Raw genomic sequence first — 115,343 nt, 5'->3', positions numbered from 1 at the left:
GATGATTCTCACTGCTGCGTTAAACCGTCAGGAAAGCAGAGGCTCTCATTCTCGCGAAGATTACCCCGATCGCGATGATGCAAACTTCCTGAAGCACACGCTGACATATTACTCTCCGGCAGGCATTGATATCAGCTATAAACCTGTAGTTATTACGATGTTTCAACCGCAGGAGCGCAAGTATTAAGCTAAAACACCCAAATCTCTCTTAGGTCGAATGCCAAAGGTGATAAGCCGACTCTAGGGTAGAGGATGCATTCGTCTTACTCAAAGCTTTCTCTTTGCTTCTAGATCGATTTTCAATAGCGTTAATTTTACCTTTTGCAAGATGTATTGAAGCATTTTTTAAGGGGTAGCGCTGAAAGAAAATTGCCCTAAGTTAGCCAACAGTTAGTATGAGACATCATGCTGTAGGGTCACTTGTTGCTTAGAGATCTCATGGTTCGGTTATTGCGCTCTCAGTGGTTGAGATACGCCGTCAGTGTGTTAACTGTTTTCACAGCATGGCTATTGACACAACTCTTTAGCACTTGGGCGATCGTGGCTCCCATTTCGCTCTTAGCGTGTCTCATCGCCGTGCTTTTGAGCGCCTGGTATGGTGGCGTTGGGGCAGGGCTACTGGCTACCGGAACATCAGCTCTAGTCTACAGCTATTACTTTCTAAACCCAGTAGAGTCTTTAGCCAGTAGTGGTGACAATGCCGTTGCTTTGGGACTATTTGGTGTCAGTGGCACTTTAACGAGTCTACTGTGTGGCAAGCTTCAAGATACTAGCCAGAACCTTGAAGGACGTGAACGAAGCGCAAAGCAGCAGTCAGAACTTTATCAGCAAGCGCAGCAATTCAACACTAACTTAGAGCTAGAAGTGCAACGGCGCACGGCTCAATTACAGTTGGCATCAGATTTTGAAGCCGCACTCAAACGCATTACCGATAAAGTGCGCGACAGTCTGGATGAAGCCCAAATTCTGCAAGCAGCGGTGCAGGAGCTTGGTGTCGGTATGGGGGTCAATAGTTGTAATGCTGGACTCTACGATCTGGACGCAGGGACATCCACGATCGCTTACGAATACAACCCGTCAATCCTGTCCTTTAAAGGACACGTGACTGAGATGTCTGAGTATTCAGCGCTATACGCACAACTTTTGGCAGGGCAATATTGTCAGTTTTGTCCTTTGCATATCAGCCCGATGCGAGGACGGGTAGCTATTCTTGCGTGTCCTATCGAAGACCATCAAGAGGTGTTGGGCGATTTGTGGCTCATCTCCGATCGCGATTACGGCTTCAAAGATTTGGATTTGCGGCTAGCAAAACAGGTTGCGAATCAGTGTGCGATCGCCTTGCGACAAGCCAGACTTTATCATGCTGCCCAGAGACAAGTAGAAGAATTGGAGGCGCTTAACCAGCTCAAAGACGACTTTCTCAGTACCGTTTCGCACGAGCTACGAACCCCAGTGTCGAACATGAAGATGTCGATTCGTATGCTAGAGCTGGCGCTGTCGCGGCTGACCCCCAACGTACTCCTGGAACCGAAACCAGCTCAATATTTGCAGATCTTACGGGACGAGTGCGATCGCGAAATCATCCTTATCAATGATTTGCTTGATTTGCAGCGTCTAGAAGCAGGCACGTATGTCGCTGAACGTGAAGCACTTTGTTTGCAAAACTGGCTGCCGTCGCTTGTAGCAGGGTTCCAGGAACGTGCTCAAAGTCGTCAACAAACGCTGCACGTCATACTTAAGCCCGATTTGCCTACCTTATCGGTTGATGCAGTGAGTCTGGAGCGCATTCTCACCGAGCTGCTCAACAATGCTTGTAAGTACACGCCCCCCGGCGAGACAATCATGGTGATTGGAAGCATGGAATTTGGCAGCGTGCAGTTGCAAGTGAGGAACACGGGCATTGAAATTGAGCCTGGTGAACTGAACCAGATCTTTAAAAAGTTTTATCGGATTGTGGGCAGCGATCGTTGGAAGCAAGGTGGCACCGGGTTAGGGCTAACTCTTGTGCAAAAATTAGCGGCACAAATAGGCGCAGTGCTCCACGTTGAGAGTGCGTCTAACCAAACGACGTTTACGCTCGATCTGGTAGACTCAGCCATTGACCAGAAACGAGATTTGGTGGACAATTCTGCGCTATCAGCGACCTAATTCATGTGTGCTCAAAATCTCACTCGCTACCCCTACCCCTCTGGACGGCGTGTTGTGATGGGCAAACGGGGCGCGATCGCCACCAGTCAGCCGTTGGCAGCACTGGCAGGGATGGAAATGCTCTGGCAGGGTGGTAATGCGGTGGATGCAGCGCTGGCAACAGCGATCGCCCTTACTGTCGTGGAACCGACCTCTAACGGCATTGGCTCCGATGCATTCGCGCTAGTTTGGGATGGCAAGCTGCATGGTTTGAATGCCTCTGGTCGCAGTGCCCAGGCGCTAACGCTGGAGCACTTTGCAGGGATGGAGCACGTCCCGCAGCACGACTGGCTAAGTGTGACAGTGCCGGGGGCAGTTTCAGCCTGGCGATCGTTGTGGGAGCGGTGGGGAAGGCTACCGTTTGAGCAACTGTTTACACCCGCCATTCGCTACGCCGAGGAGGGCTACCCCGTTTCGCCAGAGACGGCGCTTGCGTGGAAGCAGGCAGAAAAAACCTACTTGCCGCTTCAGGGAGAAGCCTTTCAGGCGTTTAAAGAGGTCTTCTTTCTGGGTGATCGCGCACCCGCAGCAGGTGAAGTCTGGCACAGTCCCGCTCATGCAGAAACGCTACGGACGATCGCGCAGAGTGGGGGCGACAGTTTTTATACCGGAGCGCTGGCAGAAAAAATCGCTGCCTTTGCGGCTGCAACGGGAGGGCTATTAACTCAAGCAGATTTTGCCATACACCGAGCCGATTGGGTCGAGCCGATCGCCACTGACTATCGCGGCACAACCGTTTGGGAAATCCCTCCTAATGGTCAAGGCATTGCGGCACTGATGGCGCTGAATCTGCTGGAAGGCTTTGATCTCAGCCGTTATCCGCGTGAATCAACCGAGGTCTATCACTGGCAAATTGAAGCCATGAAGCTGGCGTTTGCGGATGCCCATCGCTATGTTGCCGATGCTGGCACGATGACGCTCCCTCCCACGGCTTTGTTGAGTAGAGACTATGCACGCGAGCGTCGTTCGCTCATTCGCCATACTGCTCTGCCCCTTGCGGAACCTGGTTTGCCAAAAGGCGGTACGGTCTACCTGGCAGCATCTGATGGCGAGCTGATGGTGTCATTCATCCAGTCGAACTATATGGGCTTTGGCAGCGGCATCCTTGTCCCAGGAACGGGAATCGCGTTGCACAATCGCGCTACAGGCTTCACGTTAGAAGCGGGACACCCAAATCAAATTGCGCCTAACAAGCGTCCCTTTCACACCATTATTCCTGGGTTTCTCACCCGTGATGGGCAACCGCTAGGACCGTTTGGCGTGATGGGTGCGGCAATGCAACCTCAGGGACACCTTCAGGTGGTGGTTAATCTGGTGGACTACGGCATGAATCCTCAGGCAGCGCTGGATGCACCCCGCTGGCAGTTTATTCGCGACAATCTGGTGCTGCTAGAGCCAACCGTTTCTCCAGCGATCGCCACAGCACTCGTCGATCGCGGACACACCATTCGACAGGGAAGCTTTTTCGGCAGAGGACAAATGATTTTGAGCACTAACGGCGTTCTCGTTGCCGCCTCCGAGCCAAGAGCTGATGGACTGGCACTCGCATGGTAAGTCCTCCCAGTGGGTGAGCCATAGAGAGGAAGTGCGATCTCTTACTGTTGACTAAACTACAGCTAACGTACAGTCGATCGCCGTCACTGCTAGAGGTGTAAAATGCTCAACAAATTACTCCGAGCCGTTGCCATCACTGTCGTCTTGAGCATTCTTATCTACAACGGGTTCATTGAAGCCAAACCTGCTCAAATAACGGTACAACCAGCATTGCCACCAGTTGATCTCAAATTGACACTCCCTTAACCGCTGCCGCTTAACTGATGACCTTGATTTTACACATCACAACCCGATCGCACTGGCAAACAGCACAGCAGGAAGGTGCTTATCGTGCTGATTCTCTAGAAACAGAAGGCTTTATCCACTGTTCTACCCCAGCGCAGGTAGTGGGTACTGCTAATGCCTATTATCACGGTCAGTCAGGATTGGTATTGCTCTGCATCGAGACTGATCGCGTCGAGCCAGAGATCCGCTACGAAGCAGCCCACGGTGAATCTTTTCCTCATCTCTACGGTGCGCTCAATTTAGATGCGGTGACGCAGGCGATCGACTTTGAGCCTGATGCCGATGGCAACTTCACCTTACCGACCGTATTAAATTAACCCCAGAAAAGCTCATTAGCGAGTATGTAGCAAAAGGATGAGGGATGAGGGATGAATCGAAGCCCTTGCTCTAAAGACGTTTCAAGGTTTGTGTCTGTCCCAACGTTCTCTTCGACTGCCATAGTTTAGTGATGGATGGGGATGTGTGGTTACCGTAGCAAGGCAGCGAGGCAGCGATCAAAGCGGGAATTTTCGGCTATGCTGCGATGTAATGCCTGGCGATAGAATGAGTGCCCTTTCGGTAGCGTGGGTTTGATGATGAAGGTTTGGCTAGCTATCTTTGTTTTGCTGTTTGGCGCGACGGAACTGCTGCAATGGGTCAAGCAGTTTTCGCTGCCACTGCCAATGCTTCTTTTGGGCGGTGCATTGTTGGCGGTGGCATCAAACTACGACAAGCTGACTGATATGCCGTTTCACCTCGACTACGAGAAGCCAGAAGCGCTGCAAGAGGATAGCCCCGTTGCTCAGCTTGACGCATCTCAAGCTCCAGTACAGAAGCCCGTGCGCGATGCAGTGAGCGGTACTGGTCGGCAACCAATCTCCTTCACTATCCGCAAGCCCCATCCGCCAGAAACTTAATCGACGCGATCGAACTGGGTAAACTTTCAGAAGTTTCTGCATTTCTGGAGTCAGCCGATGCTCACCCTAGTGCTGTTTATCATTGCCCTAGTGCTGCTCTTTAACCGCACAGGCAGCGCGCGGTTACGTGCGTTAGGGCTTGTTCCACTGATACTGGGGCTATGGGTATGGGTAGGAGTATGGAACTGTTCTAATATAAGGGAAATCTTCGCTCTTCGCGAGACGAAGACGAATGTTGGCTCAATGAATCGAGCGCAAGAAGCGCACTATCTAGAGAAAGGCAAATTTAGTGACTCTCTGGGTCCGCTAGGGCTGGGTTTGCAACCCATAAGTAAATATGCTGTCTATTCAGTTCGGTCGACAACCGATGCTGCTTTTCAGTACGGCACCACTCGTCCAGACTGCCGCCTTTGTAAGGTTTCTCTATATGACTGGCTCCCCTCCTTCTTGCAAACGAGGTGTCACAGTGGTCCCTGTTTAAGCTCTATTCCTTGCACATCTCGAAGCTATGCCTATGCCGGGGTCGCTCATACCCAGCGGGTTGCAGATAAAGTAACGTTCCAATCAGTGCTCTGCGAGGCTAAGGAGCGTGGAACTGTCCAACTCAACCCGACCTACCGTAATGGCATCGTTGATTGCGGTTCTAATGCAAAGCCGATTTCTGTCAGGCGAACGATAGTTGGTGAAGGGTGGTCAGAAACAGTGGACTGCAAAGAGAACACACCCGGAACCGTTCAACGCGACCTTATCGATCGTCGCAATGGCGTTGTTAATTGCGGTTCTGATGCAAAGAAGGTGAAGTGACGCGATCGAACTGGGTAAACTTTCAGAAGTTTCTGCATTTCTGGAGTCAGCCGATGCTCACCCTAGTGCTGTTTATCATTGCCCTAGTGCTGCTCTTTAACCGCACAGGCAGCGCGCAGTTACGTGCGTTAGGGCTTGTTCCACTGATACTGGGGCTATGGGTATGGGTAGGAGTATGGAACTGTTCTAATATGAAGGATGCCATGGCGCTGAAACAGACGAAGCAGAACGTTAGCTCAATGAATCGAGCGCAAGAAGCGTACTATCTAGAGAAAGGCAAATTTAGTGACTCTCTGGGTCCGTTAGGGCTGCTGGGTTTGCAACCCATCAGTAAACAGGTTGACTATTCAATTCGGGTGACAACCGATGCTGCTTTTCAGTACGGCACCACTCGTCCAGACTGCCGCACTTGTAAGGTTTCTCTATATGACTGGCTCCCCTCCTTCTTGCAAACGAGGTGTCATAGTGGTCCCTGTTTAAGCTCTACTCCTTGCACATCTCGAAGCTATGCCGGGGTCGCTTATACCCAGCGGGTTGCAGATGAAGTAACGACCCAATCAGTGCTCTGCGAGGCTAAGGAGCGTGGAACTGTCCAACTCAACCCGACCTACCGTAATGGCGTTGTTAATTGCGGTTCTGATGCAAAGAAGTTGAAGTGAGGCGCTTACCGTCCCATTTGGCGTTTGAGTTCCTGTAGCTCTTCTTCGGCTTCCCAACGGCGAAACTGATGTTCCAAATCGCCCACGCTGCTAGCTGAAGTGGGGATCTGGTTCCAGCCAGCGCTGTTCCATTTCTGTTCAGTGGTAGAGGCAGCAGCACGAGTTGTCTGCGCCTGAGCCACTTTTACCTGTACTTCTTTGCGGCGCTGTTGGATTTGTTGCTGCAACTGCTGCGTTTGCTTGAGGCGTTCCTTCAAGACTTCCATCTGTCCCCAGCGCTGGTTGCCCTTTCGCAAAAGGCTTGCCTCATGTTCCTGAGCCGGTTCTGCCAGGTCAAGCCGTCCTGATGCTTTGGCTTTTTCGATGCGACCGTGCCAAAGCTGAATTTCGCGGGCGATTGCCAAAATCTCATCCTGAAGCCCTTTCTCCTCTCGCTTCAGGTTCGTCATCAGCTTCAACGTTTCTTCTTCCTGGTCGCGCAGTTTCTCTTCGAGCACCAGTAACTCTAATTGCGGATTATCGCGCAAAAATTCCTCAAGTCGTGTTTCGAGAAACTTGCTGAAATCATCAAATAAACCCATGTGTGTACTCCGCAGGCAGTTTTTAGTGGTTAGTTTTCGATTGTTAGAGCGACGTAAGAAACCAGAAGGCTAAGGGATGAAAGCTAAAAGATAAAAAGAGGCTTTGGTTTTTGCATTCACTCCTGACCTCTGACTTCTGACTCCTGATTTCTAACAACCAACCACTAAAAACTAACAACTTCTGAGATCAGCTAACATCTTCTAAAAGTTCTGACCCATAAAGACCGATCGCACTTCACCGTTGCGGCGGAGTACTGCCTGATCTTTGGAAACTTCTACCAGGCTCCAACCGCTGGTGCCAATGCTTTCGCCGATACGATAGCGCTGGGTAACACCATTGATTTCAATCAGGGCAGCCGAGCGATCGCCCAACTCCAGCACCCCAACGAGCTTCTTAGGAATACCAGGCATCGAAAGCGGAATTGGCGGACGCACCGCTACAGGTGCACTAGCAGGTGCATTAGCAGGCGGTAAAGGCGCAACCGATGGACTGTTGGGCTGTGCTTGCGGCGCTTGATAAGTTGGTCCATAAAGACGCGACAGACCAGTAGCAGGGCGGAGGGTAGGGCGGGGAGTCGCCACACTTGTTGTAGGTGGCTGAAGGGTAGGGCTACCAGGCTGCACAAGAGGGATATTAGGTAGTGCGCCACTGCTGGCAACCTGGGATGAGCCAGCCTGCTTTTGCTCGATTGCCTTGAGCGCTTGCTGCAAATAATTGACAAACTGATCGTTTGCCGTTGGATTCTGTGGAGCGGCATTGCCTGCCGGGACTTGAGGCGCAACGGCAACAGGCGCTGGCGGGCGGGCGGCTTGTTGGTTAAGGAACCAAACGGCAAGCGTAACTAGGATCGAAAGGCAGCCGACTCCCAACAAAAGGCGATCGTACGAGCGTGTAGGCTGACCAATGCTTGTAGTCAAGGGCTGCTGCGTGAGCGATCGTTCCGTCATATCCCGGTTGGCTAGCAAGGCATCCGCATCTTGCTCATCTAACGTTAAAGCCCCATCAACGTCTGCACGACGCATCAAAGGCGACACCAAACCAACCAGGTTGTCGAGGGGTGTTCCTTTAGCCAATGGTGCAGACGGCTCCACACGCTCAGGCTCAACGGCTAACGTCGCACTGCTATCTAACAAGCGTTCCACATCACCAAACAAATCGTCCATCAAGCGATCGGCGTAGGATTCGACCGGAAAGCTACCGGATTCCGTAACATCACCTAATCGTTCTGACGAAAAAGGTAATGTTTCAGACGGCTTGAGAAGTTTGGTACGGGTGCTGGCATCCTGAGACATAGTTTGCTCGTTAAGGAATTTAAGACACGAAAGCAGTATAGAAGATGCCAACCGTTTAGGCACATCTATTTTGAAGTGATTCTATGTAGATGCAGCGATTGCCTGAGGTTTTGCAGGCTGATTCACTGTAGCAGCAGGTTGAGGAAACGTTACGCTCTCTCTGTCAACTATTCAAAAAACTATAGAAATAGCTCCGTTGCTACCGCTTTAAAAGGAGCGTTCAGGTTCGTAAACGCTTGAAGTTGAGTTGAGACGGTGTGAGGCATCCCCGCCGCTAGTAGAACCCTACGTTCCCTCTAAAGACGGTGGCGAATCAGCGTTAAAGTGGTTGAAGCCCTTGCTCTAGCATTGATTCATGACGGATGCTGCTTCTACCTCTGAGTTTACAAATGGGTTGCCGGAACGGTTGGTGAAACACGCAGTACGCTATGCCGACCATCGATCGGTCGATCGCGCTTCCCTCACGCCCATGATTCGTCATTACGTGGAACTAAAAGATCAATATCCCCATGCGCTGCTGCTGTATCGGGTAGGGGATTTTTTTGAGACGTTTTTCCAGGATGCGATCGCCATTGCCCGTGAGCTAGAGCTAATTCTAACGGCGAAGGATGCGGGTAAGGACGTGGGCAAAGTGCCTCTGGCAGGCATTCCCCATCACGCCCTCGATCGCTACTGTGCCGTGCTGGTTGAGAAAGGGTTTGCGATCGCCGTCTGCGACCAGATGGAAGACGCGGCTGGCGCGCAGGGGCAACTGGTGCGGCGCGAAATCACTCGCGTCATTACGCCTGGCACCATTCTTGAAGAAGGGATGCTCAATGCACGCCGCAACAACTTTTTAGCAGCGGTGGTGATTGCAGGAAATCATTGGGGTCTGGCGTATGCCGATGTATCTACCGGCGAATTCCTCACCACGCAGGCGCAATCGCTAGAGCAGTTGACCCAGGAACTCTTGCGCTTACAGCCGTCAGAAGTGCTGTTTCCCACCAACGCGCCCGATCTCGTGAGTCTGCTACGACCCGGCGAAAAATCAGACCATTTACCAGAGTGCCTGCCACCTCAGTTTTGCTACACGCTGCGATCGCAGGCTCCCTTTGTGCTATCAGAAGCACGGTATCGCTTGCTGCAACGTTTTCGCGTGCGATCGCTGGAAGGCATGGGCTGCGAGCATCTGCCGCTGGCTGTCCGGGCAGCAGGTGGGCTGTTGGAATATGTCGAAACCAGCACAGAGAAAGGGGCAGGAAAGGATGAAGGCAAAAGGCAAAAGGCAAAAGGTGAGAGTAACGCCTCATCCCTCATCCTTCATCCTTCATCCCTCAAAACCTTTCCCTTGCAGCCGTTGTGTACCTACACGCTGACTGAATACTTGGTGATTGACCACCAGACCCGGCGCAATCTCGAAATTACACAAACGGCGCGGGATGGCACCTATCACGGGTCGCTGCTGTGGGCACTCGACAAAACCGTAACGGCAATGGGCAGTCGAGCGCTACGACGCTGGCTCCTACAACCGTTGCTCCAGTTGAAACAGATTCACGATCGCCAAGAGACGATCGCCGAACTCGTTGAAAACGGCTCTTTGCGCCAAACGCTGCAACGCTTGCTGAAGCAAATCTATGACATGGAACGGCTGGCTGGTCGCGCTGGCTCAGGCACGGCAAATGCCCGCGATCTCGTGGCTCTGGCAGATTCGCTCGACAAACTGCCCGACCTGGGACGACTGGTAGAAGGCACGCGATCGCGCTACCTGCAAGACCTCCAGACCGTCCCCCCCGTTCTAGAACATCTGGGTCAGCATCTCCACGCTCATCTAGTGGAGACACCACCGCTCTACCTCACCGATGGCAACTTAATTCGACCGGGGGTCAACGCTCAGTTAGATTCCCTCCGCCAGCAGGTGGATGCCGATCAGGAGTGGATCAGAAATCTGGAAGTAGTCGAGCGCGATCGCACAGGCATTCCAACCCTCAAAGTGGGCTACAACAAAACTTTTGGCTACTACATCAGCATTTCTCGCGCCAAAGCCGGTCAGCAGATACCCGACGGCTACACCCGCAAACAGACCCTCACCAACGAAGAGCGCTACATCACCCAAGATCTGAAAGAGCGAGAAAATCGCATTCAACTGGCGCAAGAAAGCCTGAACCATCTGGAGTACGAAATTTTTGCCGAATTACGATCGCAAGTCGGCGAACAGGCAGAACTCATCCGCACCGTAGCACGGTCAGTGGCAGCGATCGATGTCCTCTGTGGGTTAGCTGAAGTGGCAGTATATCAGGGTTACTGTCGTCCAGAGATGCTTGCGAACCGCGAAATCCATATCCTTGAAGGTCGACATCCCGTGGTGGAGCAATCCCTTCCTGCTGGCTTTTTTGTGCCTAATTCGACGGCGATGGGGAGTCGGGAGTCGGGAGTCGGGAGTCGGGAGGCAGAGGAAGTAGGGGAAGCAGAAGTCAAAGGAAAACTCAAAACTCAAAACTCTCTAGTAACGCGGCGCGTACACGAAGTGGCTCCTTCGGAGCTAGCGCTACTCAAAACTCAAAACTCTTCCCCTCAGCCCTCCCCTGATCTCATTGTCCTTACGGGACCCAATGCCAGCGGCAAAAGCTGTTACCTCCGTCAGGTGGGGCTGATTCAACTGATGGCACAGGTGGGGAGTTTCGTTCCGGCACAGTCAACGACACTAGGCGTTTGCGATCGCATTTTCACCCGTGTCGGGGCAGTGGATGACCTGGCAACGGGACAATCCACGTTCATGGTGGAAATGAATGAAACGGCAAATATCTTGAATCATGCTACGCCGCGATCGCTCGTTTTGCTGGATGAGATTGGACGCGGTACGGCAACCTTTGATGGTCTGTCGATCGCTTGGGCAGTGGCAGAACATCTGGCAACTGAAATCCGCGCTCGTACAATTTTTGCGACCCACTACCATGAACTCAACGAGCTAGCGTCGATTTTGCCAAACGTTGCTAACTATCAAGTTGTCGTGAAAGAATTGCCCGATCAAATTATCTTTTTGCATAAAGTGCAGCCCGGTGGTGCCGATCGCTCTTACGGCATTGAAGCAGGACGGTTAGCTGGTTTGCCTGCATCGGTTATTCAACGGGCACGACAGGTAATGGGGCAAATTGAGAAACACAGCAAAATCGCGATCGACTTACGCAAAGGCAATCAAACCAATCACTCCACCCGCGAAAAGAATGGTGAAGTTTATCCAGTAGAGCAACCGATCGAGCAGCTAGACATTTTTAGTGAAGAATGAGCACAAGGCGAGTGGAGCGGCATTACTTCTTCTCACGTTGGATCATGCCGAATGATTACAACTTAGAAGCAAGCAGAGCGCTAATTTTGTCTGCTTCCAGCGGCTTGCAAAAGAAAAAGCCTTGCCCAAAGTCGCAGTTTAAAGCCTTGAGATGATCAAGCTGTGTCTGAGTTTCAATGCCTTCAGCTACAACTGTCATCCCCATTTTTTGGGCAATGTTAATGATTAAAGGAACTAGCCCTAAGCTATCTGCATTCTCACCCATTTGTTGCACAAACGATTGATCAATCTTGAGCGTATCTACTGGAAACGAATGTAAATAGCTGAGCGAAGAATAGCCTGTGCCAAAGTCATCAATACTGAGCTGAATATGCCGTTTTCTTAACTCTTGGAGGACGCTCGTGGTTGCCTCGGCATTTCGCATAATAGCGCTTTCGGTAATTTCTAATTTAAGGTAGCGAGGGTTTAGCTGGGTTTCAGCCAGAATCTGGTCAATTTGCTCCACTAAATCCGGTTGCGTGAATTGACGTGCCGATAGGTTGACACTCATAGTAAGGGGAGCGCTAAAGCGCTTTTCGGCTTGCCACTGCTGCAACTGCTGGCAGGAACGTTTGAGCACCCAATGACCAATCTGTGTAATTAAACCAGTTTCTTCGGCAATGGGGATAAAAACGGCGGGTGATACTAACCCTTTTTGGGGGTGATGCCAGCGCACAAGTGCCTCAAACCCAACCAACTTGCTGGTCGTGAGCGCCAAGATTGGCTGATAGTGAACCACTAATTCTTGCTGATAGAGCGCTTTACGGAGATCGATTTCAAGCTGTAAGCGCTGAATGGCAGTCTGGTGCAATGTGGGGTCAAAGACCTGGAAGGGTGCGCTGCCGGATGCTTTCGCACGGTACATTGCCATATCGGCATCACGCAAAAGATGCTCTGGTAGGCTGTACTCGGCGGTGCCGATCGCAATCCCAATGCTGGCAGTGATGAAAACCTCGTGTTGATCGAGCTGAAAGGGTTGGGCGAAGGCATTGAGAATTTGCTTCACTATCTGGATAACGCTGGCTTGATCGGTGAAGCGTGGCAGCAGCATGGTAAATTCATCACCACCCAGCCGCGCTAACGTTATGGTCGTTGGTAGCAACGTTCTGAGGCGGCGGGCAATCGCTAGTAAAAGCTGGTCGCCCATAAAGTGACCCAGTGAATCATTAACGACTTTGAAGCGATCGCAATCGAGAAACAGCACGGCAAATTGCGACGTTTGATCTGCCTTTACAGCATCTAGAGCTTGCTTTGTGCGATCGAGAAAGAACGCACGATTGGGTAAACCTGTGAGCGCATCGTGGTGTGCCATTTCTAGGAGTTGCGCCTGAAGTACCTTGCGTTCAAGCACTTCGCGGTAGAGTTCTCGGTTGGCGATCTCAAGTTGGTGGGTACGCTCTTTCACACGCGCTTCAAGTTGGGCGTTAAGCTGTTGATTGTCGTATTGAGCCGCCTTGAGCGCCAGTTGATTTTGCACCCGCGCTAACACTTCTTCGAGATGAAAGGGTTTGGTAATGTAGTCTGCGCCACCGACCGCAAACGCCTTGGCTTTATCCAAACCATCACTCAGCGCACTCAAGAAAACGACTGGGATGCTTGCAGTAGCTGAGTTTTCCTTTAAGGTTTGACAAAGCGTATAACCATCCATCGATGGCATCATGATATCGAGCAGAAGTAGGTCAGGTGGCAACGCTTGAACCGCTCGTAGTGCCATTTCGCCACTTAGCGCCTGACGAACCTGATACCCTGCTTTGGTCAAAATGTTGGAAAGAAGACGCAAGTTTAAGGGCGTGTCATCAACGATAAGAATGTCTGCTCTCATGCCGTCAAGGTCTGTGCTGTTCATGGGCGCGGGCGATGCTTGGCTCATATCTGGTGCGGTAGCGATATGGCGCAATCACTCTCTCGGTGTAAAACCCCTCGTGGTGCGGAGCTAAATGTGGAGCCAAGTGCAAACCATACTGGTGCTTCAATTGTCGTGCCTGCAAGGGGTTGCTGGCTATCACTGAAACTGGGTAAAGGTAAAGCTATGATGATGCGATCGCTCCTGATAATGCCTCTGGTTTACTTGTGCAGTCAAGGCAGTAATCTGGTCAATGCGTCTAACCGCGTCATAGCTGCTTAAGTGACTAAACGTGAAAATTCACCTTGTGCAACCCCAGTGATAGTGTCGCCCTTAATAAGGAGTTCTCAATAAGAGAGTAGGGGTGTTTTACTTATGTACAGATACCGAGAACAAGCAGTTACAACCACTGCAAGACAGCACCCATCCATTGCTGTCCTGCTTCAGTATGCCCAAAAGGATTCTAGACGTAGCAGTGTCAGAGTTGGGAAGAACGTTGGCGTGATCTAGAGCAACAGCTTTCCACTCAGAGCAGCCTATGTAGAAACGCTAGTGGCACAATATGAGCGAACGAAGAAGCGATCGCGGGACTACACGTTAAAGCGGAAGAGCAGCACATCACCTTCTTGCACCGTGTATTCCTTGCCTTCGCTGCGAACCAACCCTTTTTCTTTGGCAGCACCCATAGAACCAGTGGCTGTGAGGTCTTTATAAGCCACGGTTTCAGCACGAATGAAGCCACGCTCAAAATCGGTGTGGATGACACCTGCCGCTTGAGGAGCCAGCATTCCGGCGTGGATTGTCCAGGCGCGGGTTTCTTTCGGTCCAGTGGTGAAGTAGGTACGAAGCCCCAACAGTTCGTAGGTGGCGCGAATCAGAGACTTGAGTCCACCTTCCGTTACGCCTAGCGACTCAAGAAAGTCAGCGCGATCAGCTTCCGGGATGTCAACCAATTCAGATTCTACCTGCGCTGAAATGACTACGACCTGAGCATTTTCGGTTGCCGCGATCGCTCGTACTTCCTCTACCCAGGCATTACCTGTTGCCAGATCATCTTCAGCCACGTTCGTGGCATAGATAATTGGCTTACGAGTAAGCAAACCGAGCGCCTTGACAGCGGCTTCTTCGTCTTCAGTAAGGTCAACTTGACGAGCGGGTTTGCCTTCATTCAGCACAGCCGTCAGCTTTTCTAGCGCATCTACTTCAACCTGTAGCTCTTTGTTGCCACGGGCTTGCTTACGAGCGCGATCGATACGCTTTTCAATCTGCCCCAAATCTGCCAGCGCTAGCTCCAGGTTAATCACTTCAATATCGCGGGCGGGGTCTACAGAACCCGAAACATGGATGATATCGTCGTCATCGAAGCATCGCACCACATGAACGATCGCATCGACCTCGCGGATGTTTGCCAGAAACTGGTTGCCTAAGCCTTCTCCCTGACTGGCTCCCTTTACAAGTCCAGCAATGTCTACAAATTCGACCCGTGTAGGCACAATTTCCGCCGAACTCGAAATCTTTGCCAGCACTTGCAGCCGTTCATCTGGCACCGCGACTACACCGACATTGGGTTCGATCGTGCAAAACGGAAAGTTGGCAGCTTGCGCCTTAGCATTTGCTACCAGGGCATTGAACAAAGTAGATTTTCCGACGTTGGGTAGTCCAACAATCCCGGCTCTCAGCATCGATTTTAGCGGTTAGATGGGTGATTTTAGATTGAGTCGTCTGCTGAACAGAGCCAGCACTCATAATCATTGTAGGTTTTGGCTCGATTTTTCCACTCGATCGTTTCAATCTAAATCATTGATTGCCCGTTAAGGACGATTGCCAAGTCATCGAAAACGTAGCTACAAGCGCTAACCCGTTTCAACTAAACAGGTTCTGGAATTGTCTGTGGAATTGTTCCTGGTACAGTTTGCGGAATCGTTCCTGGTACAGGTTCCGGCACAGGACCTGGAATTGGTTCTGGTGCAGGACCTGGAATTGGTTCTGGTGCAGGGCCCGGAATAGACTCTGGCACCGTATCTGGCCCTGGGATCGATGGGATCGACGGCTCAGGTAACGAGGGGTCGGGTGTATAAATCATGTGAGTCTGCCCAAAACAGGTAACCCTATCAACTTAGAAAGTCAGAGGAAGAATTACATCTCCCTAATTAAATATGCTCGTTGTAGCGTACGCACTGCTCTCCCATAGCAGTCGAAGAGAACGTTAGGACAGACATAAGCTTGAAACTTCCTTTGAGCAAAGGCTTCTATTCATCCCTCATCCTTTTGCTATACATAACTGCAATGGCTCCAGCGATCACCATCTAGCACACGATCGGCATGAGATATTGGAGTAAAGCTCGTGCAAGGGCGCTCTACTCTATGTCACTTGTCTATGTCACTCGGCTCAAACGACGCTTTTAACCCGCAAACTGAAACACCGTTGCTGGCTGCGCTCCAGTCTTGCGTGCACAAACCACATGCACCGTTTTATGCACCGGGGCACAAGCATGGGCGAGGCAGTGCAAAGCGACTGGTTGAGCTGCTAGGGGCACAAGTCTTTCAGGCTGATTTACCAGAACTGCCAGAGCTAGATAATTTGTTTGCACCACAAGGGGTCATTCAGCAGGCGCAGGCATTGGCAGCAGAGGCATTCGGAGCCGATCGCACCTGGTTTCTTGCCAACGGCTCCACATCTGGAGTAATTGCGGCGATCCTGGCAACCTGCAACCCTGGCGACAAGCTGATTCTGCCTCGCAATATTCACCAGTCCGCACTTTCAGGGCTGATCCTCTCTGGTGCTGTGCCGATTTTTGTGCAGCCAGAGTACGATCCACATCTGGATCTAGCTCACAGCCTTACGCCGACAGCCGTTGCCACAGCGCTAGCACAACACCCTGATGCAAAAGCAGTGCTGATGGTCTATCCCACTTACTACGGGGTATGTGGGGATGTTGCGGCGATCGCCCACCTTGCCCATCAGCACAACATTCCCCTGCTGGTAGATGAAGCGCATGGCGCTCATTTTGCCTTTCATCCATCGCTACCGATCGCCGCACTTGCAGCCGGAGCCGATTTAGCGGTGCAGTCTACTCATAAGGTGCTGTCTGCCATGACCCAGGCGGCAATGCTGCATACAAGGGGCGATCGAGTCGATGGTGATCGTATCAGTAAAGCACTCCAGCTTGTGCAGTCCACTAGCCCTAGCTATCTGTTACTAGCTTCCTTGGATGCAGCACGTTATCAAATGGCAACGCAAGGAAAACTTCTACTAGAACAGACGCTGCAACTGGCAGACGAGGCACGATCGCACCTCAACCAGATCCCTGGACTTTCCACGCTGCAACCGGAGCAGGCAGGCAGCGCTGGTTTTATGGCGCTCGATCGCACTCGCCTGACTGTCACTGTTTCAGATCTGGGCATCGACGGCTTCACGGCAGACGCAATTCTCAACGAGCAACTGGGGGTCACTGCTGAATTACCATCGCTTCAGCATTTGACCTTTATGATCAGTTTGGGCAATACCAAACAGGACATTGAGCAGTTGGTACAGTCTTTTGAGGCTTTAGCAACGATGATGTATAGGGATAGGGAAGTAGGGGAGGCAGGGGAAGTCCTTCAATCAACTCTTTTTTCTCCCTCTTATCTCCCTTGCCTCCCCCCCTCTCCTCTCTCCCCTCGCGCCGCTTTTTTTGCTGCCAATGAAACCCTGCCGATCGCTCAGACGGTTAACCGTATCAGTGCCGAACTGGTTTGCCCCTATCCGCCAGGGATTCCAGTTTTGATGCCAGGGGAGGTGGTTACAGCAACGGCGATCGCCCATTTGCAAGCCATCCTCGCACTGGGCGGTACAATGAGCGGCTGTGCTGACTTGACCCTAAAAACGTTAAAGGTCGTGAAGTAGGGTTTCAAGTGAGCCACATGGCGATCGTCCTTGACTGGCAATCAGGCGAGACTGATGTGACATTGAGAACACCAGGATTTAGGGCGATCCGATAGGCTTGGGAAAGATTGAACCTGATTGCTATCGTGATTGAACAGACAGCCTCCCTCAGCACTCTCCCCTGCCCTTCTGCTCCCTCCTTCCCCATGCCTTCCCCTCTCTGGCCTTACGCTACTCCTGGCATCCCCGACGACCTGTTCGAGCGGTTGCCTGGTATTCCCATGAGTCCGCGTGAAGTGCGGCTGCTCATACTTTCCTCCTTGCGCCTTAAGGTAGACTCAGTTCTGTGGGATATTGGCGCAGGCACAGGCACCATCTCAGTTGAGGCGGGCTTGCTGTGTCCGAAAGGGCAGATTATCGCAATCGAGCGGGATGAAGAAGTCGCAAATCTCATTCGGCGGAACTGCGATCGCTTTAGCGTTGACAATGTAGAGGTGATAGAGGGCAGCGCACCTGACTGTTTAAGCACGCTCAAGCAAGCTCCTGATCGGGTTTGTATTGAAGGTGGGCGCTCGATTAAAGCCATTTTGAACGCTACCTGGCAACAGTTGGAACCGCAGGGACGCATTGTAGCAACCGCAGCCACGTTAGAAGGTCTCTACCAGGTTTCAGAGAGTTTTGCGGAGCTTCAAGTGCGGCAGATTGAAGTGGTGCAATCAGCCGTGAACCGTCTGGAGAAACGGGGGCTTAACCAGACGTTTGCCTCGATCGACCCCATTTTTGTCCTGAGTGGGGAAAAGTTAGACTAGATGCGTGGGTGAGTGGTTGGACAGTCGCGCTTAAGGGTAGCTGACTAGCAATGAAACGTTAAGCGCTCGCGATCGCAACGTTAAGGCACTGTAACCGCTGGCATTGACCAATATTCTGTAGTAAGCAGCTAAAAGCGTTAAAGATATAGTCTGAGAGAGCGCTAGACTCAGCTAGAGTGTTCCAAAGGCGTCTTAACCTTCTTAATCTTGCACTAACCTGGGCTTCTGGTTATGCGGTGGCGCTACGGTGACAGGTAACACTACCTCTTGATGTTTGCAGCAATGCTTTGAGCAGTATCCAGCCTGGTTAGTAGAGATAGTTTCGTGAGCAGGGAAACGTTAGTCTCAGCCGCTAAGTCCTGGCAGCATTCCGTTTTGTCACGCTAAAGTTTTGTCGCTCTCAAGTGGGGTTTCGTTAATGACGTTGGATCGTTCAGCCCAATCGCCGTCCAAAGAAAGCCAGCCGCAAGCGACTAGTGCGATACCGTTGCCCCGCATTTTGAGCGGCATTGTCGCGATCGTTCTAGCACTCAGCATGATTGTGCTGGGTGGTTGGTATTTTACGATCGGGTTTGGCATCATCATTTATCTAGGGCAGTTGGAATACTTTCAGCTCGTGCATGCAAAAGGCATTGCACCTGCTGCCAAAACAACGCTCGTTGTCAGTCAAGCGCTACTCGTAATCTCAACCGTCTCCCCAACCCTTGCCGATGCGGTCTTTCCGGTGGCTGGTACGTTTATCTGCTTCTACCTATTGTTTCAACCCAAACTCGCGACGATCGCTGATATTTCAACGTCCATCCTGGGCTTGTTCTATGGTGGCTATTTGCCAAGTTACTGGGTGCGGCTGCGATCGCTGGGGCAGGGAGCTGTCAGCAATCTACCGCTAGATGGCTACCTACCACACTCCTGGTTTGACCTGCACGCCATGCCCCAGGGCTTGACGAACACACTGCTAGCCTTTAGCTGTATTTGGGCAGCCGATATTGGCGCTTATATGTTTGGCAAGTTTTTTGGGCGTACGCGCCTCTCCAACATCAGCCCCAAAAAGACCGTTGAAGGTGCCGTGTTTGGGGTCTTAGGCAGTATTGCAGTGGCGATCGTCGGTTCCTGGTATCTGCGCTGGTCAGGCTGGCCCCTTACTGGCGCGGCACTCGGTTTACTCATCGGCATTGCTAGCTTGCTTGGCGATCTGACCCAATCAATGATGAAGCGCGACGCAGGCGTAAAAGACTCTGGGCAGCTCATTCCTGGACACGGTGGCATCCTCGATCGTGCGGACAGCTACGTGTTTACGGCTCCCCTGGTGTACTACTTTGTGATTTTGGTGTTGCCGTTGCTAGCGCAGTAAAGTTAGAGATAAGCGGAGCCAGAAGCCATAAACGCTAACTTCCAACTCTTATCCTTTATCCTTTGGCCCTTCTTCCTTCACCCCTTCTTTGAAGTTTTCTCCCGCGCCTTCCTCCGGTGTCACCATAATTTGCCCTTGACAACTAATCTGCCCTGCTTGCAGGCTGAGTGTTTGCAGCGCCACCTCAGAGCCGAGATCAAAGGCGAATCCATCGAGATCGCGGAGGGGAAAACCTTGACGCGCGTTTGCGTGAGGAAGCAAATGAGGACGATCGAGATGAAGTTGGTTGCCATTGCTTAACCGTAGCCCGGTGCGAATGACCACACTGGTTGGTTGACCGCTGACGGTAGCTAACGTAGCTGAGAGCGTCACCAGACCATCGCCCAGTATGACTTTCGGGTCCTGCAACCGAATTTCTTGCGGCGTGCGTTGCGCTAACTCGTCGTTTTCTCCATCCGACTGATCGCCATCCGCTCGTAGCAAGGTCAGCAAAAATTCAATTACACCCTGCGCTAATAGCGGAGCCTGTAGCGACCTGTTTAAATCCGCTTCATACAGCAGCACATTCCCCGCGATCGGAAACGCTTTGAGTAGCCGCAACGGCTTACCACGCACTACCTGAGCCAAATTTGTACGGATCTGCTCTCCTACTAGGCTCACCTGACTCAGATGCAAACCTCGGTAGACAGCATTGCGAGCCGAAACCACTACCCGACTGATGCAGCCAGACAAAAGCTGTCGATCGCCCGCCTCAATGGTCAGTTGCAGGTCTTCTACGTGTTCAAGCTGCGATCGTAGCCAAAGCCCCACTGCTGGAGACAGCACCATACTAATGAGGCGACTTTGGTTAGACATAGAGGTTGAGCTTAAACAGATAGCAGGATTCAATGGTCACTAGTAAATCGTCAGGAGCGAAAGAGAGTACAACGCGATCGCAACCCGCAAACTGAAAATTGCTTTACAGAGCGAACTGGGCAGTGATCGAAGCGGCGGCTGAACGAGCACTTAGGGGCGATCGCACATCCGCCACACCGAGTATACCGACATCCCACACCACACACCGACTCTGCTCTCTTCTCTCCCCTTGCTCCCCCTGCCCCTCTTCTTACCTCTCCCCTCACTCCTCGATCCCAAAAACCGCCCAGTACATACGGCTTTCCCTACTGCTGTCAGCCAAGCGCTAGCGATAGAGTAGCAATACATCGGTTCACGAAACTACATACGGTCTCAAGGGGAGCCGAACCCCAGATTCAATTCACTGCAACTGAAGAAGCTAGATGACAGCGATGGACTTCTAACCACTGCCTCTGAATCTGTCAGTTGTTTCTATCGTTACAAACGGCGTGGTAGGAGAACCAATCATGTTTGAACTGTTTACAGAAAAAGCCATTCGAGCGGTCATGCTGTCCCAGGAAGAAGCGCGTCGGCAGGGGCACAACCTAGTCGGGACAGAGCAAGTACTGTTAGGCATTGTGCGCGAGGGCACGAGCCTTGCCGCTCAACTATTGACGAAATTAGGCGTAACGCTAGCGGCTGCCCGCCTTGAGTGCGAAAAAATTACGGGTCGCGGGACGGGTGCCATTCCGGCAGAACTACCGTTTACACCACGAGTAAAGCGGATCTTTACCGAAGCGACGCGGTTAGGGCAAGAGTTTGGGCAAAACCACGTAAGTCCTGAACATTTGCTCCTGGCGCTGACGCAAGGCAATGAAACGGTTGCCATTAAAGTGCTGCAACGCCTTAATGTTGAACCGATCGCCATTCAAGAGAACCTGCTGCAAGCGATCGGGTCACAAACCACAGGAGAAGCTGTAGCCGCCGCCGTTGGAGGCAGACGCGAGACAGTTGGCACCCACAGCGACGCGAAAACCCCAACTCTGGAAGAATTTAGTACAAACCTGACCAAGCTCGCTGCTGAAGGTAAGCTCGATCCGGTTGTTGGTCGCCAAACTGAAATTGAGCGCGTAGTGCAAATTCTGGGTCGCCGCACCAAGAACAATCCACTATTGATTGGGGAACCCGGCGTAGGCAAGACTGCGATCGCCGAAGGACTGGCTCAGCGCATTGTTAACCGCGACGTGCCTGAAAACCTCGAAGGCAAGCAGGTGGTCAGCCTGGATATGGGTGCCCTGATCTCTGGTACGCGTTTCCGGGGCGACTTTGAAGAGCGCTTGAAGAAAGTCATCAGCGAAGTGCAAACCAGTGGCAACGTGATTCTGGTGATTGATGAAGTGCATACCCTGGTTGGCGCAGGTGGCAATGAGGGCGGTATGGATGCTGCCAATATGCTGAAACCAGCACTAGCCCGTGGTGAACTGCAATGCCTGGGTGCCACAACCTTGGATGAATATCGCCAATATATTGAGCGCGATGCTGCCCTAGAACGTCGCTTTCAGCCTGTGACTGTTGGCGCACCCAGCGTCACTGAAACCATCGAAATCCTGTTTGGCTTGCGCGATCGCTACGAGCAGTTCCACAAGGTCAAAATCGACGATACGGCTCTGGTGGCGGCTGCGACTTTGTCCGATCGCTATATCACCGATCGCTACCTTCCCGATAAGGCAATTGACCTGATCGACGAAGCAGGCTCTCGCGTTCGTCTGGCGCATACCCAGCACTCGCCTAGCAAAGCGTTCCGCAAAGAACTGCGGGAGGTTACAAAAGCGAAAGAAGCGGCTGTTGGCGCTCAGGATTTTGATGCTGCTGGAAAGCTGCGCGATCGTGAGTTAGAGCTAGAAGCACAAATCAAAGGGGAGCAGGCAGACGGCAGAGGGCAGACGGCAGAGGTGGCAGGCGCGGCAGAGGGAGCAGTGCAAAATCCAGCCCCCCTCACTCCTCACGTTACTCAAGATGACATTGCCCACATTGTCGCCTCTTGGACTGGCGTGCCAGTGCGTAAGCTCACCGAGTCAGAATCGGAGCAACTGCTGTATCTAGAAGATGCCTTGCATGAGCGAGTTGTCGGTCAAGATGAAGCGGTCAAAGCTGCCTCGCGCGCACTGCGGCGGGCACGAGTAGGGTTGAAGAGTCCTAATCGCCCGATTGCTAGCTTCTTCTTCTCTGGTCCTACAGGCGTTGGTAAAACGGAATTGGCAAAAGCACTGGCAGCAAATGTCTTTGGTGCTGAAGATGCCATCATCCGGCTTGATATGTCTGAGTTTATGGAAGCGCACACGGTTTCTAAGCTCATCGGTTCGCCTCCTGGCTATGTGGGCTACGGCGAAGGCGGGCAGTTGACGGAAGCAGTACGGCGCAAGCCCTATGCAGTCGTCCTCTTTGACGAAATTGAGAAAGCACATCCTGATGTCTTCAACCTGCTGCTGCAATTGCTGGATGATGGTCGCTTGACCGATGCTCAAGGTCGGACGGTCAACTTTAACAACACGCTGGTAATCATGACTTCTAACGTTGGTTCCAGAGTGATTGAAAAAGGCGGCAATGGACTTGGCTTTGAGTTTGCGACCCAAGCAGACGCACAGTACAACCGCATTCAGACATCGGTGCATGAGGAACTCAAGCAGTTCTTCCGTCCCGAATTTCTGAACCGTTTGGATGAGATTATTGTCTTCCGGCAACTCACTCGTGATGAAGTCAGGCAGATTGCTGACCTGCTCATCCAAGAAGTAGGGGCAAATCTCACCGATCGCGGCATTGCTCTAGAAGTCACTGATCGCGTGAAAGACCGCCTGGTGGTTGAAGGCTATAGTCCTGCCTACGGTGCTCGATCGCTCCGTCGCGCCATTACTCGCTTGCTCGAAGATGCCCTGGCAGAAGCCTTTTTATCGGGAACCATCCAAGACGGTGATACCGCGATCGTGGATCTGGATGACGACAACAATATCGCCATTCACACAACTATAAAACCAGAACGTCTGTTAGAGGCGATCGTCTCTTAAAGGTTGCGTGGATTCTACTCTTATGCCCTGCACTTTAACGGTGTAGGGCTTTTTCATAGCAATAGTTGAGTGAACCTACACAGATTCTCGAGCACGTCCTACACCAGAGCAATCGTGCGAAAAAGTATTGATAATGTTTGCTTTTGGGTAAAGCTCCCAAAAAACTCTCGATAACAGCCCGATCGCACCATTATCCCGAAAAATATTCATGTAATAAGTTGTTGGGCAGACTGAAAACTGTAATTAGGATCAATAGCACTGCGAATAAGGCAATAAGTAATGCTGTAGACCATAGAGCTAGTAACGATTTGCTTAGTGATATTTGAATCCACAGTTTGTGAGAAGATAAGCCAGGAAAAGTTAAACATCTACCTATGAAGCTCTTGAAACCTAGCATTTCAGCATTCTTTACTACGGTTACAGTTATCTCTGGTGCTCTACTCGCTGTCCAGCCAGCCATCGCAGACTCCAATGGCTCAATGGCAACTCCTTCAGGTCTGAAGACATCAGTCGTCAGCAGAGCAATCACCGAGAGCGAGGTCTTGGCTGCTCAAAAGGCTTGGGGAGAAGCATTGGTGGCTATTTCTACAACACATGAAACGAAGGGCATACAAGCTGCCAAAGCATTGGCTAAAAAAGTAATTGACGAAGCCTACGGCTACCAATTTGGCGCTGTTCTTTTCAAGCCAACCCTTACTGTGGCTCCACAGACATTCCGAACCACTCATGCGGGAGCTTTGGCTTATTTTGTAGGAGGTGACCCAGCCTTTCCAACGGACAAGGGGTTTGCATTGAACAGCTGGCGAAAAGTAGAAATCAAGAATGCAGGGATCTTCATTTCTGGCAATACAGCGACTACGATGGGCAACGTGATGATCACCGATAAAAACGGCAAGATCACTACAGTGGATAAGACTTGGCAGTTCTTTAAGGATGATAGCGGTAAGTTACGCATCATTCTGCACCACTCCTCACTTCCTTATACCCAAAAATAAGGTGAATGATGTCGCTTTAAGGGTTGAGCAATAAGTTGGTCAGCTTGTCACGCGGTGCGTACCGCCTCCACAAAAGATTGTGAATTAATTGACATATATGGCGATCCTATCTGGATTGTGAGAAAGGATTTCAGTGGAATCCCTTCTTACAAAGCCTCTCAAGCTCACAACTGATTTAGGACTGCTATATAAGCCTGACCAACTTATTCCTGTTGGGATGTTTAGAAAGCCTCCCAACAAGTGCTTGCATCAGAACGGAGCTATACGCTATCGCCTCTAATTCAGATATTAAAACCGTCCAGTGAAACGAACCGTTAGATAGCCACTCATGTGCTTAAGATCATTTAGGCATTGACATATCTCTACTGATCGAACTAAAAAAATGTCTAAAAATGTAGGACCACGTAAAGTAATTCCTATAGCAAAAGAGTTCTTCTGCGATGGTCACTACTACGTTCTTACATCTGCAAGTTTAGGGGGTAGTGGTCTCACACCAGAAGCGGTTTCTCATATGTTAGGTCATGCAAATGACCAAGAAATAGAAGGACTCCTTAGACAGGGAATTTGTATTCCTTTATTTTTTGATGGTGATTGCGCTCTTGATGGTGAAACGGTCTTCGTCTTGGGTGAATTAACTGACCAAGAAGAACACGATTGGATTGGGCGGCTTTCCTGGAAATTAAACATTCCTTGCGGCAAGTTCATCATTCTTTGTGGCGGCGGTGATGCAGACGAGTTAACGGATGCCATTTCAGGAAAACTGCCTGAGCCGAATTATCAAATCTTTCAGGTTATCGACATTGCACCCGCAGAGTATTTGGTAGAAGTTTATGCTTATCTATCTAGCATGACTGTACAGCTATCGCTTGAAGAATACGATGACAAGGGTCATTTGCAAGAGAACAAGGCGTTAGGACAGTGGTATCAAGCTAATCGTCCTGGTATCGATGGCATTAGCTACATTATTAGGCTAGCCCCTCTTGAAACGGAGCCTCCGTTACCTAAGCTTGTGCCTGAGATTAGTTGGTGTGGAGAGTTTGAGTTTCGTCAACCTGAACTTTAGTTCTGTAGTGTTCTAAATGCGTCACTACTTGTTGTTTAAATAGCCCATAGCATATCGTCGTATTGAGCCTCTTCGTTAAGTGCTAGAGGTGATTTGCCATTGCTAACTGCGATTGTCAAATTCTAAATTGGTATGACCAATGTTCACCAACGGTATTCATCACGTCGCGATTATTTGCTCTGACTACGATCGCTCGAAGCATTTCTACGTCAATCTTTTGGGCTTGCCGATAATTGAGGAAACGTTTAGAGCCGATCGCGACTCCTACAAGCTGGATTTAGACATTGGTAATGGAGGGGCGATCGAGCTGTTTTCCTTTCCTAATCCGCCCGATCGTCCCAACCAACCAGAAGCCTGCGGGCTGCGACACCTCGCCTTCAAAGTTGATGATTTGGAGGCTGCCGTCACCCACCTTACTGCCAACAATATCCCAGTCGAAGCCATCCGTACCGACGCACTGACCAGCAAACGCTTTACCTTCTTCAAAGACCCCGATGGATTGCCTTTGGAACTATACGAAATATAAGGAGCCGGAGGTAGAAGCAAGCTCAACACTCAAAACTCCTCGCCCCTCTCTCTAGGTATGTCCTGCAACACTTTCTTTTCAAAGCCATTTCTGCCACGATCGCAGTAGAAAGCATATAGAAAGCCATGACGCGAACCAGTGAAACGACGCCAGAAATCAACCTGAGCGATCCACAGTATTACTTCAACCGCGAGTTGAGCTGGCTTGAGTTTAATAATCGCGTACTGCATGAAGCGCTTGATCCACGTACACCATTGCTGGAGCGCTTGAAGTTTTTGGCGATTTTTAGCACCAATTTAGATGAGTTTTTTATGGTGCGGGTGGCGATTCTGATGCAGCGAGTGGAGGCACAGGTTGATAAAGTATCCCCCGATGGCAAAACGCCGCAGCAGCAGCTTGATGCACTTAGTCAGCAGTTACGCCCATTGGTGACTGAACAGCATCGCTTTTTCGATCGCACACTTCGTCCCCTGCTGGCAGAGAAAGGGGTTCACATCCTCAACTACATGGATTTGAATCAGGAGCAGCGACGCTATTTGCAGCACTATTTTGAGCAGCGCGTTTTTCCCATCCTGACACCGTTAGCAGTTGATCCAGCCCATCCGTTTCCCTACATTTCCAGCCTTAGCCTCAATCTGGCAGTGCTCGTCAAAGACCCTGTAACCCAGAAAGAGCTGTTCGCCAGAGTGAAAGTGCCGAATAGCCTGCCTCGCTTTATCACCTTTCCCGCAGACATTGAGCCAGTCGATCGCAACAGCGTTTGGGTCGGTGTGCCGCTGGAGCAGATCATTGCTCACAATCTGGAGCTACTGTTTCCGGGCATGAACATTCAGGAATACTCGCTCTTTCGCATCACCCGTGATGCCGATCTGGAGATAGAAGAAGACCTGACCCATGATCTGCTGGTGCTGATTCAGCAAGAATTACGGAAGCGACGACTGGGCGGAGCAGTAGTGCGGCTGGAGATTGAAGCCTCTGCGTCTCAAGCAGTGCGCGATCGGCTGATGCGCGAAAAAGACCTTACCGATCGCGATGTCTACGCACTTGAAGGGCTGCTCAATCTCAAAGATTTGATGTCTCTTATGGCAATACCACTGCCAGCCCTCAAAGATCAGCCCTGGGGCGCAGCAGTGCCGTCTCGTCTACGTCACCTTAACGACGACACATCAGATCTTGCCTCATCGCCAGAGGCAAACGAAGACATTTTTTCAATCATTCGTGAGCAAGATTTGCTCGTCCACCATCCCTACGAGTCGTTTACAGCGTCCGTTGAGCACTTCATTACGCAAGCGGCGCACGACCCCAAGGTACTGGCAATTAAGATCACGTTGTATCGAACTTCAGGTGATTCGCCGATCGTCAAAGCACTGATTAACGCGGCGGAAAATGGCAAACAGGTTGCAGCGCTGGTCGAACTCAAAGCTCGCTTCGATGAAGAAAACAACATTCACTGGGCGCAACGATTGGAGCAAGCAGGCGTAAACGTCATCTACGGTTTGGTGGGGTTAAAGACGCATACTAAAGTGGTGCTAGTTGTGCGTGAGGAAGGAGAGGCAATACGTCGCTACATTCACATTGGCACGGGTAACTACAACTCTAAGACAGCGAAACTCTACACCGATTTAGGACTATTTAGCTGCAAGGAAGATCTGGGCGCAGATTTAACCGATCTATTTAATTTCTTGACGGGCTACTCACGGCAGCAGTCCTACCGCAAACTGTTAGTTGCTCCAGTGAATCTGCGCGATCGTATGCTTGCCCTTATTCAGCGGGAAACCGAACATCGTCACCACGGCAAACCTGGTCGCATCATCGCCAAGATGAACGCTCTCGTCGATCCACAAATCATTGCAACGCTCTATGCTGCCTCTCAGGCAGGTGTAGAGATTGACCTAATTATTCGCGGTGTGTGTTGCTTGCGTCCTGGTGTTGCAGGCGTTAGCGACAACATTCGTGTCATCAGCATTGTCGGTCGCTTTCTCGAACACTCCCGCATCTTCCACTTCCACAATAATGGTGAGGAAGAAGTCTTTATTGGTAGTGCCGACTGGATGCCCCGTAACCTCGATCGCCGTGTCGAAGCCATCACACCTGTCGAAGAGCCTGCATTGGCAGCACAACTCCGCGCCATTCTGGATACGCTTTTAGCAGACAACCGTCATGCCTGGGATTTGCAGCCAGATGGGACATACGTGCAGCGACAACCAGCAGAGGATGTGCCAGAACACGATGCCCAAACCGAGTTCGCGATGCAGCTACAGCAATAGATAGTAAATTAAACAAATTAAACGCTGCTGCTGATAAAGGTGAAAGTGACGGTAGAAAGCCAGCCCGTCATTAAGCAAGACTAGAACCTTGTCAGTACTGTCCTTCCTTCAGGTCAACCGGCAAGATCATGCCTTCTTGCGCCAACACGCTATTAGGAAATACGGCTCGCACTTGCGCTTCTACACCGTCTAAAAAGTCGTCGCTGTGGTTGGGGTCATGGTGGAAGATGACCGTTTTTTTCACGCCTGCTGCTTTTGCTAGCTTGATGGCTTCCTGCCAGGTTGAGTGACCCCAGCCAATCTTGGGCGTTTTAGGGTCGTGGTACTCTTCATCCGTATAGCAAGCATCGTAGATTAAGATATCGGCATTACGAGCCAGGTGCAGCAGGTTTTCATCTACGCGATCGGGGTAATGTTCTGTATCGGTCGCATAGACAACCGTGTGCCCCTGCCATGTAACGCGGTAGCCCATTGATGTATTGGGATGGTTCAGCGGACCTGTTTCGATCGTAATGTCGCCCAACTGCATCACATCGCCAGGGAACAGATCGTAGAACTTCAGGTCAGACTGCATCACCTGAATTGGCACCGGAAAATTGGGGTGTAGCATCTGGTCGCTGAGCCGTTGCCTCATCGTGGCACCGTTCGGCGCGATCGCCCCATAGATATGAAAGCAGTTGCCCTTAACAAACGCGGGAACAAAAAACGGAAACCCCTGGATATGATCCCAGTGAGAGTGCGTAAAGAACATATATGCTTCTACAGGCATCTCTTTGAGCAAGTGCTTGCCCAACATACGTAGCCCTGTACCGCCATCAAAGATCAGCCGTTTGCCATCCACCCGCATTTCGACACAGGATGTATTGCCGCCATAGCGTACTGTTTCACTGCCGGGAGCAGGAATACTGCCTCGAACACCCCAAAACTCGACCACAAAACCGGGAGCCTGAGTCATTGTTTCTGTTGCTTCACTATGAGTTTGTGGGTGGGATGCAGATGAATCAGGGTGTGACATTGTTGATCCGATTAGCCTTATTTTAAGGAATCTGTAGACGGACGAATCTAGGAACGGGCAAACTGCGATTGGATAATGAGGGCGACCTCAAAGAAAAAACGTGAAACCATACGCTGTCAGACTTCGGGTGTAGACTGTGATGCAACGATGATAGGTGCAATGAGGGCAGGCAATTGTTGAGCGAGCGTGGCAACTGCGTCAAGGCTTTGCGGTTTCGGGTTAACGATGCAAACGCCATCTCCATATCGATGTAGCGCTCATTCTTATCTTGTCCTTATAGAATAGAGTTCCCGTTGCGTTCAATAATGTTGCATTAATTCTTATGCTACCCATATTGTTCGCGCTGTTTGTCATACGACCAACCCCTTAATGTTGGTAGAGAGCAACATTGAAAGGCTACACGAGGGGTGTGGCTGTCTCCGAGGATAAGTGGTCAGCAGTGCCCTTATTCCAACCCTTGCCTTAACGAAACGGAACAAGCATTTTAGCTCCTTCTTCTGAGGCAACGTCATCCTAACGCTGTTAGAACCTCTAAAAATGGGCATTTAACGGGCATTAAAAGAGGACTTGAGGACAAATCCCCCCTTCCTTTGCTTGCTCGACTTTAGAGAACCATAACTTTTAGAGAACTCTAAAAACATAAAACTAGAAAAACACCAAACTGCTAGCGATCGCACCCTTAATACCAGTTGAGCGATTGCCCTGTCCGTAATTTCCTAAAACTGGATTTCTGCGAACCAATCAGGACAATCTTCAATATTTCCTGAGTATAAATATTTTTGGCAGGCTTAGGAATAAGGCGCGGCATTCAAAAAGACTAAAACCTCACCCCTATTCTCTCACCTCAGGAAGCAAGGTGTCGAAGGCGAGGTGAGGCTTTGCACATGGGGTTAGCTTATATGCACTGCGCTATGCTTCAGCGTGGCTCTACTTAAAGTAAGCCATCCATGATCACGAGCTGGTTTAGCCTTTGCCAGCACCCGCTTTAATGCACTGTTCGACCAATGGTAAAACATGATCAACATCCTTCCAGCCCAAAATTTCTGTCACCTTTTTCTCTAGATTTTTGTAACTCCTAAAAAATTCGGCAATTTCATCCAGGCGGTGAGGGGCAATATCAGCTAGCCGTTTAACCTGAGCATAGCGGGGGTCTTTGTCAGGAACACACAAAATTTTCTCGTCACGATCGCCGCCATCAATCATTTCTAGCATTCCAATAGGGCGTGCAGGAATGATGCAACCAGGAAAAGTCGGTTGATCCATCAGCACAATGCCATCCAGGGGATCGCCATCATCAGCCAGAGTGTTGGGTACAAAGCCATAATCGTATGGGTATTGCACCGAGGAGTAGAGCACACGGTCTAACGCGAACGCATTCAAGTCCTTATCGAACTCATATTTATTCTTACTCCCGGCAGGAATCTCGATCAGGACGTTTAGCAAACCAGGCTTGGGCTGGGCAGGTATACGGGTCAGATCCATAGCAATTCTCCAAACTAGCGAGGGGATTTTGGGGAAGGCAGAGGGCAGAAGGCAGAAGGCTAAATTTCACCCCTCATCCTTGTATCTCTTATCCCTACAATTGCTCTCCCCGTTAGCATTCTACGGGAAGACGGAAGCATGGGGGATGCAAGGCTAAGGGCTAAGGGTTAGGGCGAATCTTTTTGTCCTTCCTAGATCTTTTATCCTTCAGCCTTTTGCCTTTTGCCTAACGCTCTACAGTCGGCACAAGGGGTAAAAAGGTAGGCACCAAGGCAGCTTGGCTGACAACCAATGTGGGGTAAGCCCGATCGCTATAATCCTGACCCACTTGAAGCGGAAAGATCGGTTTGGGGTCTAACGGTGTCCAGATGCCGCCTGCTGCCTGGACGATCGCCCAGACTGCAGCAATGTCCCAGATTTTTGGGGTTGCTTCGACGCCGCCCATTGTGGCTCCGGCAGCGACAGTAAGCAGGTTATAGGTTGCAACTCCCAGCATCCGAATTTTGCAGGGAAAGGGATTTTTAAGCAAACCAGTGCTGCGAGTGCAGAGGTTGAAGAAATGATTCGAGGTGAGCGTATCGGTGCTGGAGTGGATGGGGCGATCGTTCAAAAAAGCGCCCGTTGGCATCTCGAGATCACCCTCTAACTGAGAGTCATCATGCCAATAGCCGTAGAAGGATTGTCCCAATGGCGGTAGATGGACGTAGCCGAAGACAGGCGTACCTTTGTAGAGCAGTCCTAGTGAAATGCCCCAAAGCGGCAACCCTCTTGCAAAGTTGGTGGTGCCATCGATGGGATCAATAATCCAGCACCAGTCGTTTGCCGGAAAGATATGTTCGACTTCTTCGCTGAGAACGCCATGATCGGGAAAGGCTTGGACGATCGCCGCTCTCAAGACCTCATCTGCCCAGCGATCGGACTGTGTGACCAAACTTCCATCCGCCTTTTCTGCTGCCAGCGCCTGCCCAAAGTCTTGCAGCAGTTGCTTACCGACGTTTGCAGTTGTGGTTTTGGCAAAGTTGAGCACCTGAGTCCAGAAGTCAGACATAGAAAAGTCTTTGGTTGTTGGTCGTTAGTTGTTTGCTGCTTTCTATCTAACAACTAATGGCTAAAAACGAACAACTGCCCTCAGTCAAGTTCGTTGCCCATAACGGTGGCGATCGCCGCTTTTGCATTCGACTGAAACTCTGCCACATTCACGCGACTGAGCAGCCCTACTGCCACGATCATGCCCACGGCTTGTACTGCAAACACCAGCCCATAAGACAACACGGGCACTGCAAAGAGCTTGTTACCGATATCTAGAACCGTACCACCTGCAACTGTAGATAGTGCCCGTGCCATCGCTTGCGCCAAACCCCAGGCTCCGATAAACGTTCCGGCGGTTTCCGCAGCAGTGAGATCTAGCATGAGGCTGAGGGCACCTGTAGTGGTAATGCCAGATGCGAGACCAAACACGAAGACAACTGCTTTGAGTGCCGTCTGATTAGCAGTGAATCCGGCGGCAATGAGTAAGACAAAGCACGCTGCGACCAGCAGACAGCCTACTTTAGCGGTTTGCTGTTTGCCTAGACGTGGCACCACTAAAAAGCCAGCGCTGCTGATGCCAATGAGTGTTCCTGTCCCCCAGAAGGCATTTAGCAACGTGGTTTTAGAAAATTCCATGCTAAAGACTTTGGCACCGTAAGGCTCTAGCACGGCATCTTGCATGAATAGGCTAATAGTCATCACCAGCAGAAAAGTGAAGAAAATGCCCGTTTGGCGACTAGCAGTTAGAACTCGTAACGCTCTGCCCAACGTGATTTTGTCTTCCCGATCGGCTAAGGACGATCGCAGCCCATACAGCGAATATTTCTTCTCCACGCCTGCTGTTGCCAGCACTGCTAACCCAATGACGATCGCTGGCACAATCACAAACACACGATTGATTGCCGCTTGCAAAATATCTAGCGGCGTGTTCAGAGTCAAGCGCTTCAGCAAGATGCTAATGAGAATCGCGCCCACGACAATACCCACCATCAGCATTGACCAGACAACGCCAATTAGCTTAGGACGATTTGTCTCATCCGAAACATCAACGAGTAGCGCGGCAAAGGGTGTTGAGCCTGCACTCAGCGCCATGCCATATAGCGCAAAGACGGCTGCAAGTAAGGCAGTCCAAAGGTATGTCTCGGTATTCCAAGCCCAGCCACCTGCCGCTTGTACGGCTGCACCCAAGCGCCACATCACCTGCACCGCCAGAAAAGACGCGATCGCAAACAGCGTTGTCCCAAGCCACACATAGCCTGTGCGATGGTAGCCTGCGATCGGTCTGCTATCCGACATCTGCCCAAACCAAACCCGTGCGGGTGCTACAAACTGGTGCGCTGCGATCGCCCCTGCTGCGATCGTGGCTGGAATCGCTAGATTGCCAATCATTGCCCGATTCAACACGCCCAAAAACAGCACAGACATCATCCCCAGTCCCATCTGGTAGAGTCCCAGCCGAAACATTGTCAGCAAACTGATTTTGGAGATTGGAGCCTCCGAAGGCGATGGATAAGCCTGTGAGTCAGACACGTTGCTCGTTGACATGACCGATTCCTCAAATACCTTCAAACGATAGCCAACATCTATCTCCAGATTAGGCTCAAACGTATCACCCTTACTCTAAATTTCATCTCTCACCCTTTAGCCTTCATCCCTCAGCCTTCACTCCTCCCCTTTCCTTCTGCCACCCTCACTCCTCACCCAAGCGATACACTAAAGACCAGATATACCCAACCAAAAACAGGGAGCGATCGCGTGCAAACGGTAACACTTGGCAAAGATGGTCCTGCCGTCACAGCCCTTGGTATTGGCACCTGGGCATGGGGCGACAAACTCTTCTGGAGCTACGGCAGCGACTACGGTGCTGCTCAGGTGCATGAAGCCTTCGATGCCACGCTTGAGGCAGGCATTAACTTTTTTGACACGGCTGAAATTTATGGTTTTGGCGAATCCGAGCGGCTCATCGGACAATTCATGCGGCAGACTGACAAACCTGCGCAGATTGCCACAAAATTCTTCCCGGTGCCCTGGCGCTTCACTGCTCGATCGGTTTCTGAGGCATTAACGGCTAGCTTGGAGCGGTTACAAGTGTCGCAGGTTGCGCTCTATCAAGTGCATCAACCGTTTGACTTTCTCCTTGGTAAGCGCGCCCTCATGAATGCCCTGGCAGACGAAGTACAGCAAGGCAGAATCGCCACAGTGGGAGTAAGCAACTACTCAGCAGAGCAAATGCGACAGGCACACAAATTTCTGGCAGCAAGAGGCGTACCGCTGGCAGTCAATCAGGTGCGCTATTCGTTACTCACTCGCCAGATTGAAAGCAACGGTATTTTTGACACTGCCCGCGAACTAGGCATCACTATCCTGGCGTACAGTCCACTGGCACAAGGTTTGCTAACAGGAAAATACACGGCTGAGTTGGCACGAGCGCACCAGGCTCAACCACTTCAGGGTGCCCGTCGTATTGATCCCCGCTTCAATCAAAGTGGTCTAGAGAAGATCGCCCCTGTCATTCGGTTACTTCAGGACATTGGCGCAGTGCATCAACGGACTCCCGCCCAGGTTGCCCTCAACTGGCTAATTGCTCAAGGTGTAATTCCTATTCCGGGTGCAAAGAATGCAGAACAAGCGCGGCAAAATGCTGGTGCACTGGGCTGGAGCTTAACTGAGCAAGAAATTGAGACGCTCGATCGCGCGACACAAGCCTGGAAATGAAATCACACTAGCACTATGAAACTCCTTACCGACTGGGGCTTTAGCGTCAATAGCTGGCAGGGACAACGGGGCGAATATTGGGTCTTTGCGCAAGCAGCCATCATTGTTAGCTTTATGGTGCTGCCAGTCTATCCCCTTCCCGCACGAACGTTAGCGCTATCAACACTCTACGGATTATGGGCTGCGGCAGGAGTGCTAGGGGTTTTGGCTCTGGTACTGATGGCAAAAGGGTTGCTTGACCTGGGTCGCAGTCTTACGCCATTACCACATCCACGCGATGATGCCCAACTCGTGCAATCGGGCGTTTATAGTCTGGTGCGGCATCCACTCTACAGCGGCTTGATTGTCGCAGCGCTTAGTTGGGCACTCTATCAAAGAAGCCTCAGTCATCTGGCTGGCGCGATCGTCATCTTCGTTTTCTTTAACGCTAAAGCGACCCTCGAAGAAACCTGGCTGAGGCAAAAATACCCTGAGTATGGTGCTTATCAGCAGCGCGTCAAAAAGCTCATTCCCTGGTTGTACTAAGCAGTTTTACCTAAGTAGTGAGCCTTTCGTTCACTTATATGGTGAGCTTTTCGCTTAAAACAATTTAATCTCACTAAGATTCTATAAATGACCAGGAATGGCATTAAACAAGTACGAAGAAAGTTGCAGACAAGAGCACGCCTTGACCATATGAGAGCGAACCGATTACAGCACCAGTGCCGTTTTCTGTAAGGCAAGCAGCACTGGGAAACTGGCAACTATTCGCTCTACAAACACGCTAAACTATCGCAATCACGCCCCTTAATCACTGAGCCGTTATGGAGTTATGACTATAGTTCTGATCGTAGACGATAGCCCCACTGTGCGGGAAATGGTCTCAGAGCAATTTCGCAAAAGCGGCTTCAGTGTTATTGAGGCAGTGGATGGTGCAGAAGCCGTTGAAAAGATTACAGCAAAAACTCCTGACGTAGTAGTGACTGATATTGTCATGCCGCGCAAAAACGGCTACGAACTCTGTCGCTGGATTAAAAATGATCCTAAAACGAAGCATATTCCTGTAATCATGTGCACCAGTAAAAGTGAAGAATTTGATGTGTACTGGGGCATGAAGCAAGGCGCAGATGCCTACGTCACAAAACCCTACCATCCACCCGATTTGCTGGCTGCTGTGAAAAAACTGCTGCAACAGACGAAGGGGTGAGCGGTCTTTCAAGGCATCTTAAGAGCCATGCAAGTGATCGAGATTACTCGCCTTTCAAAGATTGAATTGGGATTAATCGATCATCTCGTTGAGGAAAGCTTGTCTCAAGAGCTTCAGTTTTTTGAACGATTGATTCGAGAATACCGTAGTGGCTTGAATTGCTTTGATCAGCCAGATGAAATCTTACTGAAAGCATCCGTACAAGGTGCGGTCATAGGTATTAGCGGATTGAATCGAGAGCCCCATTTAAATGACCCTTACATTGGGCGATTGCGGCATTTGTTATGTTGAGTCAGGCTGGCGAAAGCAGGGAGTTGGTCGATTCGCTTGTCCATCAGATTATTCACGGAGCCAAGCAGCACTATCACCTATTGACGCTGCGAACTGATACTCTAGCAGTCGCTCAGTTCTATCAGTCATTAGGTTTCAGAACTCATCCGCACTGGGAGCATACGACCCATCATTTGCAGTTGAGTGCGGCGACATATCATCCTTGAGCTTTCTGCTAGGCGACGTATGGTCGAGGGAAGCTAGAAAGTTCCCTGGTCTACGCATTTAACTGTTCGCTGCGTTCTAAGCGATGGATCTAACTGCTAAGAACTTTAAGGCTTGTTAAGCTGAGAGGGTGCCCTTAGTGCAAGCTTGAGCTATGAACCGCACGATCGTCTGGTTTCGTCGGGATTTCCGTGTCGCGGATCATGCGCCACTGTATCGTGCGGCATTGCGGGGTGAGGTCATTCCCGTGTTTGTGTTTGATCGTGCCCTCCTACATCATCCCGAAACAGGTTCAGCGCGGGTTGCATTTATGCTAGAGTGCTTGCGATCGCTGGATCAAGACTTGCGCGATCGCGGTGGGCGCTTGATTTTGCGATCGGGCGATCCAGTAGAGGTACTACCGCAACTGATCCGCGAAACTCAGGCAGACGGTATCTATGCCCACATCGACTTTGAGCGGATCTATGGTCGGGTGCGAGATGCCCGCTTGAACAACGCTTTAGCGCAAGAAAACCTCAAAATTCGCTGGTTTGAGCCGCTTGCTACAACGCCCGACCTGATTCCCTACCCTGACTATCGGGACTTGTGGTACGCTGACATGAACGCGGCTATGGTGCCCACACCTGGTCACATCCATGTACCAACCGATGTCATTAGCGAACCCCTACCGACGCTTACCGACGTAGGGCATTTGCCCGATGCCAAGCAAATTCCGCCTGCTGGCACTCAGGCAGCACGAAACTTCTTGCAGGAATTTCTGCGTGAGAAGGCAGATCGCTACTACTGGCAGCTTTCCTATCCCAGCGCCGAAGCGACTACAGGTTTGAGTCCATACCTCAAATTTGGTGCGATTTCTGTGCGGGAATGTTACCAGATGGCGCAGCAGCTCAAAGCTTCGCCTGACATGCGGGTGCAGCGGAGCCGTAAGCAGTTGATCGCCCGGTTGCGTTGGGGCAATGGATTTGCCCAACGGTTTCGCTACCTGCCGCAGCTAGAGTTGCGATCGCTCTACAACATTTTTGATGATGATGGCTGGGCGTTTGACGAAACGCTTTACCGCGCGTGGCAGCAAGGCGAAACGGGCTTTCCGATCGTCGATGCAGCAGCGCGGTGTCTCCAGGCAACTGGCGGCTGGAAAGAACTCAACTTTCGCATCCGTGCTCTTTACTCCAGCTTTTTGAGCAATCTGCTGGGAATGGACTGGCGTTACGGCGCACTGCACTTCATGCGTCACCTGATTGATGGTGATTGCCCGATCGACCATTATCAGTGGGCAATGCAATCGGGTGTTACGCATTGCGTTGATAAAACCTGGACGCGCATTTATAACCCTGGGCAAGTGGCGGTCGATCGCTGTGATCCAGACGGCATTTTCATCAAGCGCTGGCTACCAGAACTGAAGCACCTGCCGCCCGCAAGTCTCGGTTCACCGCTGCCAATGAAGGGCTATCCGACTCCCATCCTCGATTACAAACAGGCTCGAAAGCAACGAGTCCAGCAGCTAGAGCAACAGCGTCAACAATTTTTGGGACTGGAAAACGTCGTACCACACCTATCGCGCTTGCCAGCTAGTCTCCTGCCCTTTGGAGCAGAACGCTTTGATACTGAAGTAAGTTGGGCGACGGCTTCGGATCATAGCCTCTTCCCGCCGCCGCTCGATCTAGATGCGATCGACCCCCATCAAGCACAAGCACTACGCACCTGGTTTGTGGCTCACGCAGAGGTCAAACCTCGTAAAGCATCCCGTCGTAAACCCAAACCGGAACCTGGCGATCTCCAACTCAGTTTGCTGTAAGACAAGCATTAATAACAGAGATGATAAGCAGCAAAGGGCTTTCATACCCTGACGCGATCCTGCGCCTGCCGCTCTATCAGCTTGTTAGACTGTTAGCAAAACTCTAAACCTCTTCATTTCAACCTGATTCTTGTTGCCTCTTTAAATCGCTCAAGAGGAACTCCAAGCTGTTTGACAAATCGCTGTCTATCCTGGCATATTTTTGAGAACCCCGCTTTAAAGTCTCTTCTGCTCTTGGATGATTAATCGCTACCAGCTCATGGTAAGCACCAATAAGTTCTTCCTTGGATAATTCAGATTCTTGGGCGTTAAGTAGCAGTTCAACTGACCTCTTTCGTCCTGGTCGATACTTGAGGTTGATCATACTTGTATTGCTGAGACGAATACTTAAATAATCTTCTCCATAAATATTTTTTGCTATATGGTAAGCTCCTGACTCCCAGCATTCTGCAACTGCAAGCATCATGTTTGTTAGATTTGGAAAAACTTCTGACTTCCACACATCGTCACTACAAAAATATTCACTTTTATCCAGAATAGGTGAGTGTTTCTGAGGTTTTAGGGACGTAGGAATAACATAAAAGTTTGAATCTTCTTTAAAGATAGGAAGCCAGCAAGGGTCGTATAGTTTTTGCCAAGGTAAATCGTCTTCACTAAACTCCTTTGCCAGTTCAATTTGGCATTTATATTCCTTTAAAGCATCTTCCAAAGATAGAAGCCGATAGTATGGCGCGAATTCATCCGGATAAGCTCCTGCTTGACCATTGCGCCATTGATACAGTTCGATCAGTTCAGTAGGTAATAGATATGGAAAATCTTCAAGTTTTGATGTGATTTCTTCGTATGACAAACCGGGCTGCAAAGATCGAGCGATGTCAGTCATTATTGGATGGCTACTTTCTAAAAAAGCAACAATTCTATTCAGAGTTTCCACTAAAAGAGACATATGCGAAAAGTAAGGGTACTCTTAAGCTCAAAATGAGGTGGTTTGGTAACCTCTATGTCAGGTTTGAGGCTTTTTCATCGCTTTGTTTCTGAGGCAGCAGGTAAATTACACCTGAAACCAGGGTGAGCGCTACAGAGAGCCAGAAAGCAACGAGGGCCGGAAGCTGCCAAGTCTCAGCCAGTGGTGCAATGAGTAGTGCGATCGCACCAATTTGGCTCACTGTTTTCAACTTGCCCCATAGGTTTGCGCCCTGAATAGCTGTACTGCCCTGAAGGCTGGGATTAACGCGCCAGCCAGCGATCGTCAACTCACGTGCCAAAATTAAAAACACGCCCCAAGCAGGCACCTGACCCAATTCAATCAAAGCTAGCAATGGTGCTAATACCAGCAACTTATCTACTAATGGGTCGAGGAACTTGCCCAGTTCTGTCACCTGATTGAGCTTGCGAGCCAGATAGCCGTCTACCCAATCAGTGCCCGCTGCCACTAAAAAAACAACCAGCATGAACCAACGCCCCTCGATCGTTGGGGTCCGTAAACCGTAGAGCAGTAATGGCACTGCCAGCAAACGAGAAACTGTGATCCAGGTTGGCAGGTTCATCTTGAACTAACTTGATCTTGAACTAACATCATCTTGGACTATAGCGATCGCCATAAGGGTTAGGACATTGAGATCAAAGGGCGCAGGAGGCGTTGCCTCAAAGGTTTCACCTTGCACGTCATCCTAACGAATCTAACTACTGCCATAACGTCTAACCTACAACGTCCACAGTCTAAACTCAGCGCAAAAAAGAGGACAGCCTCTTAGAGACTGTCCTAATCGTTCATGTTCTCAGGAGCAATGGCAGTTGAAAGACCTAGCAGATATCCCTAGCAGATGATCATGGTGTTAAACCGTAGCCGTTACATCAAACCAATAACTTGTTGCAGCAGCGCTCTAGCTTATTTCGTTCTTAGCAGGCACCTTTCTTATCCAGAACAACAAGGATAGTTTTTGCAATCAAATGTAGGTCGTAAGCGATCGACCACTTGCGCTGGTACTCGACATCCATTTTCACAATGTCTTCAAAATCGATCACAGTTGATCGACCATTTGCTTGCCACTCACCTGTGATGCCAGGTTTGACGTTAAGACGCTCCCAATGATGTTTCTCGTAACGAATAACTTCATCGACTGTAGGCGGACGAGTGCCAACTAAGCTCATGTGCCCTAGCAGCACATTCCAGAATTGCGGCAGTTCGTCAAGGCTGGTGCGGCGTAGGAAGCGACCAATACGGGTGATGCGAGGGTCATTCTTATTCTTAAAGATGCCACCTTTAGCTTCATTGTTGACGAGATGCTTCAGCTTGTCTGCATCCATCACCATCGAGCGGAACTTCCAGATGCGGAAGGGTTTGCCTTTTAAACCGCAGCGAATTTGACTGTAAAAGATGGGACCAGGGTCATCGCATTGCACTGCGATCGCCACTGGAATAGCAACCATTGCGGTGATTGCCAGCCCGACTAGGGCACCAACAATATCAACTAAACGCTTGGCTTTGCTGGTAACGGATGGATGAATTGTACGAACACATTCCTGAGGAGGAACGCTGGTAGCCTGACCCGCTTCTTTGTCACGCTTAATGAGAGCGATTCGGAGAGCAGTTGGAATGTCAGAAGTAATCATCACGTTCGTAATTGGCTTTACTAGGTTTCTCTTTGCCTTCCACTAAAGATACGCAACTTCACCTAGCGTTGCCCAGTGTCTATAAGTACGTTTGCTCAATCTTTATAACTCCTACTGAGTAGTATGAAGTTTCAGTGTTTTTCTCTAGGAAAGTTAATTTAAATGACACCTGCAAACCAGAGCTTTTACTGAGGCTTAATGAATGGGCGATGCGTTGTCAGGGCTGAACGGAAGGAAGTATGAGCCTTTTGCCAAGTTGAGTAGCGACAGCAGCAGCGCCATGACGATTCAGGTGGCTGGGGTCTGTGAAATAAGCGTTTTGATACAGCCATCGTTGACTTAGATCGTGAACGGTCAACGGTTGCGATCGAGCAAACTGCTGCAAATAGGTACGAAACTGCTGTTCGTTCGCAGTACGCGTCTCGTCTAAATAAATTTGCGTCAGGGGCAGATTAACAAAAACGATCGAGATCTGGCGAGCTTTGGCAAACATGACAACGTTGTTAAGTGCCTGCGTCTGCTTACCATTGAGCGTGAAGTCTCGATAGTCGCCATCGTATGCGCCTTGGACTTTAGGATAGCGTTGAAAATACTCATCAGGTTTGAACTGATTTGATAGCGGCTGAAAGCCAGTCGTCTCTTGAACATCGACTATCCGTTCCTCTGGCTTAACGAGAGCTTCAGGCTGACTGAGCGCTCTTAACGGTTCCCAACACCACAGGCGTTGTTGGTACGCTGGAGCGAAAGACGGCACAACATTGAAAGACTTGAGCGGACTAAGCGCGTCACGGGTCGAACGTTGCAATGGCAGGGCAATGCAGAGCGGCTCCCTCTGAAGCAATGGAGGCATTAGGACGGGACGAATGCCAGCCGCTAGCAGTTGGTAACCAGGGGAGGCGATCGCCCGGTTGTAGGTGATATCAGCACGACCACTGTTAAAAGCTCGTACACCGTCTGCCCAGAGCAGCAAGCGCGGTAATTGGTCGGGTGCGAGCAGTTTACGTACGATCAGATCAACCAACTGCGCGGTGGCTCCATTCACCCCAAAGTTGAAAATTTTTAGCTTGGGATAACCTCGCTGGGCAAGCGTTTGCTGAAGCACGATTGGGTCAATGCCCTGCAAGGCTCGCGAACTGCCAACAATGAGGATATCGGGTGACCCAGACTGGGCGACAAAGCGAAGATAGCGCTGTAGCTGCTGGTCAAGTTGCTGGCTGTTAAAGGTAGGAAAAGGGGCGATCGACGAACGTGAGGATTGCGAGGGAGCACGGTGCGATCGCGGGGGGCTGGCTACAGGTTGGTCTAAGGCGGGTGCTGCTAGCCGAATGTTTTGCACGCTCGGCGGCTGCTCTTGCTGCAACCCGGCTGTTGCAGGCGTGTTCGCGATCAACTTCTCAGCGCTGCCTACAAAACAAAGACTGCTTGACAGCGATATGCAAAATAAAAGCGGCTGCTTTGTTAGCCATCTCATAGAGCGATCGACAAGGAAAAGTAGTCATGATGATCATACCGTCCTCATCTTTCTAGCCGCATAAAAAATGACCACCCCGTCAAGCAGGATGGTCACAGAATCAACTAAGTCGTTATTGTGCTTTTAAAGTAGCTAACTGTAGCAACCGTACAAAATTGTGAATTGCAAAATTATGGGTTTGCCGGAGAAGGCTGCGGTGCCGTGTCAGAGGGAGCTTCTGTTGTTGGGGGCGTGCTCGCCTCGGGGGCAACGGGCGCGGGGGCAGCAGGAGCAGGGGCAGCTGGGGCTGGGGCTGGAGCAGCAGGAGCGGGGGCAGCTGGGGCAGCGCGTTCGGGAACAGCAATATTCACATTAGGCGGTGCAGGGTTAGGCACTGTGATATTGACATCAGGTGGTTTGGCAGGCGAAGGCTGGGCTGGCGTGACAGTTGTACGTTCGCGCTGAATGATCGTGCGAGTCGGTGTTGCTGTAGGGCGCTGGGTCATGAAGTACGCACCAAAACCAAGTGCTGCCAGCCCGAAAAGCAAGATGCCCAGCATTAAACCTGTAGCAGCACTGTCATTTTCACGAATGGCACGGTTTTGCTCCTTCATTTCAATATTTTGCTCGCGGATAAGCTGGTTATCTAGAGCAACATCACGGCTAGTTCTAACGCGATTAGGATCAGGATCGACGGGATTAGGATTAAAGTTTGACATTTTCTTTTGTTGAACTCATCTTGAAAAGGTGCTTCTAACGTGAACAAAATCTACCTAAAGACTTAGCAAACATAAAGTCTAGTAGTTGTCTAGCACCCATTTTTTGTTCACATTTATTAGCTGTATCCAACCTAGTTTCTTTTTCAAACGAACAAGCTCTACCCATAGAGGTGAGCTTGATTAACCAAAAGGATGAGCTTGTTCTTAATCCTAATTGCCTTACAGTGAACGTGGAAGCGCTTGCAGAGGGTGTTTGAGGCTACAGCGATCGCCCTGCTCTCGCGCCACAATTTTGTCACTGTTGAGTTTTACATTTGCGTTCGTCCTAATTATCAGTATTCAACCAAAACGCTTTCACAGCCTTTAACTTTTCAATCACACATATGCCAGCAATCGCACCTTTGTCCCTCTATGCTTGTTACCCAACAACCCATACTGAAGCGGTTCTGGTATCCAGTCATGCCCATAGCAGATCTGGCAGTGACACCACAATCCTTCCAACTCTTAGGAGAACCCCTGGCACTATGGCTGAATGGAGTTGGCAAGCCTGCAGCGGTACGCGATCGTTGCTGCCATCGTTCGGCACGGCTATCACTAGGCGTAGTGGTTAATGATGCGATTCGCTGTCCTTATCATGGCTGGTCGTTTGATGCAGAGGGCACTTGTACAAACGTACCGCAGCTTAGCAATGGCACTATCCCAAAAACCTATCGGGTGGATGCCTTTCGTTGTCAAGAGCGCTACGGCTATGTCTGGGTTTGTCTAGAGGAGCCGCTGATGGCGATTCCTAACATTCCTGAAGCAACAGATCCGCAGTTTCGTCAAATTCCCGAATTCTACGAGACGTGGCACTGTGCCGGACTGCGCCTGATGGAAAACTCCTTTGACAATGCCCATCCTCACTTTGTTCATGCAAAGACGTTTGGTGTAGAGCAAGAACCTGTACCACCCCAGCCCGACTCGTTTACAGAAACCGAGTTTGGCTTCCGTATGCGTTACGTGCTGCCTGTTTTCAACAGTGACCTACAGAAGCAAAATTTGCAGATGGAGGCAGGTAGAACCGTGCGAATTAGCGAAGGCACATGGTTTATGCCGTTCATCCGCACGCTCAAGATTACCTATCCGAATGGCTTGATTCATCTAATTTTTACTGCTGCGACACCGATCGACGATTGCTCCTCGCAAATCGTCCAGTTCTGCCTGCGAAATGATACGGAGGAGGCTGTCACCGCTGAAAGTGTCGTAGCCTTCGATCGTGCTGTTACGCTAGAAGACCGCATGATTCTGGAAGGAACCGATTATGACGTACCTTTGAGCCTTAGCGCCGAACAGCACATGGCAACGGATAAACCAGGCATTGTGATGCGACGGAAGCTAGCAGCGTTGGTCAGGAATATGGGGAATAAGGAGTAAGGCTATTTTGGTATGAAAAGATAGAAAGTGTTTGCTGATTTTGGTGGATAAAACTATAATTAGGAAGTTGAGCTTCTACTTCAATAGACATTATTGTGTTTACAAGTACCCTTCTTCCTCCCAGGACTGAACTGCCGAGTGATTTGTTTGGAGCGATCGCTGATCTGAAGCGTGAACTCAATGCCGTCATCCTGGCGCACTACTACCAAGATAATGATATTCAGGATATTGCCGATTATCTGGGCGATTCGCTGGGTTTATCGCAGCAGGCAGCCCAGACCGATGCGGATGTGATTGTCTTCGCTGGCGTCCATTTCATGGCAGAAACCGCGAAGATTCTCAACCCAAACAAGCTTGTGCTGCTGCCAGATTTGGAGGCGGGCTGTTCTTTAGCAGATAGTTGCCCACCCGACGCCTTTGCTGCCTTTAAAGCAAAATATCCTGACCATTTGGTAATTTCCTACATAAATTGCACTGCCGACATCAAGGCAATGAGTGACATTATTTGCACCAGCGCCAATGCAGTGAAGCTTGTGAATCAGATTCCAGTTGATCAGCCAATTATCTTTGCACCCGATCGTAATCTCGGCAAATACGTCATGGAGCAAACGGGACGAGAGATGGTGCTGTGGCAGGGGAGTTGCATGGTACACGAAACCTTTTCTGAGAAAAAGATGGTGCAGTTGCAAATCCAGCATCCCGAAGCAGAAGCGATCGCCCATCCCGAATGTGAACCTGCCGTTCTACGCCATGCTAGCTACATTGGTTCGACCACTGCTTTGCTCAACTACATCCAGCAAAGCACCAGCCAAAGCTTCATCGTTGCTACCGAACCCGGCATTATTCACCAAATGGAAAAGGTTGCTCCCCACAAGCGGTTCATTCCGGCTCCCCCCATCAACAACTGCGCTTGCAACGAATGTCCCCATATGCGTTTGAACACGCTGGAAAAACTCTACCTTTGCATGAAGCACCAGACCCCTGAAATTACGCTACCTGAAGCAACGCAACAAGCAGCACTGAAGCCGATTCAGCGCATGTTGGAGATGAGCGCTTGAGGAGAAGGCTAAAGGCTAAAGGCTAAAACAGAAGTCAGAAGCCAGAATTCACTCAAAATTTTTATACTTCATCCTTTAGCCTTCGCTTCAAACCACCCTTCCCTGCCGAATACACTCTGCGTACCAGTGAAAGCTCGCTTTAGGGATGCGCTTTTGGGTGGGATAGTCGACATAGGTAATGCCGAAGCGGCGATCGTAGCCCCATGCCCATTCAAAGTTGTCTAGCAAACTCCAAACAAAATAGCCGTGCAGAGGATAGCCGTCCGCGACAGCACGATGCGCTGCTTTGAGATACTGCCGCAGATACGCAATCCGCTCTAGATCAACAACTTCGCCCTGCGCGTTCACCGTATCTTGAGCAGCGCAGCCATTTTCGGTAATAAACAGCGGCAAAGCGGGCTTCTCTAGCGTATCGCTGATGTGCCGCACCCCCCAGTACAGTGCTTCTGGTAGCATCCAGAGCCAGGGCATATTGAGGCGAGGATAGCTGTCACGAAAATCAAGACATTCGTAGCCATTAGGATTGTCGGCGGCTTTAACATACGTACCCGTGTAGATGTTTAGTCCCAGAGCATCAAGGGGTTGGTGGATAGTTTCTAAATCACCTGCCTTAATCTCTGGCGCATCCCATCCCAGTTGTTCCAATAGCACTGGACTGTAGGCACCCGTCAGCACAGGATACAGAATGCCGCCATTTGCCCAACAGGTCGGAAAGGCTTTTTGTGCCGCAACAACGTGTTCTGGCGACTCGGCGATCGGCACGGTTACGGCTGGATTATCCACTAGGGCAACAGAACATGGCACGGGCGATGCCGCTCGAATAGCCTGACAACCCAGCCCATGCGCCAGAATGGCATGATGGCAGGTCTGCCAGATGTCTTTACGACGTTTGACTCGTGTACCAGGAGCATGGGGCGGGTCGGCATTTACCGCATAGCCCAGGTGGGTAAAACACGAAATTTCATTAATAGTCATCCAGTTGGTGATGCGATCGCCCAACCGGCTCACTACTGCGGTGACATAATCTGCATAGTCCTGCGCCATCTCCCGACTGCGCCACGAGCCATAGCGTTTTTCTAGCGCCTGGGGGCTATCCCAATGAAACAGTGTAGCGTGAGGGGTAATGCCATGTTCACGCAAGCAATCCACTAGACGGCTGTAGAAGTCAACGCCTGCCTCATTCACGTCTCCGCGTCCATCAGGTATAATCCGCGTCCAGGCAATGCTAAAGCGATAATGCTTGATGCCCAGTGCTGCCATGAGCTTCACATCGGTTTCGTAACGGTGATAGTGATCGCAGGCAACGGCACCTGTATCCCCATTCAGCGTTCGTCCTGGCTTGGCACTAAAGGTATCCCATACGCTCGGCTTGCGCCCATCCTCTGTCGCGGCACCTTCAATCTGATAAGACGCGGTAGCAGCCCCCCAGAGGAAGCTGTCAGGAAACTGGTAGCTGGTCATCGATTCGCCTGAATGCTGCTCTCAATACTCTAATTGTTAACAGCCCCCAAGCGTGAGCGCGATCGTGAAGAGAACATTCAACACGTTTGCTTCAGCATTAAGACAAGCAACAACGCTGCTCTTTAAGCAGAAGCGGCTCCTTTGGTTGCAGAGGCACGCAGTTGCCCACAGGCTGCATCTGCGGCTAGACCACGAGACTGCCGGACGCTGACTACAATGTGCTTGGCTTTGAGAGCATTAACGAAGGTTTGAATGCGCTGGGGGCTAGGTCGCTGATAGTCAACTTCAGAAATCGGATTGTAGGGAATCAAGTTGACGTGGCTCTGGAAACCGCGCAAATGCTTCGCTAGCTCGATCGCATGTTCTGGGCAGTCATTTAACCCAGCCAGCAGGATGTACTCAAACGTGACGCGCCGCCCGGTTAGCTGGACGTACTCACGACATTCATCGAGCAACGCTTCTAGCGGATATTGCTTGGCACTGGGAATCAGTTTTTCACGCAGCGCTTGATTAGACGCATGGAGGCTGACAGCAAGGGTGGCACGTAGCTGGCTTGTAGCAAGCTTACGAATGCGACCGGGAATGCCCACAGTCGAAACCGTCATGGTGCGTTGCCCAATGCCCACATCCTGGTTCAGGCAGCGCAATGCGGCAACCACATTATCGGTATTTAACAGCGGTTCGCCCATGCCCATAAAGACAACATTACTCACCCGTTGCTGAAAATCTGCCTGCACCGTCAGCACTTGATCCACAATCTCTGCCGTTGTCAGATTGCGAACAAAGCCGCCCTTGCCTGTAGCGCAGAAGTCGCACGCCATCGGACAGCCAACCTGGGAGGAAACACAAACAGTGAGACGGGTAAGGGAGTTTTGAGTTTTGAGGGTTGAGGGTTGAGTTGATTCTGCTTCCTCTGCCCCTTCTGCTACATGCCTCCTGCCTTCTGGCTCCTCCTGATCCCAATTAAATGTTGGAATCCCTACCGTTTCAATGATTTGACCATCTGAGAGACGCAGTAGAAATTTGACGGTGCCATCGGGGGCAGCAGAACGGTGATGGAGGGTCGATCGCCCAATGTCAAGGCCTTCTAGCTCCGATCGCCACTGCTTAGGGAAAACAGAGATATCGGTGAGCGATCGCACCCCTTTCTGATACAGCCATTCATGTAACTGCTTGCCCCGATAGGGTCGCTGCCCCTGCTGCTGCACCCATTCGGTTAACTCAGCCAGAGACTTGCCTAATAATGGCAATGCTGTTTGTAGCGATGATGTTTGTAAGGAGAGAGACATGAGACGTGCCAAAAAGTTGGAGTTTTAAGTGATGAGTTTTAAGTTTGCTTTCCCTAGATCACTCATGACCTAACCCTAACAAAATCTAGAGGACGGCTGCTCTGAGCCGAGCGATCGGTAGGCACGTCAACTTACGGAAGCCCGGCACATACGCCCGATAGCGGAACACGTCGTAATTATTACGTTCAATTTCGTCCAGAATGCCGCTATAGAGCATGAGTGCAGCCCAAACGGGAAAGCGAGCATCCCGGCTAAGTGAGCGAATACCACGTTCGGCAGAGACGAAAAACTTACGGGCACGCTGAATCTGAAACCGCATCAGTTCGCGCCAGCGTTCATCCACTACACCATTGAATAAGTCTTCCTCAGTGTAGCCAAATAGGGCTAGTTCATCCAAAGGGATATAAATTCTGCCGCGGCTAGCATCTTCGCCGACATCGCGCAAAATATTGGTCAGTTGATTGGCAATACCAAGAGCAACGGCTTCAGACGTTGGGTCATCTTGAACCGTGCCATAGAGATCCCAGGGAGTGGTGCGTGGCATCGTATCAATACCCATTACTGGGGTCGTCATCAAACCCACCGTACCTGCAACGCGGTAGCAATAAAGCTCAAGCTGCTCAAACGTTTCGTAGCGCGATCGATGCAAGTCCATCCGCTGACCCGCAATCATGTCGCGAAACGGTTGGATGTCGATTGGAAAGCGCTCCAGTGTGTCTACTAACGCTACATCTGGATCTTCCACTGGATGACCGTCAAACACTGCCTCTAATTGCTTTTCCCACTCATCCAACGTTTCAGACGTGGTTAGACTTGCACGCGGACCATCTACCAGTTCATCGGTACGACGGCACCAGACGTAAATTGCCCAGATTGCTCGACGCTTCGCCTCTGGCATCAACATCGTGCCCAGATAGAAGGTTTTCGAGTACTTTGCCGTGATCTGACGACACAGCTCGTAGGCATCGTCCAGAGAAACCAGAGTCCTCACGCAAGAATAATCAGGCAATTTCAGCATTTCCTTGAGAACGCTTGGCGAACATAGCAGGTGAGCAGGTTCAGGCAGGGAGCGAATCGATCGCAGGGGAGGCAGATAACGTGCTGTTTAGATTGCTCTAAAAGACGCAGCCATTGCCCTAAGCCCCAAGCAGACAGTTTAATGAACCATCAAGCTGTCTGCTTAGTGGAGAAACCAGCTTTAACGAAACGTGTGAGCATTAAACAGCGAATGTTCACACGTTTGCAACTGGTTGGGGCTGATTATTTTTGCTGGCTATGGAATCACCAGTCAACGATTGGCTGTTCACAAGTGCCTGCGCTGTCAGCTTACCAGAAAGTACGGCACCCTCCATACTGCCAAGATAGCGTTGCATTGTGTAACTGCCTGAAAGAAAGAAATTTGCGATGGGTGTTACCTGATCAGGACGGTATGCTTGCCTTCCTGGTGTTGCCGTGTAGACCGATCGCGGCGTCTTGACTACTTTGAATTTTCGTAGTTTGGCAGGGTTCTCCGTCCCAAAATGCTGCGGAAAGAGCCGCTCTAGATCCGTCATGGTTGCGGCAATAATTTCATCATCCGATTTGTCAATCCAATCTTTGGCAGGTGCCAGCACTAGCTCTAGCATGGAGCGATCGGGGTCAGCATACTCTTTGCAGGTGACACTCATATCGGCATAAACGCTCAACAAGTCCGATCGCGAGAAGAGAAGCTGGTCTACATCGGTCAGCTTGCGATCGAACCACAGGTGCAGGTTAATCACAGGTACGCCTTCTAAGCCCTCCAGCTTTTGGAAAAATGCCATCGACTTCCAGGGCGCGGGGGTAAGTACCTTCATCACATCCACAGACATCGCCGAGACGTAAGCATCAGCCGTGATCACTGTATCAGGCGCACCATCCAAGCCACGGATCAGAAACCCACGCACCGTACCATCATCATGAAGCTGAATTTCCTTTAACGGCTTTTGCAGATGTACTTCACCACCACCAGCGGTAATGTAATCAACGATCGGCTGACACAGGCGCTCAGTTGGTGAACCATCCAAAAAGGCAATCTTAGAGCCGTAGCGTTCTTGCAGAAAGCGATTCAGCGCCGTAAGCAAAATAGTGGATGAAACGTCGTCGGGGTTAATAAACGTGAGCGCCTTGCATGCCGCAATAAAAACATCGCTACTCACCTTTTCGCCAATGCCTTGCCGTTGCAGCCACTCCGAAAAGCTGTACTGATCCATGTCTTCGACATACTTTTGACCGCGCACGATCGCAGGAGTCAACCCAATAGCGAACCGGATCTTCTGCTCCCATGTCAGCATGTCGTTGTTGCGAAGGATCGAAACAATGACGTTAAAGGGGGCAGGAATATCAGGCACATCAAAACGAGACAGCACTCCAGGCTTGTCTGGTTGATTAAAGAGGAGCGCGTGCTGCTTCCATTGGAGCCGGTCTTCAATGCCCAGTTCTGCCATTAGTTGCAGCATATTGGGGTATGCCCCAAAAAAGGCGTGGAGCCCTGTTTCGTACCAGTCGCCGTCTTCGTCTTTCCAGGCAGCTACTAGCCCACCCAAAACATCTCGACTCTCCAAAACAATGGGGGTATGTCCCGCATCGATCAGGTACTTGGCACAGGAAAGACCTGCCAGACCTGCTCCAGCGATCGCAACTCGCATGTGGCTTCTTTAAACTTCTTCAAGGTTGATTGCTCTCATTATACGTTGCAATCTGTTACATCTCGCTCACATGCACGATTCTTCCATAGAGCAACGTGCGATTCGCGGCTCCAAAGAAAAAGCCCTGGCTACAAGAGCCAGGGGCTATTATCAGGGTGCATCTACCACTCTATTGTTCCTAAACGCTGGAGCAGTATCCGGAAAGAAGAGCGCAACGTTTGATTTTTGAGCGGCGAGATGAAGTGGGCATAGCCTTCAGCCATAAGGACGCAAGCTCTGCCAAAGACAGCTTCTTCTGCTGGATCTTAGCCAGTGCTTCTAACGCGGAAAGCGCGATCGCAGTCTTCTTTTGCGTGTGCTGTCAGTAACGCGTGGTTTCGGCAGGCTCTCCGTGTAAATGGCAACTATAGTGTCCTAGAAAAAGACGATAATAGGAACACTAAAAATAACGAATTGCCACCCAACGCTTAGGGCGGTTTCTGCTTTATATCTTTTGTTCTTTTGTGTGTGCTGTCTTTAACAAGCTCTGTTTGCGTCCCTAGAATCTCAATCAGTTAGAACAGAGTATGTCGATGCGAACTGCAACGCTGCAAGAACGGCTAGACACGTACTACGAGCAAATTCGGACAATCATTTTGATTCGTCAGAACCCCATTACGGGTCTGCTGCCTGCTAGTACGGCTGTTAATGCCCACGGTGACTACACTGATGCCTGGGTGCGTGATAACGTGTACAGCATTCTGGCAGTGTGGGGGCTGGGGTTAGCGTATCGACGGCTAGATGACGATCGTGGGCGCACCTTTGAGCTAGAACATAGCGTTGTCAAGCTAATGCGCGGGCTGCTGTTTGCCATGATGCGGCAAGTACAGAAGGTTGAGCAGTTCAAAGTAACCCAATCGCCACTGGATGCACTGCATGCGAAGTATGACACCCAGACAGGTGCCACCGTTGTGGGTGATGACCAGTGGGGACACTTGCAGCTTGATGCGACCTCAATTTATTTGCTGGTGCTGGCGCAGATGACGGCTTCAGGGCTGCATATTGTGTTCACCACGGATGAGGTCAATTTCGTTCAAAATCTGGTTTATTACATTGGACGCGCCTACCGCACTCCGGATTTTGGCATCTGGGAGCGAGGTAACAAAATTAACCACGGCAACCCAGAACTGAATGCCAGTTCCGTTGGTATGGCAAAAGCGGCGCTAGAGGCAATGAGTGGGCTAAACCTCTTTGGGGTGCATGGCAATCAAAACTCTGTGATTCATGTGCTACCAGACGAAATTGCCCGATCGCGCATTACGCTTGAATCAATGCTACCCAGAGAATCCAGTTCTAAAGAAGTGGATGCGGCATTGTTAAGTGTGATTGGCTTTCCGGCGTTTGCGGTAGATGATGGGGCACTGCGCGATCGCACCCGTAATGACATTATCCAGAAGCTTCAGGGCAAGTACGGCTGCAAGCGCTTTTTGCGCGATGGGCATCAGACAGTGCTAGAAGATACTAGCCGCCTGCACTACGAGCCGTGGGAGCTAAAGCAATTTGAACATATCGAATGCGAATGGCCCCTCTTCTTTACCTACCTGCTGCTGGATGCAGTGTTTCGGGGCGATCGTGACCAAATCCAGGACTATCAGGCGCGGCTACAAGCTGTTTTGGTGGAGCGCGATGGGTTACACCTGCTACCAGAGCTTTATTACGTTCCTGCGAATTGTGTGGAAGCAGAACAAGCTGCACCGCAAAGCCAGAAGCGCCTGCCCAATGAAAACGTTCCTCTTGTCTGGGCGCAAAGCCTGTACTTGTTGGGGCAGCTACTCAGCGAAAATCTCTTGGCTGTTGGCGATATTGATCCACTCGGTCGCCATTTGCACATTCGACAGCAGCGCAAGCCTCAGGTGCAGGTCGCTCTATTAGCAGAAGATGAAGCCCTTCAATCAACGCTGGCAGCATATGGCATTGCGACCCAAACACCAACCCAGGCAGAAGTATTTCAGGTACGAGAAGCGCAGGAGTTGGCAGCCGTTTATACCCAAATTGGGCGCAACGATAAACTTAACCTGAGTGGTCGCCCAGCGCGGCGGTTACGAAGTTTAACTACCTCACGCATTTTTCAGATTCGGGGCGATCGCATTGTCTTTTTGCCCTCCTTGCTGGATAAACAGCAGTTTTATCTGACCCTTGATCCACATTTTCTAGCCACGCAGATTCGCACCGAGTTGGCACATGTTCAGCGCCACTGGAGCCAGCTTGGACGACCCACCATGACCTTACTGCTGGATCAGGAAATGCTCGAGGCGGACGACCCCGAAGCCAGCGATACCATGCCTCTGCTCACGCTGCTGCAAGAACTTAATAGCGGTAACTGCAACGGCGTGCAAGTCAAGTTGGGGCAACTCAACCAACTGATGCTTACTGCCGCCATCGAGCGCATTGACTTTCTGCATGATTTTGATTTCACCCAGTCACCGGTTCAGGATGCACTACCCGAAACCCAATACCTCAACTTTCAGCCCCAGAAGCTAGTGCCACTCAGCATCACGCAAGAGTTCAGGCTGGAATGCGAGACTAACATCACGCTGTTGCTCTCTAGCCTGAAGGAGTCTGCCAACCTTTACGAGCAAATTGAGCTGCTCAGTACGCTGCTGCGGCTAAAGGGGTTTGCGTTTGATACCGGGTTTGGGCAGCCTACCGAAACGGTCACAGTCGGCAACTTGTTGGATGAAGTTTATGTCAAAGCGGGCAGGCTCAAACAGTGGGCGATCGTACGACGGGCTGCCGGACTCTGCAATAAGGTTGACATCAGCCTTGCCGATGCCGTTATCGACATTTTGGTACGCCAGAAGCAAATTGCGGTGGGTCGTGCTTACAGTGAAGCATCGTTGATTACGCGCCCAGCTTCACCGATCGAAGTGATGGAAAAAATCACCGAGTTTTGTCGGGAAGACATTCGCGATCGGATGCTCACCCAAGAAATTCTGGTCTACCTCAGCCTACTGATTAAAGCGCGACCGCCTCTCTTCAACGGGCTGCTGACCCTCAGAGTCGGCTATCTCATTCTGCTGATCACTAGCGAACTGGCATGGGAACTTAGCATTCCTCAGGATGAAGCCTATGAACGCATGATGCAGCTTAGTCCTTACGAAATTCAAACGCGTCTCCAGCATGTGCTAGAAGGCTATCAAAGCTTGGACAAAGCCCTGTTCCGCCAGGAGTCGCTGCCTGTCAACCAACGACAGATGAATATTGAATGGGTAGTGCGATCGGATCAGCAAGAAGAAGATGAGACACAGCCTGCTGTCGAAAACTGGTGGCGCAAACGCCAACTCGATGGGTCTCTCAACCGCGTGCCCAAAAACTTCTACCCAAACGTGTGGAACGTGCTGAAACACTGCAAAGGTTTGGTGATTGGCGACAAGCTCGAACGCCGCAATCGGTTGGATAGCGATGTGCTGCTGTCCGAAACAACGCCAGGCGAGAAAAACTTTGCCCTGCAAGTGGAACATCTGCTCAACAAAATACAGGCTCCTGAATACCGTCAGGTCAATATCGAAGCGCTGATGGAACTGAGCACGATCGCGGAGGGCAACCCCAACCTACTGATCGAAGACTACATTGTTCTGGATGTCTTAGTGGGTCACGCTGTTCGGTTAGCTTGGCTAGAGGAGCATCCCGACCAACACGATCGCTACGACGAACACAAGGCTGGGGCATGGCGATCGTTCTACGCTAGTTCGCCGTACGATTGCGCGAGCTATGTGGCAAAGGCGCTCCGGTTCTTAACGGAGCTGGCTACAACGGCTGAGGCAGGCAGTCGGCAGTAGGAAGCAGGGGCACAACTGTTAGCGATCGCTGTTAGACTTCATGCCCAACGTTCCTTGGTGCTTCTCTTTGGACAGTGATTAAGCTTGTGATCGCACTACTTGGAATCATGAACCATCCGCCATCCGCCTAAACTAGGAAAAGCTGTCTCGCCTTTTTTCCCATGTCTCTCCAAGTTTACGGTATCCCCAATTGCGGCACCTGTAAGAAAGCCTTTACCTGGCTAGATAGTAACGGTGTTGCCTACGAGTTCGTTGACACCAAAGAGACGCCACCTTCGCGATCGCTCATTCAAAGCTGGGTCGAAGCGCTCGGCTCTAAACCCATGAAAAATACTTCTGGGCAATCCTACCGCGCCCTAGGCACCACCAAAGATGACTGGACGGATGAGCAATGGGTGGAAGCGTTTGCCAATGATGCCATGCTGCTGAAGCGCCCACTCTTTGTTAAAGATGGCGCTGCTGTACTGGTCGGCTTTAGAGACAAGCCCGAAGTCATTCGTGAAAAGCTTGGAGTGTAGAGCGATCGCGTCCGGCAGGCTATAGCGTCTTGCCCGCTGCTTATGGAATCTCGATCGCCGGACGATCGCAACTTTTGCTCCCGGGTAGTTAGCACAGGAGAGGGATGCCCCAGCACCTTTAGAGACAGACTAAAGGTTGCGATTATCTGCATTCTCTCCTCCATTAGCGGGGTCGGTTACTGTCAGGCTTAGTTGTGTCGAACTGAGTACGATCGCACTTTACATCACTCAAATCAGCGCCAACTAAGACTGCATCTGTAAGCATTGCCGCGCTAAGATTAGCTCCCCGTAAATTTGCTTCTATGAGATTGGTAGCGCTTAAATCAGCATGGCGCAGGTCAGCACCGCGTAGGTTAGCTTTGCGACCATCAGCGTGAGCCAAATTAACTCGACTGAGCTTTGACCAGGAAAAATCGGCTCCTGACAGGTTGGCACGGCTCAAGTCAGCTCCTGACAGAAACGCCCCTACGCAATGTGCGTCAATTAAACTCGCAGCGTGGAGGTTAGTACGGTAGAGGGTTGCTTGCCCCATTTCGGCACGATCGAGGTTTGCACGAGTCAGGTTTGCCATGCTGAGGTTAGCGGCAATCAGCATTGCGGTGCTTAAATGAGCGCGGCTGAGATTCGCCTCATCCAGATCCGCCGATCGTAAATCTGCCCCATAGAGTTCTGTCGCGCTTAAATCAGCATGGCTGAGATCCGCATCACGTAGCAACGCCACTTTTAGATCGGCACCAATAAGGACAGCATGAGAAAGATTAGCACTGTTGAGATTGGCAACACTGAGGGTCGCATTAACAAGTTCAGCCTGCTTCAAGGTTGCTTTTTCGAGGCTAGCTCGCATGAGGTTGGCGTTGTTGAATGTGGCTTTTGTGCAATTAGCGCCGTTCAAATTAGTGTTGCAAAGGAGCGCTCCATTCAGGTTGGCGCAGTTCAGGTTAATGCCTGTAAGCTGTTTGCCGCTCAATTTAGCGTCGCTGAGATCGGGTAGTGTGTGGGGCGATCGCACTCGCCATTCATTCCACTGGGCGACACCGTGGTCTAGCAGTGCAAGATGCTCTGGGTTTGCCATACTTGCGTCCTTTGCGAGCGAATTCAGGGCGTTAACGAATCAATGCTGATGAAAGCTACTCTGCACGGCGATCGTCGGGATGGCTCCGTCCAGAAACATTTTCCATTGCCTCCACGACGGCTCCAGCGGCTGCGATGATGTCACGCTCTTCGCCACCCAGATAGAGTCGCCCAAAGCTACCGACTGCCGAAATTTGGAGGATGTTGATCATCGCTGCTTTTTCTGCTTCGTTAGCAGCAAGTGCCGCATAAGCAGCAGGCTCAACCTCCATCACGTACAGCGTTTGCCCTGCCATAATCATCTGTCCGCGTCGATTGCGGTTAATGAGCTGCGTATGATGCGGGTCAATGTTACGAATAATCTGACTAGAGAGAACGCGAGGCTTGAGACAGTCTTGCCGTCGCACACCCAATGCATCCAAGATAGCTCTACCCGCTGCCTGAATTTCGCCCTGGTTGCTGGAATGCACTTCTAGCAACCCGTATAGTCGTTCAACGACTAAAACGCCAGGACGAACGACTGCCGACTTCAGCGCAACATCCGTAATCCGATTGATCTCAATACCAGGAGAGATTTCGATCCAGAGGGACGCATCGCCTGGGAGTGGCAGAAACCCAATGGAAACGGTTCCCATGTAAGCCGCATGCTGGGCTTGCAGGCGATCAATGTAAACGTAGCTGCGGAGGTCTATACCCAAGGTTTTGAGGAAGGCTGAAGGGCTAAGTTGATGTCAACTGGCTGCGATCAATCGCAACGTAACGTTGGGTATCCGTTTGTCATTATTTCATCTTCTGGCTACTTTCTAGCTGGCACCTTGGTAACTGAAGCCATCCGTCCAGCCAAATTTTTGACTAAGGCTGTGGTGGTAACAGGCAATCAACAATCGCTGCCAGACGGTTAGTTGCCTCTGATTGGCTACGGTTGCTTGCTTCCATAGCTGAGACAATACGCTCGATATTATGGCTTTGGTGCTCGACAGTTTGAGCCATTCGATCAAGGCGTTCATCGATCTGGTTGAAGCGATTGCCCTGCTTCTCGATCGCAGCGGATTGTTTGTCGATCGCGGCAGATTGCTTGTCGATCGCCTCAAGCTGCTTTTGGGCTGTTTCTGCCTGTGCTTGCACTAAGATCCTGAGTTCTGTTAAGCCTTCAGTGAAATGCCCAACCTGGTCAATCAGAATATCTAGCTTGTCTGGTGCGTTGGGGTTTCCATTGCTGGTCATGGTGTTTACTGAAGGCGTTTAGGACAATCAGCGCGATCGAGTCTCCGGAGTGTACCCTATTCATGCGCTGAATCTTAGGCAGAGAGATAGGTATAGCGGCTCAAGCTACGCTCGTAGTTTTGCAGCAGCAGTTGGGACTCTTGCAGCGTGATGCGCTTTTCTTGCAATGCCAGTTCAGTTTGCTGACGAATGCTTTCGATGAGGTCTTCAGAGTCGTACTGGACATAGCCCAGCACTTCTGTCATTGTGTCGCCTTTAACAACGTGTTCAATTTCATAGCCTTTGGGCGTGAGGTGAATGTGCACCGCATTCGTATCGCCAAACAAGTTGTGCAGATTGCCCATGATTTCCTGGTAGGCACCACCAAGAAACATTGCCAGGTAGTAGGGTTCGTGAGAGTGAGGAGTCGCCACTTCTGCCTTCTGCCCTTTGCCTTCTGCCTTACGCAACGGATGCAACTCCAACACGGGTTTCACATCCTTCAGGTCAATAAATTGGTCGATTTTGCCATCGCTGTCGCAGGTGAGGTCAGCGAGAGTGGCACGTTTTGTGGGTTCTTCGTCCAAACGATGGATGGGCATAATGGGAAAGAGTTGGTCGATCGCCCAGCTATCCGGTGCCGATTGAAACACCGAGAGGTTGATGTAGTAGATCGATGCCATGATCTTTTCTAGATCTTCCAGGTCATCGGGGACGTATTCTTGCTGACGGGCAATCACCAGAATCTTCTCGCAGCACAGCCAGTAGAGGCGTTCGGCTCTAGCGCGTTCAGGTAGGCTGACGTAACCAAAGTTAAAAAGGCTGATGGCTTCTTCTTTAAACTGGGTTGCGTCGTGGTATGCCTCCTGGTAGTTTTCGACAGTGATGGATTCGTAAGTTTCGTAAAGGTTACGGATGATGAGATGTTCCGTTTCCTGAACAGGGTCAGGCACACCGGAGGGCACTTCACTAGTGCTAAGGACATCGAATACGAGGACGGATTGGTGAGAGGCGATCGCGCGTCCGCTTTCGCTCACAAGCGTCGGTACAGGCAACTTGCGCTCGTCGCAGGCTTCCTTTACTTCAGCAATCACGTCATTAGCGTAGTTCTGGACGTTATAGTTTTTGGAGGCGTAGAAGTTAGTTTTGGAACCATCGTAGTCTACGCCTAAGCCACCGCCAACATCTAGATACTTCATGTCTGCGCCAAGCTTTGCCAGCTCCACATAGATTTGGCTGGCTTCTTGAATGGCAGTTTTGACAACGGCGATCGACGAAATTTGCGAACCGATGTGGTAATGCAGCAGTTGCAGCGAGTCCAGCATATTCGCCGCGCTGAGCTGCTCCACTGTGCTGAGAATTTCGGGAACGGTCAAGCCAAACTTGGCACGATCGCCCGCTGAAGTACCCCAACGTCCAACACCCTTGCTGCTTAGCTTAGCGCGCACACCTAAAATAGGACGAATGCCCAGCTTACGACCTGCTTCAATTACCAGCGGTACTTCTTCAACTTGCTCCAGCACAATGATGGGAATTTGCCCCAACTGCTGTGCCAGAATTGCCATTTCAATGTATTCCCGGTCTTTGTAACCGTTGCAGATCAGCAACGCACCGGGGGTTTTCAACGTTGCCAGCGCGATCATAAGTTCAGGTTTAGACCCTGCCTCTAAGCCGAACTGATGCGGTTTGCCAAACCGAACGAGCGCTTCGACTAAGTGCCGCTGCTGGTTGCACTTGACGGGAAACACACCACGATACACGCCAGGATAGTTGTAGCGAGCGATCGCTTTCGCAAAGGCAGCATTCAACCGTTCAATACGGTCCTCCAAAATGTCGGAGAAGCGAATTAGTAACGGCAGCCCCAGGTTCCGCTGTTTGAGGGCATTAACAAGGTCAAAAAGGTCAAGGGAGCCGCCGCGATCGCCTTCGGGAGAGACGGTGACGTGTCCAGCCGCATTGATCGAAAAATATGGTTCGCCCCACCCCGTAATGCGGTAGAGTTCCTCGCTTTTCTCGATCGACCAGCCATTAGTCGAGGGGTTCACCGCTGTCTCTTTGATCCCGTTATTTGCTTGAAGCGCTGCTTTTGCCGCCTGTCGATCGGCTGTATCGGTCGCGTCCGTTTTCAAGCTAGCCTTTGCAGCACGTGCCCCCATTCTTTTTGACCTCACAATCGTTTCTGAAGTGCTAGTCTATCGCATCCATCTGGCTGGCGTAGGTAAGGCAGGGCACGTAGCTGCCTAATCAGAATCTAACGAAGACAGACTAATCAGAATCTAACTCCTCTGTGTTTGGTGCTGGGGGTGTTGAGGGTGTAAACGGAGGCTCCGGTGTCGGTGTGGGTGCAGGTGTAGGGGTGGGGGGGGGTGGTGGCGTTGAAGCAGATAGCGCGCCTGCGAAGAGCGGTTCTGCCTTGTCTTCAATGCCGAGCTGACTCTTAGCTGTAGCGATCGCGTTAGAAAAAGCTGCTTTACTGGCTTCTAGCAACCCTTGACCCGCATCTTGTGCCACGCGCTCGGTGTCCGGTTTTTCAAAATTGTTGATCCATTCGCGGGTGCTCCAGCCAGTGCGGTAGCCAGTGCGCCACAGCCAGTCGCCAAACACCAGCGTCAGGCAAACGACGAGCCAAAGCAGATAGCCTGTTTCTTTTAAGATGAGCCAGGTTGTGGTAGCCGTTTGAGTATAAGTTGCGCCTGTTGCTGGATCTTTGATAATGCCCCAAACTCTTGCAGCTTGCGATTGAATTTGATTATTCATCTAGAATTCTCCTCATTTCCTCATTTAGTTATAAGCGTCAATGGTTCTTCTTTCGGCACTGCTGCCAAATCTCCATCGTTAGCAGTAGCTAGAGCGACGCATAACAAACTCTTTATATAGCTTGCTTAAGTCATATCACTAAGTTCTAGCGCTTACACAATACGATCGTTTTCACTAGAATATCGAAACTGGCTGAAAGATTTTCGCCATCGGTCTGATCCTGGCTTCCTCACAAGGAATTCAGACACTTTTAGATTTTTCGGCGCTGTGGTTGACAAAGACATGACATTGGTTGTTGCTACGTTTTACAAATTTGTCAGGCTTCTGGATGCTGCCGAAAAGCAGTTGCCATTGCTGTTGCAGTGCCAGTCGCAGAGCGTGAAGGGCACGATCCTACTGGCAGAAGAAGGGATCAACGGCACGATCGCGGGAGCACGAGAGGCGATCGATGCGGTGCTGTCTTTTTTACGTAGCGATCCCCAACTCACCGATTTGGAGCACAAAGAATCGTTTGCTGATGTGCAACCGTTCGACCGCATGAAAGTTCGCCTGAAAGCAGAAATCGTCACGATCGGCGTACCTGAAGCAGATCCCAATGCTCAAGTCGGTACTTATATTGACCCTCATGACTGGAACGCAGTCATTTCTGATCCTGACGTGACCGTCATTGACACTCGTAACGAGTACGAAGTCAGCATCGGTAGCTTTCGGGACGCAGAGAACCCACACACGCGATCGTTTCGCCAGTTTCCAGACTACGTTCGCACGCACCTTGATCCGGCAAAGCAGAAAAAAGTGGCGCTCTTTTGCACGGGTGGCATTCGGTGCGAAAAAGCGTCTGCCTTCATGCTGGGGCAAGGCTTCGAGGAAGTCTACCACCTCAAAGGCGGCATTCTAAAATATTTGGAGGAAGTGCCGCCCGACGAAAGCTTATGGGAAGGCGAATGCTTTGTCTTCGATCAACGGGTTGCCGTGCAGCATGGTTTGGCACCCGGAACTTATGCCATGTGCCGTAGCTGTGGACATCCCATCTCTGAGGCGGATAAGGCTTCTCCAGATTATGAAGACGGCATTGCCTGCCCTTATTGCGTTAACCAACTGACAGAGGTTAAGCGAGACCGTCGAGAAGACCTTTCTGTAGGGACGTTACATGTAGCATCCCTACAGACGAAACCATTATTTTGAACCAAATTGCCTAATGCTTTCGTGCCAGCGTTAGACCATCGCCGATCGGCACCATGCTAAGGCTTACCCGCGCATCTTCATGCACTTTCTGGTTAAAAGCGCGAATGCTGTTAGTGCGGTTGTCTTGCACCTGAGGATCAGCCACACGTCCAGACCAAAGGACGTTATCGATCGCCACCAGTCCACCTGATCGCACTAGTTGGAGCGATCGCTCGTAGTAGCCATCGTAGTTACTTTTGTCGGCATCAATAAACGCAAAGTCAAAGGTGTCTGCCTGCCCTGCTGCCAGCAGTTGATCTAACGTCTCTAAAGCTGGGGCAAGGTGAAGGTCAATTTTGTCTGCTACACCTGCTTGCTGCCAATAGCGACGGGCGATCGTGGTGTATTCTTCGCTGACATCACAGGCAACTACTTTGCCATCGGGAGGCAACGCCAGCGCAACGACCAGCGCACTGTAGCCTGTAAAAACTCCAACTTCCAGCGTTTTCTTTGCGCCCATCAATTGCACCAACAGCGCCATAAACTGTCCTTGCTCTGGTGCAATCTGCATCTGGCTCATGGATTGTTGCGCCGTTTCCTGCCGTAGCTGCGTGAGGATGGCTGGTTCCTGCAAGGAGACAGACTGCAAGTAGCGGTACAGTTGGTCGTCAAGTCTGATCGTTTGGTTTGCCATAACGTTAACGCCTTCAAAAGTTGCGATGGCACAAGACAGTTCTAGCAAGCATCAAGTGCTGCAATGCTGCTGTCAAAACTATAGTTGAGCGATCGAGCGTTTCAAGCAATGTCTGCTTGAGCCTCAAGCACTTGATGAATGTTTTCTAAAAGCTCTTTAGTGGTAAAGGGCTTGGATAGTACTGTTGACGTATGAATGCCTTCCAGTTCAGATATTTGGGTACTTGAGAGCAAGCCACTCAGGGCTAACGTTCTCACCTGAGGGTTCATTTTCAGCAGTGTACGAATCGTTGTCATGCCATCCATTGACGGCATCATCATATCAACCAACACTAAACGGATCGTATCTCTGTGCTGAGCATAGAGCGCGATCGCTTCAATGCCATCGCTGGCAGTTAAAACCTGGTAGTTATAAGCTTCGAGCGAGGCTTGAGTCGTTTGGCGAATCATCGCTTCATCGTCTACGACCAAAATCAACTCACCCTTCCCATGGGGCAATTCATTGTCCTGCACGGGTGGCGCTTCGTGCATTGGGATGGCTGGTAGATACACCTTGAAGTGAGTACCCCGTCCCATCTCGCTCACCACATCGATAAAACCACCATGACTTTTGACAATACTAAGCACGGTTGAAAGTCCTAAACCTGTGCCTTTACCTAGATCTTTAGTGGTGAAGAATGGTTCAAAGATGCGACCAAGCGCGTCGGCGGGAATACCCGTGCCCGTATCTGAAACCGTTACGAGAATATGGGCACCCACCTGAGCTTCAATGTGCATACGAGCAAAGCTTTCATCAATCATGAAATTGTTCGCGGCGATGTTCAGCGTGCCACCATTAGGCATCGCATCACGGGCGTTGACACAGAGATTCATGAAGACTTGGTGCAAGTGCGTTGCATCGCCAGAAACAAGCCAGAGATCATTGGCAGAATCAACGCTCAGATCAATAGACTTTGGAAAGGTCTCAAAGGCGATGTGCTGAATTTCTGAAATCAGATGACGTACTTGTAGAACAGCTCGCTTTCCTTCTACTCCACGGGCAAACGACAGCACTTGCTTAACGAGTGAGGCACCCCGCTTGGCGCTTAATTCGATCGTTTTCATAAAGTGCTGCTTGCGATCGTCGGTCAGCGTGTTTTGCATTAGCAGCAATTGCGCCGAAGACAAGATGGGAGTCAAGATATTGTTCAAGTCGTGGGCAATACCACTTGCCAGGGTGCCAATACTCTCCATCCGCTGCACGCGTAGGAACTGCGCTTCTAACTGTTTCTTCTCAGTGATATCAGTGTTTACAATCAGAATGGCTTTTGGCACGCCCGTTTCATCCAGCATGAGAGTCCAGCGACTGGCGATAGTAATGGCTTGACCAGTTTTGGAAACTTGAGTCAACTCTCCCTGCCAATCGCCCTGCGCAACAACAATTTTCAGCGCCTCGTTCAGTTGCGTCAGGTCGTCTCGATGCAGTAGCTCGATCGCATTCTTACCCAATGCCTCGGCTGCCTGCCAACCATACAGCCGTTCGGCACCCTTGTTCCAATAAAGAATCTGGTGGTCTAGGCTGCGTACAAAAATGGCATCAGTGGCGACATCGAGCAACGCCGCCTGCTCAAGAATTTTTTGTTCTGCCTGCTTACGGCTGGTGATATCAAGCGTGATGCCATCCATCCCTATCAATGCACCATCGCTGTTGTAGGTGGGTCGCCCAAACGCCAAAATCCAGTGAATGCTGCCATTGGACCACACGCAGCGGTACTCGGCTTCGTAATCGGAGAGGGTTGCCAGAGCTTGTTGGACTGACTCTCGTACCCGTGCCCGATCGTCTGGATGCATTCGCTCAAAGAAGGTTTGATACGAAAAGTCTGCTGTCGCTGCAAGACCAAAGTTCGCTTTGCACTGGTTTGACACCGAAAGCTCATTGGTCTGCAAGTCCAATTGCCAGAAGCCAAGCTTTACCGCTTGCAAGGTCAGCTTGAGGTGTTGTTGGCTTTCCTGCAACGCTAACTGTGCTTGCTGCCGTTCGACTTCATGCTGCTTACGCTCTGTGATGTCTTGAAAATAAACGGATAGACCGGCTTTGGCAGGATAAGCATGGACAGCAAACCATGAATTGAGAGGCGGATAAAACGTCTCAAATTGGACGCTAACTTGTTCTAAAACAACCCGTTTGAACTCTTCGTAGAAACTGGCTTTTACCGTTTCTGGAAACTCATCCCAAAAGCTTTTGCCTAGCAGGTCAGCTTTCGATCGCTGAAGCAAGTGTTCGCCTTGATGATTTAGGTAGGTAAAGCGCCAGTCATCATCAAGCGCAAAAAAGGCATCGGTGATACTTTCCAGAATATTGGTAATCCGTTCTCTGGCAACTTCGGCTTCTGCCCGTGCTAGCCGTTCCCGCTCCAAAAATTGGGTACGTTCTTCCTCTGCCAGCTTGCGATCGGTAATATCGGTCTGGATACCGACAAAATAGAGCAACGCTCCTTGCTTAGATCGAACAGGAGCAAGCTTTAACTCGTTCCAGAAGGGTGTGCCATCTTTGCGATAGTTTAGCAGCGTCGTTTGAATCTCGCGCTGTTCGTCCATGGCGGCTCGAATATCTGCTACCACGGCGCGATCGGTGCCAGCACCCTGTAAAAAGCGGCAGTTGCGACCTACAATTTCCGAAGCTGAGTAACCCGTAATGCGAGAAAACGCAAGGTTAGAGTAAATGATGGGATTATCAGACTGGTGCGGATCAGTAATGACCACTCCATCTGAGACCGATGCCATCGCCTGCGCCAATTTGAGGTTCTCTGCCGCTGCCTGCCGAAGGGAGGCTTCTGCCTGCTGATATTGGGTTGTGGTGCGCGACAGGCTAAATAAATTTCGTCTGAGTTCTAGCTGACCAACCACTTGGCGGCTCAACGCTCGCAGTGCCTCTACCTGTTCTGGAGCGAGTTGCTTGGGTACAGAGTCAATGACACACAGCGTTCCAATGGTGTGTCCCTCTGGTGTTTTTAACGGCATACCCGCATAGAAACGAATGTAGGGATACGACGTTACTAGAGGATTACTGGCAAGAACAGGGTCTGCTACTGTATCCGGCACGACAATAACATCCCCATGCTCGACGCAAAGATAGGAGAGACCCACATCGCGCGGCATTTCTGAAACATTTAGCCCCACCCTTGCCTTAAACCATTGGCGCTTTTCATCAATAAGGTTGACGATCGCGATCGACGTGCCGCAAATATAGGCAGCAAGACGCGCAATATCGTCAAAGACTGTTTCCGGTTCAGTATCAAGAATTTTGTATTGGTAGAGAGCTTCAAGTCTCGCTACCTCTTCAACAGACCGTAATACGCTCATTTTTGACCCTAGAGATTGAAGTGCTGTGTGGCGAAGGTTGCGTTTTCTGACTTGAGGTGTGGCTTGAGGGGTACTGCCACTTCTGCAAGGCAAAAAACGGCTGATGCTTCAATACGAGGACACTCGGCAAGCCCAGATGGCTTTAGAGGGAGAGCCAAATCAATCAAATGATTGCCCCCTTACTTATGATAGACATCCCTTCTGCTAGCTGGAGAACGTTCAGAAAAACACTACTCCCTAAAGATAGAGATGCCCTAAAACCTGCTCTATCTCAACAATAGAGCGACAAAACTAAAAGCTGAAAATTCGCGTTTCAAAGCTTAATATTAGTTAACACAATGGTAACATTTCGACTTCAAAGCCCTTTTCTATAAAGCCCCTTTTTATACAGATAGTTCAGCGATACGTAGCTTTGCCGATCGCGCTCTCACATTCTCTGCCACTTCATCCTCCTGGGGCAGAATTGGCTTTTTGGTCAGCACTTTGAGTAACTCTGACTCGCGAAAGCGATGTTTGACAATGCGGTCTTCGAGGCTGTGGAAGCTGATGATAGCAATTTTGCCGTCTGGTTTAAGCCAATGAGGAGCACGCTCAATGAACGTCTCCAAAACGCTCAGTTCTTGATTGACTGCAATGCGTAACGCCTGAAAGACACGAGTAGCAGGATGGATACGTCCGTAACGGTAGGACTTGGGCACGGAGTAGGCGATCGCCTCTGCCAAAGCAGTTGTGGTTTCAAAGGGTCGCCGCTCGACAATCCGGCGGGCAATCCGTCGCGAAAGCCGCTCTTCGCCGTAGGTATAAAAGATATCAGCGAGTTTCGTTTCGTCCCAATGGTTAATTAAGTCAGCAGCGGTGAGGTCTTGCTGCTGATCCATCCGCATATCGAGGGGGGCAGCATGGCGAAAGCTAAAGCCACGATCGGGGATATCGAACTGTGCAGAACTCACGCCTAGATCCGCTAAAATTCCGTCAAAACGTTGTGCTCCTGGTTGAAACGAGGCAAAGTTAGTACGGTAAAACTGCACGCAATCTTTAAACTCTGCCAATTTTGCCTGAGCTGCTGCGATCGCCTGTTCATCCTGGTCGATCGCTGTCACCCGTACATCCGGTGCAGCAGCCAAAATCAACGCGCTATGCCCACCACCACCTACGGTTGCATCCAGGTAATGCCCGCCTGAGCGCACCGCCAACCCTTCTAGCACCTCACGGCTCAAAACAGGAATATGTACAAATGCCGTTTCTGAGGATGGATCAGGCAAAGTAGATGCGTCGTCGGGTGGGTCTTGTACAGGTGCCATGTAGCGGGTCTAGGGTAAGAAGGAATGCGATCGGGTCGTTCGACCCTACTCTATCGCTTTCCTTTCAAAGCCTGATACCGATCGCCGTCAGCTTCGACACTTCTGCCGTCGATCAATCCGTATAATCTAAAGAGAACGCAGTTATGAGTTGTTAGTTCTTAGGTGTTAGTTGTTCGGTCGCCTCTTCACTAACAACCAAAAACTAAAAACTAAAAACTAATCCAACCGCTCAGAGGGAGACTGTTCACCTATGTCAATGATCGAGACCAAGACAGAACCCATGGTGATCAACATGGGTCCTCACCATCCTGCGACACACGGATGTTTCCGGCTGGTTGTGACGTTAGATGGTGAAAATGTCATTGACTGCGAGCCTGTTCTGGGCTACCTGCATCGGGGCATGGAGAAGATTGCCGAAAACCGTACCAACATCATGTACGTCCCCTACACCAGCCGGTGGGATTACTACGGCGGGATGTTTAACGAAGCTGTCACCGTTAATGCGGTGGAAAAATTAGCTGGCGTGCCCGTGCCCAAACGTGCCAGTTACATCCGCGTGATCATGCTGGAACTGGCACGAGTGGTAAACCATTTGCTGTGGCTAGGTCCATTTGTGGCGGATTTGGGTGCACAAACGCCGTTTTTCTACACCTTGCGCGATCGTGAAATGATCCTTGACTTGTACGAAGCGGCAACTGGCTATCGTATGGTCAATCACAACTACTTCCGCATTGGTGGCATCGCTGCTGATGTGCCCTACGGTTGGGTAGACAAGTGTGAAGACTTCTGCACGTACTTCATGCCCGTTATTGATGAGTACGAAAGACTAATCACCAACAATCCGATTTTCCGTCGCCGTCTGGAAGGGGTCGGTGTTTTAACCCGTGAAGAAGCTATTAGCTGGGGCTGCTCGGGTCCGATGCTAAGAGCTTCCGGTGTGCAGTGGGATCTGCGGAAGGTGGATCACTACGAATGCTATGACGATTTTGACTGGGAGGTTGCCTGGGCAACTGAGGGAGACTGTCTGGCACGCTACGTAGTGCGGATGGCAGAAATGCGCGAATCGGTGAAGATTATTCAGCAGGCGATCGCGGGTCTGCCAGGTGGTCCCTTCGAGAACCTGGAAGCGAAGCGCATGGAAGCAGGTCCCAAATCTGAATGGAACGGCTTTGACTACCAGTACATTGGCAAAAAGATTGCGCCCACCTTCAAAATTCCTAAAGGCGAACATTACGTCCGTATTGAAGCGGGTCGGGGTGAAATGGGCATCTTCATCATCGGCAACGATACTGTCTTCCCCTGGCGGTGGAAAATCCGTCCTGGTGACTTCAACAACCTACAGGTTCTACCAAGCCTGGTAACGGGGCACAAGGTCGCGGATATTTTTGCGATTCTGGGTAGCGTTGACGTGGTGATGGGATCGGTCGATCGCTAACTGCTTCCACTTAATCTGTTAGAGACTATTAGAGAAGCCAGGGTTTGCCCTGGCTTTTTTGTTGTCACCATCACACAATCACCTCATCAAAAAGCGAGACGGCAATTCCCGTTTGAACCTGCTAGAACAGATGTGTAGACCACAGGATGCAGGCTATGAACTGGCGATCACAGTTAGCAACCGCACTATCCCTTTCCCTTAGCACTGTCGCGCTAGTCGGTGTTTCGGCGCAGGCAGTCAAACTAGCAAATGGCACAACCCATTTCGTTCAGCCGCCGCGTTTAGAGAGTACCATGGCGACCCAAAAAGTTGCCCGTTTTCTAGGATCAACGTACTACTTCACACTGACGTTACCTGAGAATGCAGGAGAGTCATTGCAAAAAGTGGTGATCTCGCCTCAAGAAGCGCCCGATCGTGCACGGTTTGATGTCAATCGCACAGAGGCGTTTGAAGGCACGTTCGATCGAGAAGGCAACAAGCTACCGCTTCAATCAGTGACACAAGATTCTAAGACGCAAGCGATTACAGTCACCTTTGACCCAGCAGTCGCAGTCGGCAAAACGGTGACGATCGGACTTTATGCTGACCGCAACCCTGATCTGGGTGGCACCTACCTTTATGGCGTTACAGCTTTTCCAGCAGGCGAGCAGTCGTCTGGACAATTCCTGGGCTACGGACGCATCCCCATCTACGATGGTGGTCAGGATTCTTAGTGATTCCGCCAGGGCAGATGGATGCGATCGCTAGGCAGTGTGCAGGCATACGGATAGGCTGTAGATGTAGAGATTGCTACCTAGTATCAAGATAAGAAGATGAGATGAAAATCGGTAAATTGTGCTTAAGTGCAGTCTTAGTGCTAGCAGCAAGCGGTGGTATCGGCTTACCGATGCAGGCGGTGCAGTTAGCAAATGGCAAAACATATTTTGTGCAACCACCACGGTTTGAGGGTGCAACGGCAACGCAAAAGACAGCTTACTCTTGGGGTTCGACCTACTACTTTACGCTGACCGTGCCTGAGAATGCGGGGGAGTCCTTACAACGGGTTATGATTGCACCTGAAGCCGCACCCTCTCGTGCCCGCTTTGATGTCCGGCAAACAGAAGCAGTAGGCAAACTGGGCGATCGCCAAGCGAGACTTTCAATCCAGGACGTAACTGAAGATCCCAAAACACGTGCTATTACTGTGACGTTTAATCCACCAATTGAACCAGGTAGCCAGGTTAGGATTGGGCTGTACGCTACGCGCAACCCCGACGTGGGTGGTGTTTACCTGTATGGCGTGACGGCATTTCCCACGGGGGAGCAGCCGTACGGTCAGTTTTTAGGCTACGGGCGAATCCAGATTACCGATCGCGACTTCTTCTTCCGACGCGGGTTCTTTTAGGTAGCCAGCAGCGATGCAGTCCTCGATTACCTGCTGCACTACAGACCATAACTCTGGTGCACCTGTTTGAACAGGAGCCATGCGCTGCAAGACGCGATCGCTCGTGATGCCATGCAGTTTCCAGCTATAGCCACCCGTTTGCTGGTTGTTAAGAATGGGCTGAAGGCGATCAAGGGCAGCCGCAAATTTAGCCGCAGGCGTTTCCTGTGCTTCAAACTCATCCCATAAAGCGCGAAACTCACTGCTCTGATCGAGCGGCAATAAACCAAACAGGCGATCGGCTGCTTGAGTTTCTCGATCGACTTTGCTCTGGTTGCCCTTATTGTCGTAGCAGAAGGTATCGCCCGCATCAATTTCGACCAGATCGTGCAGCAGCAATAGTTTAATAACGTGCAGCAGATCGAGGGGAGCCGGAGCATATTCTGTCAGAACGATCGCCATTAGCGCAATGTGCCAGGAGTGCTCAGCACTGTTTTCGCGTCGGGAACCATCGGTCAGCAACGTCTGCCGCAGCACTTGCTTGAGTTTATCGATCTCAATCACGAATTGCATTTGCTGTACAAGTCGGGTTGATGGCACTCAAAACTCCTTTAAAGGCGCATCGAAATCATCTGGAAGGTAAACTCGCCTGCACATAAACCAGAGAGGCAAAGTTGTTTAGCTATGGCGATTAGCCTGAGTTCCGCGATCGGTGTCTTAGATCGAACAATAACCAGCGTCTACTTGCTGTAGATCTTTCAGGGATCGCGTTAAATCTGATCAATTGTCACTTTGACCATCAGCCCAACTCAGTGCATCTCAGTTATTTCTACCAGTGTTGCGACAGCTTCATACAGTTAACTATGCTTCTGAAGTCTCTTCGCCGGGATAGGGAGTGAGGATCTCCACGCCTGTTTCGGTAACGGCGATCGTGTGTTCGCATTGAGCAGAGAGCTTGCGATCGAGTGTGACAGCCGTCCACTTATCAGCAAGAACTTCGACTTCCCAAGTGCCTTCATTAATCATCGGCTCGATGGTAAACACCATGCCGGGTCTTAGCTTTTTGCCAGTACCGGCTTTGCCATAATGCGGAATCTGAGGTGCAGTGTGGAACACTCGGCTGATGCCATGCCCTACAAAATCTTGTACGACCGAGAAGCCTTGCCCTTCGGCATACTCTTGAATGGCAGCGCCAATATCGCCAATCTTGGCACCAGGTTTCACGGCTGCAATACCGCGTCGTCGGCATTCATCGGTAACTTCGACTAGCTTACGGGCGATCGGCGATGGTTCTCCCACAAAAAACATCTTGGAGGTATCGCCGTGATAGCCATCCAAAATTACCGTCACGTCAATATTAACGATGTCGCCATCTTTCAAAAGTTGCTTGGCGTTGGGAATGCCGTGGCAAACCACTTCGTTCACGCTGGTACAAATGGATTTTGGGAAACCTTTGTAGCCTAATGGGGCACTTTTTGCACCATGCGCCTGCGTCCAGCGTTCGGCTTCGTCATTAAGTGCAAGAGTGCTTACACCAGGCTGCACCAGCGACGAAAGGTGATGCAGTAGTTGTGCTGCCAGGTGTCCCGCCTGACGCATTTTATCGATCTCTCGTGGGGACAGGAGAGTAATTACTTCGCGTTCCATAGGTTTCTATTCTACTGACAAAGGGCTTCCAGTGGGCGGAGTTCTGCGGACGTGAGATCGCGCCATTGTCCGGGGGCAAGCCCGTCGAGTTGAAGGTGGGCGATCGCCACCCGCACTAGTCGCAGTGTGGGAAAATTGACCGCCGCTGTCATGCGTCGTACCTGTCGATTACGACCTTCGGTCAGCGTTAGCTCTAGCCAGGCAGTCGGCACTGTTTTACGAAACCGAACGGGTGGGTCACGTGGTGGTAGAGTCGGTTCTTCGGTTAGCAAGGTGACAATCGCAGGACGGGTTTTGATGCCCTGAATGAGCACACCCTGCCGCAGTTGTTTAAGAGCCGCGTCATCGGGCAGACGTTCAACCTGCACCCAATAGGTACGCGGGTGCCGAAATTTGGGATCGCTGAGGCGATGTTGTAGTGAGCCATGATTGGTCAACAACACCAAGCCTTCACTATCGCGATCGAGCCGCCCAACCGGATAAACACCTGCTACAGGAATGTAGTCTTTGAGGGTACGCCGCACGCCATTCGAGCCATCATCAGTAAACTGACACAGCACATCATAGGGTTTATGAAAGAGCAGATAGCGGTAGGACACGCTGGGAAGTTTTTAGTTTTTAGACATCAGTGTTGACATGCATTGACTCATTGGGTTAGCCCAAAGAGACAGTGCGTTACGCTGAAGCTTTTCTTTGATAGCGAAGCCTATACAGCACTCTACACGGCTATCAAACCTTAAAACACTAACAACCAACTATTAATTGACTCTGACCCGGAAGCGCACGAAGCCAAAGTTATTGCCGACGGTGTTAGGAATGTCGCCCAGGTCAAAAATGACTGTCCCATTCTGGTTGCTGGCATCCGTACAGGAGTTGCCAACCGGCAGGGGTGCCAATGGCGCGAAGACAGTACCGCCAGCCGCGATCGCGCCGTTATTGCGCTGCACCTGCGTGGTATTGGCAATGAGCGTTGTGCTTAAGGGAATTGGGTCGCAGAGACTCACGCCGATCGCCGGAGCCGTACCGTCAGACAGGTAGTAGACCGTATATTCCACATCATCGCCACTCTGGAGCTTAATGGATGCGGGATCAAGGTTGATCTGCCCGATCGGTGCGCCGCCTGGCTGAAGCTGTGTGAACCCAGGCGTATTATCAACATCCCCAGGCGCATCAATAAAGGTGCCAAAATTGATGCCGCTTAATGATGTGCCATTACGAGTTACATTCGTGATCCGTTTCACTAGGCGAAAGGCACCGCTACCACCACCACCAGAAGTTGGAGACAGCGAAACAACAGTTGGTGTGTTGTTGTTGTTTGGGTTGCCATCTCCATCTGGATCGGCATTAGCACCGTCGTTAGACTGATCGCTGAGTGGAGAACCGCCCTGACTGATTGCCGCTACAGTCGTGGTATTAGGGAACGGACCTAAACCGTTAGCTCCTGTACCAGGCGTAACATTAACGCTAAAGGTAATCGTTGCAGTGGTGCCTGAGGGCAGCGTATCTGTGCCCTGTAAAAGATTTTGGTTGCTGCTGCCGTTAAATGCAGTGTTTACTGTCAACGTTGGGCTTTGAATGCTCGTAACGCCATTAAGTGTTGCATTGGCAAATGTTTGCGCCAGATTGTCGGTCAACTGCAAATTAGTGATGTCAAACGATGACTGCCCAACAGGTGCAAAGTTACGCACCAGCACCGTATAGGGAATGGTATATGTACCGTTAGCGTTTAGCACCGGAGTTCCCACACTTTTGGAAACACCCAGCGTGGGAAGGCATTCCCGCACGCCTAGCGCGGTAAAACCAAAGTCATCACCAAAAGTATCGTTTGCCTCGTCAAGAATTTGAAACGTCGTTGGATTTGGTGTTGCACCCGTTGTAAAGGCAAATTGAGTGGGAATCCATGACTGTCGCACATTGGGAAGCTCCTCAAACCCTGGCACAGCCTGAGCTGGATCGCCTACTCTTAACTGCGTTGTGGGCTGGATAAAGCCGGTTGGGTCTACAGGTGAACTAACCTGCAAGCGGATCTCTGGCGGCACCCCGTTACTACCTGGTGGTCCTACATTTACCAGCAGGTTAAAGAACAACCCCTTGAAGTTGTAGGTAGTGTTGGGGCGTAGCGTTGTTAAGGTCTGTCGCCAAACCACTGGATTCGGAAAGGCTGACTGTGGTACCCCAGGCGTGGTTGCATTCGCATTGGGGTTGGAATAGAGATAGGTATTAATAGGAGTATTGCCAAGACCTGCCCGACTCGCTTCTGCTGCCGTAACACCACGACCACTCACAATCCCACTAGGCGTTGCTGGATCGGTCAGCGGTCCATTTTGAATGGAAAGCCCTCCTACGTTGTCGCTGGGATACACTCCGTCACCGCGATACGGCGTACTGCTAGTAAAGCCAGCCGGATTATTAGGAGGAAGGGGACCGACGACACCAGGGGAAGCAGTAAAGGTGCCGTTGTTAATTAAATTGAGCTGCCCTTCGCGGGTGCCTGCGGGACAGCCATTGGGACCAACAGCCGATTGTGCGTGGGCTGGCAGTGTGGGCAAGAACGCTTGTGAGCCCAGTAGCAGGCTGACAGATGATAGAGCAAAAATTTTCTTTAGGGGACGGTTCATCAAGCCTCACACAGGAAAAATACTCGAATGGGGTTAACACGATCGCACTTCAACTGAGGGTGTAATCGGCTCAGGGTTCGATCTGCAAATCTTGTTCCTGGATGATTACTTCAATATCTCTGACATCGCGGTAGATAAATTCAGCGCGTCGATCGCGGGCATAATCCAGTCGAGTACTGCCAGGAGCAACCCGCTGGCGCTCGCCCAACGATCGAATAGTCAGGCGCTCGGGTGCAATGCCACGCCGCAGCAGATAGTTACGCGCCGCAATGGCTCGTCGTTCACCCAACGCCAAGTTATAGGTATCGGTAGCACGGGGGTCAGTATGCCCTTCAATCGTCACGAGAATGTACGGGTTCTCGACCAGGACTTGAGCAATGCGATCGAGTACTCTAGCTGTTGCAGCGCTGATAGTGGATTTGTCGAGCGCAAAGTGAATGTTTTTGGGCACCGTGAGCCGCACAACGTCCGGTGGTGGTTCTGGCTGGGGGGGCGGCTGTTGAGCAACGGGGGTCGTACAGCGGGGCGGTGACGTAGGGGATTGAGGAGCGGGCACGGGAGACGCAGCAGGAGCGATCGCACGCACAACGGCAAGACGGGCAGGCTCAGAGGAGCCGTAGCGGGGGTCAATGGCGATCGCACTAATCTGCTCACCCACAGAAGCAGCGATTGTGGTGCTAAAGTTGCCGTTTGCGTCAGTTTCGGTTGTGGCGATCGATTCACTCAACGGGCCATACCCATCATCCTTGCCGGACACCTGGTAAAGCTCAATTTTGGAGCCGGGGTCTGCCTTGCCAAAAACCTGCACCGATGGTTTTGCAGCGGCTGCATCCAGCGTAAAAAACTCTTTGCTAGCAAAGCGTGGCGCATCGATCGCCTCATTACCGGTTTCTTTGCGGCGATTAGACGTATCTCGCTGAGGGTTGACACCATCGCCGCGCTGATAGTCGGACACATCCGTTCCTGACTCCACCACTGGATCAGCGTACTGCGATCCGCCTGTGCCCTGCCGCGTGACTAGATCAATGCTCAACCCTTCTAGATTGGAGAACCGATTCGTCTCAATCTGATTCTGGCGACTGGTGGGATAAGCAGCGACCACGACACCGGGACCCGTCTGATAGCGAATCTGGTTGCCCGTCACCTGATGATTACTGCCCATCAGGTAAATGGCTGCACGTCGCAAACGCCTGCCGTTGTATATGATCTGGTTGTCTTTAATCTGCACAGCACCGCTGGGTTTAAAGAGATACACACCGCTGCCATCATTTGCACAGATGAGATTGCCTGTAATCTGCGACTGGTTGACGGCACCTTCCAGCCGAATCGCATCTGGCATCCCTGCTACGCCATTGCCAATAAGCACGTTCTCGCTGACTTGTAAATTTTGTGCGTTCACTGAGGTAATGATGGCGCTGCCGTCGTGATCTGCAATCCAGTTACGGCGGATGGTGGTATTAACGCCATTGAACACTGACACACCAAAGGCAGAGCGGGGCGTTTGAGTCGCTCCCGACGCCTGACTCCCGACTCCCGACTCTCCAGACAAAGGTGGAATGCCCAGCCAATTGTTCTCAATCACCACATTCTGCGCAGGCACATCATCTTTGTAATACGGCGCAAAGTTAGCAGGGGTTCGCTGTTTGCTGATGTCGGGTGGGGGCAAGCGATGGGTGATGAAAATATCCGCAGGAGGCGTGCTGGCTGTCTCGCGGTGAGTCGAGGTGAAGCCATAAAGACTCAAGCCGCGAATGGTAATGTTGTCAGCGGCAACGGTTAGCCCCCGAAAAACTTCTTTGCCCTCTGCTGGGGCGATCGCAACTACAGGAACGGGCATTGGCAGTTCATTAATCGTCGATCGCTCAGCCTGATAGCCGGGTTGCGTGGTGCCGTCAAGCAGCAACCCATTACGCTGGAGTGCAGGCAACACATCCACAAGGCGAATGGTCGTTTGCCCCTCTGGCAGTTGGAAGGCAATCTGCGATGACGCATTACCTGTAAGCGGTTCTACCTGCCCTTGTTCAGCAGGCGACAGGCGATCGAGGGGTAATGTGCCGTTGACGATCGCGATCGCCTCCCGCAGCGTCAAGCCCTCATCTGCTTGCACGGCTCCATCCTGGTTACTGTTCACCGTCACCCGTAGAACTTGCGCTGCCGTTGTATCTGCTGTCTGCGCTACCCCAACACCGCTTGCAAAAACACTCAGAACCATCAGCAAAAGCGGCACCTGATAGAGCCTTCTGCCTTTTGCCTTTTGCCCTTTGTCTTCTGCCTTCTGCCTTCTGCCTTCTGCCTTCTGCCCTTTGCCTTCTGCCCGCTGATTCATACCACCCTGATACAGTTTGCTCATTGACCTTGCCCTCCATTGAGCGTTGCTTCTGGAGCCACGGAAGCGCCTGCTATGGGTTTAACGATCGACTCCTGTTGCTGCGGCGGGGCGATGTTGCGCTTAAAGCCAAAGATGTCAGAGAGCTGATCCAGCTTCAGGCTAAGACCAACGAAGAAGCCGCCCCGATCGCGATCGCCAAAGTCCCGATCCTGAGCATCGCCAAAACTGTAGCCTGCTGCTACGCGCAAATTAGGCGTGACGTAGTACCCAAGTTCTGCGACAAAACCGACCTCTTGATAGCCGCTGGCAGGTTGCCCAATCCAGCGCACTTCGCCCGCGACATCCCAGCGATAGCCAAAGCGATAGCTCGTGCGGAACTGCGCCAGGGTAATGGAGTTGGTGCCCAGCAGATCTTTTGCCAGGTAGGATTTGGTGTTTCGCAACGCAAATTTGCCGTAAAACTCCCAGCGGTAGTTAGGTGCATAAATCGCTTCTGCCGCAAACAGATTCACTGTCGAACCCGTGCCGCTGCCAAACAGAAGCGTATCAGGCGTATAGGCGGGGTTTTGGCGATATTCGTAGCGCATCAGCGCATTGAACTTATCGCTGCTGGGGTCGCGGTATGCCAGACCCACTTTGAGGTTAATCGTGTCGCCTAACCCAGAGCCGACCAGCAGTTGGTTGGCAAAATTGCCCTGGTCGTAACGTGCAAGTGCGGTGAGTGCTGGCGATAGTTTACCAGCGGCTCCGGCAGAGATGACAGTGTTGTTGCCTGCTTTGGAGGTGCGGTATTCATAACGTCCCGTTGCTTTGAAGTTAGGGTTGTCGGTGTACTCCAGCCCAATGCTGTAGCTGTCACCGCCTGTAATGCCCAGTGAGGCGGCGCTTTGTCCCACTGCAACAGGTTGGGCGAACTGTTGTCCTGCGGCAGTGTAGGCGAAAATATCACCAAAGATGCGCTCGTAGCCAAGGTTTGCCCGTAGACCAGGCGCGATTTTGATACGGTGATTCAGCCCGATCGCCCCCTGATTAGTCAGCCCATTAACACCCGTCAGGATGGAGTAGCGTCCAGTGAAGGTGGTATTTTCCGTCAGGCGTTGATCGACGATCGTATCCAGGCTGGTGATGGAGTTGGTACGGTAGACGCTTGTTTCACTGAGAAACTGTTGTGCCAGCCGCATCGTTACACCTTGCATCACTGCCCAATCAAGCGCCACTGTTGTCCGATTGGGGTAGAGCGGATCGGGTGTAGCAATGTTGGTTTCGTTCTGGGCGCGAAACAAGAGCGTTTTTGCCAGCGGCACGTTCAGCCGAGAGACTAACTGGCTACTGCCCTGATCTAAGAGACCGGGAGCGATCCGATCGTCGCGAGTGCGATTCACAAAATCAACGCCCACTTCTGCTTTGCCCAGCGTTTGCAGCACACCCAGCCGAATGGTGGTCAAGCTGTTATCGACCCGCGTACCCGGAAGAGGGTCTCGACTGAGGTTAAACAGGTCGGTTAAACCAGTCGAGGTCGTGAAACCGCGTACTGCTGTAGCAATACCAAAGTTGACTTCGCGATCAACCTGAAAGAGCAAGCTGGTTGTGGGTGTTACTTTGGCAGACACTTCTGCTCCGTAGTTGGTCTGCCCCGGTGCAAAGCTAAAGGTTGCATCGTTGGCAAAGTTCTCTTCGACTGATCGATAATAAGCGCGTGCCAAAATGCTCGGTGAGAGTTTGCCGTTAAGTTCTACCCGATAGGCACTGCCGCGAATAGTGCCGCGAAAAACGGAATCGTTGGTCGATCGGGCATACTCTGCAATTAATCTGGCATCTTTGCCCAAGGGAATCAGCGCATCCAAGCCAAACAGCGCAAAGGTATTACCGCCCTGGTCTTCGTTTAGGTAGCTGGCTGCTGCCCAGCTTTCTGCCCCTGGCGTACGAGCAAAGTTGTACTGCACCCGTCCAGCGTACAAGCTCGTATCCTGCCCTAGCCCTTCATACTGATAGGTGACTACGATACGGCGTACCAGCGTCCGTCCAAACAGGTCAAATTCAGTCGTCTGAACCGGGCGACGGAACAGTAGTGAGCCGCGATCGTAGTCAAACTCGTAGTCTTGCCCCTGAAACAGTTGCTTGCGATCGACCAGCGTACCGGGGCGACCCAGTTCCTCCGTTTCCAGATAGACCAGTTCGCTGCCTGCCTTCACTAACCGCCGCGAGAGGTAGTAGTAACCACTAGTGCCGTTGGGGATAAGCGAATCGCGCTGGAAGCCCTCCAGATTGTCGGCGTAGAAGCCCGTCAGTTGGAAATTGCCCAGATTGTAGTTTGCCTTGAAGCCGTGCAGTTGGCGGTTGGTTGCCGTGTAGTATTGCGATGCCGTTGCCAGTTCTGGTGTGCTGTAATCGCCCCACATAAAGAAGTCTGATCCGGCTTGGGGCACCTTAGACGTGCGCTCCAGCTTGAGATACAGGCTGTCGATCGAGGGAGCCAGAAAATCGGTAGTCGAGCTATCGCCGTAAACGGGATAGACCTGATCGCACGCCTGGGTATTCCGAAACAGGTTAGTGGTGCCATCGCACGTTTGGTTGAGCGGACGCTGGCTATTGAATGCACCCGTAAACAGCCATTCACCAATGCGACCTGTAGCAAAGGCAGCGGCACCAAAGTCAAACCGGGGCGAACCGTCATTCAGGCGATCGGGGTTGAGAAAATCACGGAAGCTGCCGTAATAGTCGGTTCCCGGCGCACCCAGCCGCAAATTGATGGAACCCGACATAATGAACGGGCGCAAATTGGTAATGAACTCAACTTGCGTATAGGCTTCGAGTTCTGGTAGTTGGGCAGAACGACCCGGCAGTGGTGTCCGAGGCGCAGGGCTAAGGACAGGGGCAGACCGCGATCGCCCATCGTTCGCCTTTTGGATCGGTGGCAGGGGACGGTTGGAGCCGTCCGGTTGAAGCAGTTTCGCCTCTTGTAAAGCGACAGCCGCCCGGATACGAACTTTTTGGGGTGCCAAATTAGACTGAAGCTGTGCGGTAAATTTGCCGCCTCGCGCCAACACCTGAAAGCCAGAACGCTCTGTATCTTGATCAACACCGACAAACTTGCCTGCACTGGCAGTGAGCGTGACGATCACATCCTGAGTAATCACCTGTCCGGCTTCGTCTACAACCTGACCTTCCACCGTGACGGACGATCGCCCATCAGCTGGAACGCGCGGATCGCTGGTCGGCAAAAACTCCAGACGGGCTGCTGTTTCCTTTACCGTTACCACAACACTTACTGGCGTACCACCCTCCGGTTGTACCGTCAGCGTATTCTCACCAAACCGTAGCGGAATGTCGTACCAGACTTGCGTAACATCATCTGCACCAGCCTGAATCTGGGTTTGAATGGCAGGGTCGATCGGCGTTTGGTTCACCGTGACCTGCACCTTCGTCGTGGCTGGATACTGCACGATCAGGTTGGTCGATCGTTCTCCAATTGTCGTTGTCTGCGGTGCCAGAATGCGGACGACCGGGGCGATCGGAGTCGGTGCTGGTTCAGGTGGCGGAGACGTTTGAGCCAGCAGTTGATCGTGACTGGGTGCGTCATTGGCTGGAGTGCTAGCTGGTTTGCGATGATCCGGATCAGGACTGGCTGCATCAAGCGTTGGTGTGGAACTGACTGTATCAGAACTCGCTAGAACAGGGCTGTCTGATTCAAGGGCATGGGCGGGTGCGATCGTGGCAACAGCACCCAACAACGAGGACAGCAATGCTAGACCCAGGGTTACATTTTGCATCCTACTGTCCCCCTTCCTTAAAGCTAGGCGTAACAGCAAAATTCATCCGCACGGTTGAGCCGGAAGCTAACCGCACCAGACGGGATGGACTATTTGCCTCAATGCGGTACAAGTTAGGAGCAATGGTGTAGCCTGGTAGGCTCGTCAAGTCCAGCGTGCCAGTGCGGGTGCCGGAAATCACGTAAGCCAGTGAAAACAGCCCAGCAGCATCGGTTGTGATGCGGTTACCGTCATCCATAAAAATGACCGCATTGGGAACTCCCGGCTCTCCCGGCTGCTGCTCGCCATCAAAGTTTTTATCAACAAACACACGCCCAATCACCGTGCCGCAATCCGCCAGAATGCCAGGGCGAATTTGCAGTCTGTAGCTGGCAGTATTGCTCTGTACAGGAATGGTTGCCGTTTGCCCCTGCGCTACCGCAAGGTTTCTGCCTGTACCCCGAACAGCATCGGGCGTAAGGAGTGCTGCGTATACCAGCGTCAGTGTTTGCTGCGGAGCAAGGCTGGGATAGGTAAACGTAACCGTGCGTCCGCTGACAGTCGGCGCTGCGATTGCCACCTGTGTCGCATTGCCACCCGTCCCGATTGAGCCACTCACCGATTTTGCAATAAACTGCAACCCCAGCGGCAAGGTGTCTATCACTTGCAGGGGCGATACGGTTGTTGCACCCGTATTTTTGATTTGCAAGCGATACACAACGGTATCGCCCGGTTCAGCAGCGGCACGATCGGCAGTCTTAATAATTTCTAGGCTCGATCGGCTTGGTACTGCTGTAAGGGTTGTTGGATTAGAGTTTGCAGTCCGATCAGCGCCACCCGGTCTGTCTTTAAAGCGAGCTGAAGCGGTATTCGTGATCACAACGTCATCAGCAACCACAGGCAAAGCTAAGGCAATCATGCCTCCAAGCAATCCCCAAGCTGCTAAGACGTGGAGAGACCCCAGTCCTGGCAGTTTTTTCAAAAAATGCACTCCTCACACTTAGCGAAAACTCAGTTCAGTAATCCTGCGGAACTGATGTAAGCGAAACGTCGATGCAAACCCCTGATGAACAAATCTACAGCAGGATTGTTCAAAAGCAACAAAAGCCTTAAACCCTTTATTAGCAGAATTCTCACCCCTACTTGAGCAACTGACCGTGAACGATCAGGATATGGCTAGGAACACACTCAAGTCAGTAATCGTACTGAATCTAGTTATAATCTTCCAGAAAAATATAAACTCCGCAGGAAAGTTAAAAAACTTAATATTTCCGTAAAAATCTTAACACTGCACTGTAAATTAGTGACTGCGCTCCCAGAAAGACGTTGAGCAGCAGCCATCCTCACGAATTAGGCGATTACACGGGCAGGGCTACATAGGCGCGATCGCGGCTTTCAAACTCTGGCAAAACGTCTCGATCGCCTGTAGCCCTTCTGTTGGCGAACCATCTGCTAACCGCTTGACAAAGGCACTACCAACGATCGCTGCATCTGCGCCCCATTCCATTACCTGGCGAGCGTGTTCCGGCTGCGAAATGCCAAACCCTACGCCGATCGGCTTGTCTGTAACCGTGCGTAGCTCTAAGAGCAAATCTTTTACCCGTGACTGCACCTGCGTTCGCATACCCGTTACGCCTGTAGTGCTCACCAGGTAAATAAAGCCCTGCGACTGCTCTGCGATCGCCAAAATACGCTCCTTCGGGCTCGTCGGCGCGATCAGCAGCGTCACATCAATACCAAACTCTGCCGCTGGCTTCAGCAACGTTTCTGCCTCTTCCAACGGCAAATCGGGCACGACTAACCCCCGCACTCCAGCCGCCGAAATTTGCTGCAAGTATGTCTCAATGCCGCGATTCAAAATCGGGTTGTAGTACGTGAACAGGATGATCGGCGCTTGCAATGTCGGACTAACCGATCGCACCACCTCCAGCACCTGATCTAGCCGTGTACCCCGCTTCAATGCCCGCGTAGCTGCCGCCTGAATGACAGGACCATCCGCCAGCGGGTCAGAATAGGGCACTCCCAGTTCGATTAAATCAGCCCCACTGCGATCAAGTACCCGCAGCGCCTCTGCCGTTGTCTCCAGATCAGGATCACCCGCCGTAATAAAGGGAATGAGCGCACAACGGGCATGGTCGCGCAGAGTTTCAAAGCGTTGAGCGATCGAAGTCATTTGAATCGTTTTTAGTAGTTAGTTTTTAGCATTGGTAGGCGGAGGATACAGCGACGACTGGAGAAGCAAATAAAGGACGGCACAAACACTTCCCTCGCTTTTCTAGCGCTCCCGTCTGCCCTGGCTTCCACCGCCCCTCATCCTTTTCGCTCTGCCTCAATTTCTGCCTGCAATTTCGCTAATTCTTCTGGCGTCAGCTCTTCCAGGCGTTTTTGCAGCACGGCTTCCTCGTAATCTTTAAGCTGCTGGTTATAGGTCATGGTTTTTGTCACAGCGCGGAGTGCGTAGGTAGCAACCCAGCCGAGCAGCCCACCCACGAGTGCAACCTGCGTCCAGATACCTGCGGTCGTGCTGTCTAAACCTGCACCTTGCAAGAACAAGTAAGCCAGTCCACCGGCTGCGAACACTCCGAAGCCAATTCCAAGAGCATCAATCCGTCGCATTTAGTATGTACAAGTAGGAACGCAGACTCGACCCTTTTGAAAAAGGGTAAATCAGGGAAGAACGGAGAGGCATGATCGCGCCCTCCCTAGCCAGCCACTTCACGGCGCTGTGGACGAAAGTTGAGAAACGGCGCTAGCAGCAACAGCCCTGGGAAAAACATGAACACCAGAAAATACATAAATGCCCGCTCAAACGAACTTGCGACATACCAGCGCTTATTTAAGTAGAAGTAGAGGGCAGCCGGGATAACCAGCAAAAAGGCACCAGCCAAAACCAGATACAGAAGGGCAACCGTAATATCCATAGAGATGGTAAGGGATGGAATTCACAACATTCTACCGCTTGCCCGTCGTCAACGCTGCGTTTTTGTTGACAAGGATTATGCGAGCGAGGGTCGATCGCCACCACGCGATCGTGAGGCAACACAAAAGGAAGTTGTACAAATACTCCAATTGATGGTGCAATAAATGAATGGATTAACATCCAATGGATTCACGTCCAACGGATCGACGTTCAATTTACGGGGGCATGGCGGAATGGTAGACGCAACGGACTTAGACAACTGAGCCTTGATGGAGAAATCGATCAAGTGACCGCTCTCAAACTCAGGGAAACCTAAATTAGGGATGAGGGATGAAGGATAAAGGCGAAGGGATAGATAAAGTTTTGAGCGAACTCAGAACTGCCTCTTTTCTCTACTCCTGACTCCTAAGCCCCATAACCCATCCTCAACAAGGCAATCCTGAGCCAAGCCGAAGTAGTTGTGCTGAGTGACGGGTTACAGACTTTGAGTGACTGCTTTAACTCAAAACTGCAAACTCAAAACTCAAAACTTCGTACCTTGGAAGGTGCAGAGACTCGACGGGAGCTACCCTAACGTGCAGCCGAGGGTAAAGGGAGAGTCCAATTCTCAAAACCAGCAGGCACCCCCTGTTGGCAGCAGCGAAAGTTGCAAGAGGATGAAAATCCGTTGACTGCAAGGTCGTGAGGGTTCAAGTCCCTCTGCCCCCATACGTCATACAAAGTGATACAAAAACCGACTTTCTGGATCGAGAAAGGTGTTTCAACACTAAGGCTTGATCGCTAGAAAGTCGGTTTTTAATTTGAGGACTAGAAAAAACTGGATGGCAGCACGGGTAGGTCTTTAGCCTCTCAGTCTAAAGGGGCTATTTCCCTAGATTCGGTATACCTGCTAAAGCTAGCCCGCAAGTAGACGCAGCAATCAGCTTGACTAAGCGATATTTGCAGTGATTCTGCCGCTGCCAAAGCGTTGGCTCAACTAGCCCCACGTTCGGTTAAGAATGAGTGCGAGACGCTTGTGTTCGTAGCTAAAACCGATGCTTCAAAGCCAGTCTCAGCTCTTCTGGAGTCAATTTCTGTTCGTCAAACTCACGTTAAACTAGGGTCTGAATTCCTCAGGTCGCTGGTTATGAATGCTCTAGAAATCACTCCTGAAATCAAACAGCGCGTACAGGACTTGCGGAAACTACTCTGGCAAGCTAGCTACGAATACTACGTGCTGGATGCGCCCACAATGGAGGATGCCGTCTATGACCAGCTTTATCGAGAATTAGTAGACCTGGAAACACGCTACCCAGCGTTGATTGTGTCTGATAGCCCGACGCAGCGTGTGGGTGAGCGTCCCGCGAGCCAGTTTGTCTCCGTCAAGCACAACATTCCGCTGTACAGCCTGGAAAACGCCTTTGGCAACGAGGATTTGGTGAAATGGCAGGAGCGGTGGCAACGGCAGCTATTAGCCGTCAGCGGTCAGCCATCAGCAGATGGGCTATTTGACTACGTGTGCGAACTGAAGATTGACGGTAACGCCCTGGCACTGACCTACGAGAACGGCATTCTGGTGCGTGGCGTGACTCGCGGCGACGGCATTACAGGCGAAGAGATTACTCAAAACGTGAAGGCGATTCGATCAATCCCTCTGCGGCTGAATCTAGACAATCCACCACCTGTTGTAGAAGTGCGTGGTGAGGCATTTTTACCATTGTCATCGTTTGAGCAAATCAACCAGGAGCGCGAACAAGCAGGCGAAGCACTCTTTGCCAATCCTAGAAACGCCGCCGCTGGAACTCTCCGCCAGCTAGACTCTAAAATCGTTGCCCGCCGCAAGCTTGATTTCTTTCCCTACACGCTGCATTGGGGAGCGAAGGCAGAAGGCAGAAGGCAGAAGGCAGAGGTAGATGGGGTAGCAGGGGGAATTGGAGAGGCAGGGGGAGTAGAGGCAGCAACGGAGGGAAAAGTAACTCAAAACTTTCTTCCGCCGCCTATTTCTCCCTTCCCACTCCTTACGCCCTCAACTCAGTGGGACTGCCTCGAACTCCTCAAGCAAATGGGCTTTCGTGTCAATCCTGAACGGCAGCAATGTGCTGATTTGCAGGCGGTGCAAGAGTATTGCGATCGCTGGTCGCTCGATCGCACCCAGCTCCGGTACATGACCGATGGCGTAGTCGTCAAAATTAATTCCTTAGCGCTGCAAGCTCAGTTAGGCTTTACACAGAAATTTCCCCGCTGGGCGATCGCCCTTAAATATCCAGCGGAAGAAGCGCCGACGATCGTCAAGCGCATCAGCGTGAATGTGGGTCGCACAGGTGCCGTAACGCCCTTGGCGGAAATGCGTCCCGTACAGCTAGCAGGCACCACAGTAGCGCGAGCAACCCTACACAATAGCGATCGCATCGCCGAATTGGATATCCGTATCGGCGATACCGTCATCGTTCGTAAAGCAGGCGAGATTATTCCTGAAGTGGTGCGCGTGCTCTATGACCTTCGCCCTGAGCAGACAACGCCATTTCAGATGCCAAGCCAGTGCCCCGAGTGTAGTCAACCACTGGTTAAGCCCGACGACGAAGCCGTTACTCGCTGTATCAACGCCTCCTGCCCCGCTATTCTGCGTGGCGCACTGGTGCATTGGGCATCCCGGCAGGCACTTGATATCAACGGTTTGGGCGAAAAGCTGGTACTGCAATTTGTGGATACTGACCTGGTACGCTCCGTTGCCGATCTGTATGACCTTACGGTTGATCGCCTACTGCTTTTGGAACGCATGGGCAAAAAGTCTGCCGAAAAGCTGGTCGGGGCGATCGCTGACTCCAAACAGCAACCCTGGGCAAGAGTGCTCTATGGCTTGGGCATCCGCCATGTGGGCAGCGTTAACGCACAAATTTTAACCCAGCGCTTTACCAGCGTCGAGGCATTAGCAGCAGCAGATGTGGGGACGATCGCAACCGTTTTTGGCATTGGCACCGAAATTGCTGAATCAGTCCATGACTGGTTCCAGAACCCTGGCAACCAACAGCTAATTCAGCGCTTGCAGGCTGCTGGACTACAGTTCGTTGGCGAGGTGGTAGACTCTGACCAAGTGAGTGCGGCGATCGCGGGCAAAACCTTTGTCGTCACGGGCACCTTACCCACCCTCAAGCGTGACGAAGCAAAAGCCATGATCCAGGCAGCAGGCGGCAAAGTTACTGATTCTGTAAGCAAGAAAACTGATTATCTGGTTGTAGGCGAAGATGCAGGCTCCAAACTTACAAAAGCGCAAACGCTAGGCGTCGCCCAATTGTCTGAAGCAGAACTACTGGAGCTACTGGATCGGGGGGAGGAATGAGGGCTGAAGGATAAAGGATGAGGGCTGAAGGTTTTGAGTTGCTTTGACCACTAACGACCCTTGTGCCTTGTGCCCTTTGCCTTCCGCCTTCTGCCCTTTGCCCTCTGCCTTCCTCCCCCTCTCCTGTTCATCAGTGTCTCGGATGGGAACACTAGAGCTACCGATCGCCCCTTTTTCGGTCACTCATGAGCAAGCAAACAGGCAACCCCGTTCCCAACGCAGCATCGAGTGCTGAAAGTATTCTCTCAATGCTGCCACCCGAAGCACAGCAGTGGGCGGAAAGCTTACCCTGGAACCAGCGTCGCTTTGTGCTGTCACTCTGTCATCTCATGTGTGCTGCCACGCCTGAAATGCGCGCTGGTTTTTTAGACGATTACACAGCCGATGGGTTGATTTCTAAAGTTTTAGAAGACCGAGATACAAAGCAAAAAGTCAGCCATTACTTAGAAGAATTTAACGTCAAAACAGAGCTAGATCCGATCGCGTTAAGACTCTACATTCGGCAGTTCTACATCCATTCCGCGCAAGATGTGCGGGGGCAACCCGATCTGTATCTAGAATCAGCGCTGCGACTGGTCATGAATACCGCAGAGCGCAATAACGTATTCAGCTACATTCTGGGTTTTGAACTCATTAAAATGATGTTTCGGATGAGCTGGTTTCAGCATGAAAAGCTCTATCGGCTACAGCGAAATCAGGATGAATTTATCAACACCTATATCCGACCGATTCAGCATACGCACAAGATCAATCGCATTATTGTGCCGAAAGACGAACGGTTGTTTTTTGCACGACGCGACTATTTTGTCCAAAAACCTGCCATCAGCGAAAGAAAGTTGATTGAACTGGCGATCGCCACCTTCACCACTGAAACCACTACTAATCTGGGCTTCTCCATTATTCGCCACTCCCAGTCGCTGATCTTTGACTACGATTACATTTTTGAAGCCGAGCAAGAAGTGCTGTCTTATATAGAATAAGCAAGTGGCGATTCAAGCTTGATTAAAAAGCTCCGCTCACTGTTTGCGTTACGATAGGCAGTGCAGCAGCGAGCAGGTTCATGAGTCAGCATTACAGTCTACCAACGGCAGAACGGCTTGCATTCGGTCATGCTGGCACGATTAGGCGATGGGGCAGCGCGATCGCCCTCTTTACCGTCGCTCTTCTAGCAGGATGTACAACCCAACCCCAAAGTGGCGGGAACAGTATACCAACCCCTTCTGTCTCCATTGTGGCTAGCCCTACGATTACGCCTAGCCCTACAGCGACCAGCAAATCGCAAGCAACAAAAGATTTGGAAAGCCGCTTAAGCAAAGCGTTTACCGATGCGACAAAAGTTCCAATCAATTCAGTTGATTGCCCAGCACAATTTGATGTCAAGACAGGCAACCGTTTCAACTGCCAGGCAACATCAGACGGTCAGTCGTTCGCGCTTGTGGTGGAGCTAACGAATCCAGATGGTCAATTTCAGTGGAATACTCAAGGCTTACTCGTCCTACCAAAGCTAGAGCAATTTATCCAGAATCGCATTCGTGCGAAAGGTGGACCTGATGTGACAGCAGATTGCGGCGGTAAGATTCGTATCGCGCAACCAGGAGACACCTTTGAATGCAAAGTCGAGGGTGCACAATTGCAGCCACGGTCTGCTCAGGTTAGGGTTAAAGACGAGCAAGGCGGCGTTGATATTTCGTTGCGCTAGAACGGTGAAGCTCCTTCACAGTACGGTAAGTAGGGGTTGCGAATCTTAATCCTGTGCTAATCTAGGATGCAGAGTTTGATTCGGTTGCAGTGTTTGTTCTTGGTTTCAGCAGGCTTCTCTCCGGATTTAAACCCCAACACCTATTACTCTCCGGAGATATTTCATGTCAATCTATGTAGGCAACCTTTCCTACGCCGTTACACAAGAGGATCTCAGCGGTGTTTTTGCAGAGTATGGCACGGTCAAGCGTGTCCAGCTACCCACTGATCGTGAGACGGGTCGTCCTCGCGGCTTTGGTTTCGTTGAGATGGAAACCGATGCAGAAGAGACTGCCGCGATCGAAGCCTTAGACGGTGCAGAATGGATGGGGCGCGATCTTAAAGTCAATAAAGCACGTCCACGCGAAGACCGGAAACCGTCTGGTGGCGGCGAGGGCAGAGGCTATTCCAGCAGTCGAGGCGGCTACTAGGATCATTAGCCGGCTTTGAGAATGGCAATTGGTGATAACACTGTCTTTGCTCCAGTGAAGCCGTTTGTAAGACGGTTTGCTGGAGCGCTTTGGTTGATTGATCAGATTAGGAGAGAGCATGACTCAGGTAGTTTTAGGCGAGAACGAAGGTATTGAATCGGCGTTACGGCGGTTCAAGCGGCAGGTTTCTAAGGCGGGTATTTTTGCCGATATCAAGCGGTTGCGGCAGTTTGAAACCCCGATCGAAAAGCGCAAGCGTAAGGCGATCGCCAAGCGCAAACATCGCTTTAAGTAGTTCGTTCTCTCGTCATCGTTAAGAAATTAATCGGTCTTTCTACCGATAGCCATTATTCGCCTAGCCGCTTTTTATCACTGCGGTAGCGAATAAGTTCGGCTACAAAGAAAAGTAAGCCGGATGCCAGAATTAGGATGACGCTCAGGGCGTTGATATCCGGCTTTACTCCGGTACGGATGCGACTAAAAATCTCCATCGGCAGGGTGTTGGTGCCGCCGCCCGCTGTAAAACTGGCAATGAGAAAGTCATCCATACTGAGTACAAATGCCAGTAAGCAGCCTGAGACGATCGCGGGCATTAGTTCCGGCAGCAGCACCTGTACAAACGCTTGCGCTGGCGTTGCACCCAAATCAAGTGCTGCCTCTTCCAAATGCGGATTTAGATCGGTTAGGCGGGTAGAAACGACAAGCGCCACGTAGGACAGGCAGAAAACAACGTGGGCTGCTACGACTGTCCACAAACTCAGTTGCACTAGACCCCCGCTAAACGGGATCGCAACGGCAGCTAGAAAAACCAGTGTCGAGACTGCGATCGCAATATCGGGAATAATCAGCGGCAGGTAAGCAGCACCTCGATAAAGGTTTTTGCCCGGAAACCGGTAGCGTGCTAGCCCCACTGCCATTAATGTGCCGATGATAGCGGCGATCCCAACTGCAAAAAACGCGACCCTCAAGCTATCTGCCAACGCCGAAAGAATGCGTTCGTCGCTAAAAAATTTGCGATACCAATCTAACGTAAAGCCTGTCCAACCAGCGCTGTAGGGTGACTGGTTGAAACTGTAGAACGCTAGCACCAGAATGGGCAGATACATAAAGCCAAACATTAGCAGCGAGAAGAGCGACTGCCAGGAAACGGGGAGTTTGGGTTTGGAGGAAGACATGAAGATAGAAAGGAAAGGGGCAGGAGGCAAGGGGACGTTCTGAGTTAATTCTGGCTACTGTATATTACTTACTGACCTTAAAACCCTAAACGTTACTGGTGTTGCGATCGCCGTACTTTAGCAGCAGTGCGATCGCGATGCTGACTGCCAGAATGAGCAGAGTACTAAGGGCAGAGCCAAAGCCCCAGTTTTGCGTTGCACCCAAAAATTGGTTGTAAATAAGGCGGGCAGCCGTCATGCTAGAAGCGCCGCCTAGCAATTCTGGATCAACAAAATCACCCAGTCCCGTAATAAACACCAGCAGCGCACCAGCAGTAATGCCAGGGATGGTTTGTGGTACGGTCACGCGCCAGAAGACCTGTGAAGGTGAGGCACCCAAATCAGCGGCAGCTTCTAGCAGTGATCGATCAAGCTTCTCTAGCGAGGCATAAAGGATCAGCACCATATACGGCAACAGGCTATAGCTCATGCCCACCAGTACCGCTGGACTTCGATTGAGAATGTCGAGTGCAGGTAGCCCGATGCTTTGAAGCAGTGAATTAAGGACACCCGTTGGGCGCAAAATTGTAATCCAGGCGTAAGAGCGGAGCAGGGATGATGTCCACAGCGGTAGGACAAACCCGACGACGAGTAGATTCTGCCAACGCTTTGGCACCATGAGAGCAATCCAGTAAGCAACAGGAAAGCCTAGCAGCAAACAGATAATTGTTGTTCCTAACGCAAAGAACAGCGATCGCCCCAGCACTTGAAGATAAATCGGCTGAAAAATGAGCGCATAGTTGTTCAACCCAGACGGATTCACGACCTGCCCCGGTCGTATGCTAGGCACCAGACTTAGCTCCACAATTAACAATGTGGGAATAATCAGCAGTAAGCCTAGCCAGATCCCAGCAGGTCCCAAAAGCAGTAGTGGCTCTATCCACCGAGGCAACTCTGTGCGATCATCGCGGGACGGAGCATTTGACGGGGCAGGAGGCAATGCTTGGGACATAGAGGAAGGGATGAAGGAGGAAGACTGAGGGATGAGTTTTGAGTTGAAGCTGATGGCTGACCGCCGACTGCTACCTTTTGCTTTTTAACAACCGACCTTTAGCTGCTAGTGAGCTGAGTCCAATATTTTTCATATAGCTCTTCGATCGATGCTTTCACTGGTGCAACGCCCTCACACTTCGTTAACAGGCTTTCTGGCGGAAAGAGAATCTCATTGTTGCGTAAAGGGGCTGGCAACTGGTCGAAAGCAGATTGATTGGGAGAGGCAAAGTTGAGGCGCTCAGTCATCTGGGCAGCAACAGACGGTTGCAGCACGTAGTTAATCCAGGCATAAGCAACATCGGGGTTAGGGGCGTTTTTGGGAATCACCATTGTGTCGCTCCAAAGGGAGGTGCCGCTACTGGGAATGACGTACTTCAAGTCGGGATTGGCAAGCGTGACAGACATAGCATCTGCCGAATACCCCATCGCAAGAAGCAAATCCCCAGCAATCAGCTGATCGCGCCACGCATCTGTAGTAAAAGAGGCGATCGCTGGTTTCAGAAGGGCGAGCTTTTCGTATGCCTGCTGAATTTCTTGCGGATTGGTGGAGTTGTAAGAATAGCCGAGCGATCGCAGGGCTGCGCCCATCACCTCTCGCGTGTCGTTAATCAACGTCATCCGACGAGACAGGGTTTGCTGCTCTGCCCAGAGATAGCTCCAATCAGTTGGTGCAGGCTTCAGCTTTACACTGTTGTAAATCAAACCAGTAGTGCCCCAGCTAATCGGCACATGGTAGCGATTGCCTGGATCATGAGCAGACGACTGAAACTTTGGCAGGATATTATCCAAACCCTGAATACGGCTTAGATCAAGCTGTTGTAGCAGTTTGAGTTGAATCATCTTTGCCACAGCGTAATCGGAGGGATAGATGACGCTGTAGGCGGCTCCCTTCCCAGCTTGAAAGGCTGCCAACATCGTTTCATTCGAGTCAAATGTATCGGCAATGACTCGAATGCCCGTTTGCGCTCTAAAGCCTTCTAGCAAGGCATTATCGATATAGCTTGACCACGTGTAGATACGTAATTCATTCGCTGTTTTAGCATTGGGTTGCAGTGGTCGCACCTCTGCTAACGTCCAACCACAGCTTGAAAGGGTCAGACCAGACAAGGCACCTGCCGCTGCCTGCAAAAACGCTCGCCGCGATCGGTGCATCCTGCCAGGACGGGATGAGGACGAAGCTGGCGTTGAGTAAAAGGAAGGAGGCACGATGGGGAATAAGGCTAAAGGCTAAAGGCTGAAAGTTTTGAGTCTTGATTGCACCACTGCGCTAGAACATGAGAGTTGGTTCTGACGGTCGACGGCTAGCTTCTAACTCACGGCTGGAATCGCCAAACAATCGTTCGGTGCCCACTGGACATAAATGGGTGTATCGGCACCCGGCAAACCGTCGATTGTGTTGGGTTGCATAATGGTGAGGCGATCGCCAGAGAGCAGTTCGACAACATAGTGAACATGGGTACCCAGGTACATCACGTGCCGTAAGCGCCCTTCAAAACAATTGACCATGTCGCCAGGAATAGTGCGGCTGACATAAATTTTTTCTGGACGCACACTGACGACAACTGACCCTGATGTTAAAGGGATCGCTGTTTCGATCGGTCTTACCTTCATCTTCAGCCCGTTGGCGGTCGTAATCCAGAGCATCGCTGGATGGGCACCTTCGATCTTGGCAGGAAAGAGATTGGTATCACCAATAAAATCAGCTACAAAAGGAGTCTGCGGCTGCTCATAGATCCGGTTGGGTGTATCCACTTGCTCGATTTTGCCACGGTTCATGACAGCAATGCGATCAGAAAGACTCAGCGCTTCTTCCTGGTCGTGAGTCACCATGACAAACGTCAGTTGCAGTTCCTGATGCAAGTTTGACAGTTCGACCTGCATTTCTTTACGCAGCTTAAGGTCAAGTGCACCCAGGGGTTCATCCAAAAGCAGCACAGCCGGACGATTAACAAGGGCACGTGCCAGCGCCACTCGTTGCTGCTGTCCGCCAGAAAGCTGAGCCGGAAAGCGATTGGCAAACGCTTCCATCTTAACGAGCTGCATTACTTCCTGGACGCGATCAGCGATTTCTGCCTTACGCTGTCGCTTAATGCGTAGCCCAAAACCAATATTTTCGCGCACAGTGAGGTGGCTAAACAAGGCATAGCTCTGAAACACCGTGTTGACAGGACGACGGTAGGGCGGCACCTGAGTCATCAACTGACCTTGAATAAGCAGCTCTCCTGCAGATGGCGTATCGAACCCTGCAATCATCCGCAGCGTGGTTGTTTTGCCGCAACCAGAGGGACCCAGGATACTAAAAAACTCGCCGCGACGGATGCAAAGGTCAATGCCTTGCACTGCGGTTTCGCCATTGAAAACCTTGAAGACCTTACGGAGCTCAACATCAAACCTAGTATCCGTTGCCATAGAGCGCTGGTTATGCGTGATGGTTTGAGACATAGCGGCGATTCCCTATGGTTGATTCCGTACACAATGCAGGGGGCAATTGAGGCGTGGAAGGAGTTTATAAGTTTATAGCTAAAGGTGCTTTGGAACCTGTACTGAGAAATATCAGCTCATCTTCTGATAAAGTGACGGATTGTACCTGCTGGTTTATTCTACCGATCGAACGTTGACTCAATGACCGATCCTTACCCTTATAATCTGCTTTCAACCTTTGAAGTAATCGCCTGCTGGCAAAAATGAGCTATTTTTCTCAGCAACTAATTAATCTCAGGATACGGTACTGGTGATACTACATTGCAGCATAAAGGGGGAGTGGGATGGAACAGTGCGTTACCTTAGATTGCCCAACTTTTTTACCAACGGCTCATGGGCGATCGAGCAACCTGGCAAATGGCTCGTCTACCTTGCAGCTAATGCTACTTTGATGCCTGTATGACTTTAACTCAACCTTCTACTGTTGTTACTCAGACCACGCCCCGTACGGTGGGACGGCGCTACCAATCGATCGCCTTGATGCTGGGCGTTTCGCTAGTCATGATGGTGGGCATGGGTAGCCGTCTTGTATACCTACAGCTGGTGGAGGGCGATCGCAATCAACAGTTGGCTGAGAATAATCGTATTCGCTTAATTCCCAAACAGCCAGAGCGCGGCAAAATCCTCGATCGTAAAGGCAGAATGCTGGCTGGTAGCCGTTTGTCTCATTCTGTCTTCCTTTGGCCTCTCGCTCGTAAAAAGGCAGAATGGGCAACTACATTGCAGCGTTTGTCGCAAATCCTCAACGTACCCGAAGCAACTATCAAAAATCGTCTGGAACAAGCAGGCTACAACTCTCCTTTTTTGGTTCGCATTGCGCGTGGTGTGAGTCCGGCACAGGTGACAGCGCTGGCAGAATACGGCAGCCAGATGGAGGGTGTGCAGGTCGATGCGGAAGCAGTACGCTATTACCCTAATGGGGATTTGGCGGCTCATGTACTTGGCTACACGGGTGAAATGGACGATCGCGAGCTCGAAAAGCGGAAGAGCGAAGGCTATCGGCTTGGCGATGTCATTGGTCAAATGGGCGTTGAGTCAACTTATGAAACGCTGCTGCGCGGCGAGTGGGGCGGGCAACAAGTCGAGGTTGACGGTGAAGGACAAGTGGTTAGAGTCCTAGGCAAAAAGCCCACACAAGCGGGGAAGGATGTACAGCTTACCCTAGACCTAGAGCTGCAAAAGGCGGCAGAAACGGCACTGGGCAATCGCAAAGGGGCGATCGTGGCGATCGACCCAACCAATGGTGCTGTGTTAGCAATGGTCAGCCGCCCCACCTTTGACCCCAATTTATTTTCTACCCGCATTACCGATGCCCAGTGGCAGCGCCTACAAAGCGAAGATCATCCGTTCGTTAACCGTGCCATACAAGGCTTTCCGCCTGCCAGCACCTTCAAAATTGTCACCACTACAGCCGCTTTAGAAACGGGTAAATTTAGCCCAGATACCGTACTGGGAACTTACCCATCCATTACGGTCGGTGGCATTGAGTTTGGCGACTGGAACCGTGCTGGCTTTGGTCCATTGGGTTTTGTCGGTGCTATGCAATGGAGCAGCGATACCTTTTTCTATCAGATTGGGATGGGTGTCGGCGATCGTGACCTCATTCAATGGACACGGCGCTACGGCTTTGGGCGCAAAACAGGCATTGACCTGTCAGAAGAAGAAAGCGCCGGACTCGTACCCGACGATGAATGGAAGCGCAAAGAAGTCAAAGAAGGCTGGTATTTGGGCGATACGGTCAATATGTCGATCGGACAGGGTTTTCTACAAACTACGCCACTTCAGGTCGCTGTCATGTTTGCAGTACCAGCTAATGATGGCTATCTCGTCAAGCCACATCTGCTTAAAGATAATGAAGCCGCCCAAAATTGGAGGGAACCCCTAAACCTGAAACCTGAAACCGTTCGCATACTCCGCGAAGGGCTTCGTGCGGTCATTGATGGCGGCACGGGTGAGGCGCTAAATGTAGCGTCACTGCCTCCAATGTCTGGTAAAAGCGGTACAGCAGAAGACATCGGACGGGAATCCCATACCTGGTTTGGAGCCTACGGTCCCACCGCAAAACCAGAAATTGTCGTCGTGGCATTTGGTGAAAACTCTGGTGGCGGCGGTGGGTCGTTTGCAGCGCCCATGGTACGGCAGGTGCTAGCAGCCTACTTCAATCCCAAAAAGAAAATCACCAGTCCTAGCCAGATTGAACCAGTGCAGACGGATTAGAGGAAGGCAAAAGGGAAAAGGCAAAAGGGAAAACTCATCCTTTATACTTATCTCTTTGCTAGCGCTATCAACTAGGACAAACACGGACTAGACTGTTAAAACAATCTTGACGTCATGATGGGTTGGTCTTACTCCTGGAATGTCTTTGTCTGAAATTCCCTGCTTGAATTTGGCGATCGCACCTTTACGCACCGCCAACCACTATGCGGTTCATGTCACCCAAGCTCCATACCCAGGGGGCTACGTTTTGCACGACTGTCTGTGGTCAGACAACTTACAGCATCTTTGGCTGGGCTGGCAAGAAATGTTTTCTGCCAGAAGCCTACCGGACGTGCCGCAAGTTTCACAAGTTGATGAACTGCCCCCTGATCTTGTCTTGCCACTAGAAACACCGCCACCGACTCCCGGTGCGCCTGTAAGCCAATCGGGTCGGTTGATGCAGAGCCTGGGCATGAGCCTCTGGCAGTGGCTTTTTGATGGTCCCATCCAGGGTAGCCTCAATCACAGTCAGGGGATTGCCATGGGTCAATCAAAACCGCTGCGGCTGCGGCTAGAAGTTCGCGATCCCAATTTGGTGGCGCTGCCGTGGGAAATTATGCAGGATGGCGCGGGCAAACAACCCATTTCGCTCCAACAGCAACTCTTGTTTAGCCGTACAACGAGTGATGTCCGTTCCTTGCCAGAACTGCGATCGGACAACATTCTCAAAATTCTGTTAGTCCTGGGTCAAGATTCTGAACCCGTGTCAGGCTTCTCTCAAAGCTCTGCGAACACAGTTCAACCTGAAACCCTACAGACCTTACAGCTTGAACAAGAAGCCAATGTGCTGGCGCACCTACTAACTACCTCCGGCAGCAGTGGCATTGGCGGCGCAACGATTACGCCCTGCCAGGTGGATACGCTCGTGCAACCCACGCCTGCTGCTCTAATTAGTCAGCTTGAGAAGCAGACGTACAATGTCTTTTTCTATGCAGGACATGGGGTTCCGGCTCCAGATGGTGGACTACTATTTTTACGACCGGCTATGACCTTGAATGGCACTGAGTTAGCGCAAGTGCTTACTCGCTGCCAGGTAAAGCTAGCCGTCTTTAATGCCTGCTGGGGCGCGCAACCTGACCACGAAACGATTGCTGACTCTACCGTGGCACCAGAATCACGATCGCAGGCAATGCCGCGTAGCAGCCTTGCAGAAGTGCTGATTCATCATGGCGTTCCTGCCGTTTTAGGTATGCGTGATTCCATCACCGACGAAGAAGCGCTGAGTTTTATTCAAGCATTTGCCCGAGCGCTCTCAGGACGAGTGCCGATCGACCAGGCAGTTGCGGTTGCCCGTCAGCACCTGCTCACGCTGTACCGCTTTAACCAGCAAGCCTGGACACTGCCGGTACTCTACATGCATCCCGAATTTGATGGCGAACTGTTGCAGCCGCTTGAGGGTAGTCTGACCGCTATGCCAGGGCTCATCACGCGTCTGGGGCAGCCCAAGCCGGATGCAGCGTTGCGATCGCTTGTGACTGCAAAAGTTTGGCACATCCAGAGCGGGTTTATGCGAGTCGGTCGCGATCGAGGTGAAAACGATTTAGTGCTACAAGAAGACCAGGGCGGAGTTTCTCGCAAACACGCCGTTATTTTTTGTCGGCAGCCTCAGCCTAATAGCAATGAAGCAATATCCTACTTTCTCGAAGATTTTTCGCGCTTTGGCACTTGGATGTTGGAGCCTGGTCTGGGCTCCAGAAACTGGCGCAAAGTCCATCGTCAGGAAGTACCCCTGCAACCCGGCACTCAATTAAAATTTGGCAGTTCCCAAAATGAGGTGCTGGAATTTACGACATCGTTAGATGCATCTAGCGCTCGCCCCACCATTTAAAGAGTAATATCAGAAGCCGAAAGCACTGCTGCTTAAGGGGAAACTGATGGTAGAGTGGTCACTTTTCAGCCAGATGGCGTAAATCAGATTGAGTTGCGGAACAGGCAGTGATCCCCCTGTAGGTAACACCAACGAGGTCATTGTTTTCAGTGTATGCAGGAAACCCACTATGGAAAGTAAGGTAATGTGTTCTGACGATCAAGCCAATTCAAGAGCTAAGGTTGAGCAAGCCTTGTGGGCAGCATTGCTGCATGCAGAAGGTGTTGCTTGTGCCTGGAAGGACGGCGAACCGTTGACTGAAGATCAGTTCACAGTCGCAGAAGACCCACAGGCTACCATTCCTTACGTCTGGAATCCAGCGGCTCCTGAAGCAGAACCTTTTTTTGCAGCCTTAGAACAAGCCTTACCCCTGGATGACTGGAACGCCGCCGAAGTTGCTACCCGTTCTGATGTGTTCTTTGCTCAGGTAAATCAACTCTGGTCTACTGCAACCCTCCAAGAAACACTGACTCAGCGCTTCGCTACACGGGTTCCTCAGCAATTACTGACCGCGATCGCCACTCGCGCCCAACAAGTTTTGTCTAGCTCTATCTCTTTAGCCGATCAGCTCGTACAGTGCGTTCAAGAAGCACTCCCTCATCTGGCAGAAGACGATTTACACGTATTAGCACGTCCCCTAGCCTATGCCATGCGAGGTAATGACGCACCCATTGAATCTACTCTTGAGCGCGTCCGTTCGGTTGAATGGGACGCGCTTTCTGATGTTGAACAGGCTCGTTTAAGCCTGGCGATCGCTCGTTATGCTATTGCTGAACTAGAGGCAAAGAGTGAAGAGTAAAGCAGTTGTCAGCTAGTTTTATGCCTGGTTTAGGGTAGCACCACAAAAGTATCTGTGGGATGTTGAGACTGCGCGATCGTAAAAAGATGGCATATTTTGAGTCGCGATTTATATTGAACAAAGCTGTACCTTATAAATCCACTTAGAGATTTCTACATGAAGCGATCTGCTTCCTCAGTTCCAACCTTTGACTCAATGCTTCTGCCGACAATTCAGGCTTTACAACTTTTGGGTGGGTCTGGTACGACTGAGGAGATTTATGAAAAAGTAGTGCAGCTTCTTAGCCTCTCTAACAAAGTACTTGAGATTCTGCATGGTAGTACATCACAAAGCGAGGTTGAATACCGACTTGCATGGAGCCGAACGTATCTTAAGAAGTATGGGCTTTTGCAAAATTCAGCACGTGGTGTTTGGTCTTTAATTTCAACTTCTATCAATCTCGCTGATCTTGATGCTAAAGAGATTGTTAGAGCAGTTCGGGATGCTGACAAAAATAAGTCTGCCTCTTCGGGTTCATCAGATGAAGCTGTTGGAGCGATCGAAGCTTTAGAAGCGCTTGCGTGGCACCAAGAACTTCACACAACACTGCTGTCGCTTGATCCATCTGCATTTGAGCGTTTGGCACAGCGATTATTACGTGAATCTGGTTTTATCCAGGTACAGGTTACGGGCAAAGCTGGCGATGGTGGCATTGATGGTGTCGGAATTGCTCGTATTAACGGCTTCTTAAGCTTTCATGTGCTGTTCCAATGCAAACGCTATCAGGGGTCAGTAACAGCAGGTCAAATTCGAGACTTTCGTGGGGCGATGCAAGGGCGTACTGATAAGGGTTTGTTTATTACAACTGGTACATTCACTAGAGACGCGATTAAAGAAGCTACACGAGACGGCGCACCACCGATTGATTTAATAGACGGCGAACAGTTAGTTGAACGCTTAAAAGAGCTAGGTCTTGGTGTCAAGATAACAATGATTGAGTCTGTTGAAGTTGATGTGGGCTGGTTTGCAAAAATCTGAGCTAGAAAGCTGTCGGTTTCATAGCATCTTGGCGTAAGCCAAAGATTGATAGTTTTAGGAAGCTTCTTGCTGCTTTTTATTCTCTAAGTATATGGAAACAGCTTTGGTCACATCGTCTTCAGCCTTGTAAACCCGTGAATTTGGGTTCTCAGAAGGTCGTCTATCCAAATAAGCTTATAACGCTTTGCCATCAGCATTTACGGGTTAGCTTATAGCAAACTTGGTGTCAAGATAACAATGATTGAGTCTGTTGAAGTTGGTGTGGGCTGGTTTGCAAAAATCTGAGCTAGAAAGCTGTTAGTTTCATAGCATCTTGGCGTAAGCCAAAGATTGATAGTTTTAGGAAGCTTCTTGCTGCCTTTTATTCTCTAAGTATATGGAAACAGCTTTAGCTACATCGTCTTTAGCCTTGTAAATCCGTGAATTTGGGTTCTCAGAAGGTCGTCTATCCAAATAAGCTTGTAACGCGTTGCCATCAGCATTTACGGGTTAGCTTATAGCAAAGCTGAAAACATCTCGATGCTTGTGCAGTAGTGTACATTCGACCAAAAACTACTTGTAGAAGCGGGTGGCGAAGTTTTGCGATCGCGTGGGTGACAGTTCCCGTGCTTTGAGGATAGCAGCAGCGAGAAAGGCGTAAGAGAGCAGACCAACCAATGCTAGAAAAACGGGACTAATGCTACCAACCGTATTCCAGAGGGCGTGCAGACCAGAAGAGGTAAGGTAGCCAATGCCCAGAATAAGCCAGCGACGGCGCGATCGCAGCACGCTTAACCCAATGAAATAACCAAAATAACCGCTGTACGCCATGTGCCCTGCTACCGAACCCAGAACACGTGGAATCAACAGTTGCAAGCTAGCAAGTTGAGCCGCACCTTCGCCAGACGACAACGTGGCTTTGTACACTTCAGGTAGGTACTGTGCCATCGTTTCTAGTAATGTGAAGCCAACGGCTGATGCACTGCCCAGCAAAATGCCATCCAGCGGTTCCCAAACGCCGATACGCTCTCGGTAGGGCGATCGCAACTGTGTACCTAGAAAATATGCCGCAAAGACTGGCACTGCCTTTAGCAGCTCTTCCATCAGTCCTGCGCCAAAAAACATCTTGATGAGCAGTATTGGGAAGGCAACTGGAGTATCACCCGTGGGCAACTCGCCGGGTAACACCTGCCGAAAAACAAAGACAAACAGCGTCAATGCAGGACTAACCAGCAATAACAGCGTGACTAAAGCTGCGCCTGCGAGAATCCACCACGGCTTACGCTTGCCGCACAGTTCATAGACGAAGTAATACGCTGCACCAGCTAGGTAAGCCGCCAACAGCAAGTTGAAAACTAGCGGATTGCCAACAGCCGCAAACATGAGCACGACAAAGCCGACAGTAATGCCGCCCGGCAGCAGATAGGCTTTGTGGGTTAGCTGTCGCCCTGTAGAAAGGATGGGGAAGAGCTGCGTCAGGCTAATAGCATCTGGTTCACGGCGGCGGGGCGGCGGGCTGGTTGCTGACAACCGTGGGGTGGAAGCAGCGGTTCGCTTTCGTCGCGTTGCAGTTGGTGGGTTGCTTGACGCTGGGGCCGGCGTTAGGGGTTGAGCAGGATTAGCCTTTGGCTGGCATTCAAAGACAAAAGTAGGACCACCCTGCCCCAGGATAATACGATCGCCCGGTTGCAGTACCTGACAATCTTTCAGCCGCTCTCCATTCAAAAAAGTGCCATTTGCGCTGGCAAGGTCGCAAAGCTGCCAAAAGCAGTTGCCAGCAGGTGACTCGAACCCAAGAATGGGTTTCACCTCTGCGTGCCGCCGCGATACTGCACGATGCACAAGCGGATCAAGAACCACGTTACAGTGTGGATCACGCCCAAGTACAACACTCTCCGTTGTTGAGAGTGGATAGCGGGCTTGTTCTCCAGCATTGTCACCAGTCGGTAACAGCCGCAAAAATGTTGTGTAGCGATCCGTTCCCGTCATTGTCGGGGAATTCTAGCCAGCTTGTAAGGGGTCTGAGGCAATAAAAAGTACCGAGCAGTGGTAGTTGCGTTTCCTATTCTTTACACCCTACACCCTACACCCTACCTTCTGTCTAGTGGCTTACTGGTTTGCTCGTGTATCCTTTACAGCCGCAAGGAAAAACACGATCGCTAACGGCACGCTAATCGCTAGAATTACACTGGTCAGACCATAGCCTAACTGCGGTAGCCCCGATGACAGCTCGAAGACCGAACCAACGGCAGCGATCGCAGTAATGCACGAACCGCCCAGAAACACACCACTCTTTGGAGTCACGCTAATTTAATCTCACATTTTTGAATTTTGCAGGCTGCTTTCGACTCACACTAAAGCCGAAGGACGTGTTAATTGACAGGTAAGTTGAGTCAGTTGCAACAACACCGCATCAATAAGCAGGATGGCTAGGCAATGGACTTAACTGCCTGTGCTGAAAAGCCGTGTTTAGCCAACGCTTCGTTTAGCAACAGTGCATTCTCTACTCGGTCAACGAAGAGAACACCGTTGAGATGATCAATCTCATGCTGGATGCAGCAGGCTAGTAGTCCTGTAGCTTGCAGCTTTTGCGGGCGACCGTGTTCGTCTTTGTAGGAAACTTCGATCGCAGCCGGTCGTTTCACATCCATGTAAACCCCCGGGATACTGAGGCACCCTTCTTGAGTCACCGATAGGTCACGGCTTGCCTGCTTTACAACCGGGTTAATCAAAACCAAGGGTGGCGTGGCAGCTTCTTCTGGATCGCAGTCAATGACAATGAGCTGCTTGTTTACAGCCGTTTGCGGTGCTGCTAGCCCAATACCATCAGCGCTGTACATCGTTTGCAGCATTTCACGAATGAGCTGTTTAATCTCAGCATCAACTTTAGCAATGCGCTTAGCGGGCTGGCGCAAAACACGATCGCCTAGACGATAAATCTCTAGCGGTGGCTTTGCTAATTTCTTTTTCTCGACCAAAACCTCGGCAGTCATGACTCTAAATACTCGCAGCGAATGTCTGATGTCGGAATGATTCCGCCTTAATTCTATAGTAGCTAATTCTGACGGCAGACTATCAGCTTTTGACTTTTAGCTTTCAGCTTTCAGCTTTAGCTCCTAGCCACCTTGTGCCTTTCGCCTTCTGCCCCTTGCCCTTTGCCTGCCGCCTTCCACCTACTGGAGCCAGCATTATTTTGCTGGGCAGCTGCTTAAGCTTACAATGCACCAATCAACGCTAGCTCCACAATTTAGTGGAGAAGACAGAAGAGTCATGACACGAGCAAACAGTGGTTTTTGGGTTGATTTTCGCAAATTTGTGTTTCGAGGCAATGTCATTGATCTAGCAGTGGCTGTGATCATTGGTAGTGCGTTTGGCAAGATTGTAGATTCGTTAGTAAGCGACATCATCACACCAGCGCTTTTACAACCGGCGTTGACAGCTGTCGGCGCAGATGACATTAGTAAACTGTCAGCAAACGGCATCAAATACGGTGTTTTTCTGGCGACCGTGATCAACTTCCTGGTGATTGCCTTTGTCATTTTCCTCATCATCCGTGCGTTTGAGAAGGCAAAAAACAGACTGACTCGTCAGGAAGCGATCGCAGAAGAGGCTCCTGTACTTGATGCAGCGATCGTTGCCCAAGAGCGTACAGCCGCCGCGCTCGATCGACTCTCTAGAGCGCTAGAAACACGCAACCTGTAACGTTACAAGTGACCACCCAGCATAGTAGGCATTAAAACGGCATCAATGACGTGAATCACGCCGTTAGCAGCCAGGATATCCATTTTTACCACTGTGGCATCGTTGATTTGGGTACTGCCGTTGCTGTGTTCGATCGCTACGATTGATCCCTCTTCTGTCGGCGCTTCGTCAATCTGTGCCAGGTCGTCTGATCGCACATCGCCTGATAGCAGATGATACATTACCACTCGCTTAAGCTTGGGGTGATCCTGCAATAGCTCATCTAATGCTCCATCAGGCAGTTTTGCAAAAGCTTCGTCTGTTGGAGCAAGTACAGTGATCGGTCCTTCACTGGTGAGCAGATCACCTAGTTCCGCTGCTTCAACGGCTGCCAGTAGCGTTTTGAAATTACCTGCCTGAGCGGCTGTTTCCACCAGGTTTGCCATGCGTTGTTCCCTTTCGACGACTGTACTACCTACAGATAAAAGGTAAAGCGTCAGGCAACATCCGCCACAAGAGATACCTGACGCTAGCCACTCGTACGGATACCGCGATCGTTAAGCTGCTGCATAAAAAATTCTTCCAGGGAGGGGCGTGCTAGATCGACCGAAACAATTTGGGCACCCATCAAGCTTAAACTGGCAAGAAAATCGTAGGGATCACCGTTGAGTTGCCCTTGCCAGTAGCCATCCCGAAAATCCAGGTTCAGCATACGTTTTTTGATGACATCCAGACTGCCACCCCGACCTTTGATGGTGTAGGTTTCTGTAGTGCCCAGTAATTCCTGTAGGGAACCACTGCAAATCAACTCACCATTAGCCAGAATGGCAATGCGATCGCAAATTAGTTCCACATCAGACAGCACATGGCTGTTAAAGAAAATCGTTTTGCCCTGATCTTTAAGCGAGAGAATAATTTCGCGAATTTGATAGCGCCCCATTGGGTCTAGCCCAGACATGGGTTCGTCGAAAAACACCAGTTCTGGGTCATTAATCAGTGCCTGCGCCATGCCAATGCGTTGCAGCATCCCTTTGGAATACTGCCGAAGCTGCTTCTTGCGGGCAGCAGACAGCGATAGCCCAACCAGATCTAGCAGTTGGAGAATGCGCTGTTTCTGTACCGATCGCGGAATCTGGAACAGCCCAGCGGTGAACTGAAGCGTTTCCCATCCAGTCAAATAGTCGTAGAAGTAGGGGTTTTCGGGCAAATAACCAATGCGTTGCTTAATGGCACGATCGCCCAGTGGTACCCCTAGCAGGCGTCCCCCTCCCCCACTGGGACGCACAATCCCCAAGAGTGTTTTCAGGAGCGTTGTTTTGCCCGCACCATTAGGTCCCAAAAGCCCAAACGTTTCGCCCTGCAACACGTTGAGGGTGCAACCTTTAAGGGAAACAATTTTTTGGTTTAGCCAAAACCCAGTGCGATAAGTCTTTCTAAGTTCGTGGGTTTCCACAACGGTGGAGCGGTCAACGGTAAAAACGTCGCTGGTAGGGTCGGGAACGGTAGCCATGCTAATAAGGGTCTGGCAGATTTGCTGATCAAGAGATTCCAGGAGCCGTTTTGGAAAAACCAATACGCTATTCTAGGCGTGCTGAGGCGTAGGAAGAACTTTAAGGGGAAGCGTGGGAAGAGCACATTGGTCTAGAGCCTACTACTATCTTTTAACTCGACTAGCCCTTGCTTCTGTTGCTGATTATCCGATCGCGGTAGGAGCATGTGCCAAGATTCTGCCCAAACGCTTAAACTTTGTTTATACATTTGAGATTGGTAGAGCGTTGCGTAGTGACACCTCACTATCAATAGTCAATCACTATGCTGAAAGCAAGATTGTTTCAACCTGAGTTTAATCTCTTATGGTAGGCGACTCACGACAGGCTTTGAACAAACTGATAAGCTAGTCGTCAAGACGATCGAGATGGGCAAAGCTTATAGGAACTCAACCCTAGCCCTAGATTGTGCATGAAGGCACACACTAACTTAAGTACTGAGAGCGAAGAGGAAACAGGATGGATCGTTCCAAACTTGTAGCAATTGTAACTGGGGCGATCGCGGTAGCACTTAGCATTGCGTATTTAGTCGTGGTGCAACTGCTGGATATGCGTGGTGAAATGATACCTGCGCCTGTGGGCTGGATGATGCAAGGGGCAGCCTCCGTTATAAACCGCTAACGGTTGAGGTATAGATGGCATTACCAAAGCAGCGATCATTCTTAAGTAAGGCTTTGGCAATCGTGGCGCTGCTTGGCACCAGCCTTATAGCGTTGCTGTCTCTAGCTGGCAATGGGGGCAGTCACCATTGGCGATTGGATCTGACGGCTCATTTTAAGCTGCAATATCTGGTGGTTAGTCTCGGCGCGTTTGTCTGCTTTTGGCTTTGGCGATCGTGTCGCTGGCAACGCTGGCTAATCGGCTTGAGCGTATTCTGCATTGTCCTTAACGGGGTTGAAGTGGTGCCATGGTATGTGCCACCGTCGATCATTGCTCCATCATCGGCTATCACGTTGCGCGTGCTCCACTCAAATGTACTGGTGCGTAATCGCGACTATGATAGCGTGACTGCGTTGGTGAGAGAGGTCAAGCCAGATCTTGCTGTGTTTCAGGAAGTCAACGCGCGTTGGTTGGAAGCGCTGGAGGCAATTCGGGATGTGCTGCCCTATACCTACGCTGAACCGAGGAGTGCGGGCTTTGGCAATGTGATCTATAGTGCGTTACCGCTGCAACAGCCGTCAGTACAGTTCTTGGGACAACTTAAATATGCCAGTCTTGCCACGCAGGTAAGTAAGGGTGGACAAACGCTGTCGTTGCTGACGGCTCACCCACCGCCACCGATTCGGCAAGAACTGTTTCGATGGCGTAATCAACTTTTGGCTGCGATCGTGCCCTATGTGCGATCGCAAACAGCACCTGTTATGGTGATCGGTGATTTAAATATCACTATGTGGTCGCCTTACTACAAGCGGTTAGAAGCAGCTAGTGGCTTGCAAAACAGCCGCGTTGGCTTTGGCATTCTGCCGAGTTGGTCGCCTCGTAGCTGGCTACCGTGGCTAGCGATTCCGATTGACCATTGCCTGGTGAGTCCGGAGCTTGTAGTGTTGAAAACGCAACTCGGGCGCAAGGTTGGGTCTGATCACCTACCACTGATTGTCGATATAGCAATGCCGTAAAACGCCGGGTAGTGTCTCTTACGATCGGTGCCAATCATCTAACTCTGAGTCGAGTTCGGCTTTCAGCAGTTCGGCTTTCAGTTCAAGTGGTAGCCTAACTTCGGTTAGCAAGGCTGGGTCTTGAGTGTCAGACGAGTCGCGATCGAGGTTAAGCGGCTTGATCACGCGCGTAATCGCCTGCTGCACAAAGGCACGCATGAATTCATCTTTGCGGTTGAGCTGAAACTGACGTTGCACCACTTCAGTCATGCCACCGTCTCCCCATTCCTGGTTATGACGAAAGTATTCGATAAAGCTTTTGCCTGCAATGCGTGTCAGGTAAGCAGCGCTCACGCCTTGAATGGCACGCCCAGCCAACATTCCGCCCAGGCTAAATTCTAGGGCTGTTGCCACTAACGTCATAGCACCCTTGACGATACCTAAACTGACGAGTGTTTTGCCTAGGGAAAGCGCCAGTTCGCGTCCTCGTTCCATGTTGATATCGCAGCCGTAGACACGCCCGATTTCCACAACCATCTGAGCGTTGATAGCAGCCGTTGCCAGCAAGTCCACTACGGGCAAAGGCGTCACGGCAATGACCCCGGCGCTAATCCACTGGAAGCGATCGACAATCTTCTCTGCCTGTCGTCGGCGTTGAGCATCAATGAGATAGCGAGCTTTTTCCCCAAGCCGTTGAGATTGCAGCAGGATATTGTCGGCAATCAGATCCTCACCTTCAGCCCGCAACACAGCCACCATTCGGCGGATCAGCGGCATGATGTCTGGGTCAGGCTGAAGCGTTTCACCATCCACCACGATCGCGGCAGGATTAGCAGCCGTTGCAATGACATCAGCAGGCGCAACCAAACCACGCACACGTGCCTGCAAGCGTGCCAAGATTAAGTCGAGATCCTCCTCTCGATACAAGTCAGACTTGTTGAGGATAACAAGCGATCGCTTGCCAATCTCTGCCAGGGTTTGCAGCGGATCGTATTCCGACTGTCGCAAGTCATTATCCAGTACAAACAGCAGCAAATCAGCTTCGGTCGCTAACTGCCGTGCCAGTTGTTCGCGTTCTGTCCCTGCTACGCCTGCTTCTAAGATCCCTGGCGTATCAATCAGCAAAATCTCTCGCTGCAAGCCTTTCAGCTTTAGTGAATAGGTTTCGCCCACTTCAGTAGTGCCCATTGCCGCACCAACTTTGCCTGCCATACGCCCAATCAAGGCATTCACCAACGATGTTTTACCGGCTGACCCAGTGCCAAAAACGACAATTTGCAGGTTGCCCCGCGCAAGGTTTTGCTCAATTTCGCGCGATCGCTGCAACAATTCTTGCCGCGCTACCTCATCTTGAATCTGGCTCACCTGCTGTCGCACTGCTTTTAGTGTTTCTTCAGCCGCCTCCGTTTTCTCGGCAGGCACACGGGGCTGCCGTCGTGCTTGCTGACGACGTTTTGAGGCACGCGGCAGCACAAAGAGATAATAGATCAAGGCTCCAATCAAAACTGCCAGTAGCGTCACGATGAGCACCAGCAAGAGCTGAGACAGCAGCGGGTAGGCATAAAGCTGCCAGGAAAGCCGAGTGAGTGCATCAATCAGCCAGATAACCAGCCCTAAAATAAGGGCGAGTCCAGCAATGAGCGTGAGGAGACGCGAAAGGCGCATGAATTATTTGTGGTGCATCTGCCTTTCATTCTAGTTCCCCGATTTTTTTGGAGAGGTGCCTGACTGCCCTTAAAGCCAGCTAGCCTTAATAGTCCACTGCCCTAAAAGATCATTAAGCCAGTCGCGATCAACGCATGAGACAGTTACCCTAACCGAGAGATGCTAGACGGTTTATGCTCTGGTAGCTTGAGTGGTGGTCAAAAATGTTGGAATGAGGAATCTTATGGGACTTTTCGATGCAGTCTTAAGCGCAGTCAGCAACCCAAGTCAGCAGGCAAACCCAAGTCAGCTTGGCTCAATTCTCAATACTGTCCAGCAAATGAGCAACAGCAATGGCATTGATGCAGGCACAACGCAGACGCTCGTGTCCGTTGTTGGTGGCTACGTGCAATCGGCGCTACAACAGCAGCAGGCTACTGGAGGAGCAGGACAAGCACAGGCAATGGTTAATCAATACAGCGGCACAGGACCAAATCCCCAAGCGGTAAATGCTGTTCTGGGACCCGTTATGCAGCAGCAAGTCGTACAAGATTTGATTCAGCGGACAGGGCTTCCGCCACAAACGATTCAAGCTATTCTGCCGACCCTGGTGCCCCTCGCGCTGAAGTTCCTCCAGGGTGGCGCACATACTGAAAACCCACAGGCAGGCAATCCTGTCTTGAGTGCCTTTCTGGACAAAAATAATGATGGGAGCGTTGATCTAGGCGACGCGCTGAATATGGCGGGTCAGTTTTTCAACCGTTAGGTTGGTCAGCTATAAGCTATCAGCTATCAGCGATCAGCAGCCAGCCGAAAGGATATTGTCTCTTGTTTCGTAGACGTTGATTGCTTACCAGCGATCGATCGAAGCAGTGGCAACACTAGAGCTAATCGCTGAAAGCTGACGGCTGATCGCTAATTCTGTAACGGTGCAATGCCTGCCAGGTCAAGAATCTGCGGAATCAAATCTTCGCGTTTGACCGCCATCACGTGAACACCCTGACAGAGCTGGCGGGCTTGCTTTACTTGTTCGGCTGCAATCAGTACGCCTTCCTGGAGTGGATCAGCGGCACGTTCCAGGCGATCGATGATGTGGTCAGGAATTTGCACACCTGGCACACAACGATTAATGAACTGTGCGTTTTTCGCTGACTTGAGCAAGAAAATACCTGCCAGGACAGGCTTGTTGCAGCCGACTGCAAGCTGGGTCATAAACTTTTCGAGTCGATCGAAGTCTGAAATTAACTGGCTTTGAAAAAATTCCGCTCCGGCTGCTAGTTTGCGCTCAAATCGACGCTGCAACCCTGACCAGCTACCACATTGAGGATCGATCGCCGCTCCAACAAAGAACTCGGTCGCGCCATCCGTTAACAGTTTGTCATTGAAATCACACCCAGCATTCAGCTTGTGAATCAGTTGCAGCAAGCGAACCGACTCTAGCTCAAACACAGCTTTAGCTTGGGGATGGTCGCCTGCCTTGATGGGGTCACCCGTCAACGCTAAAATGTTGCGAATGCCAAGCGCTTGGGCACCCATGAGGTCTCCCTGTAAGCCAATAGCGTTGCGATCGCGACACGCCATCTGACAAATCGGCTCAATGCCTTCCTGCGCCAAAAGTACGGACGCTGCCAACGACGACATCCGCAATACCGCTCGGCTACCGTCGGTGATGTTTACCGCATGCACCCGACCCTTGAGCGATCGCGCCATTTCGAGCATATGAGCGGGGTTTCCTCCCTTGGGCGGCATTACTTCTGCCGTAATGAGGAAGTCGCCCTGTTGAGCAGCAGCGCGGAAGGTCGATGCTAGGGATCGTGTCGTGTTTGTGGCGTTATCAGACATACAAATCAAAAAAAGAGCCGCAAAAGCTCGCGCTCGTACAAATTAGTATAGGTCTCCAGGGTGCTTCACCCTCCTCACACTACAGGAAGACGTGAGTAGCCAAGAGCATCTTTAACACGCAGCAATGTGGCATTGGCGATCGCCCCTGCCTTCTCCTGACCATCACGCAATACCGAATCCAGGTAGCTTGGTTCAGCCATAATTTCCTGATATTTTGCCTGGATGGGTTGGAGATGGGCGATCGCGGTTTCGGTCAACAAGGGCTTAAATTGCCCCCAGCCCATATCCTGGCATTCGGCTGCAACGACTGCTTTCGTCTGACCAGACAGCAACATATAGAGCGTCAGGAGATTATGGCATTCGGGGCGATCGGGGTCATCAAAGACCAGACCGCGCACCGGATCAGTTTTGCAGCGCTTGATTTTGTTCTGAATCACATCTGGTGGATCAAGCAGGTTAATACGGCTGAGTTCTGATGGATCGGATTTGGACATTTTCTTAGTGCCATCGGTTAGGCTCATGACCCGCGCACCTTCTGCTCGAATAAGCGGATCGGGTTTCTTAAGGACGGGCTGGTTGGGCTTGGCAAACTTGTGATTAAACGAATCGACCAAATCGCGGGTTAATTCCAAATGCTGCTTTTGGTCTTCGCCGACAGGCACTTTATCCGCGTCATAGAGCAAAATGTCTGCTGCCATCAGAACGGGATAATCCAACAGCCCTACGCCAACATTTTCGCCCTGTTTAACGGCTTTTTCTTTGAACTGGATCATATCCGTGAGCCAATTGAGCGGGGTAATGCAATTGAGCAACCAGGCAAGTTCGCTATGCGCCGAAATGTGGGACTGGACAAAGATCGTTGAGTTGCTGAGGTCAATGCCACAGGCAAGATAGAGCGCCGCGATCGTGTACGTGTCTTGCGCCAATGTAGCGGGGTTGTGCGGCACAGTGATGGCGTGCAAATCAACCACACAAAAGAAATTATCGTACTGGTGTTGCCCCTCCACCCAATTACGAATGGCACCCAGGTAGTTGCCTAGATGGAGATTGCCAGTTGGTTGCACTCCCGAAAGAATCCGCTGCTTCGCCATAGTCCCTAAAATAGAATCCAACCAAAAGTAGACGTGTCAGTGTGAGGCTGATTGTACCGTAAGTAAAGCTACGGTTAAGAAATGTAAACTCCTGAGCCTAAGCGCTCCAGGTCTCAAACAAAACGGCATTGGTTTGATTATGACCCACTCTCTGACTCAGAATCAGCTTGCTCAACTGAAAGACTGTTTCTCACTGGCACGGAATCCGACCCAGCAAGAAGCAGCTTGCCAAAACATGGCACAGCTACTCAGCGATCTAGCCGTAGACGCTGTTGCCGCAGAAGTGATCGACGCACTCTGGCAGGAGCTATTGACCGCACGACGCTCTACTGCCTTTTGGGAGCAGATTAGCGATGCTGAGAAAGAAATGGGTGATCGCCTGACGCAAGACAATATTCGACTGCAACAAAACTACCTGCGCTTGATGCAAGAGCAGTAATGGTCGGATGAATAGAAAGGGCATGTGATTAGCAATCAGCGGTTAGTAGTCAGCGAAAAGTTGATAGCTGACCGCTAACCGCTAACCGCTAAACCTTTCCTAGTACGACGCTGCTGATAGCGAAGTCGGTTTGACGAGCAGCGTAATGTTTTGCCGTCCAATGACTTGCACAACCTCACCAACGGCAAGCGTCACATCTTGTTCACACTGCGCGAGCCACCACGAACCTTGAAACTTCACTCGTCCTCGCTTGTGTGGTGCAATGATTTCGGAGACGATCGCCCGTCCCCGATAGTTGGGGTCTGCTTCGCTAAGGAAGGACGTTGCAGCCTGCTCTATTGGCTCGTTAAAGAGGAATGAATTAAAAGCCTTGATGGAATTAAACGCTAACATCGTGGTTTCTCCTGAGGCTAAGGGCTTGCATTGTACTGGTGCTGCCAACGTCGAACAGGTAGAAAGCAAACGCAGCGGTTTAGGCTTACGCTTGACGTTCTAGATCAATCGATAGGCTCTGTTTCGCTCGAATATCTTTGAGATGTCGTTTGACCGTATTGAGGGTGATGTAAAGCTCGAGCGCAATCTGTTGATATGTGAATCCCGCACGACGTAAAAGCCAGACCTCTGTTTGTCGTGGTGACAGATCGTACAAAACGGCTTCAGCCAGTGCCCGGTTTTGCAAAGACTGCTGCCGATCTTCTAGTAAAACCGCCAGATATGGGCGTTTGAGGTCATCTAAGGTCAGCCACCGGACCCGAATCCGATAAGTGTGCGATCGAGTGGAAGCAATTTCTGACTCCATGACAATCGGCTGATCAGCATACAGCTCACGGCTTTCAATCAATGCCTTACAGGTCTGCCAGATTGCTTCGGGCACCGTGGGCACACCTGCATAATCCTGATTGTTGTGCTGGTTAAGCTGTTGACAAATGCAATGAGCGTAGTAGTTGTGATAGATCCACTCACCGCGATCGGACAAAATTAAAATGCCATCAGTAATACCTTCAAGTACACCTTTTAGCAGGGTGCTGTCTTGAGCGAATGATTTCGTTTGTTCTAGTTGACTTAGCATAGTTCTCCGGGGCTAGAGAAGGGTACAAAGCTGCTTTCAAACTGATGACTGGGTCTGTAGTAGTGCTTCAGTGATTCAGAGCAATTTACGTGAATATGACTAACCGAAGCTTCATCCAAACATCACGTCCAGGTTTCTCACCAAGACAACCGTTTTTTCCCGGATCATTTGAAGTTTGGGTGAATTAACTCAGATTGTATGAAAATGCTTGTTGCGTTACATTAGCCCTCTCTGCCAAGTTCATTGCCAAGAATGTTGGCAAGCCTTGCAGTTTTCTGTAAGCAGCTTCATGCAAACTGCTTGCCTTTCTCTGTAGTTTTCGGCAAAGTTGAAGGTACCTTTATGCAATCGCTCTTTCCGTTTTATGTTGTCGGCAATGAGCCAAAATCCCTCAGAACCAGCCAAGCTTCGTCTTTTAGTGGTTGATGATCACGAAATCGTTCTGGGTGGCACGATCGATCTACTTAAGCAACAATACCCACATGCAGAAATTCTGACGGCTCAAACCGTCGCGAGTACGTTGAGCCAAGTAAAACTACAGATGCCTGACCTGATTGTGCTAGACCTTTCCTTACCCGAAACAAACGGCGGTGCAGCCCAGGCTGAGTCGGGCGTGCAATTGCTGAAAACGTTGATGCAAAACTACCCTACGCTCAATTTGACCGTTCAAAGTACGCACGTCAGAGCGTTGGTGCGCATCAGACCCGAAATCGATCGTCACAAGGCTGGGTTTACCGTCGCTGATAAAAGTCTTTCCAGCCGCGAAATGCTGACGCGAGTAGACTGGGCGCTCAAAGGCATTACTCACACCAAAGATATTCGACGGGGACGTACGCTAGAGGTGAAACCTGACTGGATCACCGTACTCAAGCTTGCGTTTCATGAAGGGTTGCAAGATCGGTCGATCGCCAAACGAATGCAAGTCTCTGAACGCACAGTGCGGCACTACTGGACAAAGATCCAAGATGTGCTAGAAGTCTACCCTGATGAAGACAAGCAAGACGGCAAAAATATCCGCATTCAAACCGAAATTCGCGCCAGGGAAGAAGGACTGATTGACTAATTGGTTGTCCGTTGTTAGTTGTTAATTGTTAGCGCTTAAAAACGTTACATGTAAGTCTCCATAGCTTTCACAATCTGGAGTCGAAGACGATGCAGCGCAACCTCTGGAATAGCCTGAGAGCAACCGCTTTACTTTGGCGTTGGGCACTGCCAGGTATGGTTGTCATTGGGCTAGTGATAGCGGCTCGGCTCACAGGCTCTCTGCAAAGTTTGGAATTGCTGACGCTGGATGCGTTTTTGCGTCATCGTCCGACTGAATCGAAAGACGATCGCATTGTGTTAGTTGGCATCGACGCTACTGCCATCCAACAGACAGGCTATCCCATTCCAGAACGTGATCTAGTAGACCTGTTGAACAGACTGCAAACTTACAAGCCTGCGGTCATTGGTCTGCACATTCTACAAAACCAAATTGCGAAGTCAGATAAAGTACGGCTTGCCGGTTTCAAACAGCGCCAGAAGCTGATTGTCTCTGAGACCGTTCTAACGGCTGCCGATCAAATTCCGCCGCCACCAGGCTTTTTTGGCAAACAGGTTGGTCTGATCGACTTGATTCCCGAAGGTGACAACCGAGCAAATAACCATGTAAGGCGCGCCCTACTTGGCATCTACGATCCGCTTAATGCCGAAGCTTACAAGTTTTCACTCACGATTCGGTTGGTTGAAACCTATTTAACTGCTCAAGACAAGAATCTTACCCTTCAAAATGGGCTGCGTGACAAGGAAGCCATGCGGTTTGGCTTGACCGAACTGCCGCGCTTGAAGCCATCGGGTGCATATGCCGGGGTTGGGACGGGTAGCCCGCAGATTTTGCTCAACTTTCGGCAGCATCACCAGCCGTTTCGCGTGCTTTCTTTAAATGATGTTAGAGCAGGCAAGGTTGACCCAAACTGGTTGCGTGATCGCATCATCATTGTCGGCATTACAGACCCCAAAATTCGTCCCATCATCCCAACAGCGGCGATCGCTCCAACCAATTCGCTCGATATTCAGGCACACACCGTTAGCCAAATTATCAGCGCCGTGTTGGATCAACGCCTGCTCTTGACGACCTGGACAGAGGGCTGGGAATATGGCTGGATCTTAGGCTGGGGGATTCTTGGCGTCTATATCGATCGTCGGACTCGCGGACTGATACGCACTCTTTTTGCTGCTGGCATCGCCAATCTACTCCTGGTCGGGGGAAGCTATACTCTTCTACTGCTGCAAGGCTTGTGGTTACCAGTGCTGCCAGCCTTAATTGTCCTCAATCTGAGTGTAGTTCTCCCCGCCGTCTACAGCTACGTCTATGAGCATGAGAAAACACTCAAAACTCGGCTGGATGAACGCCAACGCACGATCGAGCAAACCTTTAACACCCTTCACAATGGTCCACTACAAACGTTAGCCAGTCTGCTTAGACAAGGGCGCGACAACAAGCTGCCACAAGAGCAACTGTTTTTAACGCTGGAGAATCTCAATGCTGAAATTCGGGGGGTAGGTGAGCATCTCAAGCAAGAAGCCTTGACGCAAGAGGAGAGCCTGCACCTTAGAAGTGGACTCAAGCTCGACCTCAAACTTCCCCTGCATGAACTGCTCTATGAGGTCTACACCAACACTCTAGAGCGATCGGATTTCTCCCAGTTTGCCACCCTCAAAACATCTTGCTACTTTGAACCGCTAGAAAAACGACCGTTGACGATCGATCAAAAGCGAGACTTGTGCCGTTTCATCGAAGAAGCCTTGTGCAATGTAGGCAAACACGCTGAAGACGCAACCCACCTCGATGTCACCGGTACACAGAGCCAAAAATGGTACTGCTTGCGAGTCTTTGATAACGGCAAGGGCATCGCTACAGCCACTCCTGGCGAAGGTACAAAACATGCTCGTAAACTTGCTTTCAGGTTGGGCGGAAAGTTTAAGCGCGAAACCTCCTCCCCTCAAGGAACCCTTTGCGAGCTTGCCTTTCCTCTCACTAAACCCTGGTTTCAGTAAGCACGTTTGGTACTCAATACGGTCATCAAGTTGGCACTTTTCTGCAAGCCTGATGCAAAAAAACTGACCTAAGCTCTAGGTATAGGGCGCATTTCCCTTACGCCTACAGTTGCCTGGACCGTTTCACACACTTGGCTGACCGTCTCTGCCTTCAGTGGTGCACTGGGGACATCTACCAAGACAGTTCCAGCAAGCACTTGCAAAAGTTTTACCTGGATTCCTGAAATCGTCTCAGAGCGGTCTCTTAGCCAGGTTTGAGCACAATTGTTCCAGGTTTGCATTCTCACCCCTTTTTTGAGAGTGCATATTTGAGGCGAGGTAATCTACCAACCCATAAATCATGTACGTACATCGCCTTCAGAACCATGACACGAAACCCATTACACGTTATTAGAGCCTCTGGATTCAGAGGCTTGCTTCCTCAAGCCTCACCACTGCTTCAAGGTGGACAGGCTCTCTGTTCCTTACTAGTGTTGACGACAGTGGTTTTACCGTCTTACACGCCTCCGCGTGATCCACCGCCCCGTAGACCACCTACATCGTTTACCGGAACTCCACAGAGTTTCGTCAGCGTACCGCAAAGCGATTTCTCGCTCGGACATTAGTTTACGGAGCTTTCAAACAACAGCGCATTGTGTTCACGCACAGTGCGCTTTTTGCGTCAGGAAAAGTTTGATATAGCCACCACCATAGAAGTTAGGACGCAGCCTGCTTGAGCACGGTTTCCATCGCATCGCGCAAAGGAGTGGCAGCACGTAAGTGTTTGCGAATACGACTTTTTAACCACGCCCAGCATTTTTCAATCCGATTGAGGTCAGGT

The 115,343-nt window shown here is 51.0% G+C and carries 102 protein-coding genes (1 of these 102 running past the window's edge); 49 read left to right on the top strand and 53 right to left on the bottom strand.

Annotation, left to right across the window (positions count from 1 at the left end; genetic code table 11):
* From H6F76_RS05220 to H6F76_RS05185, 8 genes are all read left to right on the top strand, one after another.
* Positions 1 to 187 carry the 3' end of a succinate dehydrogenase/fumarate reductase flavoprotein subunit gene (locus H6F76_RS05220; protein ID WP_190506498.1) on the top strand. The gene continues 1,541 nt to the left of window position 1, outside the view, so only the last 187 of its 1,728 coding nucleotides appear in the window; its start codon lies beyond the left edge, outside the window; it ends in the stop codon at positions 185 to 187.
* Positions 188 to 438: 251 nt separating this feature from the next.
* Positions 439 to 2,148 carry an ATP-binding protein gene (locus H6F76_RS05215; RefSeq protein WP_199321931.1) on the top strand — a complete coding sequence of 570 codons (1,710 nt, stop codon included), beginning with the start codon at positions 439 to 441 and terminating at the stop codon, positions 2,146 to 2,148.
* Between the two features lie 3 nt (positions 2,149 to 2,151).
* Positions 2,152 to 3,741: a gamma-glutamyltransferase family protein gene (locus H6F76_RS05210; RefSeq protein ID WP_190506496.1), complete on the top strand. Its 1,590-nt coding sequence runs from the start codon at positions 2,152 to 2,154 to the stop codon at positions 3,739 to 3,741.
* Between the two features lie 102 nt (positions 3,742 to 3,843).
* Positions 3,844 to 3,987, top strand: coding sequence for a hypothetical protein (locus H6F76_RS05205; RefSeq protein WP_190449029.1), 144 nt, complete (start codon positions 3,844 to 3,846; stop codon positions 3,985 to 3,987).
* Positions 3,988 to 4,004: 17 nt separating this feature from the next.
* On the top strand, positions 4,005 to 4,343 hold the full coding sequence (locus H6F76_RS05200) for a DUF952 domain-containing protein (RefSeq protein ID WP_190506494.1): 339 nt from the start codon (positions 4,005 to 4,007) through the stop codon (positions 4,341 to 4,343).
* Between the two features lie 258 nt (positions 4,344 to 4,601).
* Positions 4,602 to 4,922 carry a hypothetical protein gene (locus H6F76_RS05195; RefSeq protein WP_347275979.1) on the top strand — a complete coding sequence of 107 codons (321 nt, stop codon included), beginning with the start codon at positions 4,602 to 4,604 and terminating at the stop codon, positions 4,920 to 4,922.
* Positions 4,923 to 4,979: 57 nt separating this feature from the next.
* Positions 4,980 to 5,726, top strand: coding sequence for a type IV pilin-like G/H family protein (locus H6F76_RS05190; RefSeq protein WP_190506490.1), 747 nt, complete (start codon positions 4,980 to 4,982; stop codon positions 5,724 to 5,726).
* A 53-nt stretch (positions 5,727 to 5,779) separates the two neighbouring features.
* Positions 5,780 to 6,385, top strand: coding sequence for a type IV pilin-like G/H family protein (locus H6F76_RS05185; protein WP_190506488.1), 606 nt, complete (start codon positions 5,780 to 5,782; stop codon positions 6,383 to 6,385).
* A gap of 5 nt (positions 6,386 to 6,390) precedes the next feature.
* On the opposite strand, the gene H6F76_RS05180 is transcribed toward H6F76_RS05185, so the two are convergent.
* Together H6F76_RS05180 and H6F76_RS05175 are read right to left on the bottom strand one after the other, a co-directional pair.
* Complete coding sequence (locus tag H6F76_RS05180) at positions 6,391 to 6,966, bottom strand: TIGR04376 family protein (RefSeq protein WP_190449033.1); 576 nt, start codon at positions 6,964 to 6,966, stop codon at positions 6,391 to 6,393.
* Positions 6,967 to 7,167: 201 nt separating this feature from the next.
* A complete protein-coding gene (locus H6F76_RS05175; protein ID WP_190506486.1) occupies positions 7,168 to 8,259 on the bottom strand; it encodes a type II secretion system protein N in 1,092 nt (363 codons plus the stop codon).
* Positions 8,260 to 8,614: 355 nt separating this feature from the next.
* Between H6F76_RS05175 and mutS the strand changes: the two genes are divergently transcribed.
* Entirely contained in the window at positions 8,615 to 11,521 is a 2,907-nt protein-coding gene (mutS, locus tag H6F76_RS05170; RefSeq protein ID WP_242036534.1) for a DNA mismatch repair protein MutS, read from the top strand.
* Positions 11,522 to 11,576: 55 nt separating this feature from the next.
* On the opposite strand, the gene H6F76_RS05165 is transcribed toward mutS, so the two are convergent.
* On the bottom strand, positions 11,577 to 13,406 hold the full coding sequence (locus H6F76_RS05165; protein ID WP_190506483.1) for an EAL domain-containing protein: 1,830 nt from the start codon (positions 13,404 to 13,406) through the stop codon (positions 11,577 to 11,579).
* A gap of 42 nt (positions 13,407 to 13,448) precedes the next feature.
* Here H6F76_RS05165 and H6F76_RS05160 point away from each other — a divergent pair, with 42 nt between their 5' ends.
* Positions 13,449 to 13,685 (top strand): hypothetical protein, encoded by a 237-nt coding sequence (locus H6F76_RS05160; protein ID WP_190506481.1) that lies wholly within the window; start codon positions 13,449 to 13,451, stop codon positions 13,683 to 13,685.
* Between the two features lie 308 nt (positions 13,686 to 13,993).
* On the opposite strand, the gene ychF is transcribed toward H6F76_RS05160, so the two are convergent.
* Both ychF and H6F76_RS05150 read right to left on the bottom strand, forming a co-directional pair.
* Positions 13,994 to 15,085: a redox-regulated ATPase YchF gene (ychF, locus tag H6F76_RS05155; RefSeq protein WP_190506479.1), complete on the bottom strand. Its 1,092-nt coding sequence runs from the start codon at positions 15,083 to 15,085 to the stop codon at positions 13,994 to 13,996.
* 185 nt (positions 15,086 to 15,270) lie between these two features.
* Positions 15,271 to 15,486: a hypothetical protein gene (locus H6F76_RS05150; protein WP_190506477.1), complete on the bottom strand. Its 216-nt coding sequence runs from the start codon at positions 15,484 to 15,486 to the stop codon at positions 15,271 to 15,273.
* 294 nt (positions 15,487 to 15,780) lie between these two features.
* Here H6F76_RS05150 and H6F76_RS05145 point away from each other — a divergent pair, with 294 nt between their 5' ends.
* The 3 genes from H6F76_RS05145 (at position 15,781) to H6F76_RS05135 (ending at position 19,428) form a co-directional block, all read left to right on the top strand.
* Positions 15,781 to 17,289: an aminotransferase class I/II-fold pyridoxal phosphate-dependent enzyme gene (locus tag H6F76_RS05145; protein WP_190506475.1), complete on the top strand. Its 1,509-nt coding sequence runs from the start codon at positions 15,781 to 15,783 to the stop codon at positions 17,287 to 17,289.
* Positions 17,290 to 17,474: 185 nt separating this feature from the next.
* A complete protein-coding gene (gene cbiT / locus H6F76_RS05140) occupies positions 17,475 to 18,077 on the top strand; it encodes a precorrin-6Y C5,15-methyltransferase subunit CbiT (RefSeq protein ID WP_190506473.1) in 603 nt (200 codons plus the stop codon).
* Positions 18,078 to 18,558: 481 nt separating this feature from the next.
* Positions 18,559 to 19,428 carry a phosphatidate cytidylyltransferase gene (locus H6F76_RS05135; RefSeq protein WP_190506528.1) on the top strand — a complete coding sequence of 290 codons (870 nt, stop codon included), beginning with the start codon at positions 18,559 to 18,561 and terminating at the stop codon, positions 19,426 to 19,428.
* A 48-nt stretch (positions 19,429 to 19,476) separates the two neighbouring features.
* Here the strand turns inward: H6F76_RS05135 and H6F76_RS05130 are convergent, their stop codons facing one another.
* Positions 19,477 to 20,283 carry a DUF2993 domain-containing protein gene (locus tag H6F76_RS05130; protein WP_190506471.1) on the bottom strand — a complete coding sequence of 269 codons (807 nt, stop codon included), beginning with the start codon at positions 20,281 to 20,283 and terminating at the stop codon, positions 19,477 to 19,479.
* A 506-nt stretch (positions 20,284 to 20,789) separates the two neighbouring features.
* Here H6F76_RS05130 and H6F76_RS05125 point away from each other — a divergent pair.
* From H6F76_RS05125 to ppk1, 5 genes are all read left to right on the top strand, one after another.
* Complete coding sequence (locus tag H6F76_RS05125; protein ID WP_190506469.1) at positions 20,790 to 23,324, top strand: ATP-dependent Clp protease ATP-binding subunit; 2,535 nt, start codon at positions 20,790 to 20,792, stop codon at positions 23,322 to 23,324.
* A 374-nt stretch (positions 23,325 to 23,698) separates the two neighbouring features.
* Positions 23,699 to 24,319 carry a hypothetical protein gene (locus H6F76_RS05120; protein ID WP_190506467.1) on the top strand — a complete coding sequence of 207 codons (621 nt, stop codon included), beginning with the start codon at positions 23,699 to 23,701 and terminating at the stop codon, positions 24,317 to 24,319.
* A 382-nt stretch (positions 24,320 to 24,701) separates the two neighbouring features.
* Positions 24,702 to 25,382 carry a hypothetical protein gene (locus tag H6F76_RS05115; RefSeq protein WP_190506465.1) on the top strand — a complete coding sequence of 227 codons (681 nt, stop codon included), beginning with the start codon at positions 24,702 to 24,704 and terminating at the stop codon, positions 25,380 to 25,382.
* 139 nt (positions 25,383 to 25,521) lie between these two features.
* Positions 25,522 to 25,908 carry a VOC family protein gene (locus tag H6F76_RS05110; protein WP_190506463.1) on the top strand — a complete coding sequence of 129 codons (387 nt, stop codon included), beginning with the start codon at positions 25,522 to 25,524 and terminating at the stop codon, positions 25,906 to 25,908.
* Positions 25,909 to 26,033: 125 nt separating this feature from the next.
* Positions 26,034 to 28,175, top strand: a complete 2,142-nt coding sequence (gene ppk1, locus H6F76_RS05105; RefSeq protein WP_190506461.1) for a polyphosphate kinase 1 — start codon at positions 26,034 to 26,036, stop codon at positions 28,173 to 28,175.
* Between the two features lie 91 nt (positions 28,176 to 28,266).
* Here ppk1 and H6F76_RS05100 read toward each other — a convergent pair whose 3' ends face one another.
* The 4 genes from H6F76_RS05100 to H6F76_RS05085 form a co-directional block, all read right to left on the bottom strand.
* A complete protein-coding gene (locus H6F76_RS05100) occupies positions 28,267 to 29,130 on the bottom strand; it encodes an MBL fold metallo-hydrolase (RefSeq protein ID WP_199321936.1) in 864 nt (287 codons plus the stop codon).
* Positions 29,131 to 30,153: 1,023 nt separating this feature from the next.
* On the bottom strand, positions 30,154 to 30,672 hold the full coding sequence (locus H6F76_RS05095) for an inorganic diphosphatase (RefSeq protein ID WP_190449955.1): 519 nt from the start codon (positions 30,670 to 30,672) through the stop codon (positions 30,154 to 30,156).
* A gap of 226 nt (positions 30,673 to 30,898) precedes the next feature.
* Complete coding sequence (locus H6F76_RS05090) at positions 30,899 to 31,720, bottom strand: inositol monophosphatase family protein (protein WP_190506457.1); 822 nt, start codon at positions 31,718 to 31,720, stop codon at positions 30,899 to 30,901.
* Between the two features lie 80 nt (positions 31,721 to 31,800).
* Positions 31,801 to 33,246 (bottom strand): BCD family MFS transporter, encoded by a 1,446-nt coding sequence (locus H6F76_RS05085; RefSeq protein ID WP_190506455.1) that lies wholly within the window; start codon positions 33,244 to 33,246, stop codon positions 31,801 to 31,803.
* Positions 33,247 to 33,456: 210 nt separating this feature from the next.
* On the opposite strand from H6F76_RS05085, the gene H6F76_RS05080 reads away from it, so the two are divergent.
* The 5 genes from H6F76_RS05080 to H6F76_RS05060 all read left to right on the top strand — a co-directional run bounded on the left by H6F76_RS05080 (position 33,457) and on the right by H6F76_RS05060 (position 37,892).
* Entirely contained in the window at positions 33,457 to 34,416 is a 960-nt protein-coding gene (locus tag H6F76_RS05080) for an aldo/keto reductase (protein ID WP_190506453.1), read from the top strand.
* A gap of 15 nt (positions 34,417 to 34,431) precedes the next feature.
* Complete coding sequence (locus H6F76_RS05075; RefSeq protein ID WP_190506451.1) at positions 34,432 to 34,941, top strand: isoprenylcysteine carboxylmethyltransferase family protein; 510 nt, start codon at positions 34,432 to 34,434, stop codon at positions 34,939 to 34,941.
* Positions 34,942 to 35,227: 286 nt separating this feature from the next.
* Positions 35,228 to 35,602 (top strand): response regulator, encoded by a 375-nt coding sequence (locus tag H6F76_RS05070; protein WP_190449961.1) that lies wholly within the window; start codon positions 35,228 to 35,230, stop codon positions 35,600 to 35,602.
* Positions 35,603 to 35,886: 284 nt separating this feature from the next.
* Positions 35,887 to 36,099, top strand: coding sequence for a hypothetical protein (locus tag H6F76_RS05065; protein ID WP_190506449.1), 213 nt, complete (start codon positions 35,887 to 35,889; stop codon positions 36,097 to 36,099).
* Between the two features lie 152 nt (positions 36,100 to 36,251).
* Complete coding sequence (locus tag H6F76_RS05060; protein ID WP_190506448.1) at positions 36,252 to 37,892, top strand: deoxyribodipyrimidine photo-lyase; 1,641 nt, start codon at positions 36,252 to 36,254, stop codon at positions 37,890 to 37,892.
* 118 nt (positions 37,893 to 38,010) lie between these two features.
* On the opposite strand, the gene H6F76_RS05055 is transcribed toward H6F76_RS05060, so the two are convergent.
* The 5 genes from H6F76_RS05055 to H6F76_RS05035 form a co-directional block, all read right to left on the bottom strand.
* Positions 38,011 to 38,838: an SMI1/KNR4 family protein gene (locus H6F76_RS05055; RefSeq protein ID WP_190506446.1), complete on the bottom strand. Its 828-nt coding sequence runs from the start codon at positions 38,836 to 38,838 to the stop codon at positions 38,011 to 38,013.
* Between the two features lie 52 nt (positions 38,839 to 38,890).
* Positions 38,891 to 39,439 carry a CDP-diacylglycerol--glycerol-3-phosphate 3-phosphatidyltransferase gene (pgsA, locus tag H6F76_RS05050; protein WP_190506444.1) on the bottom strand — a complete coding sequence of 183 codons (549 nt, stop codon included), beginning with the start codon at positions 39,437 to 39,439 and terminating at the stop codon, positions 38,891 to 38,893.
* A 352-nt stretch (positions 39,440 to 39,791) separates the two neighbouring features.
* The gene (locus tag H6F76_RS05045) at positions 39,792 to 40,505 is read right to left on the bottom strand and encodes a sugar transferase (protein WP_190449966.1); all 714 of its coding nucleotides are present in this window, start codon (positions 40,503 to 40,505) and stop codon (positions 39,792 to 39,794) included.
* Between the two features lie 217 nt (positions 40,506 to 40,722).
* Positions 40,723 to 41,895 carry a hypothetical protein gene (locus tag H6F76_RS05040; RefSeq protein WP_190506443.1) on the bottom strand — a complete coding sequence of 391 codons (1,173 nt, stop codon included), beginning with the start codon at positions 41,893 to 41,895 and terminating at the stop codon, positions 40,723 to 40,725.
* 251 nt (positions 41,896 to 42,146) lie between these two features.
* Entirely contained in the window at positions 42,147 to 42,674 is a 528-nt protein-coding gene (locus H6F76_RS05035) for a hypothetical protein (protein ID WP_190506441.1), read from the bottom strand.
* A gap of 411 nt (positions 42,675 to 43,085) precedes the next feature.
* Here H6F76_RS05035 and H6F76_RS05030 point away from each other — a divergent pair, with 411 nt between their 5' ends.
* Complete coding sequence (locus tag H6F76_RS05030) at positions 43,086 to 44,087, top strand: aromatic ring-hydroxylating dioxygenase subunit alpha (protein WP_190506439.1); 1,002 nt, start codon at positions 43,086 to 43,088, stop codon at positions 44,085 to 44,087.
* Positions 44,088 to 44,182: 95 nt separating this feature from the next.
* A complete protein-coding gene (gene nadA / locus H6F76_RS05025; protein WP_190506436.1) occupies positions 44,183 to 45,145 on the top strand; it encodes a quinolinate synthase NadA in 963 nt (320 codons plus the stop codon).
* Between the two features lie 87 nt (positions 45,146 to 45,232).
* On the opposite strand, the gene H6F76_RS05020 is transcribed toward nadA, so the two are convergent.
* From H6F76_RS05020 to pds, 4 genes are all read right to left on the bottom strand, one after another.
* Positions 45,233 to 46,606 carry a GH1 family beta-glucosidase gene (locus tag H6F76_RS05020; RefSeq protein WP_190506434.1) on the bottom strand — a complete coding sequence of 458 codons (1,374 nt, stop codon included), beginning with the start codon at positions 46,604 to 46,606 and terminating at the stop codon, positions 45,233 to 45,235.
* A gap of 122 nt (positions 46,607 to 46,728) precedes the next feature.
* The gene (gene rlmN / locus H6F76_RS05015) at positions 46,729 to 47,895 is read right to left on the bottom strand and encodes a 23S rRNA (adenine(2503)-C(2))-methyltransferase RlmN (protein ID WP_190506432.1); all 1,167 of its coding nucleotides are present in this window, start codon (positions 47,893 to 47,895) and stop codon (positions 46,729 to 46,731) included.
* A gap of 85 nt (positions 47,896 to 47,980) precedes the next feature.
* Positions 47,981 to 48,913, bottom strand: coding sequence for a 15-cis-phytoene synthase CrtB (crtB, locus tag H6F76_RS05010; RefSeq protein WP_190506430.1), 933 nt, complete (start codon positions 48,911 to 48,913; stop codon positions 47,981 to 47,983).
* Between the two features lie 214 nt (positions 48,914 to 49,127).
* A complete protein-coding gene (gene pds, locus H6F76_RS05005; RefSeq protein ID WP_190506428.1) occupies positions 49,128 to 50,561 on the bottom strand; it encodes a 15-cis-phytoene desaturase in 1,434 nt (477 codons plus the stop codon).
* Positions 50,562 to 51,133: 572 nt separating this feature from the next.
* On the opposite strand from pds, the gene H6F76_RS05000 reads away from it, so the two are divergent.
* Positions 51,134 to 54,379 (top strand): glycoside hydrolase family 15 protein, encoded by a 3,246-nt coding sequence (locus tag H6F76_RS05000; protein ID WP_190506526.1) that lies wholly within the window; start codon positions 51,134 to 51,136, stop codon positions 54,377 to 54,379.
* A gap of 161 nt (positions 54,380 to 54,540) precedes the next feature.
* Positions 54,541 to 54,897, top strand: a complete 357-nt coding sequence (locus tag H6F76_RS04995) for a Spx/MgsR family RNA polymerase-binding regulatory protein (RefSeq protein WP_190449974.1) — start codon at positions 54,541 to 54,543, stop codon at positions 54,895 to 54,897.
* A 163-nt stretch (positions 54,898 to 55,060) separates the two neighbouring features.
* Here H6F76_RS04995 and H6F76_RS04990 read toward each other — a convergent pair whose 3' ends face one another.
* From H6F76_RS04990 to H6F76_RS04970, 5 genes are all read right to left on the bottom strand, one after another.
* On the bottom strand, positions 55,061 to 55,969 hold the full coding sequence (locus H6F76_RS04990) for a pentapeptide repeat-containing protein (RefSeq protein ID WP_190506427.1): 909 nt from the start codon (positions 55,967 to 55,969) through the stop codon (positions 55,061 to 55,063).
* Between the two features lie 55 nt (positions 55,970 to 56,024).
* A complete protein-coding gene (locus tag H6F76_RS04985; RefSeq protein ID WP_190449978.1) occupies positions 56,025 to 56,666 on the bottom strand; it encodes a hypothetical protein in 642 nt (213 codons plus the stop codon).
* Between the two features lie 154 nt (positions 56,667 to 56,820).
* Positions 56,821 to 57,192 (bottom strand): hypothetical protein, encoded by a 372-nt coding sequence (locus tag H6F76_RS04980; protein ID WP_190506425.1) that lies wholly within the window; start codon positions 57,190 to 57,192, stop codon positions 56,821 to 56,823.
* A gap of 74 nt (positions 57,193 to 57,266) precedes the next feature.
* On the bottom strand, positions 57,267 to 59,327 hold the full coding sequence (speA, locus tag H6F76_RS04975; protein WP_190506423.1) for a biosynthetic arginine decarboxylase: 2,061 nt from the start codon (positions 59,325 to 59,327) through the stop codon (positions 57,267 to 57,269).
* A 109-nt stretch (positions 59,328 to 59,436) separates the two neighbouring features.
* Complete coding sequence (locus H6F76_RS04970) at positions 59,437 to 59,928, bottom strand: hypothetical protein (protein ID WP_190506421.1); 492 nt, start codon at positions 59,926 to 59,928, stop codon at positions 59,437 to 59,439.
* 282 nt (positions 59,929 to 60,210) lie between these two features.
* Here H6F76_RS04970 and H6F76_RS04965 point away from each other — a divergent pair, with 282 nt between their 5' ends.
* Positions 60,211 to 61,113, top strand: a complete 903-nt coding sequence (locus tag H6F76_RS04965; protein ID WP_190506524.1) for a rhodanese-related sulfurtransferase — start codon at positions 60,211 to 60,213, stop codon at positions 61,111 to 61,113.
* A 10-nt stretch (positions 61,114 to 61,123) separates the two neighbouring features.
* Here the strand turns inward: H6F76_RS04965 and H6F76_RS04960 are convergent, their stop codons facing one another.
* The 4 genes from H6F76_RS04960 to rsmH all read right to left on the bottom strand — a co-directional run bounded on the left by H6F76_RS04960 (position 61,124) and on the right by rsmH (position 66,428).
* Positions 61,124 to 61,786 carry a class I SAM-dependent methyltransferase gene (locus H6F76_RS04960; protein ID WP_190506419.1) on the bottom strand — a complete coding sequence of 221 codons (663 nt, stop codon included), beginning with the start codon at positions 61,784 to 61,786 and terminating at the stop codon, positions 61,124 to 61,126.
* Positions 61,787 to 61,887: 101 nt separating this feature from the next.
* The gene (locus H6F76_RS29605) at positions 61,888 to 65,127 is read right to left on the bottom strand and encodes a PAS domain S-box protein (RefSeq protein ID WP_199321928.1); all 3,240 of its coding nucleotides are present in this window, start codon (positions 65,125 to 65,127) and stop codon (positions 61,888 to 61,890) included.
* 8 nt (positions 65,128 to 65,135) lie between these two features.
* Positions 65,136 to 65,294 (bottom strand): hypothetical protein, encoded by a 159-nt coding sequence (locus tag H6F76_RS04940; protein WP_190506417.1) that lies wholly within the window; start codon positions 65,292 to 65,294, stop codon positions 65,136 to 65,138.
* A gap of 216 nt (positions 65,295 to 65,510) precedes the next feature.
* On the bottom strand, positions 65,511 to 66,428 hold the full coding sequence (gene rsmH / locus H6F76_RS04935) for a 16S rRNA (cytosine(1402)-N(4))-methyltransferase RsmH (protein ID WP_190506415.1): 918 nt from the start codon (positions 66,426 to 66,428) through the stop codon (positions 65,511 to 65,513).
* A gap of 250 nt (positions 66,429 to 66,678) precedes the next feature.
* Between rsmH and H6F76_RS04930 the strand changes: the two genes are divergently transcribed.
* From H6F76_RS04930 to H6F76_RS04920, 3 genes are all read left to right on the top strand, one after another.
* Positions 66,679 to 67,863 carry an NAD(P)H-quinone oxidoreductase subunit H gene (locus H6F76_RS04930; protein ID WP_190446694.1) on the top strand — a complete coding sequence of 395 codons (1,185 nt, stop codon included), beginning with the start codon at positions 66,679 to 66,681 and terminating at the stop codon, positions 67,861 to 67,863.
* A gap of 155 nt (positions 67,864 to 68,018) precedes the next feature.
* Entirely contained in the window at positions 68,019 to 68,576 is a 558-nt protein-coding gene (locus H6F76_RS04925; RefSeq protein ID WP_190506413.1) for a DUF2808 domain-containing protein, read from the top strand.
* 104 nt (positions 68,577 to 68,680) lie between these two features.
* Positions 68,681 to 69,247 (top strand): DUF2808 domain-containing protein, encoded by a 567-nt coding sequence (locus H6F76_RS04920; protein WP_190506411.1) that lies wholly within the window; start codon positions 68,681 to 68,683, stop codon positions 69,245 to 69,247.
* On the opposite strand, the gene H6F76_RS04915 is transcribed toward H6F76_RS04920, so the two are convergent.
* The 10 genes from H6F76_RS04915 to H6F76_RS04870 all read right to left on the bottom strand — a co-directional run bounded on the left by H6F76_RS04915 (position 69,185) and on the right by H6F76_RS04870 (position 82,490).
* Positions 69,185 to 69,826 carry an HD domain-containing protein gene (locus tag H6F76_RS04915; protein WP_190506410.1) on the bottom strand — a complete coding sequence of 214 codons (642 nt, stop codon included), beginning with the start codon at positions 69,824 to 69,826 and terminating at the stop codon, positions 69,185 to 69,187. The genes H6F76_RS04920 and H6F76_RS04915 overlap by 63 nt on opposite strands.
* Positions 69,827 to 70,087: 261 nt before the next feature.
* Complete coding sequence (gene map, locus H6F76_RS04910; protein WP_190506409.1) at positions 70,088 to 70,873, bottom strand: type I methionyl aminopeptidase; 786 nt, start codon at positions 70,871 to 70,873, stop codon at positions 70,088 to 70,090.
* Between the two features lie 11 nt (positions 70,874 to 70,884).
* Positions 70,885 to 71,472: a pseudouridine synthase gene (locus tag H6F76_RS04905; RefSeq protein ID WP_190506408.1), complete on the bottom strand. Its 588-nt coding sequence runs from the start codon at positions 71,470 to 71,472 to the stop codon at positions 70,885 to 70,887.
* Between the two features lie 159 nt (positions 71,473 to 71,631).
* Positions 71,632 to 73,491, bottom strand: coding sequence for a hypothetical protein (locus tag H6F76_RS04900; RefSeq protein ID WP_190506407.1), 1,860 nt, complete (start codon positions 73,489 to 73,491; stop codon positions 71,632 to 71,634).
* Between the two features lie 70 nt (positions 73,492 to 73,561).
* Positions 73,562 to 75,841, bottom strand: a complete 2,280-nt coding sequence (locus tag H6F76_RS04895) for an OmpA family protein (RefSeq protein WP_199321927.1) — start codon at positions 75,839 to 75,841, stop codon at positions 73,562 to 73,564.
* The gene (locus H6F76_RS04890) at positions 75,838 to 79,590 is read right to left on the bottom strand and encodes a hypothetical protein (protein WP_190506406.1); all 3,753 of its coding nucleotides are present in this window, start codon (positions 79,588 to 79,590) and stop codon (positions 75,838 to 75,840) included. The genes H6F76_RS04895 and H6F76_RS04890 overlap by 4 nt, the downstream gene beginning before the upstream one ends.
* 1 nt (position 79,591) lies before the next feature.
* Positions 79,592 to 80,551, bottom strand: coding sequence for an isopeptide-forming domain-containing fimbrial protein (locus H6F76_RS04885; RefSeq protein WP_242036533.1), 960 nt, complete (start codon positions 80,549 to 80,551; stop codon positions 79,592 to 79,594).
* Between the two features lie 390 nt (positions 80,552 to 80,941).
* Entirely contained in the window at positions 80,942 to 81,742 is an 801-nt protein-coding gene (gene trpA, locus H6F76_RS04880; protein WP_190506404.1) for a tryptophan synthase subunit alpha, read from the bottom strand.
* A 137-nt stretch (positions 81,743 to 81,879) separates the two neighbouring features.
* Entirely contained in the window at positions 81,880 to 82,185 is a 306-nt protein-coding gene (locus tag H6F76_RS04875) for a DUF3007 family protein (RefSeq protein ID WP_190506403.1), read from the bottom strand.
* Between the two features lie 86 nt (positions 82,186 to 82,271).
* A complete protein-coding gene (locus H6F76_RS04870) occupies positions 82,272 to 82,490 on the bottom strand; it encodes an NAD(P)H-quinone oxidoreductase subunit L (protein WP_190446705.1) in 219 nt (72 codons plus the stop codon).
* Between the two features lie 4 nt (positions 82,491 to 82,494).
* Here H6F76_RS04870 and H6F76_RS04865 point away from each other — a divergent pair, with 4 nt between their 5' ends.
* The gene (locus H6F76_RS04865; RefSeq protein WP_190506401.1) at positions 82,495 to 82,653 is read left to right on the top strand and encodes a hypothetical protein; all 159 of its coding nucleotides are present in this window, start codon (positions 82,495 to 82,497) and stop codon (positions 82,651 to 82,653) included.
* 962 nt (positions 82,654 to 83,615) lie between these two features.
* On the top strand, positions 83,616 to 85,805 hold the full coding sequence (ligA, locus tag H6F76_RS04860) for an NAD-dependent DNA ligase LigA (protein ID WP_190506400.1): 2,190 nt from the start codon (positions 83,616 to 83,618) through the stop codon (positions 85,803 to 85,805).
* Here ligA and H6F76_RS04855 read toward each other — a convergent pair.
* Positions 85,782 to 85,988, bottom strand: coding sequence for a hypothetical protein (locus H6F76_RS04855; protein WP_190446707.1), 207 nt, complete (start codon positions 85,986 to 85,988; stop codon positions 85,782 to 85,784). The genes ligA and H6F76_RS04855 overlap by 24 nt on opposite strands.
* A gap of 2 nt (positions 85,989 to 85,990) precedes the next feature.
* Here H6F76_RS04855 and H6F76_RS04850 point away from each other — a divergent pair, with 2 nt between their 5' ends.
* The 4 genes from H6F76_RS04850 to rpsU all read left to right on the top strand — a co-directional run bounded on the left by H6F76_RS04850 (position 85,991) and on the right by rpsU (position 88,268).
* Positions 85,991 to 86,785, top strand: a complete 795-nt coding sequence (locus H6F76_RS04850) for a cobyrinic acid a,c-diamide synthase (protein ID WP_190446708.1) — start codon at positions 85,991 to 85,993, stop codon at positions 86,783 to 86,785.
* A gap of 80 nt (positions 86,786 to 86,865) precedes the next feature.
* On the top strand, positions 86,866 to 87,504 hold the full coding sequence (locus H6F76_RS04845) for a DUF4333 domain-containing protein (RefSeq protein ID WP_190506399.1): 639 nt from the start codon (positions 86,866 to 86,868) through the stop codon (positions 87,502 to 87,504).
* Between the two features lie 163 nt (positions 87,505 to 87,667).
* Positions 87,668 to 87,973, top strand: coding sequence for an RNA-binding protein (locus H6F76_RS04840; RefSeq protein WP_190446710.1), 306 nt, complete (start codon positions 87,668 to 87,670; stop codon positions 87,971 to 87,973).
* Positions 87,974 to 88,091: 118 nt separating this feature from the next.
* On the top strand, positions 88,092 to 88,268 hold the full coding sequence (gene rpsU, locus H6F76_RS04835) for a 30S ribosomal protein S21 (protein WP_190446711.1): 177 nt from the start codon (positions 88,092 to 88,094) through the stop codon (positions 88,266 to 88,268).
* A gap of 52 nt (positions 88,269 to 88,320) precedes the next feature.
* On the opposite strand, the gene H6F76_RS04830 is transcribed toward rpsU, so the two are convergent.
* The 4 genes from H6F76_RS04830 to H6F76_RS04815 form a co-directional block, all read right to left on the bottom strand.
* Entirely contained in the window at positions 88,321 to 89,148 is an 828-nt protein-coding gene (locus H6F76_RS04830) for an ABC transporter permease (RefSeq protein ID WP_190506398.1), read from the bottom strand.
* Positions 89,149 to 89,233: 85 nt separating this feature from the next.
* The gene (locus tag H6F76_RS04825; RefSeq protein ID WP_190506397.1) at positions 89,234 to 90,139 is read right to left on the bottom strand and encodes an ABC transporter permease; all 906 of its coding nucleotides are present in this window, start codon (positions 90,137 to 90,139) and stop codon (positions 89,234 to 89,236) included.
* Between the two features lie 98 nt (positions 90,140 to 90,237).
* On the bottom strand, positions 90,238 to 91,386 hold the full coding sequence (locus H6F76_RS04820) for a spermidine/putrescine ABC transporter substrate-binding protein (protein ID WP_347275977.1): 1,149 nt from the start codon (positions 91,384 to 91,386) through the stop codon (positions 90,238 to 90,240).
* 102 nt (positions 91,387 to 91,488) lie between these two features.
* Entirely contained in the window at positions 91,489 to 92,622 is a 1,134-nt protein-coding gene (locus tag H6F76_RS04815) for an ABC transporter ATP-binding protein (protein WP_190506395.1), read from the bottom strand.
* 438 nt (positions 92,623 to 93,060) lie between these two features.
* Here H6F76_RS04815 and mrdA point away from each other — a divergent pair, with 438 nt between their 5' ends.
* From mrdA to H6F76_RS04795, 4 genes are all read left to right on the top strand, one after another.
* The gene (mrdA, locus tag H6F76_RS04810) at positions 93,061 to 94,878 is read left to right on the top strand and encodes a penicillin-binding protein 2 (RefSeq protein WP_190506393.1); all 1,818 of its coding nucleotides are present in this window, start codon (positions 93,061 to 93,063) and stop codon (positions 94,876 to 94,878) included.
* Positions 94,879 to 95,017: 139 nt separating this feature from the next.
* Positions 95,018 to 96,745 carry a CHAT domain-containing protein gene (locus H6F76_RS04805; RefSeq protein WP_190446716.1) on the top strand — a complete coding sequence of 576 codons (1,728 nt, stop codon included), beginning with the start codon at positions 95,018 to 95,020 and terminating at the stop codon, positions 96,743 to 96,745.
* A gap of 169 nt (positions 96,746 to 96,914) precedes the next feature.
* Complete coding sequence (locus tag H6F76_RS04800) at positions 96,915 to 97,583, top strand: hypothetical protein (RefSeq protein WP_199321926.1); 669 nt, start codon at positions 96,915 to 96,917, stop codon at positions 97,581 to 97,583.
* A 156-nt stretch (positions 97,584 to 97,739) separates the two neighbouring features.
* Positions 97,740 to 98,600 (top strand): restriction endonuclease, encoded by an 861-nt coding sequence (locus H6F76_RS04795; RefSeq protein ID WP_190506392.1) that lies wholly within the window; start codon positions 97,740 to 97,742, stop codon positions 98,598 to 98,600.
* A 552-nt stretch (positions 98,601 to 99,152) separates the two neighbouring features.
* Here H6F76_RS04795 and H6F76_RS04790 read toward each other — a convergent pair.
* From H6F76_RS04790 to def, 3 genes are all read right to left on the bottom strand, one after another.
* Positions 99,153 to 100,568 carry a PrsW family glutamic-type intramembrane protease gene (locus H6F76_RS04790; RefSeq protein WP_190506391.1) on the bottom strand — a complete coding sequence of 472 codons (1,416 nt, stop codon included), beginning with the start codon at positions 100,566 to 100,568 and terminating at the stop codon, positions 99,153 to 99,155.
* Between the two features lie 120 nt (positions 100,569 to 100,688).
* Positions 100,689 to 100,889 carry a hypothetical protein gene (locus H6F76_RS04785; protein ID WP_190448382.1) on the bottom strand — a complete coding sequence of 67 codons (201 nt, stop codon included), beginning with the start codon at positions 100,887 to 100,889 and terminating at the stop codon, positions 100,689 to 100,691.
* A gap of 119 nt (positions 100,890 to 101,008) precedes the next feature.
* A complete protein-coding gene (gene def, locus H6F76_RS04780) occupies positions 101,009 to 101,572 on the bottom strand; it encodes a peptide deformylase (RefSeq protein WP_190506390.1) in 564 nt (187 codons plus the stop codon).
* Between the two features lie 277 nt (positions 101,573 to 101,849).
* On the opposite strand from def, the gene mscL reads away from it, so the two are divergent.
* Positions 101,850 to 102,281, top strand: coding sequence for a large conductance mechanosensitive channel protein MscL (gene mscL, locus H6F76_RS04775; protein WP_190506389.1), 432 nt, complete (start codon positions 101,850 to 101,852; stop codon positions 102,279 to 102,281).
* 2 nt (positions 102,282 to 102,283) lie between these two features.
* Here the strand turns inward: mscL and H6F76_RS04770 are convergent, their stop codons facing one another.
* On the bottom strand, positions 102,284 to 102,706 hold the full coding sequence (locus H6F76_RS04770) for a fasciclin domain-containing protein (RefSeq protein WP_190448360.1): 423 nt from the start codon (positions 102,704 to 102,706) through the stop codon (positions 102,284 to 102,286).
* Between the two features lie 83 nt (positions 102,707 to 102,789).
* Complete coding sequence (locus H6F76_RS04765) at positions 102,790 to 103,770, bottom strand: ABC transporter ATP-binding protein (RefSeq protein WP_190506388.1); 981 nt, start codon at positions 103,768 to 103,770, stop codon at positions 102,790 to 102,792.
* 496 nt (positions 103,771 to 104,266) lie between these two features.
* Here H6F76_RS04765 and H6F76_RS04760 point away from each other — a divergent pair, with 496 nt between their 5' ends.
* Together H6F76_RS04760 and H6F76_RS04755 are read left to right on the top strand one after the other, a co-directional pair.
* Entirely contained in the window at positions 104,267 to 104,428 is a 162-nt protein-coding gene (locus H6F76_RS04760) for a hypothetical protein (RefSeq protein WP_190506386.1), read from the top strand.
* Between the two features lie 14 nt (positions 104,429 to 104,442).
* On the top strand, positions 104,443 to 105,423 hold the full coding sequence (locus H6F76_RS04755) for an endonuclease/exonuclease/phosphatase family protein (protein ID WP_190506384.1): 981 nt from the start codon (positions 104,443 to 104,445) through the stop codon (positions 105,421 to 105,423).
* A gap of 18 nt (positions 105,424 to 105,441) precedes the next feature.
* Here the strand turns inward: H6F76_RS04755 and H6F76_RS04750 are convergent, their stop codons facing one another.
* Entirely contained in the window at positions 105,442 to 107,067 is a 1,626-nt protein-coding gene (locus tag H6F76_RS04750; RefSeq protein ID WP_190506383.1) for a GTP-binding protein, read from the bottom strand.
* Between the two features lie 223 nt (positions 107,068 to 107,290).
* Here H6F76_RS04750 and H6F76_RS04745 point away from each other — a divergent pair, with 223 nt between their 5' ends.
* On the top strand, positions 107,291 to 107,812 hold the full coding sequence (locus H6F76_RS04745) for a DUF937 domain-containing protein (protein WP_190448354.1): 522 nt from the start codon (positions 107,291 to 107,293) through the stop codon (positions 107,810 to 107,812).
* Between the two features lie 149 nt (positions 107,813 to 107,961).
* Here H6F76_RS04745 and H6F76_RS04740 read toward each other — a convergent pair whose 3' ends face one another.
* Together H6F76_RS04740 and trpS are read right to left on the bottom strand one after the other, a co-directional pair.
* Positions 107,962 to 108,888 (bottom strand): methylenetetrahydrofolate reductase, encoded by a 927-nt coding sequence (locus H6F76_RS04740; RefSeq protein WP_190506381.1) that lies wholly within the window; start codon positions 108,886 to 108,888, stop codon positions 107,962 to 107,964.
* A 74-nt stretch (positions 108,889 to 108,962) separates the two neighbouring features.
* Positions 108,963 to 109,979 carry a tryptophan--tRNA ligase gene (gene trpS, locus H6F76_RS04735; protein WP_190506379.1) on the bottom strand — a complete coding sequence of 339 codons (1,017 nt, stop codon included), beginning with the start codon at positions 109,977 to 109,979 and terminating at the stop codon, positions 108,963 to 108,965.
* 139 nt (positions 109,980 to 110,118) lie between these two features.
* On the opposite strand from trpS, the gene H6F76_RS04730 reads away from it, so the two are divergent.
* The gene (locus H6F76_RS04730; RefSeq protein WP_190448351.1) at positions 110,119 to 110,418 is read left to right on the top strand and encodes a hypothetical protein; all 300 of its coding nucleotides are present in this window, start codon (positions 110,119 to 110,121) and stop codon (positions 110,416 to 110,418) included.
* Positions 110,419 to 110,517: 99 nt separating this feature from the next.
* Here H6F76_RS04730 and H6F76_RS04725 read toward each other — a convergent pair whose 3' ends face one another.
* Both H6F76_RS04725 and H6F76_RS04720 read right to left on the bottom strand, forming a co-directional pair.
* Positions 110,518 to 110,811, bottom strand: a complete 294-nt coding sequence (locus H6F76_RS04725; RefSeq protein ID WP_190448350.1) for an NfeD family protein — start codon at positions 110,809 to 110,811, stop codon at positions 110,518 to 110,520.
* An 85-nt stretch (positions 110,812 to 110,896) separates the two neighbouring features.
* Entirely contained in the window at positions 110,897 to 111,487 is a 591-nt protein-coding gene (locus H6F76_RS04720; protein WP_190506377.1) for a LuxR family transcriptional regulator, read from the bottom strand.
* 376 nt (positions 111,488 to 111,863) lie between these two features.
* Between H6F76_RS04720 and H6F76_RS04715 the strand changes: the two genes are divergently transcribed.
* From H6F76_RS04715 to H6F76_RS04705, 3 genes are all read left to right on the top strand, one after another.
* Positions 111,864 to 112,550 carry a response regulator transcription factor gene (locus H6F76_RS04715; protein ID WP_190506375.1) on the top strand — a complete coding sequence of 229 codons (687 nt, stop codon included), beginning with the start codon at positions 111,864 to 111,866 and terminating at the stop codon, positions 112,548 to 112,550.
* Positions 112,551 to 112,639: 89 nt separating this feature from the next.
* Positions 112,640 to 114,523 carry a CHASE2 domain-containing protein gene (locus H6F76_RS04710; protein WP_190506373.1) on the top strand — a complete coding sequence of 628 codons (1,884 nt, stop codon included), beginning with the start codon at positions 112,640 to 112,642 and terminating at the stop codon, positions 114,521 to 114,523.
* A gap of 365 nt (positions 114,524 to 114,888) precedes the next feature.
* A complete protein-coding gene (locus H6F76_RS04705) occupies positions 114,889 to 115,128 on the top strand; it encodes a hypothetical protein (RefSeq protein ID WP_190506371.1) in 240 nt (79 codons plus the stop codon).
* Positions 115,129 to 115,343: the final 215 nt, after the last annotated feature.

The organism is Leptolyngbya sp. FACHB-321, from assembly GCF_014695975.1.
Taxonomy (GTDB): domain Bacteria; phylum Cyanobacteriota; class Cyanobacteriia; order Leptolyngbyales; family Leptolyngbyaceae; genus Stenomitos.
This window is presented reverse-complemented; position numbering and strand designations above follow the sequence as displayed.

What these genes read in the sequence shown, in the direction of transcription:
- H6F76_RS04730 (WP_190448351.1), top strand. Translation starts at nt 110,119, where the DNA reads ATGACCCACTCTCTGACTCAGAATCAGCTTGCTCAACTGAAAGACTGT.
- pgsA (WP_190506444.1), bottom strand. Translation starts at nt 39,439, where the DNA reads ATGAACCTGCCAACCTGGATCACAGTTTCTCGTTTGCTGGCAGTGCCA.
- mutS (WP_242036534.1), top strand. Translation starts at nt 8,615, where the DNA reads ATGACGGATGCTGCTTCTACCTCTGAGTTTACAAATGGGTTGCCGGAA.
- H6F76_RS04705 (WP_190506371.1), top strand. Translation starts at nt 114,889, where the DNA reads ATGACACGAAACCCATTACACGTTATTAGAGCCTCTGGATTCAGAGGC.
- H6F76_RS05120 (WP_190506467.1), top strand. Translation starts at nt 23,699, where the DNA reads ATGAAGCTCTTGAAACCTAGCATTTCAGCATTCTTTACTACGGTTACA.
- mrdA (WP_190506393.1), top strand. Translation starts at nt 93,061, where the DNA reads ATGACTTTAACTCAACCTTCTACTGTTGTTACTCAGACCACGCCCCGT.
- H6F76_RS05165 (WP_190506483.1), bottom strand. Translation starts at nt 13,406, where the DNA reads ATGAACAGCACAGACCTTGACGGCATGAGAGCAGACATTCTTATCGTT.
- H6F76_RS04710 (WP_190506373.1), top strand. Translation starts at nt 112,640, where the DNA reads ATGCAGCGCAACCTCTGGAATAGCCTGAGAGCAACCGCTTTACTTTGG.
- H6F76_RS04765 (WP_190506388.1), bottom strand. Translation starts at nt 103,770, where the DNA reads ATGGCTACCGTTCCCGACCCTACCAGCGACGTTTTTACCGTTGACCGC.
- H6F76_RS04965 (WP_190506524.1), top strand. Translation starts at nt 60,211, where the DNA reads ATGACATTGGTTGTTGCTACGTTTTACAAATTTGTCAGGCTTCTGGAT.
- H6F76_RS04895 (WP_199321927.1), bottom strand. Translation starts at nt 75,841, where the DNA reads ATGAGCAAACTGTATCAGGGTGGTATGAATCAGCGGGCAGAAGGCAAA.
- pds (WP_190506428.1), bottom strand. Translation starts at nt 50,561, where the DNA reads ATGCGAGTTGCGATCGCTGGAGCAGGTCTGGCAGGTCTTTCCTGTGCC.
- H6F76_RS05195 (WP_347275979.1), top strand. Translation starts at nt 4,602, where the DNA reads ATGAAGGTTTGGCTAGCTATCTTTGTTTTGCTGTTTGGCGCGACGGAA.
- H6F76_RS04995 (WP_190449974.1), top strand. Translation starts at nt 54,541, where the DNA reads ATGTCTCTCCAAGTTTACGGTATCCCCAATTGCGGCACCTGTAAGAAA.
- H6F76_RS05200 (WP_190506494.1), top strand. Translation starts at nt 4,005, where the DNA reads ATGACCTTGATTTTACACATCACAACCCGATCGCACTGGCAAACAGCA.
- H6F76_RS05075 (WP_190506451.1), top strand. Translation starts at nt 34,432, where the DNA reads ATGAAACTCCTTACCGACTGGGGCTTTAGCGTCAATAGCTGGCAGGGA.
- H6F76_RS04755 (WP_190506384.1), top strand. Translation starts at nt 104,443, where the DNA reads ATGGCATTACCAAAGCAGCGATCATTCTTAAGTAAGGCTTTGGCAATC.
- ychF (WP_190506479.1), bottom strand. Translation starts at nt 15,085, where the DNA reads ATGCTGAGAGCCGGGATTGTTGGACTACCCAACGTCGGAAAATCTACT.
- H6F76_RS05045 (WP_190449966.1), bottom strand. Translation starts at nt 40,505, where the DNA reads ATGATTACTTCTGACATTCCAACTGCTCTCCGAATCGCTCTCATTAAG.
- H6F76_RS04795 (WP_190506392.1), top strand. Translation starts at nt 97,740, where the DNA reads ATGAAGCGATCTGCTTCCTCAGTTCCAACCTTTGACTCAATGCTTCTG.
- H6F76_RS05020 (WP_190506434.1), bottom strand. Translation starts at nt 46,606, where the DNA reads ATGACCAGCTACCAGTTTCCTGACAGCTTCCTCTGGGGGGCTGCTACC.
- H6F76_RS05060 (WP_190506448.1), top strand. Translation starts at nt 36,252, where the DNA reads ATGAACCGCACGATCGTCTGGTTTCGTCGGGATTTCCGTGTCGCGGAT.
- H6F76_RS05100 (WP_199321936.1), bottom strand. Translation starts at nt 29,130, where the DNA reads ATGACTCAGGCTCCCGGTTTTGTGGTCGAGTTTTGGGGTGTTCGAGGC.
- H6F76_RS05175 (WP_190506486.1), bottom strand. Translation starts at nt 8,259, where the DNA reads ATGTCTCAGGATGCCAGCACCCGTACCAAACTTCTCAAGCCGTCTGAA.
- H6F76_RS05085 (WP_190506455.1), bottom strand. Translation starts at nt 33,246, where the DNA reads ATGTCAACGAGCAACGTGTCTGACTCACAGGCTTATCCATCGCCTTCG.
- H6F76_RS05160 (WP_190506481.1), top strand. Translation starts at nt 13,449, where the DNA reads ATGGCGCAATCACTCTCTCGGTGTAAAACCCCTCGTGGTGCGGAGCTA.
- H6F76_RS04760 (WP_190506386.1), top strand. Translation starts at nt 104,267, where the DNA reads ATGGATCGTTCCAAACTTGTAGCAATTGTAACTGGGGCGATCGCGGTA.
- ligA (WP_190506400.1), top strand. Translation starts at nt 83,616, where the DNA reads ATGAATGCTCTAGAAATCACTCCTGAAATCAAACAGCGCGTACAGGAC.
- H6F76_RS04740 (WP_190506381.1), bottom strand. Translation starts at nt 108,888, where the DNA reads ATGTCTGATAACGCCACAAACACGACACGATCCCTAGCATCGACCTTC.
- H6F76_RS04960 (WP_190506419.1), bottom strand. Translation starts at nt 61,786, where the DNA reads ATGGCAAACCAAACGATCAGACTTGACGACCAACTGTACCGCTACTTG.
- H6F76_RS05125 (WP_190506469.1), top strand. Translation starts at nt 20,790, where the DNA reads ATGTTTGAACTGTTTACAGAAAAAGCCATTCGAGCGGTCATGCTGTCC.
- H6F76_RS05095 (WP_190449955.1), bottom strand. Translation starts at nt 30,672, where the DNA reads ATGGATCTGACCCGTATACCTGCCCAGCCCAAGCCTGGTTTGCTAAAC.
- H6F76_RS04825 (WP_190506397.1), bottom strand. Translation starts at nt 90,139, where the DNA reads ATGTCCCAAGCATTGCCTCCTGCCCCGTCAAATGCTCCGTCCCGCGAT.
- H6F76_RS05090 (WP_190506457.1), bottom strand. Translation starts at nt 31,720, where the DNA reads ATGTCTGACTTCTGGACTCAGGTGCTCAACTTTGCCAAAACCACAACT.
- H6F76_RS05205 (WP_190449029.1), top strand. Translation starts at nt 3,844, where the DNA reads ATGCTCAACAAATTACTCCGAGCCGTTGCCATCACTGTCGTCTTGAGC.
- H6F76_RS05190 (WP_190506490.1), top strand. Translation starts at nt 4,980, where the DNA reads ATGCTCACCCTAGTGCTGTTTATCATTGCCCTAGTGCTGCTCTTTAAC.
- H6F76_RS04840 (WP_190446710.1), top strand. Translation starts at nt 87,668, where the DNA reads ATGTCAATCTATGTAGGCAACCTTTCCTACGCCGTTACACAAGAGGAT.
- H6F76_RS05070 (WP_190449961.1), top strand. Translation starts at nt 35,228, where the DNA reads ATGACTATAGTTCTGATCGTAGACGATAGCCCCACTGTGCGGGAAATG.
- H6F76_RS04725 (WP_190448350.1), bottom strand. Translation starts at nt 110,811, where the DNA reads ATGTTAGCGTTTAATTCCATCAAGGCTTTTAATTCATTCCTCTTTAAC.
- H6F76_RS04900 (WP_190506407.1), bottom strand. Translation starts at nt 73,491, where the DNA reads ATGAACCGTCCCCTAAAGAAAATTTTTGCTCTATCATCTGTCAGCCTG.
- H6F76_RS04715 (WP_190506375.1), top strand. Translation starts at nt 111,864, where the DNA reads ATGAGCCAAAATCCCTCAGAACCAGCCAAGCTTCGTCTTTTAGTGGTT.
- H6F76_RS04890 (WP_190506406.1), bottom strand. Translation starts at nt 79,590, where the DNA reads ATGCAAAATGTAACCCTGGGTCTAGCATTGCTGTCCTCGTTGTTGGGT.
- H6F76_RS04750 (WP_190506383.1), bottom strand. Translation starts at nt 107,067, where the DNA reads ATGCGCCTTTCGCGTCTCCTCACGCTCATTGCTGGACTCGCCCTTATT.
- H6F76_RS05130 (WP_190506471.1), bottom strand. Translation starts at nt 20,283, where the DNA reads ATGTCTAACCAAAGTCGCCTCATTAGTATGGTGCTGTCTCCAGCAGTG.
- rlmN (WP_190506432.1), bottom strand. Translation starts at nt 47,895, where the DNA reads ATGTCTCTCTCCTTACAAACATCATCGCTACAAACAGCATTGCCATTA.
- H6F76_RS05185 (WP_190506488.1), top strand. Translation starts at nt 5,780, where the DNA reads ATGCTCACCCTAGTGCTGTTTATCATTGCCCTAGTGCTGCTCTTTAAC.
- H6F76_RS04830 (WP_190506398.1), bottom strand. Translation starts at nt 89,148, where the DNA reads ATGTCTTCCTCCAAACCCAAACTCCCCGTTTCCTGGCAGTCGCTCTTC.
- ppk1 (WP_190506461.1), top strand. Translation starts at nt 26,034, where the DNA reads ATGACGCGAACCAGTGAAACGACGCCAGAAATCAACCTGAGCGATCCA.
- H6F76_RS04920 (WP_190506411.1), top strand. Translation starts at nt 68,681, where the DNA reads ATGAAAATCGGTAAATTGTGCTTAAGTGCAGTCTTAGTGCTAGCAGCA.
- H6F76_RS04865 (WP_190506401.1), top strand. Translation starts at nt 82,495, where the DNA reads ATGGTAAGGGATGGAATTCACAACATTCTACCGCTTGCCCGTCGTCAA.
- H6F76_RS05150 (WP_190506477.1), bottom strand. Translation starts at nt 15,486, where the DNA reads ATGATTTATACACCCGACCCCTCGTTACCTGAGCCGTCGATCCCATCG.
- trpA (WP_190506404.1), bottom strand. Translation starts at nt 81,742, where the DNA reads ATGACTTCGATCGCTCAACGCTTTGAAACTCTGCGCGACCATGCCCGT.
- crtB (WP_190506430.1), bottom strand. Translation starts at nt 48,913, where the DNA reads ATGCTGAAATTGCCTGATTATTCTTGCGTGAGGACTCTGGTTTCTCTG.
- H6F76_RS05110 (WP_190506463.1), top strand. Translation starts at nt 25,522, where the DNA reads ATGTTCACCAACGGTATTCATCACGTCGCGATTATTTGCTCTGACTAC.
- H6F76_RS04745 (WP_190448354.1), top strand. Translation starts at nt 107,291, where the DNA reads ATGGGACTTTTCGATGCAGTCTTAAGCGCAGTCAGCAACCCAAGTCAG.
- H6F76_RS05115 (WP_190506465.1), top strand. Translation starts at nt 24,702, where the DNA reads ATGTCTAAAAATGTAGGACCACGTAAAGTAATTCCTATAGCAAAAGAG.
- H6F76_RS04925 (WP_190506413.1), top strand. Translation starts at nt 68,019, where the DNA reads ATGAACTGGCGATCACAGTTAGCAACCGCACTATCCCTTTCCCTTAGC.
- H6F76_RS05210 (WP_190506496.1), top strand. Translation starts at nt 2,152, where the DNA reads ATGTGTGCTCAAAATCTCACTCGCTACCCCTACCCCTCTGGACGGCGT.
- H6F76_RS04800 (WP_199321926.1), top strand. Translation starts at nt 96,915, where the DNA reads ATGGAAAGTAAGGTAATGTGTTCTGACGATCAAGCCAATTCAAGAGCT.
- rsmH (WP_190506415.1), bottom strand. Translation starts at nt 66,428, where the DNA reads ATGGCACCTGTACAAGACCCACCCGACGACGCATCTACTTTGCCTGAT.
- H6F76_RS05180 (WP_190449033.1), bottom strand. Translation starts at nt 6,966, where the DNA reads ATGGGTTTATTTGATGATTTCAGCAAGTTTCTCGAAACACGACTTGAG.
- H6F76_RS04790 (WP_190506391.1), bottom strand. Translation starts at nt 100,568, where the DNA reads ATGACGGGAACGGATCGCTACACAACATTTTTGCGGCTGTTACCGACT.
- H6F76_RS04990 (WP_190506427.1), bottom strand. Translation starts at nt 55,969, where the DNA reads ATGGCAAACCCAGAGCATCTTGCACTGCTAGACCACGGTGTCGCCCAG.
- H6F76_RS05065 (WP_190506449.1), top strand. Translation starts at nt 35,887, where the DNA reads ATGTTGAGTCAGGCTGGCGAAAGCAGGGAGTTGGTCGATTCGCTTGTC.
- map (WP_190506409.1), bottom strand. Translation starts at nt 70,873, where the DNA reads ATGGAACGCGAAGTAATTACTCTCCTGTCCCCACGAGAGATCGATAAA.
- H6F76_RS05000 (WP_190506526.1), top strand. Translation starts at nt 51,134, where the DNA reads ATGCGAACTGCAACGCTGCAAGAACGGCTAGACACGTACTACGAGCAA.
- H6F76_RS04850 (WP_190446708.1), top strand. Translation starts at nt 85,991, where the DNA reads ATGAGCAAGCAAACAGGCAACCCCGTTCCCAACGCAGCATCGAGTGCT.
- H6F76_RS05030 (WP_190506439.1), top strand. Translation starts at nt 43,086, where the DNA reads ATGCTTGTTACCCAACAACCCATACTGAAGCGGTTCTGGTATCCAGTC.
- H6F76_RS05055 (WP_190506446.1), bottom strand. Translation starts at nt 38,838, where the DNA reads ATGTCTCTTTTAGTGGAAACTCTGAATAGAATTGTTGCTTTTTTAGAA.
- H6F76_RS04970 (WP_190506421.1), bottom strand. Translation starts at nt 59,928, where the DNA reads ATGAATAATCAAATTCAATCGCAAGCTGCAAGAGTTTGGGGCATTATC.
- H6F76_RS04870 (WP_190446705.1), bottom strand. Translation starts at nt 82,490, where the DNA reads ATGGATATTACGGTTGCCCTTCTGTATCTGGTTTTGGCTGGTGCCTTT.
- mscL (WP_190506389.1), top strand. Translation starts at nt 101,850, where the DNA reads ATGACACGAGCAAACAGTGGTTTTTGGGTTGATTTTCGCAAATTTGTG.
- H6F76_RS29605 (WP_199321928.1), bottom strand. Translation starts at nt 65,127, where the DNA reads ATGAGCGTATTACGGTCTGTTGAAGAGGTAGCGAGACTTGAAGCTCTC.
- H6F76_RS04815 (WP_190506395.1), bottom strand. Translation starts at nt 92,622, where the DNA reads ATGTCTCAAACCATCACGCATAACCAGCGCTCTATGGCAACGGATACT.
- rpsU (WP_190446711.1), top strand. Translation starts at nt 88,092, where the DNA reads ATGACTCAGGTAGTTTTAGGCGAGAACGAAGGTATTGAATCGGCGTTA.
- H6F76_RS05145 (WP_190506475.1), top strand. Translation starts at nt 15,781, where the DNA reads ATGTCACTCGGCTCAAACGACGCTTTTAACCCGCAAACTGAAACACCG.
- H6F76_RS05035 (WP_190506441.1), bottom strand. Translation starts at nt 42,674, where the DNA reads ATGTCAAACTTTAATCCTAATCCCGTCGATCCTGATCCTAATCGCGTT.
- H6F76_RS04845 (WP_190506399.1), top strand. Translation starts at nt 86,866, where the DNA reads ATGAGTCAGCATTACAGTCTACCAACGGCAGAACGGCTTGCATTCGGT.
- def (WP_190506390.1), bottom strand. Translation starts at nt 101,572, where the DNA reads ATGACTGCCGAGGTTTTGGTCGAGAAAAAGAAATTAGCAAAGCCACCG.
- H6F76_RS04930 (WP_190446694.1), top strand. Translation starts at nt 66,679, where the DNA reads ATGTCAATGATCGAGACCAAGACAGAACCCATGGTGATCAACATGGGT.
- H6F76_RS05215 (WP_199321931.1), top strand. Translation starts at nt 439, where the DNA reads ATGGTTCGGTTATTGCGCTCTCAGTGGTTGAGATACGCCGTCAGTGTG.
- H6F76_RS04875 (WP_190506403.1), bottom strand. Translation starts at nt 82,185, where the DNA reads ATGCGACGGATTGATGCTCTTGGAATTGGCTTCGGAGTGTTCGCAGCC.
- cbiT (WP_190506473.1), top strand. Translation starts at nt 17,475, where the DNA reads ATGCCTTCCCCTCTCTGGCCTTACGCTACTCCTGGCATCCCCGACGAC.
- H6F76_RS04770 (WP_190448360.1), bottom strand. Translation starts at nt 102,706, where the DNA reads ATGGCAAACCTGGTGGAAACAGCCGCTCAGGCAGGTAATTTCAAAACG.
- H6F76_RS04980 (WP_190506425.1), bottom strand. Translation starts at nt 57,192, where the DNA reads ATGACCAGCAATGGAAACCCCAACGCACCAGACAAGCTAGATATTCTG.
- trpS (WP_190506379.1), bottom strand. Translation starts at nt 109,979, where the DNA reads ATGGCGAAGCAGCGGATTCTTTCGGGAGTGCAACCAACTGGCAATCTC.
- H6F76_RS04720 (WP_190506377.1), bottom strand. Translation starts at nt 111,487, where the DNA reads ATGCTAAGTCAACTAGAACAAACGAAATCATTCGCTCAAGACAGCACC.
- speA (WP_190506423.1), bottom strand. Translation starts at nt 59,327, where the DNA reads ATGGGGGCACGTGCTGCAAAGGCTAGCTTGAAAACGGACGCGACCGAT.
- H6F76_RS04805 (WP_190446716.1), top strand. Translation starts at nt 95,018, where the DNA reads ATGTCTTTGTCTGAAATTCCCTGCTTGAATTTGGCGATCGCACCTTTA.